The sequence below is a fragment of the Tessaracoccus zhenghani genome (assembly GCF_055326325.1).
Map to the genome: position 1 here is coordinate 1 of NZ_JBUZNQ010000007.1, position 115,110 is coordinate 115,110.

The 115,110-nt window shown below is 68.4% G+C and carries 100 protein-coding genes (1 of these 100 only partly in view); 57 read left to right on the top strand and 43 right to left on the bottom strand.

Going from position 1 to position 115,110, the window contains the following annotated elements; translation table 11 throughout:
• Positions 1-292: transposase (locus ACZK4S_RS12800; protein ID WP_463644517.1), on the top strand; the 292-nt coding region annotated here is incomplete at its 5' end.
• A gap of 150 nt (positions 293-442) precedes the next feature.
• On the opposite strand, the gene ACZK4S_RS12805 is transcribed toward ACZK4S_RS12800, so the two are convergent.
• Positions 443-2,842: a hypothetical protein gene (locus ACZK4S_RS12805; protein ID WP_463644518.1), complete on the bottom strand. Its 2,400-nt coding sequence runs from the start codon at positions 2,840-2,842 to the stop codon at positions 443-445.
• A 136-nt stretch (positions 2,843-2,978) separates the two neighbouring features.
• Between ACZK4S_RS12805 and ACZK4S_RS12810 the strand changes: the two genes are divergently transcribed.
• The 7 genes from ACZK4S_RS12810 to ACZK4S_RS12840 all read left to right on the top strand — a co-directional run bounded on the left by ACZK4S_RS12810 (position 2,979) and on the right by ACZK4S_RS12840 (position 11,927).
• On the top strand, positions 2,979-3,560 hold the full coding sequence (locus tag ACZK4S_RS12810; protein WP_463644519.1) for a TetR/AcrR family transcriptional regulator: 582 nt from the start codon (positions 2,979-2,981) through the stop codon (positions 3,558-3,560).
• Entirely contained in the window at positions 3,560-5,302 is a 1,743-nt protein-coding gene (locus tag ACZK4S_RS12815; RefSeq protein WP_463644520.1) for an ABC transporter ATP-binding protein, read from the top strand. The genes ACZK4S_RS12810 and ACZK4S_RS12815 overlap by 1 nt, the downstream gene beginning before the upstream one ends.
• Positions 5,302-7,335 carry an ABC transporter ATP-binding protein gene (locus ACZK4S_RS12820; protein WP_463644521.1) on the top strand — a complete coding sequence of 678 codons (2,034 nt, stop codon included), beginning with the start codon at positions 5,302-5,304 and terminating at the stop codon, positions 7,333-7,335. The genes ACZK4S_RS12815 and ACZK4S_RS12820 overlap by 1 nt, the downstream gene beginning before the upstream one ends.
• A 179-nt stretch (positions 7,336-7,514) precedes the next feature.
• Positions 7,515-8,975: an HNH endonuclease gene (locus tag ACZK4S_RS12825; protein WP_463644522.1), complete on the top strand. Its 1,461-nt coding sequence runs from the start codon at positions 7,515-7,517 to the stop codon at positions 8,973-8,975.
• Between the two features lie 117 nt (positions 8,976-9,092).
• Positions 9,093-9,551: a GvpU-like protein gene (locus tag ACZK4S_RS12830; RefSeq protein ID WP_463644523.1), complete on the top strand. Its 459-nt coding sequence runs from the start codon at positions 9,093-9,095 to the stop codon at positions 9,549-9,551.
• A gap of 293 nt (positions 9,552-9,844) precedes the next feature.
• Entirely contained in the window at positions 9,845-10,687 is an 843-nt protein-coding gene (locus ACZK4S_RS12835; RefSeq protein WP_463644524.1) for a VOC family protein, read from the top strand.
• A 139-nt stretch (positions 10,688-10,826) separates the two neighbouring features.
• The gene (locus ACZK4S_RS12840; RefSeq protein WP_463644525.1) at positions 10,827-11,927 is read left to right on the top strand and encodes a PPK2 family polyphosphate kinase; all 1,101 of its coding nucleotides are present in this window, start codon (positions 10,827-10,829) and stop codon (positions 11,925-11,927) included.
• Between the two features lie 3 nt (positions 11,928-11,930).
• Here the strand turns inward: ACZK4S_RS12840 and ACZK4S_RS12845 are convergent, their stop codons facing one another.
• Positions 11,931-12,287, bottom strand: a complete 357-nt coding sequence (locus ACZK4S_RS12845) for a BlaI/MecI/CopY family transcriptional regulator (protein ID WP_463644526.1) — start codon at positions 12,285-12,287, stop codon at positions 11,931-11,933.
• A gap of 78 nt (positions 12,288-12,365) precedes the next feature.
• Here ACZK4S_RS12845 and ACZK4S_RS12850 point away from each other — a divergent pair, with 78 nt between their 5' ends.
• The 5 genes from ACZK4S_RS12850 (at position 12,366) to cydC (ending at position 18,677) form a co-directional block, all read left to right on the top strand.
• Positions 12,366-13,847 carry a cytochrome ubiquinol oxidase subunit I gene (locus ACZK4S_RS12850; RefSeq protein WP_463644527.1) on the top strand — a complete coding sequence of 494 codons (1,482 nt, stop codon included), beginning with the start codon at positions 12,366-12,368 and terminating at the stop codon, positions 13,845-13,847.
• An 11-nt stretch (positions 13,848-13,858) separates the two neighbouring features.
• Positions 13,859-14,959 carry a cytochrome d ubiquinol oxidase subunit II gene (gene cydB, locus ACZK4S_RS12855; RefSeq protein WP_076062819.1) on the top strand — a complete coding sequence of 367 codons (1,101 nt, stop codon included), beginning with the start codon at positions 13,859-13,861 and terminating at the stop codon, positions 14,957-14,959.
• Positions 14,960-15,069: 110 nt separating this feature from the next.
• Complete coding sequence (locus tag ACZK4S_RS12860; protein ID WP_076062821.1) at positions 15,070-15,396, top strand: rhodanese-like domain-containing protein; 327 nt, start codon at positions 15,070-15,072, stop codon at positions 15,394-15,396.
• A 111-nt stretch (positions 15,397-15,507) separates the two neighbouring features.
• Positions 15,508-17,058, top strand: a complete 1,551-nt coding sequence (cydD, locus tag ACZK4S_RS12865; protein WP_463644601.1) for a thiol reductant ABC exporter subunit CydD — start codon at positions 15,508-15,510, stop codon at positions 17,056-17,058.
• On the top strand, positions 17,055-18,677 hold the full coding sequence (gene cydC, locus ACZK4S_RS12870; RefSeq protein WP_463644528.1) for a thiol reductant ABC exporter subunit CydC: 1,623 nt from the start codon (positions 17,055-17,057) through the stop codon (positions 18,675-18,677). The genes cydD and cydC overlap by 4 nt, the downstream gene beginning before the upstream one ends.
• On the opposite strand, the gene ACZK4S_RS12875 is transcribed toward cydC, so the two are convergent.
• Entirely contained in the window at positions 18,661-19,752 is a 1,092-nt protein-coding gene (locus ACZK4S_RS12875) for a glycerate kinase (protein ID WP_463644529.1), read from the bottom strand. The two genes, cydC and ACZK4S_RS12875, sit on opposite strands and share 17 nt — an antisense overlap.
• A 171-nt stretch (positions 19,753-19,923) precedes the next feature.
• Here ACZK4S_RS12875 and ACZK4S_RS12880 point away from each other — a divergent pair, with 171 nt between their 5' ends.
• Entirely contained in the window at positions 19,924-21,204 is a 1,281-nt protein-coding gene (locus ACZK4S_RS12880; protein WP_076062828.1) for a glycosyltransferase, read from the top strand.
• Between the two features lie 91 nt (positions 21,205-21,295).
• Here the strand turns inward: ACZK4S_RS12880 and fumC are convergent, their stop codons facing one another.
• The 4 genes from fumC to ACZK4S_RS12900 all read right to left on the bottom strand — a co-directional run bounded on the left by fumC (position 21,296) and on the right by ACZK4S_RS12900 (position 25,854).
• Positions 21,296-22,681: a class II fumarate hydratase gene (fumC, locus tag ACZK4S_RS12885; RefSeq protein WP_463644530.1), complete on the bottom strand. Its 1,386-nt coding sequence runs from the start codon at positions 22,679-22,681 to the stop codon at positions 21,296-21,298.
• 305 nt (positions 22,682-22,986) lie between these two features.
• Positions 22,987-25,188, bottom strand: a complete 2,202-nt coding sequence (locus tag ACZK4S_RS12890) for a heavy metal translocating P-type ATPase (protein WP_463644531.1) — start codon at positions 25,186-25,188, stop codon at positions 22,987-22,989.
• Between the two features lie 123 nt (positions 25,189-25,311).
• Positions 25,312-25,521, bottom strand: coding sequence for a heavy-metal-associated domain-containing protein (locus ACZK4S_RS12895; protein ID WP_076062838.1), 210 nt, complete (start codon positions 25,519-25,521; stop codon positions 25,312-25,314).
• A 27-nt stretch (positions 25,522-25,548) separates the two neighbouring features.
• Positions 25,549-25,854, bottom strand: a complete 306-nt coding sequence (locus tag ACZK4S_RS12900; protein ID WP_076062841.1) for a metal-sensitive transcriptional regulator — start codon at positions 25,852-25,854, stop codon at positions 25,549-25,551.
• 582 nt (positions 25,855-26,436) lie between these two features.
• Here ACZK4S_RS12900 and dnaB point away from each other — a divergent pair.
• Positions 26,437-27,798 (top strand): replicative DNA helicase, encoded by a 1,362-nt coding sequence (dnaB, locus tag ACZK4S_RS12905; RefSeq protein ID WP_076062844.1) that lies wholly within the window; start codon positions 26,437-26,439, stop codon positions 27,796-27,798.
• A gap of 23 nt (positions 27,799-27,821) precedes the next feature.
• Here the strand turns inward: dnaB and ACZK4S_RS12910 are convergent, their stop codons facing one another.
• Positions 27,822-28,340 carry a hypothetical protein gene (locus tag ACZK4S_RS12910; protein ID WP_463644532.1) on the bottom strand — a complete coding sequence of 173 codons (519 nt, stop codon included), beginning with the start codon at positions 28,338-28,340 and terminating at the stop codon, positions 27,822-27,824.
• A 69-nt stretch (positions 28,341-28,409) separates the two neighbouring features.
• On the opposite strand from ACZK4S_RS12910, the gene ACZK4S_RS12915 reads away from it, so the two are divergent.
• A complete protein-coding gene (locus ACZK4S_RS12915) occupies positions 28,410-28,952 on the top strand; it encodes a DUF6553 family protein (protein WP_463644533.1) in 543 nt (180 codons plus the stop codon).
• Positions 28,953-29,005: 53 nt separating this feature from the next.
• Positions 29,006-29,887 (top strand): iron-sulfur binding domain-containing protein, encoded by an 882-nt coding sequence (locus ACZK4S_RS12920; protein WP_463644534.1) that lies wholly within the window; start codon positions 29,006-29,008, stop codon positions 29,885-29,887.
• Positions 29,888-29,893: 6 nt separating this feature from the next.
• Here ACZK4S_RS12920 and ACZK4S_RS12925 read toward each other — a convergent pair whose 3' ends face one another.
• Complete coding sequence (locus tag ACZK4S_RS12925; RefSeq protein ID WP_076062854.1) at positions 29,894-30,235, bottom strand: YnfA family protein; 342 nt, start codon at positions 30,233-30,235, stop codon at positions 29,894-29,896.
• A gap of 22 nt (positions 30,236-30,257) precedes the next feature.
• On the opposite strand from ACZK4S_RS12925, the gene ACZK4S_RS12930 reads away from it, so the two are divergent.
• Positions 30,258-30,863 (top strand): HAD family hydrolase, encoded by a 606-nt coding sequence (locus ACZK4S_RS12930; RefSeq protein WP_463644535.1) that lies wholly within the window; start codon positions 30,258-30,260, stop codon positions 30,861-30,863.
• Here the strand turns inward: ACZK4S_RS12930 and ACZK4S_RS12935 are convergent.
• Both ACZK4S_RS12935 and ACZK4S_RS12940 read right to left on the bottom strand, forming a co-directional pair.
• On the bottom strand, positions 30,815-32,053 hold the full coding sequence (locus ACZK4S_RS12935; RefSeq protein ID WP_463644536.1) for an L-lactate MFS transporter: 1,239 nt from the start codon (positions 32,051-32,053) through the stop codon (positions 30,815-30,817). The two genes, ACZK4S_RS12930 and ACZK4S_RS12935, sit on opposite strands and share 49 nt — an antisense overlap.
• 73 nt (positions 32,054-32,126) lie before the next feature.
• Positions 32,127-32,969, bottom strand: coding sequence for a transglycosylase family protein (locus ACZK4S_RS12940; RefSeq protein ID WP_463644537.1), 843 nt, complete (start codon positions 32,967-32,969; stop codon positions 32,127-32,129).
• Positions 32,970-33,231: 262 nt separating this feature from the next.
• Here ACZK4S_RS12940 and ald point away from each other — a divergent pair, with 262 nt between their 5' ends.
• Positions 33,232-34,353 (top strand): alanine dehydrogenase, encoded by a 1,122-nt coding sequence (gene ald, locus ACZK4S_RS12945; protein WP_463644538.1) that lies wholly within the window; start codon positions 33,232-33,234, stop codon positions 34,351-34,353.
• 15 nt (positions 34,354-34,368) lie between these two features.
• On the opposite strand, the gene ACZK4S_RS12950 is transcribed toward ald, so the two are convergent.
• Positions 34,369-34,725 carry an ArsC/Spx/MgsR family protein gene (locus ACZK4S_RS12950; protein ID WP_076062866.1) on the bottom strand — a complete coding sequence of 119 codons (357 nt, stop codon included), beginning with the start codon at positions 34,723-34,725 and terminating at the stop codon, positions 34,369-34,371.
• 125 nt (positions 34,726-34,850) lie between these two features.
• On the opposite strand from ACZK4S_RS12950, the gene ACZK4S_RS12955 reads away from it, so the two are divergent.
• Complete coding sequence (locus ACZK4S_RS12955) at positions 34,851-35,444, top strand: netrin-like domain-containing protein (protein WP_463644539.1); 594 nt, start codon at positions 34,851-34,853, stop codon at positions 35,442-35,444.
• Here ACZK4S_RS12955 and ACZK4S_RS12960 read toward each other — a convergent pair.
• The 3 genes from ACZK4S_RS12960 to ACZK4S_RS12970 form a co-directional block, all read right to left on the bottom strand.
• Positions 35,441-36,034, bottom strand: coding sequence for a DUF4126 domain-containing protein (locus tag ACZK4S_RS12960; protein ID WP_076062872.1), 594 nt, complete (start codon positions 36,032-36,034; stop codon positions 35,441-35,443). The genes ACZK4S_RS12955 and ACZK4S_RS12960 overlap by 4 nt on opposite strands.
• 74 nt (positions 36,035-36,108) lie before the next feature.
• A complete protein-coding gene (locus ACZK4S_RS12965) occupies positions 36,109-37,083 on the bottom strand; it encodes a diacylglycerol/lipid kinase family protein (RefSeq protein WP_076062874.1) in 975 nt (324 codons plus the stop codon).
• 50 nt (positions 37,084-37,133) lie between these two features.
• Positions 37,134-39,518: an alpha-amylase family glycosyl hydrolase gene (locus tag ACZK4S_RS12970; RefSeq protein WP_463644540.1), complete on the bottom strand. Its 2,385-nt coding sequence runs from the start codon at positions 39,516-39,518 to the stop codon at positions 37,134-37,136.
• A gap of 278 nt (positions 39,519-39,796) precedes the next feature.
• Between ACZK4S_RS12970 and ACZK4S_RS12975 the strand changes: the two genes are divergently transcribed.
• Positions 39,797-40,438, top strand: a complete 642-nt coding sequence (locus tag ACZK4S_RS12975) for an HAD family hydrolase (RefSeq protein WP_463644541.1) — start codon at positions 39,797-39,799, stop codon at positions 40,436-40,438.
• Here the strand turns inward: ACZK4S_RS12975 and ACZK4S_RS12980 are convergent.
• The 9 genes from ACZK4S_RS12980 to ACZK4S_RS13020 all read right to left on the bottom strand — a co-directional run bounded on the left by ACZK4S_RS12980 (position 40,435) and on the right by ACZK4S_RS13020 (position 48,598).
• Positions 40,435-42,150 carry a protein kinase domain-containing protein gene (locus ACZK4S_RS12980; RefSeq protein ID WP_463644542.1) on the bottom strand — a complete coding sequence of 572 codons (1,716 nt, stop codon included), beginning with the start codon at positions 42,148-42,150 and terminating at the stop codon, positions 40,435-40,437. The genes ACZK4S_RS12975 and ACZK4S_RS12980 overlap by 4 nt on opposite strands.
• Positions 42,151-42,229: 79 nt before the next feature.
• On the bottom strand, positions 42,230-42,859 hold the full coding sequence (locus ACZK4S_RS12985) for a cation efflux transmembrane domain-containing protein (protein WP_463644543.1): 630 nt from the start codon (positions 42,857-42,859) through the stop codon (positions 42,230-42,232).
• Between the two features lie 103 nt (positions 42,860-42,962).
• The gene (locus ACZK4S_RS12990; RefSeq protein ID WP_463644544.1) at positions 42,963-43,445 is read right to left on the bottom strand and encodes a hypothetical protein; all 483 of its coding nucleotides are present in this window, start codon (positions 43,443-43,445) and stop codon (positions 42,963-42,965) included.
• 10 nt (positions 43,446-43,455) lie between these two features.
• Entirely contained in the window at positions 43,456-44,373 is a 918-nt protein-coding gene (gene mshB / locus ACZK4S_RS12995; RefSeq protein ID WP_463644545.1) for an N-acetyl-1-D-myo-inositol-2-amino-2-deoxy-alpha-D-glucopyranoside deacetylase, read from the bottom strand.
• Positions 44,374-44,393: 20 nt separating this feature from the next.
• Positions 44,394-44,987 (bottom strand): CE1759 family FMN reductase, encoded by a 594-nt coding sequence (locus tag ACZK4S_RS13000; RefSeq protein ID WP_463644546.1) that lies wholly within the window; start codon positions 44,985-44,987, stop codon positions 44,394-44,396.
• Positions 44,988-45,003: 16 nt separating this feature from the next.
• Positions 45,004-46,158 carry an LLM class flavin-dependent oxidoreductase gene (locus ACZK4S_RS13005; protein ID WP_463644547.1) on the bottom strand — a complete coding sequence of 385 codons (1,155 nt, stop codon included), beginning with the start codon at positions 46,156-46,158 and terminating at the stop codon, positions 45,004-45,006.
• Between the two features lie 187 nt (positions 46,159-46,345).
• Entirely contained in the window at positions 46,346-46,840 is a 495-nt protein-coding gene (locus tag ACZK4S_RS13010) for a hypothetical protein (protein WP_463644548.1), read from the bottom strand.
• A 40-nt stretch (positions 46,841-46,880) separates the two neighbouring features.
• Positions 46,881-47,387, bottom strand: coding sequence for a hypothetical protein (locus ACZK4S_RS13015; RefSeq protein ID WP_463644549.1), 507 nt, complete (start codon positions 47,385-47,387; stop codon positions 46,881-46,883).
• 134 nt (positions 47,388-47,521) lie between these two features.
• Positions 47,522-48,598: a branched-chain amino acid aminotransferase gene (locus tag ACZK4S_RS13020; protein WP_463644550.1), complete on the bottom strand. Its 1,077-nt coding sequence runs from the start codon at positions 48,596-48,598 to the stop codon at positions 47,522-47,524.
• A gap of 200 nt (positions 48,599-48,798) precedes the next feature.
• On the opposite strand from ACZK4S_RS13020, the gene ACZK4S_RS13025 reads away from it, so the two are divergent.
• The 7 genes from ACZK4S_RS13025 (at position 48,799) to ACZK4S_RS13055 (ending at position 55,088) form a co-directional block, all read left to right on the top strand.
• Positions 48,799-49,236, top strand: a complete 438-nt coding sequence (locus tag ACZK4S_RS13025) for an OsmC family protein (RefSeq protein WP_076061355.1) — start codon at positions 48,799-48,801, stop codon at positions 49,234-49,236.
• A gap of 72 nt (positions 49,237-49,308) precedes the next feature.
• Positions 49,309-50,817 carry an ABC transporter substrate-binding protein gene (locus ACZK4S_RS13030; RefSeq protein ID WP_463644551.1) on the top strand — a complete coding sequence of 503 codons (1,509 nt, stop codon included), beginning with the start codon at positions 49,309-49,311 and terminating at the stop codon, positions 50,815-50,817.
• Positions 50,818-50,855: 38 nt separating this feature from the next.
• On the top strand, positions 50,856-51,821 hold the full coding sequence (locus ACZK4S_RS13035) for an ABC transporter permease (RefSeq protein ID WP_463644552.1): 966 nt from the start codon (positions 50,856-50,858) through the stop codon (positions 51,819-51,821).
• Positions 51,818-52,687, top strand: a complete 870-nt coding sequence (locus ACZK4S_RS13040; protein ID WP_463644553.1) for an ABC transporter permease — start codon at positions 51,818-51,820, stop codon at positions 52,685-52,687. The genes ACZK4S_RS13035 and ACZK4S_RS13040 overlap by 4 nt, the downstream gene beginning before the upstream one ends.
• Entirely contained in the window at positions 52,684-53,481 is a 798-nt protein-coding gene (locus ACZK4S_RS13045; RefSeq protein WP_463644554.1) for an ABC transporter ATP-binding protein, read from the top strand. The genes ACZK4S_RS13040 and ACZK4S_RS13045 overlap by 4 nt, the downstream gene beginning before the upstream one ends.
• Complete coding sequence (locus ACZK4S_RS13050; protein WP_463644555.1) at positions 53,478-54,248, top strand: ATP-binding cassette domain-containing protein; 771 nt, start codon at positions 53,478-53,480, stop codon at positions 54,246-54,248. The genes ACZK4S_RS13045 and ACZK4S_RS13050 overlap by 4 nt, the downstream gene beginning before the upstream one ends.
• 9 nt (positions 54,249-54,257) lie before the next feature.
• Positions 54,258-55,088, top strand: a complete 831-nt coding sequence (locus ACZK4S_RS13055) for a CPBP family glutamic-type intramembrane protease (RefSeq protein WP_463644556.1) — start codon at positions 54,258-54,260, stop codon at positions 55,086-55,088.
• A gap of 1 nt (position 55,089) precedes the next feature.
• On the opposite strand, the gene ACZK4S_RS13060 is transcribed toward ACZK4S_RS13055, so the two are convergent.
• Positions 55,090-56,868: an AMP-dependent synthetase/ligase gene (locus ACZK4S_RS13060; protein WP_463644557.1), complete on the bottom strand. Its 1,779-nt coding sequence runs from the start codon at positions 56,866-56,868 to the stop codon at positions 55,090-55,092.
• Between the two features lie 173 nt (positions 56,869-57,041).
• Between ACZK4S_RS13060 and ACZK4S_RS13065 the strand changes: the two genes are divergently transcribed.
• Positions 57,042-58,655, top strand: a complete 1,614-nt coding sequence (locus tag ACZK4S_RS13065; protein WP_463644558.1) for an ATP-binding cassette domain-containing protein — start codon at positions 57,042-57,044, stop codon at positions 58,653-58,655.
• Between the two features lie 4 nt (positions 58,656-58,659).
• Here the strand turns inward: ACZK4S_RS13065 and udp are convergent, their stop codons facing one another.
• The gene (gene udp, locus ACZK4S_RS13070; protein ID WP_463644559.1) at positions 58,660-59,433 is read right to left on the bottom strand and encodes a uridine phosphorylase; all 774 of its coding nucleotides are present in this window, start codon (positions 59,431-59,433) and stop codon (positions 58,660-58,662) included.
• A gap of 122 nt (positions 59,434-59,555) precedes the next feature.
• On the opposite strand from udp, the gene ACZK4S_RS13075 reads away from it, so the two are divergent.
• The 5 genes from ACZK4S_RS13075 (at position 59,556) to ACZK4S_RS13095 (ending at position 65,034) form a co-directional block, all read left to right on the top strand.
• Complete coding sequence (locus tag ACZK4S_RS13075) at positions 59,556-60,419, top strand: hypothetical protein (protein ID WP_463644560.1); 864 nt, start codon at positions 59,556-59,558, stop codon at positions 60,417-60,419.
• A 79-nt stretch (positions 60,420-60,498) separates the two neighbouring features.
• Positions 60,499-61,377, top strand: coding sequence for a hypothetical protein (locus tag ACZK4S_RS13080; protein ID WP_463644561.1), 879 nt, complete (start codon positions 60,499-60,501; stop codon positions 61,375-61,377).
• Between the two features lie 25 nt (positions 61,378-61,402).
• Positions 61,403-62,722: a leucine-rich repeat domain-containing protein gene (locus ACZK4S_RS13085; protein ID WP_463644562.1), complete on the top strand. Its 1,320-nt coding sequence runs from the start codon at positions 61,403-61,405 to the stop codon at positions 62,720-62,722.
• Between the two features lie 28 nt (positions 62,723-62,750).
• Positions 62,751-64,193, top strand: a complete 1,443-nt coding sequence (locus ACZK4S_RS13090; protein ID WP_370585978.1) for an MFS transporter — start codon at positions 62,751-62,753, stop codon at positions 64,191-64,193.
• 46 nt (positions 64,194-64,239) lie between these two features.
• Positions 64,240-65,034: a deoxyribonuclease IV gene (locus ACZK4S_RS13095; RefSeq protein ID WP_076061381.1), complete on the top strand. Its 795-nt coding sequence runs from the start codon at positions 64,240-64,242 to the stop codon at positions 65,032-65,034.
• 3 nt (positions 65,035-65,037) lie between these two features.
• Here ACZK4S_RS13095 and xylB read toward each other — a convergent pair whose 3' ends face one another.
• The gene (gene xylB / locus ACZK4S_RS13100) at positions 65,038-66,432 is read right to left on the bottom strand and encodes a xylulokinase (protein WP_463644563.1); all 1,395 of its coding nucleotides are present in this window, start codon (positions 66,430-66,432) and stop codon (positions 65,038-65,040) included.
• 10 nt (positions 66,433-66,442) lie between these two features.
• On the bottom strand, positions 66,443-67,606 hold the full coding sequence (xylA, locus tag ACZK4S_RS13105) for a xylose isomerase (RefSeq protein ID WP_463644564.1): 1,164 nt from the start codon (positions 67,604-67,606) through the stop codon (positions 66,443-66,445).
• Between the two features lie 152 nt (positions 67,607-67,758).
• Between xylA and ACZK4S_RS13110 the strand changes: the two genes are divergently transcribed.
• From ACZK4S_RS13110 to mnhG, 6 genes are read left to right on the top strand one after another with little or no spacing between them, the layout of a single operon-like run.
• On the top strand, positions 67,759-70,659 hold the full coding sequence (locus ACZK4S_RS13110; protein WP_463644565.1) for a Na+/H+ antiporter subunit A: 2,901 nt from the start codon (positions 67,759-67,761) through the stop codon (positions 70,657-70,659).
• Positions 70,656-71,090: a Na(+)/H(+) antiporter subunit C gene (locus tag ACZK4S_RS13115; RefSeq protein ID WP_182763244.1), complete on the top strand. Its 435-nt coding sequence runs from the start codon at positions 70,656-70,658 to the stop codon at positions 71,088-71,090. The genes ACZK4S_RS13110 and ACZK4S_RS13115 overlap by 4 nt, the downstream gene beginning before the upstream one ends.
• On the top strand, positions 71,087-72,643 hold the full coding sequence (locus tag ACZK4S_RS13120) for a Na+/H+ antiporter subunit D (protein ID WP_463644566.1): 1,557 nt from the start codon (positions 71,087-71,089) through the stop codon (positions 72,641-72,643). The genes ACZK4S_RS13115 and ACZK4S_RS13120 overlap by 4 nt, the downstream gene beginning before the upstream one ends.
• Positions 72,640-73,239, top strand: coding sequence for a Na+/H+ antiporter subunit E (locus ACZK4S_RS13125; RefSeq protein ID WP_076061394.1), 600 nt, complete (start codon positions 72,640-72,642; stop codon positions 73,237-73,239). The genes ACZK4S_RS13120 and ACZK4S_RS13125 overlap by 4 nt, the downstream gene beginning before the upstream one ends.
• On the top strand, positions 73,236-73,547 hold the full coding sequence (locus tag ACZK4S_RS13130) for a monovalent cation/H+ antiporter complex subunit F (RefSeq protein ID WP_076061396.1): 312 nt from the start codon (positions 73,236-73,238) through the stop codon (positions 73,545-73,547). The genes ACZK4S_RS13125 and ACZK4S_RS13130 overlap by 4 nt, the downstream gene beginning before the upstream one ends.
• Positions 73,547-73,906 (top strand): monovalent cation/H(+) antiporter subunit G, encoded by a 360-nt coding sequence (mnhG, locus tag ACZK4S_RS13135; protein WP_076061399.1) that lies wholly within the window; start codon positions 73,547-73,549, stop codon positions 73,904-73,906. The genes ACZK4S_RS13130 and mnhG overlap by 1 nt, the downstream gene beginning before the upstream one ends.
• A 100-nt stretch (positions 73,907-74,006) precedes the next feature.
• On the opposite strand, the gene ACZK4S_RS13140 is transcribed toward mnhG, so the two are convergent.
• The 6 genes from ACZK4S_RS13140 to ACZK4S_RS13165 all read right to left on the bottom strand — a co-directional run bounded on the left by ACZK4S_RS13140 (position 74,007) and on the right by ACZK4S_RS13165 (position 84,899).
• Positions 74,007-78,329, bottom strand: coding sequence for a LamG-like jellyroll fold domain-containing protein (locus tag ACZK4S_RS13140; RefSeq protein WP_463644567.1), 4,323 nt, complete (start codon positions 78,327-78,329; stop codon positions 74,007-74,009).
• 173 nt (positions 78,330-78,502) lie between these two features.
• Positions 78,503-79,549, bottom strand: coding sequence for a LacI family DNA-binding transcriptional regulator (locus ACZK4S_RS13145; RefSeq protein ID WP_463644568.1), 1,047 nt, complete (start codon positions 79,547-79,549; stop codon positions 78,503-78,505).
• Between the two features lie 41 nt (positions 79,550-79,590).
• Positions 79,591-80,457, bottom strand: a complete 867-nt coding sequence (locus tag ACZK4S_RS13150) for a carbohydrate ABC transporter permease (protein WP_076061404.1) — start codon at positions 80,455-80,457, stop codon at positions 79,591-79,593.
• Positions 80,454-81,371, bottom strand: a complete 918-nt coding sequence (locus tag ACZK4S_RS13155) for a carbohydrate ABC transporter permease (protein WP_198928248.1) — start codon at positions 81,369-81,371, stop codon at positions 80,454-80,456. Before ACZK4S_RS13155 ends, ACZK4S_RS13150 begins: the two co-directional genes overlap by 4 nt.
• Before the next feature lie 59 nt (positions 81,372-81,430).
• Complete coding sequence (locus ACZK4S_RS13160) at positions 81,431-82,765, bottom strand: ABC transporter substrate-binding protein (protein ID WP_076061406.1); 1,335 nt, start codon at positions 82,763-82,765, stop codon at positions 81,431-81,433.
• Between the two features lie 25 nt (positions 82,766-82,790).
• A complete protein-coding gene (locus tag ACZK4S_RS13165; RefSeq protein ID WP_143570943.1) occupies positions 82,791-84,899 on the bottom strand; it encodes a glycoside hydrolase family 36 protein in 2,109 nt (702 codons plus the stop codon).
• A gap of 437 nt (positions 84,900-85,336) precedes the next feature.
• Here ACZK4S_RS13165 and ACZK4S_RS13170 point away from each other — a divergent pair, with 437 nt between their 5' ends.
• From ACZK4S_RS13170 to ACZK4S_RS13205, 8 genes are all read left to right on the top strand, one after another.
• On the top strand, positions 85,337-86,743 hold the full coding sequence (locus ACZK4S_RS13170) for an HNH endonuclease signature motif containing protein (protein ID WP_463644569.1): 1,407 nt from the start codon (positions 85,337-85,339) through the stop codon (positions 86,741-86,743).
• 78 nt (positions 86,744-86,821) lie between these two features.
• Positions 86,822-87,895 (top strand): LLM class flavin-dependent oxidoreductase, encoded by a 1,074-nt coding sequence (locus ACZK4S_RS13175; RefSeq protein ID WP_463644570.1) that lies wholly within the window; start codon positions 86,822-86,824, stop codon positions 87,893-87,895.
• A 75-nt stretch (positions 87,896-87,970) separates the two neighbouring features.
• Positions 87,971-88,519, top strand: coding sequence for an NADPH-dependent FMN reductase (locus ACZK4S_RS13180; RefSeq protein ID WP_463644571.1), 549 nt, complete (start codon positions 87,971-87,973; stop codon positions 88,517-88,519).
• A 51-nt stretch (positions 88,520-88,570) separates the two neighbouring features.
• Complete coding sequence (gene pta / locus ACZK4S_RS13185) at positions 88,571-90,628, top strand: phosphate acetyltransferase (RefSeq protein ID WP_463644572.1); 2,058 nt, start codon at positions 88,571-88,573, stop codon at positions 90,626-90,628.
• Positions 90,629-90,700: 72 nt separating this feature from the next.
• Positions 90,701-91,885: an acetate kinase gene (locus ACZK4S_RS13190; protein ID WP_463644573.1), complete on the top strand. Its 1,185-nt coding sequence runs from the start codon at positions 90,701-90,703 to the stop codon at positions 91,883-91,885.
• 205 nt (positions 91,886-92,090) lie between these two features.
• Positions 92,091-92,864 carry an SDR family NAD(P)-dependent oxidoreductase gene (locus tag ACZK4S_RS13195; protein WP_463644574.1) on the top strand — a complete coding sequence of 258 codons (774 nt, stop codon included), beginning with the start codon at positions 92,091-92,093 and terminating at the stop codon, positions 92,862-92,864.
• Position 92,865: 1 nt separating this feature from the next.
• Positions 92,866-93,672, top strand: a complete 807-nt coding sequence (locus ACZK4S_RS13200) for a lysophospholipid acyltransferase family protein (protein WP_463644575.1) — start codon at positions 92,866-92,868, stop codon at positions 93,670-93,672.
• On the top strand, positions 93,669-95,381 hold the full coding sequence (locus ACZK4S_RS13205) for an FAD-binding oxidoreductase (protein WP_076061429.1): 1,713 nt from the start codon (positions 93,669-93,671) through the stop codon (positions 95,379-95,381). The genes ACZK4S_RS13200 and ACZK4S_RS13205 overlap by 4 nt, the downstream gene beginning before the upstream one ends.
• 21 nt (positions 95,382-95,402) lie before the next feature.
• On the opposite strand, the gene ACZK4S_RS13210 is transcribed toward ACZK4S_RS13205, so the two are convergent.
• Complete coding sequence (locus ACZK4S_RS13210) at positions 95,403-96,302, bottom strand: PAC2 family protein (protein WP_463644576.1); 900 nt, start codon at positions 96,300-96,302, stop codon at positions 95,403-95,405.
• 88 nt (positions 96,303-96,390) lie between these two features.
• On the opposite strand from ACZK4S_RS13210, the gene yaaA reads away from it, so the two are divergent.
• Entirely contained in the window at positions 96,391-97,161 is a 771-nt protein-coding gene (gene yaaA, locus ACZK4S_RS13215; protein WP_076061434.1) for a peroxide stress protein YaaA, read from the top strand.
• Between the two features lie 19 nt (positions 97,162-97,180).
• On the opposite strand, the gene ACZK4S_RS13220 is transcribed toward yaaA, so the two are convergent.
• Positions 97,181-97,711 (bottom strand): hypothetical protein, encoded by a 531-nt coding sequence (locus ACZK4S_RS13220; protein ID WP_463644577.1) that lies wholly within the window; start codon positions 97,709-97,711, stop codon positions 97,181-97,183.
• 181 nt (positions 97,712-97,892) lie between these two features.
• Here ACZK4S_RS13220 and ACZK4S_RS13225 point away from each other — a divergent pair, with 181 nt between their 5' ends.
• Both ACZK4S_RS13225 and ACZK4S_RS13230 read left to right on the top strand, forming a co-directional pair.
• Positions 97,893-99,470, top strand: coding sequence for a sodium-dependent transporter (locus ACZK4S_RS13225; protein WP_463644578.1), 1,578 nt, complete (start codon positions 97,893-97,895; stop codon positions 99,468-99,470).
• Positions 99,467-99,589 (top strand): methionine/alanine import family NSS transporter small subunit, encoded by a 123-nt coding sequence (locus ACZK4S_RS13230; RefSeq protein WP_463644579.1) that lies wholly within the window; start codon positions 99,467-99,469, stop codon positions 99,587-99,589. The genes ACZK4S_RS13225 and ACZK4S_RS13230 overlap by 4 nt, the downstream gene beginning before the upstream one ends.
• A gap of 62 nt (positions 99,590-99,651) precedes the next feature.
• Here the strand turns inward: ACZK4S_RS13230 and ACZK4S_RS13235 are convergent, their stop codons facing one another.
• The 4 genes from ACZK4S_RS13235 to ACZK4S_RS13250 all read right to left on the bottom strand — a co-directional run bounded on the left by ACZK4S_RS13235 (position 99,652) and on the right by ACZK4S_RS13250 (position 104,626).
• The gene (locus tag ACZK4S_RS13235) at positions 99,652-100,152 is read right to left on the bottom strand and encodes a hypothetical protein (RefSeq protein WP_463644580.1); all 501 of its coding nucleotides are present in this window, start codon (positions 100,150-100,152) and stop codon (positions 99,652-99,654) included.
• A 101-nt stretch (positions 100,153-100,253) separates the two neighbouring features.
• Positions 100,254-100,772, bottom strand: coding sequence for a hypothetical protein (locus ACZK4S_RS13240; protein ID WP_463644581.1), 519 nt, complete (start codon positions 100,770-100,772; stop codon positions 100,254-100,256).
• 132 nt (positions 100,773-100,904) lie between these two features.
• Entirely contained in the window at positions 100,905-103,559 is a 2,655-nt protein-coding gene (gene ppdK / locus ACZK4S_RS13245) for a pyruvate, phosphate dikinase (protein ID WP_463644582.1), read from the bottom strand.
• 164 nt (positions 103,560-103,723) lie between these two features.
• Positions 103,724-104,626 (bottom strand): pyruvate, water dikinase regulatory protein, encoded by a 903-nt coding sequence (locus ACZK4S_RS13250; RefSeq protein WP_463644583.1) that lies wholly within the window; start codon positions 104,624-104,626, stop codon positions 103,724-103,726.
• A gap of 250 nt (positions 104,627-104,876) precedes the next feature.
• Between ACZK4S_RS13250 and ACZK4S_RS13255 the strand changes: the two genes are divergently transcribed.
• Positions 104,877-105,275, top strand: a complete 399-nt coding sequence (locus tag ACZK4S_RS13255) for an SRPBCC family protein (RefSeq protein WP_076061451.1) — start codon at positions 104,877-104,879, stop codon at positions 105,273-105,275.
• Positions 105,276-105,318: 43 nt separating this feature from the next.
• Here the strand turns inward: ACZK4S_RS13255 and ACZK4S_RS13260 are convergent, their stop codons facing one another.
• On the bottom strand, positions 105,319-106,776 hold the full coding sequence (locus ACZK4S_RS13260; protein ID WP_463644584.1) for a BamB-related PQQ repeat family beta-propellar protein: 1,458 nt from the start codon (positions 106,774-106,776) through the stop codon (positions 105,319-105,321).
• Between the two features lie 210 nt (positions 106,777-106,986).
• On the opposite strand from ACZK4S_RS13260, the gene ACZK4S_RS13265 reads away from it, so the two are divergent.
• On the top strand, positions 106,987-109,470 hold the full coding sequence (locus tag ACZK4S_RS13265) for a sodium-translocating pyrophosphatase (protein WP_182763381.1): 2,484 nt from the start codon (positions 106,987-106,989) through the stop codon (positions 109,468-109,470).
• A 104-nt stretch (positions 109,471-109,574) separates the two neighbouring features.
• Here ACZK4S_RS13265 and ACZK4S_RS13270 read toward each other — a convergent pair whose 3' ends face one another.
• Positions 109,575-109,910: a YciI family protein gene (locus ACZK4S_RS13270; RefSeq protein WP_463644585.1), complete on the bottom strand. Its 336-nt coding sequence runs from the start codon at positions 109,908-109,910 to the stop codon at positions 109,575-109,577.
• Between the two features lie 146 nt (positions 109,911-110,056).
• Between ACZK4S_RS13270 and ACZK4S_RS13275 the strand changes: the two genes are divergently transcribed.
• Positions 110,057-111,529 (top strand): NAD-dependent succinate-semialdehyde dehydrogenase, encoded by a 1,473-nt coding sequence (locus tag ACZK4S_RS13275; RefSeq protein WP_463644586.1) that lies wholly within the window; start codon positions 110,057-110,059, stop codon positions 111,527-111,529.
• A 10-nt stretch (positions 111,530-111,539) separates the two neighbouring features.
• On the opposite strand, the gene ACZK4S_RS13280 is transcribed toward ACZK4S_RS13275, so the two are convergent.
• Positions 111,540-112,316: a FadR/GntR family transcriptional regulator gene (locus tag ACZK4S_RS13280; RefSeq protein WP_463644587.1), complete on the bottom strand. Its 777-nt coding sequence runs from the start codon at positions 112,314-112,316 to the stop codon at positions 111,540-111,542.
• Between the two features lie 128 nt (positions 112,317-112,444).
• Here ACZK4S_RS13280 and ACZK4S_RS13285 point away from each other — a divergent pair, with 128 nt between their 5' ends.
• The 3 genes from ACZK4S_RS13285 to ACZK4S_RS13295 all read left to right on the top strand — a co-directional run.
• Positions 112,445-113,737 (top strand): ABC transporter substrate-binding protein, encoded by a 1,293-nt coding sequence (locus tag ACZK4S_RS13285; RefSeq protein ID WP_182766702.1) that lies wholly within the window; start codon positions 112,445-112,447, stop codon positions 113,735-113,737.
• A 74-nt stretch (positions 113,738-113,811) separates the two neighbouring features.
• Complete coding sequence (locus tag ACZK4S_RS13290) at positions 113,812-114,750, top strand: carbohydrate ABC transporter permease (RefSeq protein WP_220488379.1); 939 nt, start codon at positions 113,812-113,814, stop codon at positions 114,748-114,750.
• Positions 114,747-115,110 carry the start of a carbohydrate ABC transporter permease gene (locus ACZK4S_RS13295; protein ID WP_182766703.1) on the top strand. Its footprint extends 449 nt past the window's final position, so only the first 364 of its 813 coding nucleotides appear in the window; the start codon lies at positions 114,747-114,749; its stop codon lies beyond the right edge, outside the window. Before ACZK4S_RS13290 ends, ACZK4S_RS13295 begins: the two co-directional genes overlap by 4 nt.

Here is a 115,110-nt window from a genome sequence, read left to right on the forward strand (position 1 = left end):
CCGGACCAGAGGCCGGGCCCTGATGACCAGCCTGATCGCCTCGGTCAGCCACGGCGTCCCCGCCGCGTTGACCGAGGTGATCACACTCGGCCGAACACTGAAGAAGCGAGCCGACGACGTGCTGGCCTACTTCGACCGGCCCGGCACCTCGAACGGTCCCACCGAGGCCCTCAACGGCCGCCTCGAACACCTCCGCGGATCAGCCCTCGGCTTCCGGAACCTCACCAACTACATCGCCAGATCACTGCTCGAGACCGGCGGATTCAGACCCCGACTACACCCTGGATTGTGATGAGCCACTTACCCCCCAGCGCAGCCATCACTGCGCGAACACTGCGAAGCCCACGCCCACCGTCATCGGGGAAAAAGTCACTTCAGCGGAAGGATCCCACAATGGCAACTCAACGCCGCGTCCAAGCGCAGGCCGAATCCGGGATGGAGCTCAACTATAGTTCGCCATTGCGACCGACGGCTCCTTGACAGCGTCTTTTTGGTCACCTGGCGCCGAGCGGGTTTTTCTGCGACGGGAAGGGAACTCGTTCCACATATCTGCGTACGGACTCCGGAATCGCCGCGTGAAGCGAAGAACCTCCGAAGCACCGTTGACGCTGGCAGAACGCAACAAGTACAACGGCTCCGATAGATATGGCATTCCCATCCAATCGAAGCGAGTTGGCCGCGAGAACGTGTGCTCGAAGCTGCGCGGACCCACGAACCTATGCTCACTTCTCCCCCATCGGTCTCTCTCGACGCTTAGGGGGACGAACAGGAGTCGACAGAAACCCAACGTCTCAATCAGAGTCAGCGCGCGACGGCTCGCCTCCAACGCGGCTTCGAGCTTTGAGATATCCGGCGCTGAACGACGGTAGTGAGCATAATCATTGCGCACCTGCGCGACATTTCCCTCACTTAGGAGTCGGGTCACCCTTTTGAGGCCCTGAGCAATCCGGTTTTGGCTGGCTTCCGTCAAATTGAGGAAGGGTAAAGTCGACGAGAAAAGGAACTCCTTTATATCGGTTTTACCCGCGAAAAGCGGGAACTGATCGGTCGCCCTGATGAAATCTTCACTCCGCTCCCTGCACTCACCCAAGAATCGACTCAGCGCACTAAACCCCGACGCAAGATTAGCGAGATCGACGCGATCGCCAGTGAAATCGCAAGAACCGGCAGGACTCGTCGCTACCGTATTCATGGTACTAAGGCCCTGCAGTCGATCCTCCTCTTCGTCGTAGGTGAAGGGCGTTTCGGTCGCAAGATGATCGTGCACCAGGGCCCAACTGGTGAATGCTAGTGAGTCAAGCAACAAGCCTTCAAGTTCCGTGAAATACGGAGACGCGGATTCCAAGAAGCGTTCCGATCCGCCGATCTCGGACGACTGAGTCAAAGCCCACAGCCGCTCGTGTCTCCGCCAGAAGCTTGAGTGAGGATCCTCGTCGGTGGCTACCTCAAAGCCAAGTTTCCAAAGCACGGCGTCCACGAGTTCACGGTCAGTGAGGCCGTCATAATCACCCAGGCCGACCTCCTCGCAGGCAGCTACCATATTGGTGCGCCGTGCTAGCACCAACCTCTCAAGCACCTGACGGGGAGGAGTGCGTTGGAAAAAGGATTCCAACCGCTCGTCCAAATCATCCACGTCGACGCCACGGAGTTGCCACTCCAGCTCTGCCACATCGGTGGCCTCATCGCGAAGATATAGCCGGTCGAGGAGTCGTCGCTCTCTCAGTAGGCCGAACCCCGGCATCGTGGACGAGAACCTTACCCCGAATTGCCCCAACTCTGCGCGCAACCTGAATGCTCCTGACGCGATCCTGTCGTTGATGACTGGCCGTCGAACCTCACCCCGGGGAACGCTGATGGCGCGGCTACGGACTAGCCTATCGAGAGAGGCGGAAATATCGTCTTCCTCTGCGAACAAGGCGACTTGGGTGAGTTGCGCGCGTGACATCGACTCTACAGCGGTAGCGGATGAGCCGACATTCAAGAACGACACAACTGCTTCACGCAACCGTCCGCCCGTAAAATCCATAAGATCAGCAATGAGCAATTTGAGCTCCTGGTCATCCAGGGCATCTCCCACTAGCGGGATGGTTACGGCACTCATTTTGTCCGCAAAGTGCGCATCCATATAACCGTTGATTTCGGAGACAAACTCCCACCATTCAGATCGGTCACCGCTCGCCTTCTTGAGCAGGGCTGACATCTTCTCACGGTGCTTGTTGATAGGCGCATTCGGGGACGTCTCCAAAGTGGCATGGTGGACTACCGGGCAGAGGGCATCCGCACAATGGTACGCAGGGACCTGCCGCGAGGCCTGCAAATGGCGGACGGCAGGGCTAACCTGCAGACCGTAAGGACCAATGGTGTACGCACCGTACTGGAAGACACCCGGCGGGAGACTCGCGAGAAGCTCCTGGGTCTCCTCGACGTTCAAAGTCGACTTCTCCTCCTCATACTTCATTGCGAAGGCGTCATACAGCTCCCGCCCAAAGATGAATGGAAACTTTAGTCGTCCATCCCTCAGTTCCTTTCCAATCGATTCGGCCAAGCGCGCTATGTCAGTTCCTTCTACGTCTATGAACAACTCCTCGTGGCCGACGTTGAGAAAGCACATGAGTTTCGCTTCTTTGGGAGGTACATTCTCCCTCTTGATTAGTTTATCGCGAATTGCCACCCCACTAGGTGACAGAGAGATGGCGTTGTTCAGTTCGTCGGATATAGAATATGAGTCAGCGATAAAAGAATCCGCCAAGATTTCAATCAGGTCACATATCTGTGAAAATCTGCGACGCCATTCCGAGTCGGTGTATGTGACTTTGAGATCTTCGACCGTGTGCTTGGCCATTCCGCCCCCTTGCGTGTTGTCGGGATCCTACCCAAACTCGTCCCGGCATGGAGTCTGTCGCGGGGTGGAAGGATGGGATCCGATGTATGCCCGGGCATCGGTTGCTGAGTGAGTTCTCACTCACTACACTTGATCCGTGACCCGCGCGACCCCCATGCCCCCACAGGAGCGACGAGCCTCCCTCGTAGAGGCGACCCTCCCCCTCCTCCTCCAACACGGACCCTCCCTCACCACCAAGCAGGTGGCCGAGGCCGCCGGCGTGGCTGAGGGCACCATCTTCCGTGCCTTCACCTCGCTCCCCGACCTCATCGCCGCCACCACGCGTGAGGCGCTCTCAGCTGCACGTCTGCAGCGGGACATCGCCGCCGTCGAACCAGGCGACACCCTCCTCTCGAAGTCGCACGCAGCCATCGCCATCCTCACCCAGCGCATGGCCGACATCCGCAACCTCCTGCACACCGTCCACCACAGCCCAGAGTCCGACGGCGGGGCCTGCCTCCGCGACGAACTCGAAGCTCGCCGCGACGAACTCGAGGCCTGGCTCCTCGGCCAGCTCGAGCCCCACGTCGACGAACTTTCGATCGAGCCCCAGGCCTACGTCGAGTTCCTGCGCACCATCGCGCTGGGCCACGTGTTCAACTACACGCACGGCTCCGCAGCCCTCACTCCCGAAACCCTCGCCTCCCTCGCCCTCTCCGGCGCCCGAAAGGCCAACTAGTGCTCTCCCGCCTGGCGCGGCTCATCAACCGCTATATCCGCCCCTACTGGGGCCTCCTCTCCATCGTGATCGTGCTGCAGACCATCGCCACCATCATGAGCCTCTACCTCCCCACCCTCAACGCCCGCATCATCGATGAGGGCGTCGTGAAGGGCGACCCCGGCTTCATCTGGGGCACCGGCGGCATCATGCTGCTGCTGTCGGCCGTCCAGGGCGCCGCGCAGATCGGCGCGGTCTGGGCCGGCGCGAACGCGGCCATGCAGTTCGGCCGCGACGTCCGCACCGCCATCTTCAACCGCGCGCTGAGCTTCTCCACGCAGGAGCTCAACAAGTTCGGCGCGCCGTCGCTGATCACCCGCAACACCAACGACGTGCAGCAGGTGCAGATGCTGGTCCTCATGACCGCGGTCATGCTGGTCTCGGCACCCATCACCATGGTGGGCGGCGTGTTCATGGCGCTGCGTGAAGACGCCGGGCTGTCCTGGATCATCCTGGCCGCCGTCGTCATCCTGGGCATCGGCATCGTCGTGCTCATCGTCAACATGGGGCCGCTGTTCGAGAAGATGCAGAAACGCATCGACTCCCTCAACCGCGTGCTCCGCGAGCAGATCACCGGCATCCGCGTCGTGCGCGCGTTCGTCCGCGAACCCCACGAGGCAGTCCGCTTCGAGAAGACCAACGCCGAACTGGTGGACGTCACCACCAAGGTGGGCCGCCTCATGGCCTTCCTCTTCCCCTTCGTCGGGTTCATCATGAACCTCTCGACGGTGGGCGTGATGTGGTTCGGTGCGCACCGCATCGAATCCGGCGACATCCAGATCGGCCAGCTCACCGCGTTCATCGCCTACCTCATGCAGATCCTCATCTCCGTGATGATGACCACCATGCTGCTGGTGATGGCGCCCCGCGCCGCCGTCTCCGCAGACCGCATCATGGAGGTCCTCGACACCGAGTCCTCCGTCGCGCCGCCGGCCCACCCGCAGCAGGCGACCATGGTGCGCGGCAACGTAGTCTTCGACGGCGTAAGCTTCGCCTACCCGGGCGCCGAGGCCCCGGTCATCAAGGACGTCTCCTTCACGCTCACCCCCGGTAAGACCACGGCGATCATCGGCTCCACCGGCGCCGGCAAGTCGACGCTCGTCAACCTCATCCCCCGCCTGTTCGACGCGACGGGCGGCCGCGTCCTCGTCGACGGCGTGGACGTGCGCGACTACGACCCGGACGACCTCTGGGCCCGCATCGGCCTCATCCCCCAGAAGCCGTACCTGTTCACCGGCACGGTGGGCAGCAACCTGCGCTACGGCAAGCCGGACGCCACCGACGACGAACTGTGGGAGGCGCTCACCGTCGCCCAGGCCGCGGATTTCGTCCGTGAACGCGACGGGCAGCTCGAGTCGAGCATCGTCCAGGGCGGCACCAACGTCTCCGGCGGTCAGCGCCAGCGCCTCGCCATCGCCCGCGCGTTGGTGAAGAAGCCCGGCGTGTACGTGTTCGACGACTCCTTCTCCGCGCTCGACGTCGCCACCGACGCACGGCTCCGCGCCGCGCTCGCCCCGGTGACGCGCGAATCGTCGGTGCTGGTGGTCGCCCAGCGCATCTCCACCATCACCGCCGCCGACGAGATCCTGGTCATGGACCACGGGCAGATCGTCGGCCGCGGCACCCACGAAGAGCTCCTCGAGAGCAACCCGACGTATCAAGAGATCGTCGAATCCCAGCTCAGCGCGGAGGAGGCGGCCTGATGACCGACACGACCACCACCCAGAACCCCGACGACGACATGGCCCTGCCCGTCAAGGCCAACGAGCGCCCCAAGCACGGCCCCGGCCGCCAGATGGGCCCTGGCGGCCACGGCATGGGCACCGGAGAGAAGGCCGCCAACTTCGGCGTCTCCGCGCGGCGTCTCCTGCGCAACCTCCGGCCCGAGCGCGCCTGGATCATCACCGCCATCGCGCTGGGCACCCTCTCCGTCGCGCTCGGCGTGGTCGGCCCGAAGATCCTGGGCCTGGCCACCGACAAGATGCTCGAGGGCATCGTCGGCAAGCAGTTCCCGGCGACCGCCACCAAGGAACAGATCATCCAGGGCGCCGAGGCGCAGGGGCAGACCGAGTTCGCCGACCTACTCCGTAACCTCAACTTCGTCCCCGGCGAAGGCATCGACTTCGGCGCCATCGGCAGCATCCTGATGCTGGTGCTGGCGCTGTACGTGGCGTCCTTCGCGTTCTCCTACCTCCAGGGCTGGATCCTCAACGGCGCCGTGCAGCGCACCATCTACGACATGCGCCAGCGCGTCTCCGCCAAGCTGGACAGGCTGCCGCTGCGCTACTTCGACAAGCAGCCCCGCGGCGAGGTCCTCAGCCGCGTCACCAACGACATCGACAACGTGTCGCAGACGCTGCAGCAGACGCTGTCGCAGCTGCTCAACTCGCTGCTCATGGTGGTGGGCGTGCTGATCATGATGTTCTGGATCTCGCCGACGCTGGCACTCGTCGCCCTGGTCAGCATCCCCGTCGCTGTGCTCATCACGGCCATCATCGGCAAGCGCTCCCAGAAACTGTTCGCGCAGAACTGGAAGTCGACGGGTGAGCTCAACGCGCACATCGAAGAGGCGTTCACGGGCCACGCGCTGGTGAAGGTGTTCGGCCGCCAGAAGGAGGTCGAGGCGGTCTTCGCCGAACGCAACGACGAGCTGTACAAGGCCGGCTTCGGCGCCCAGTTCATCTCCGGCATCATCATGCCGCTGATGTTCTTCGTCGGGAACCTCAACTACGTGGTGATCGCGGTGCTCGGTGGCCTGAGGGTCGCCACGGGACAGATGAACATCGGCGACGTGCAGGCCTTCATCCAGTACAGCCGCCAGTTCACGCAGCCGCTGACCCAGGTGGCGTCGATGGCCAACCTCATGCAGTCGGGTGTCGCCTCCGCGGAGCGCGTCTTCGAACTGCTGGACGCCGAAGAGATGACCGGGCTCGACACGTTCGCCGAGTCTGGCCAGGCGCAGAGCGCAGGCCAGGCGGGAGCGCCCGGCAACGTGACGGGCCGCATCGAGTTCGAGCACGTCGACTTCTCGTACTCCCCCGACAAGCCGCTGATCCGCGATCTCAACCTGGCCGCCGAGCCCGGCCAAACCGTCGCCATCGTCGGCCCCACCGGAGCCGGCAAGACCACGTTGGTCAACCTCATCATGCGGTTCTACGACCTCGACAGCGGCCGCATCACCATCGACGGCGTGGACATCGCCATGCTCCCGCGCGGCGAGGTGCGCCGGAACATCGGCATGGTGCTGCAGGACACCTGGCTGTTCGGCGGGACCATCTGGGACAACATCGCCTACGGCCGCCCGGACGCCACCCCGGACGAGATCATCGAGGCCGCCAAGGCCACGTTCGTCGACCGCTTCGTGCACTCGCTGCCGGACGGTTACGACACGGTGATCGACGAGGAGGGCTCGAACGTGTCGGCGGGCGAGAAGCAGCTCATCACGATCGCCAGGGCGTTCCTGGCCGACCCTGCGCTGCTCATCCTCGACGAGGCCACCAGCTCCGTGGACACGCGCACCGAGCTGCTGCTGCAGCACGCCATGGCCGCGCTGCGGACCGGGCGCACGTCGTTCGTGATCGCCCACCGGTTGTCCACCATTCGCGACGCAGACCTCATCCTCGTGATGGAGGACGGGGCCATCGTCGAGAAGGGCGACCACCACGAACTGCTGGCAGCCGAGGGTGCGTATTACGACCTGTACCAGTCGCAGTTCGCGGCGGCGATCGAGGACTGACGGGTAGATCCGCGCACCGCTGGCGCGCGCCGGAACCCCCGGGCACGGGGGGCCTGACCCAGGCCCCCACGGGTCCGGGGGTTCCTTCGTTCTAAACTGCGCCCACCCTTTGGGGTGGTTTTCGGAGAGGGGCGCCGACTTGAGCGATTTTGTCAGTGCGTTCTTATTTAATGGTACGTATGAACGAGACGCGCGAAGTGTTGCTGCAGGGCATGGCTGCCCTGTGGCAGGACATCGGCTCGCTGGGAATGAACCCGGAAGCCGACGTCCAGCGTCGCGCCCAGCTCGCGGCACTGTTGGACGAGGTCCAGGCTCAGGCCGCAGGCGCCCGGCTGCGACTGCTGCACGACGCACGCCTCGCAGCCGACGAAGCTCTGGTCGAGGGGGTGCGGCAGTCCGTGCGCACCACCACCGCCCAGGCCACCGCCTCCCTGAAGCTGGCGCTGGATCTCGGGGAGCGGTTCCCGCTGATCGCTGCGGCGTTGAACGACGGGGAGATCTCGTTGGCGCAGGCCGAAGCGATCGTCTCCGGGCTCCGGAAGCTCCCCAACGTTGTGACGCGTGCGGAGGTGGAACTGTGCCAGCGCTCCGTCCTGGCGGAGGTCCACAACCTCGGCCCGGACGAGTTGCGGGAGCTGGCCAGTCACGTGTTCCGGGTGATCGACCCCGACGGGGCCGAAGCCGAAGACAAGAAGAGGCTCGACGCCCAAGACCGCGCCGCCCACCGCAACCGGTACCTCACCATCACCCCAGATCACCACGGCGCCTCCCGCTTCACCGGCCTGCTGCCCACCGCCCAAGCGGAACTCCTCGCCGCCCAACTGGACGCGGTGACGCCGCCAGCATCGTCGTACCGCGACTCCGACGAACCCTCCGGCCCCGCCGTCCGCCGCGCGGACGCGTTGATGATCCTGGTCCACACCGCCGCCGCCACCGGGGAACTACCCGCCCACGGCGGGGACCGGCCACAGGTCCACATCACCGTCAACTACGACACCCTGCTCACCGGGCTGGGACGCGTCGACGTGCTCGGCGGCCACAGCCTAGGCGGCCTATCCGCCGCCGACGCCAGACACTTGGCCTGCGACGCGGACCTGATCCCCGTCGTCCTCGGCACCAACTCACAACCCCTGGACGTCGGGCGCAAACACCGCCTGTTCCCCGCAGGGATCCGCACCGCCCTCGCACTGCGCGACGGAGGCTGCGCGTTCCCCGGCTGCACCGCCAGACCTGCCTCGTGTGAGGCGCACCACATCGTCCCCTGGTGGGCAGGCGGAGAATCGTCGATCACCAACGCAGTGCTGTTGTGTCCCCACCACCACCGGCTCGTCGAACCAGACCCACACCAATCAGCCGAATCACAATGGCAGGTCCACCTCGACACGGACACCGGGATGGCCTGGTTCACCCCACCCCGGCATGTCGACCCGGCCCGGAGACCCAGACAAAACCGCAGGCACCTCCTACGCGAACACCTCACCTCCGCCAAGGCACCACCCTGCCCAGACGAACCCGACACCGCCGAACCGGAAGGCACCGGCGCCGTCGTCACGGGGCATGAACCTGTGGACCGGCCTGCAGACTTCAGCCACCTCGACGACCTCGTCGCGAGAACAGCCGCAATCTGGCAACCCGCTTGAGGCGGCGCTCTCCCACGCCGTGGGGAAAGTGAGGTACCCAGCGTGCGTTTCAACACCGGGCTTCCTCGCCGTCCTTCACGTTCGCCAACAGCATCCCTCCAAGACAAGGAAACAACAATGACGGAGACAACCACCACCCGCGAAGCCGATGTGGCAAGCAGAGATCTCGCCCACACTGGTACAGCCGCAGCCCGCACCGACCCACTGCTGCTCGCTCTGGTGCGCACGTTCAATAGTGCAGATGCCGATTGCGCGCTGAGCATCACCCTCAGCGTCCAGGGGGAGATCATCACGGGCACGCTCATCGGAGTCAGGCAATGGGCGACGTTGGCCGCGCAGCAACTGCGCCAGAGCAACGTCGCCGGCGGAGGACTGGAACTCGTAGCGGCAGCCATTGAAAGGACCTTCGCGCCAACGGAAGAAGACCCCGAACGAGCCGCGCCGGGAGACGAGATCCACCTCATGGACGCTGCCTACTTCGGTTCCGGCTCTCCGCTCCCTCCGGAGGGGAACCTGCTTTGGCGCGGCAAGCTCTCCAGCGTCGACGGATGGCACTGGGGCACCTACCTCGGCTGACGTGAGCCCGGGGAGCCATGCCCTCTCCCCCGACCTGCCGCTGCGGGCTGGCTCAGGGAGCGAGAACGTCCGCGATGACGAACGCGCTGGCGGCCGCCCAGGCCTGGGGCGGCAGCTCGCGGGGTACGGCATCGGGCTTAGGACCTCGCCACATCCCGTGCCTCGGGCGACTGCTGGGTTCGACGCCGTCCTTGGCCTCAAAGTCAGCGCTGGGCGCAACAGTGATGGCCAGTGCTGGGTGTGAAGCCTCACCGCGATTTGATTAGTTTAACTTTCAACCGTATGCTGGAGGCATGACTCTCGCACCCGAAACGCACATGGGCCGCCTCGAGCTGCGCGTCCGCGACCTGAAGCAGCAGCTCGCCTTCTACACCGACGGCGTGGGCCTCGTCCCGCTGTCGGACGAGCCCGGCGCCGTGACGCTCGGCCTGGGTCAGACCCCCATCGTCCGCCTCACCGAATCCCGCGACCTGCGCTCCGCGCCGCGTAGCGCCGCCGGCCTGTTCCATACAGCCGTGCTGTACAACGAACTGCCGGACCTGGCCCGCACCCTGGTGTCGATGTACACCAAGTACCCCGAGACCTATGCCGGCACGGGCGACCACCTGGTGTCGCAGGCGTTCTACTTCACAGACCCGGAGGGCAACGGCGTCGAGCTCTACCACGACCGCCCCCGCGACGAGTGGACCTGGATCGGCGACCAGGTGCAGATGAGCACCCTCTACATCGACCCCGAGAAGTTCGTGCGCACCCACCTCACGGACCAGCCCACCAGCCAGGCGGGCGAGCTGGGCCACGTGCACCTTCAGGTGGGCGACGTGGCGTCGGCCCAGAGGTTCTACGTCGATGCACTGGGCTTCAACCAGACGTTCCTGCTCGGCGGCCAGGCGCTGTTCGTGTCCGCCGGCGGCTACCACCACCACATGGCTATGAACGTGTGGAACTCCGCCGGCGCCGGCCCCCGTGCCAACACGCTGGGCATGGGCGTGGTGGACATCCTCGTGCCCACCGTCGACGAGGTCGCCAAGGCCGAGGAGCGCCTGCGCTCGGCCGGATTCGCCCCCACGCACGACGGGCGCACCCTCACGGTGCTCGACCCGTGGCGCAACGAGATCCGCCTCACCGCAGACGTCTGACGAACCCAGGGAGACCCCCAAATCTAGATTCGGTGTCACTCATGACCCCAGATCTGGATTTGGCATCCCGGGGCCCGCGATAGCCCCCATAGCGGCCCTCAGCGCGCAAGAATGGGTCATCCTCCCGAAAGGACTCCCCATGACCGATCTCTGGAGCCAGGACCCCCGGTACGCGCTGCGGGTCACACCCGATTTCGACCTGGCCACGTTCGACCGCAACTCCACCCCGGGCTGGGAGGGCAGCAAGGACGACGCCGAGGAGTACATCGCCGGCAACGAGAAGCTGCTGAACGAGCTCCAGGAACGGTTCTTCGCCCACGGTCGCTCCGGCGGCACGAAGAAGATCCTCGTCGTGGTGCAGGGCCTCGACACCGCGGGCAAGGGCGGCATCGCCCGCCACGTCTTCGGGTTGTTCGACCCCCAAGGCATCCGGCTCACCAGCTTCGGGGTGCCCACCGAGGAGGAGCGCGCCAACCACTACCTGTGGCGCGTCGAGAAGGCCCTCCCCCCGCCCGGCCTCATCGGGCTGTTCGACCGCTCCCACTACGAGGACGTGCTCGTGGTGCGGGTGGACGGCATCGTGGAGGAGGACGTCTGGTCCAAGCGCTACGACGAGATCAACGAGTGGGAGCAGAAGCTCGTCGACGACGACACCGTGGTGTTGAAGTTCGCCATGATGGTCTCGAAGGACGAGCAGGCCAAGCGACTGATGGAGCGCATCGACCGGCCGGACAAGCGGTGGAAGTACAACCCCGGCGACCTCGACACCCGAGCCAAGTGGGACGAGTTCCAGGAGGCCTACGCGGACGTCTTCCGCCTCACCACCACCGGCTACGCGCCGTGGATGGTGTTGCCCGCGGACCGGAAGTGGTACTCCCGGTTGGCGGTCACCGAGATCCTGCTGCGCACCCTCATCGACATGAACCTGCGCTGGCCGGAGCCCGAGGAGGGGTGGACGCCGGAGCGGGAACGCGCCCGCCTGGCGGAGACCATGAGCACCGAGGCGCTGGCCGAGAATTTCGCCGACACCGAGGAGACCGTGCGCGACGCGATCGACAACAGCCTCGAAGTGTCCGAGGACGCCGCCCGGATCCGTACCCAGGCCGAGCCGCGGGACGTGCGGGAGACCGCCGTCGCGGACGTGGAGGCGAAGCGGGCAGCGCTCCTGGCGGATCTCGACGCGACGCTGGCGCACAAGAGGGAGTTGCTCGACCAACGCGGTAGCGGCGTCGGGGAATAGGACTCAGACGAGTTCGACGGGGCGTTCCAGCGCGGTGCGCTCGTCGTCGGGCAGGTACCCCATCAGCAGCCTCAACGCGTCCACGCGGACGGAGCTCTCGACGCCGTCGATCTGGCGCAGCATGTCTGCGGCGATGACCTCTGCCTGCGTGCTGCGCGGCGTGTACTGCCATGCGCGGGCGACCAGCTCGCGGTCCACCAGTTGCTTCTTCGCCAGACGGTCGAGCACGGTCATCACAGTCGTGTACGCGAGCTCCCGCTCTTCGGAGAGCTTGGCGTGCACGTCGGCGACACTCATGGGCGCTTGTGCGGCCCAGAGCACCTCCATCACACGCTGCTCGAGTTCACCCCTGGATGACATGGGCCAAGCATAGGCGCTACTCGCCCCAGTTTTAGCGACAGGTTGTCGAAGTACGACGCAAAGTAGTACCGTGCGGCCATGGATCCTGTGATTCTCGCACGGTGGCAATTCGGGATCACCACCGTCTACCACTATCTCTTCGTCCCCATCACGATCGCCATGTCAATGCTCGTGGCCGTCCTCCAGACACTGTGGGTGCGCACCGGCAAGGACGCCTACCTGCGCCTCACCAAATTCTTCGGCAAGCTCTTCCTGATCAACTTCGCGTTGGGTGTCGTGACCGGCATCGTGCAGGAGTTCCAGTTCGGCATGAACTGGTCCGAGTACTCGCGCTTCGTCGGCGACGTCTTCGGGGCCCCGCTCGCGCTCGAGGCGCTGCTGGCCTTCTTCCTCGAGTCCACGTTCCTGGGCCTGTGGATCTTCGGCTGGGACAAGCTCCCCAAGTGGCTGCACCTCATGGCCATCTACATGGCCGCGTTCGGCACCATGCTGTCGGCTGTGTTCATCCTCGCGGCGAACTCGTGGATGCAGCACCCCGTCGGCACCATCTTCAACAACGGCCGCGCCGAACTCGACGGCGTCGACGGCTTCCTCCAGGTGCTGACCAACCCGGTGTTCCTCGTCACGTTCCCCCACGTCATCTTCGCTGCCTACATGGTGGCCGGCGGCCTGCTGGCCGCCATCGGCGGCTGGCACCTGGCCAGGATCAACCGCGACGGCGAGGCCAAGCCCGGCGACACGCAGGCCTACCGGTTCGCCACCAAGTTCGGCGCCTGGGTGCTGCTCGTGGCCTCCGTCGGTGTCATCTTCACCGGCGACCTCCAGTCCAAGATCATGACCGAGGTGCAGCCCATGAAGATGGCCGCCGCCGAGGGACTGTTCTACACGGAGGAGAACGCCTCGTTCTCCATCGTGACGATCGGCAACCTGGAGGGCACGGAGGAAGTCTTCGCCATCAAGATCCCCGGCCTGCTGTCCACCCTCTCGGGCCACGAAACGGTCAAGGGCATCAACAACCTGCGCGACGAGTACGCCGCCAACGGCTTCCAGCGCTTCGACGAGACCAAGACCACGCTCCAGACCCAGTACGCGGCCGAACTCCAGGCCAACTACGAGGTGGACCCCATGCCCAACGTGGCCGTGTCCTACTGGACCTTCCGGCTCATGATCGGCCTGGGCTTCATCGGCATCGCGATCGCGGCCTTCACCCTGTGGAGCGTGCGCAAGGACCGCCTACCGAAGTACAGCCTGCTCTGGACGCTGCTCATGTTCGCCATGCCGCTGCTGCCGCTGTTCTCCAACTCGTTCGGCTGGATCTTCACCGAGATGGGCCGCCAGCCGTGGCTGGTCGCCGGCGTGCTGCCCACCCAGGCAGGCGTCTCCGCCTCCGTCTCGGCGGGCGAGGTGCTGTTCTCCATGATCGTCTTCACCCTCCTCTACGGCGGCCTGGCCGTCCTCGAGGTGTGGCTGTTCCTCAAGTACGCGAAGGCCGGTCTCCCAGAGGTCGCCCCCGTCGAGGTACAGACGGATGCCGACGCCCCGATGAGCTTCGCTTACTGACAGGTTGAGACATGTTGAATCTGCTTGAAACCACCGTTCAGACCCCGATCCTCGTGGCCGTCTGGTTCGTCCTGGTCGCCGTCCTCTGGATCGGCTTCTTCTTCCTCGAAGGCTTCGACTTCGGCGTGGCCATGCTCATCCCCGTGTTCGGCAAGAACGAGAAGGAGAAGCGCGTCATCGTCAACACCATCGGCCCCCTGTGGGACGGCAACGAGGTGTGGCTGCTGACCGCGGGCGGCGCGATGTTCGCCGCCTTCCCTGGCTGGTACGCGACGACGTTCTCCGCGTTGTACCTGCCGCTCCTGCTCGTGCTCGTCGGGCTGATCCTGCGTGGCGTGGCGTTCGAGTACCGCTCGAAGCACCACGACTCGAAGTACCGCTCGATGCTCGACTGGTTCGCCACCATCGGCTCCTTCATCCCGTCGCTGGTGCTCGGTGTGGGCTTCGCCAACTTCGTCGTGGGTCTGCCGCAGGCCACCGTCGACACCCCCGTGGGGCCGGCGCCGCTGTTCGACGGCACCTTCTGGGGCCTCTTCGGGCCGTTCGCCCTGCTCGGCGGCGTGCTGCTCGTGGTGCTGTTCCTGGTGCACGGTTCGATGTTCCTGGCACTGAAGACCAGCGGCATCATCCACGACCGGGCCAAGGCGTTCGCGTCGAAGGTCGGCTGGCTGGCCGCTGCGCTCGTCGCGCTCTTCGTGATCGGGCAGAACATCTTCTGGCCGGCCACCTCCGAGTTCGGCGACTTCTCGATCTACGCCTGGGTGGCCGGGGCGGTCGCGATCATCGCGATCGTGGCGGGCACGCTGCTGATCACCAAGGGCCGTGACGGCTGGGGCTTCATCTCCACCGGCATCACCGTGGTCGCGCTGTTCGTCGGGATCTTCCTGAAGATGTACGGCAACCTGGGCTTCGCCCAGAACGAGACCATCGCCATCGGCGAGCGCCTCACCATGCTCTCGGCCGCGTCGTCGCCCACCACGCTGACCATCATGACCTGGGCAGCGGTGATCTTCGTTCCCATCGTGATCGCCTACCAGAGCTGGAGCTACTACGTCTTCAGTAAGCGGATCTCGACGAAGAACATCCCCGACGAGGTCCACGTGGCCGCCTGACTCGGATCCGCCTTGCGGAAACGTCCCGGTCCGCCCACATTCGGGCGATCGGGACGTTTCCGCAAGGTCAAGTTTCACAACCCTGATACCCATGGGGGTATTCTGAGTCCGTGCGCAAGTTATTCCTCGCCCTGATCCTGGCCCTGACAGCCCTCCTCGCCGCGTGCGGTGACGAGGCCCCCTCCGAGTTCCCCGCCGACGCCGTCTTCCTCGACGTGCGGACCCCCGACGAGTACGACGCCGGGCACGTCGACGGCGCCCGCAACATCGACTTCTACGCCCCTGACTTCGCCGACCAATTGGCGGAGCTGCCCCGGGACGCCACCTACGTCGTGTACTGCCAGAGCGGCAACCGCTCCGGCCAGGCCAAGGCGGCGATGGACGAGTTGGGCTTCACCGACGTCATCGACGGCGGGGCGTACTCCAGCCTGAGCTGACCCGCCCTGACCGGGTCCAGCCCACATTCCCCTGTGTGGAAGGATGATTGAGTGGCCGGACCCATCCATCCCAGACTCCTGAAGCGCGCCGAGGCGACCCGCAGGTTCCTGGTGGCCACGGTGGTCGTCGGCGTGGTCACGGCGGGGCTGCTGATCGCTCAGGCCAGGCTCATCGCCGACTGGGTCACCCTGGCGTTCGACACCGGCGGCTTCCCATCCGGCTGGGGCACCGCCCTGGTGCTGCTGCTCCTCGTGTTCCTCGGCCGCGGCCTCCTGTCCTGGCTCAACTCGTGGCTGGCGCACCGCAGCGCGGCCTCCGTGAAGTCGACGCTGCGTCGCGACGTGCTGGCGGCCAGGCTGGCCACCCCGGTGGGGGCCACGTCGTCGGCGTCCCTGCTGCGCACCGTCACGCAGGGCCTGGACGCGCTCGACGGCTACTTCAGCAAGTACCTCCCCCAACTCGGCCTGGCCCTCACCGTGCCGCTGCTCGTGGGCGGCACCATCCTGCTGGCAGATTGGCAGTCCGCGCTGATCATCGCGTTCACCCTGCCGCTCATCCCGGTGTTCATGGCGCTGATCGGGTGGACGACGGAGAAGGCCACGCGGCACTCGTACTCCGTGGCCGACCGGTTGGCCAACCACTTCGGCGACCTCATCAGCGGCCTCCCCACGCTGCAGGCGTTCGCGCGGGCCCGGGCCCAGAAGCGCGGCGTGGACCTCACCGAGGAGCAGTACCGCGGCGCCACCATGAAGGTGCTCTACATCTCGTTCCTGTCGGCGTTCGCGCTGGAGTTGCTGGCGTCGCTGTCGGTGGCGATCGTCGCGGTAACGGTGGGCTTCCGGCTGGTGTACGGCGACGTCGACTTCACCACCGCCCTCTTCGTCCTCATTCTCGCGCCGGAGGCCTTCCTGCCCGTGCGGCAGGTGGGCGTGCACTTCCACGACTCGGCCGACGGCATCGCGGCCGCCGACGCCGCGTTCGAGGTGATCGACGCGGCCCAGACCCATGCGGGAACGCTGCCGGCCCCGGCGGGCGCCCTCGTCCTGGACGCCGTATCGTTCACCTATCCCGGAGCGGCGGAGCCCGCCGTCGACCGGCTCGACCTGCGGGTGGAGCCCGGCGAGGTGGTGGCGCTGAGCGGGTCCTCGGGGGGCGGGAAGTCCACGACGTTGGCCATGACCATGGGCTTCCTCACACCGGATTCCGGCACGGTGTCCGTGGGCGGCGTCTCCCTGGCGGCCATCGACCTGGCCTCGTGGCGCGCCCAGGTGGCGTGGGTGGCGCAGGAACCGGGGCTGGTCAACGGCACCGTCGGCGACAACGTGGCGCTCGGCCACCCCTCGGCCCCGAAGGCAGAGCTCGCCCGCGCGCTGGCCGACGCGGGCGCTGATTTCGGCCTCGACAAGCACGTCGGCGACGACGGCGAGGGCCTGTCCGCCGGCGAGCGGCGCCGCGTAGCGCTGGCCCGCGCGTTGGTGCGGATCAGGCTCGGCGGCGCGCGGCTGCTCGTGCTCGACGAGCCGACGGCCGGCCTGGACGCCGCCACGGAGGCGCACGTCATCGGGGCCGTCCGCGCGACGGGCGCCGGGGCCCTCATCGTCAGCCATCGGCCCGCCGTGCTGGCCGCCGCCGACCGCGTGGTGGAGGTGGTGCCGGCATGAGGAAGACGATCCTCCTGGCCCGGGAGTTGATGGACGCGACGCCCAAGGGTCGCCGTCGGTTCCTGCTGGCGGTGCTGCTGGCGATGCTCGCCTCCAGTTCCTCCGTCGCGCTGCTGGGCGTCTCCGCCTGGCTGCTGTCGTTCGCCGCGATGGCGCCGCCGGTGCTGTACCTGCAGGCCGCCGCCGTGGGCGTGCGCGCGTTCGCCATCTCGCGGGGCGTCTTCCGCTACCTGGAGCGCACCGTCGGCCACGACCTGGCGCTGCGCATGCAGACGGCGCTGCGGGTGCGCGTCTACGAGAAACTGGCCGCCACCACCCTGATCGGCAGGCGTCGCGGCGACCTGCTCACCCGCGTCGTGGCCGACGTCACCGCCATCCAGGACCTCGTGGTGCGCGTGGTGATCCCGTTCGTCTCGGCCGCGCTGGTCGTCGTGGCCACCACGGTGATGTTCAGCGTGTTCAACTGGCCCACCGCCCTCGCGCTGCTGGCGACCGCGCTGCTGGCCGGGGTGGTGCTGCCGTGGTGGACCCAGCGGGCCAGCCTCGCCGTCGACCTGGCGGCGGTGCCCACCCGGGGTCGCCTGGCGGACGGCGTGCGCGAACTGGCGCGGACCGCCACGGATCTGGTGGCCTACGGAGCCGAGGCCGCTGCGCTCGACAGGCTGCTGGGGATCGACGATGAACTGCGCCGGCAGGAGGCCCGCGGCGCCTGGATCCGCGGCATCGCGACGGGTGGCCAGCTCGTGGCCTCGGGGCTGGCCGTCGGAGCAGCGCTGTGGTTCGGCACCGGAGCCCTGACGGCCGGAGACCTGGACCCCCGCCTGCTGGCCGTGCTCGTCCTCACCCCGCTGGCGCTGCACGAGGTGCTCGGCACCTTCGCGCAGGCGGCGCAGACCTACACCCGGGCGCGCTCCGCGCTCGGCCGCCTCTCCGAGGTGCTGGAGGCCGAGCCTGTCGGCACCGGAGACGTCGTGCCCGGCGAAGGAGCCCCGGGCCTCCTGCTGGAGGACGCGACCATCGGCTGGCCGCTGCCCGACGGCGACTCCGTGGTGGTCCAGGAGCACGTCTCCCTGTCGGTGGCCCCGGGCGAGCGGGTGGCGCTGGTGGGACAGTCCGGCGTCGGCAAGACGACCCTCGCCGCCACCGCCATGGGGCTCATCCCCCCGCTGGCCGGCCGTGTGTCGAGGGGCGGTCGCGTCGGCTACCTGGAGCAGGACGCCCACATCTTCGCCACCACGGTCGCGGAGAATGTGCGCATCGGCGACAAGGACGCCACCGATGGGGCCATCCTCGACGCACTGGCGAAGGCCGGGCTGCCGATGGACCCGCAGCGACGGCTGGGCGAATCAGGCACGACGATCAGCGGTGGCGAGCGTCGTCGCCTCGCGCTGGCGCGGCTCCTGGTGGGCACGCGGGACCTCATCATCCTCGACGAGCCCACCGAGCACCTGGACCGCGAGACCGCCGACGCGCTGATGCGCGACGTGTGGGCCGCCTTCGCGGACGAGCCCGTTCTGGTCATCACGCACGACCCGGACGTGGTGGCTCTGTGCAGCAGGGTGGTGCGGATGAACCCCGCCAGCGAGTCGGCCTCCCCCGTGGTCAGCGGAAGCTCATAGCCACCTGGCGTCCCGCTTCCCTCGCCACTGCGATGGGGTCCGCCAGGGCGCGCTCACCGGCAAGGTCCCAGAGCGCGACGGCGAGGCCGTGGAAGTCCACCTCCCGGCAGCCGGCCACCAGGGCGACAGGCAGGTCCCTTCCCCGCGCCTCCGCCACCTCGGCAGCAATCTGCCGCACCACGTCGACGGCCTTGCCGCTGAAGCTCTGGGCGTCGAACGAGCCCTCCCCCGTCACCACGAGATCAGCGTCCTCCATGGCTTCGCGCAGCCCGATCGCGTCGGCCACCACCCGGGCGCCGGAGGTGGTGGTGGCGCCCCAGAGCTGCAGCGCGAAGCCTGCGCCGCCCGCCGCGCCGGCGCCGGGTGCGCGGGGGTCGCCCCCCACCAACGCGGCCCAGTGCGCGAGGTTGGCGTCCATCTCCTCCACCAGGGAGGCGCCGCCCTTCTGCGGCCCGAACACTGCGGCCGCACCGTCGGGGCCGAGCAGCGGGTTGGTCACGTCGGACAGCACCAGCGCACCGCCTTCGGGCGGCGGCACGACGCCCGCCCACTCCACGGCCGTGATCCCCGGCAGTGCGGCGTTGCCCAACTGCTCCGTGAGCGCGGTCGGCTGAGGTGCGCGTGCCACGCTCAGGCCGAGCGCGACGAGCAGGCCCAGGCCCCCGTCGGTGGAGGCGCTGCCCCCGAGCGCAAGGAGGAGCCGGGTGGCGCCGGCGTCCAGCGCGGCGCGGATGGCCAGGCCGAGGCCGCGGGTGTGCGCCTCGCGCGGCGCCAGATGCCCGATCGTGGTGAGCCCGCAGCAATGGGCCAGCTCCACCACACCCGTGCCGTCCGGGAGCCGCACCCACGACGCATGCCGGAGGTTTCCGAGCGCGTCGACGGTGTCGAGCGGCAACCGTTCGGCCCCCGCGAGGGTGGCGAACGCGTCGAGGGTGCCCTCCCCGCCGTCGGCCATGGGGCGGATGGTCAGCCGGTCCGCCGGGCGCACGTCGACCCACCCGTCCGCGATCGCGCGGGCGGCCTGGACGGCGGTCATGGTCGACTTGAACGAGTCGGGTGCGATCACCACGCGCATGGACGACGGTAACCCGGAGGGGGTCTACAACGCGAGCACTTCGCGGCAGTCGCCCTCCGACACGCCGGTGGAACGGCGTGGAAACCCCTGGGATGGCGCCCGGCTGCCCACGGTTCGACCGGCTGCAGCGCCCGCCGACAGGCGCCCGCGATCAGCCGCTAGAGTGGCCGGGTGACCGCCCCCGTTTCCACCGATGGACGCCGCCTCAGGGTGGCCCAGTTCATCGATAACTACGGCCCGGGTGCCAACGGCCTGATGTTCGCCGTGCAGCAGTTGGAGGGCAACCTGCTCGACGCCGGGCACGAGGTGATCGTCGTCGCCCCCGCCGCGAAAGGGCCCAACCCGCACCACGGCCGCCCCGGCCGCAGCGAGATCCGGCTCCCCTCGGTGCGCGTACCGAAGATGCCCACGCGCGTGGCCAACGGTCGACACTTCGAGCGCACCATCGACGAGATCGCGAAGCTGAAGCCCGACGTCCTGCACGTGCACGGCTTCGGCACCATCGGTGTGCTCGGCACCTGGGCCGCGCAGCGGCTCGGCATCCCCATGCTGCTGACGTGGCACACCGATTTCGACGCGTACGCAGACCACTATTCGACCGTGTTGCCCCTGCTCACCGGAGTGCTGCGGGCGTGGGCGACGATCACCCGGGGCGACTTCGTCAGCCAGCGCGACATCCGCGCCGCGGAGGTGCGCTACGAGGACCGCGGCCGCTCGACGGCGTCGCTGCTCGCCCTGTGCCAGAAGATGCTGGAGACGGCCACCCTGGTGACCACCCCGTCGCCGAAGACCGCGCTGCGCTGCCGGCACCTCACGGAGAACATCAACGTGCGGGTGGTGCCCAACGGGGTGGACCCGCTCCCGCCCGGCCCCCCGCCGATCACGCATCCCGACGGGCCGATGGTGCTGTACGCCGGCCGCATCGCGCCTGAGAAGGGCATCCCGCTGCTGGCCGAGGCCTTCACTCTGGTGCACGCCCAGTACCCCGACGCGCGGCTGTGCATCGTCGGAGACTGGCAACGGTATTCAGGCATCAAACGGATCCTCGCCGAAGGCCGCGACGCGGGCCGCATCATCCTGCCCGGCGAGCAGAAGCGCGACGACCTCGGCGCGTTCTACGGCATGGCGGACGTGTTCGCATTCCCCAGCCTCACCGACACCCAGGCCCTCGTCCTGCACGAGGCCGCGCTGGCGGGCCTGCCCATCGTCTCGGTGGACCACGAACTGCAACTCGTGATCGAACCCGGCGTCAACGGCGAGATCACCCGCCCGACGCCCGCGTCCCTGGCCGCCGGCATCATCCGGGTGCTGGAGAAGCTGCCGGATGACACCTGGCGGGCCAGGGCGCGCGAGCGCTCCGTCGAACTCGGCTCGCAGTGGAGCATCGCCTCGCAGGCCGCGGAGATGCTGTCGATCTACGCCGAGGTCGCGGCCGGCGGCCGGCGGGCATAGCCCGAAAAATCCGAGGGAGATTTCAGCCACATCGCGCTATATAGCCGGGACGTGGCCAAAATCTCCCTCCAATTTTCAGAGACCCTCGAGCCTATTTACCGGTCATGTCCGCTGGAACCACCCAGGCGTCGAAGTCCTCGCCGGCGACACCGTTGGCGATCGCCGACTCACGCAGCGACGTGCCCTCCTTGTGCGCCTGCTTGGCGATCTTGGCGGCCATGTCGTAGCCGATGTGCCGGTTCAGCGCGGTGACCAGCATCAGGTTGGACGACAGGTTCGCGTTGATCCGCTCCAGGTTCGGCTCGATGCCGACGGCGCAGTGCTCCGTGAACGAGCGCATGCCGTCCGCCAGCAGGCGGATCGACTCCAGCACGGCGTGGGCCATCACGGGCTTGAACACGTTGAGCTGGAAGTTGCCCTGGCTTCCCGAGAAGCCGACGGTGGCGTCGTTGCCGAACACCCGCGCGACCACCATGGTGAGGGCCTCCGACTGCGTCGGGTTCACTTTGCCGGGCATGATCGACGAGCCGGGCTCGTTCTCGGGGATCAGCAGCTCGCCGATGCCGTTGCGCGGGCCCGAGGCGTACCAGCGCACGTCGTTGGCCAGCTTCATCAGCGCGCCGGCCAGCACGCGCAGGGCGCCGCTGACCTCGACGAGCGAGTCGTGCGCCGACAGCGCGGCGAACAGGTTGTCCGCCTGGCGGAACTCCAGGCCGGTCTCCTCGGAGATCTTCTGCGCGGTCAGCGCGCCGAACTCCGGGTGGGCGTTGAGGCCCGTGCCGACGGCGGTGCCGCCGATCGCCAGGTCACGCGCCCGCGAATCTGCGAACCTGATGCCCTCGGCGGCGAAGTCGAGCTGGGCGACCCAACCGCCGAACACCTGACCCAACCGCACCGGCGTGGCGTCCTGCAGGTGGGTGCGGCCCACCATCACCACGTCGTCGTACTGCCTGGCCTTGGTGTCGAGCACCTCCCGCAACTTCTCGAGGGCCGGGTACAGCAGCGAGTTGATTTCGCTGACCAGCGCGATGTGCATGGCCGTGGGGAAGGTGTCGTTGGACGACTGGCCGCGGTTGACGTGGTCGTTGGGGTGGACGGGCTGCTTGGAGCCCATCTCGCCGCCGGCCAGTTCGATGGCGCGGTTGGAGATGACCTCGTTGGAGTTCATGTTGGACTGGGTGCCGGAACCGGTCTGGAACACCACCAGCGGGAAGTGGTCGTCCAGCTTGCCGGCGATCACCTCGTCGGCGGCGCGGGCTATGAGCTGGGCCACGTCGGAAGGCAGTTCGCCCAGTTCGCCGTTGGCCTGGGCGGCGGCCTTCTTCAGGACCCCGAGGGCCCGCACCATCGGGCGGCCCCAGACGAAGGCGTTGCGGCCGATGTCGAAGTTGTGGAGGCTGCGTTCGGTCTGCGCGCCCCAGTAGCGGTCTGCGGCAACGTCGATGTTGCCCATTGAGTCGGATTCAATGCGTGCCATGGCCCCGACGCTACCCCGCCGCGACGACAGAGCGGTGCGATACCGCGCAGTGAGATCGGAGGAGAACTCCCCCGTCGGTGCTCTGACCCCCGAGTGCCCCAGGGCATGAAAAGGCCCGACCCGCTGCCCTTGGGGGGCGGCAGCGGGTCGGGCGGCTTTCGGGCTCCCGAATGCTCGGGAAGATGGGATTACTCTAGCGGGATTTCTCGCCATTGCAAAGCCGGACGAGGCAATTGGTCTGATGTTTCCCTGAGTTTTTCCTGAAAGCCCTTCTCAGGGGCAGTTCGCCTAGCCAGCGGCCTGTATCAGCCCTTCCGGAGCGAGCGGAAACCCCGCAACCTGAGACTGTTCAAGACCACGAAGACACTCGAGAACGCCATCGCGGCACCCGCGATCATGGGTGTCAGCATCCCGAAGGCGGCCAGCGGGATGGCCGCCGTGTTGTAGCCGAAGGCCCACAGCAGGTTGCCCTTGATCGTGCGCAGCGTGGCGCGCGACAGGCGCACCGCGTCGACGGCTGCGCTGAGGTCGTGGCGCATGAGCGTGATGTCGCCGGCGGCGATGGCCGCGTCGGTGCCGGTGCCCATGGCGATGCCCAGGTCTGCCTGCGCGATGGCGGCCGCGTCGTTGACGCCGTCGCCCACCATGGCCACCTGCTGGCCCTTGGCCTGCAGTTCCTTGATGGCGGCCACCTTGCCCTCGGGGGTGACCCCTGCACGGACGTCGTGGATGCCGAGCGACTCCGCCACGGCGCGCGCCGTGGCCTCGTTGTCGCCGCTCAACAGCACGGGGGTGAGGCCCAGCTTCTTCAACTGCTCGACGGCGACCCCTGCCGACTCCTTGATGGTGTCGGCCACCACCACGCGGCCGAGGATCCGCTGCTCATCGGCGACCTCGACGACGGAACCGATCACGTCGCGGCTCCACTCCGCACGGCCATGGCCCAGATCGGCCATGAACGCGGGCGAACCGGCGTAGACGGTGCGGCCGCCCACGATGCCGCGGACACCGCGGCCGGGCACGTTCTGGAAGTCCTCGACGGGCAGGGGCCGGTCCACCGCCGCGACGAGAGCGGCGGCGATGGGGTGCTCGGAGGCGGCCTCGACGGCGGCCGCCAGCCCGAGCAGCTCCTCGCGGTCCACGCCATCGACGGGCTCCACGTCCACGACGGACATGTGGCCCGTGGTCAGCGTGCCGGTCTTGTCGAACACGATGGTCTGCACGCGGCGGGCACGCTCCAACACCTGCGGGCCCCGGATCACGGTGCCCAACTGGGCGCCCCTGCCGGTGCCCACCATAAGAGCCGACGGGGTGGCCAGACCGAGCGCACAGGGACAGGCGATGATCAGCACGGAGATGGCGGCGGAGAGCGCCACCGTCCAGCCGTGCGCGGCGACCAGGTGGCCCACCAGCGTCACGGCGGCGATACCCAGGACGACGGGCACGAAGATGCTGGACACCTTGTCCGCCAGGCGCTGGACGTCGGCCTTGCCCTCCTGGGCCTCCTCGACCATCTTCGCGATGCGGGCCAGCTGCGAGTTGGCGCCCACCGCAGTGGTGCGCACCACCAGGCGGCCAGTGGTGTTCACGGAACCGCCGACCACCGTCGTGCCCGGCTCCACCTCTACCGGCAGCGATTCGCCGGTGATGATCGACGCATCGACGGCGGAGCGGCCCTCCACGACCTCACCGTCGGCGGCGACCTTCTCGCCGGGGCGGACGACGACGAGGTCGCCGACAGCGAGCGACTTCACGTCGACGAGCTGCTCCTCGCCGTCACGCAGGACGGTGGCCTGCTTGGCGCCGACCTCGAGCAGCGCACGCATCGCGGCGCCCGATTCGGTCTTCGCGCGGGCCTCGATGTATCGGCCCAACAGCAGGAAAGAGATGATGACGACGGCGGCCTCGAAGTAGATGAAGCCCATCGCATCCTGTTGCGCGAGGTTGAACTCGAAGTGGTGCTTCATGCCGATCTCGCCGGCGTGGCCGAACAGCATGGCGTAGAGGGACCAGGCGAACGCGGTGCCGGTGCCCATGGTCACGAGCGTGTCCATGGTGGTGGCGCCGTGGCGCAGGTTGGTGAAGGTCGCCGTGTGGAACGACCGGCCCAGCCATAGCACCACGACGGCGGACAGGACCAGCGCCGCCCACTGCCAACCGGGGAATTGCAACGCGGGGATCATCGAGACCAGCACGACGGGGGTGCTGAGGATGAACGACCAGAGCACGCGCGGCTTGAGCGCGGCGGCTTCGTCGTTCTTCTCGCTCACCGGGACGGGCAGCGTGGCCCCGTAACCGGTCTTCTCGACGACGGCGATGAGATCGTCAGCCGTGAAGTTGGGCGGTGCTTCGACCGTCGCCTTCTCGGTGGAGTAGTTCACCGAGGCGGTCACCCCGTCCACCTTGTTGAGCTTCTTCTCGATCCGCGCGGCACAGGAGGCACAGGTCATGCCCTGGATGTCGAGTTGGATCTTGTTGGTGATGGGTTGGGTCCTGGAGGTGGACATGCTTCCTCTTGCCTGATGCGCGTTGGCTACTTCGGTCCCCGCGGTTGGCGCAGGGCAGGCCGAACAACCCCCGGGCGGCTACGCCCGGGGAAGTTGCCCGGATGGGGTCAGGTGGTCAGGCGCTCAGGCCTCGACGACGGTGTAGCCGCCGGCTTCGCGGACCGCCTCGATGATGGCGTCGAACGGGATGCGCTCGTCGGACTCGACCGACATGGTGCCGCCCTCGAGCGCGACGGAGACGTTGTTGACGCCTTCGACGTCGGAGACCTCTTCGGTGACGTGGTGGACGCAGTTGCCGCAGGTCATGCCCGAAACGGTGTAGTTGGTGATCACAGAGATGGTCCTTCCTTGGGTGACGGGCTATCGGGTCAGGCGCTTGATCGCCTGCATCGCCTCGTCAATCTTCTCTTTGCCCTCCGGGCCGCCCTTGCGGGCAGCGTCGGCGACACAGTGCGAGAGGTGGTCCTCGAGCAGCCCGAGCGACACCGCCTTCAGCGCCGAGGTCACGGCCGTGACCTGGGTGAGAACGTCGATGCAGTACTGGTCCTCTTCAACCATGCGGGCGAGACCGCGGACCTGGCCTTCGATCAGGCGCAGGCGCCGCAAATAGGCTGCCTTCTCCGGCGTGTAACCGTGAGTGTGACAGGTTTCAGTTTCCGTCGTCATGGCACCTCCCTCTCGATCGAGCATACCCCGGGGGGGTAAGGATTTCAATCTCATCCCATCATCCCATCGAGGTTTCCCGGCCGGCCCCCGGGGTGGCCTACCGCTCGGATCGACGCGCGATCCCCCACATATCCACAATGAACCCACAGGTGCTGTGGACAACTAGCGCCCTGAAGATGCACGACAGGTGAACTCAGCCCCCATATACCACGCTGGCACCTCGGGACGGAAAACGGGGTTGAATCGTACAAACTGCCTTGCCAACACAGATTTGCAGCATCGCTTCCACTGTGGCCCCGCACCACGGGCGACGAGATGACGAGCGGATGACGGGCAGAGCGCGTCTCTTTGTGGACAAATTGCCAGAGGCTGGCCGGCCATCGTCAATATAACGATTTGATAACGGTGGTTTCACGCTCAGCTCACAGATTCGTCCACACCCCTGGGGCTCAGCGCCCGCCGGTTATCCACAGCCATCCACAGGCTGTCCACAGGGCCCTCCACACGCTGGGGGCAGGTATGGGCAGGAACCGTCGGAGGGGTGCCTTAGCCTAGGCAACGGAACTGGAAGGGGGTGAGCTGATGACGGCGCATGCAACAACGGCGGTCTTCGATGACCGCGAGCTCGACCGCACGCCTCCGCAGGATCTCGCCGCTGAGCAGAGCGTGTTGGGCGCGATGATGATGTCGAAGGATGCCATCTCAGACGTCGTCGAGGTGCTGCGCGGCACAGACTTCTACCGCCCCAACCACGAGTCCATCTACGACGCCATCATCAGCCTCTACGGCCGCGGCGAGCCGGCAGACCCCATCACTGTGGCCGGGGAGCTCGGCAAGACCGGGCTCCTGGCCAAGGTGGGCGGAGCCGTCTACCTGCACGACCTGCTCTCCAGCGTCTCCATCGCCGCGAACGCGCCCTACTACGCGGAGATCGTCCGCGACAAGGCCGTGTTGCGTCGGTTGGTCAACGCCTCTATCCGCATCGCGCAGCTGGGCTACGGCGGCCAGGGCGAAGTGGACAAGATCGTCGACGAGGCCCAGCAGACGCTCTTCGAGGTGACGGACCGCAACTCCTCCGAAGACTACAAGTCGCTCCGGGAACTGCTGGAGCCCACGTTCGATGAGATGGAGGCCATCGCCAACAGCGGCGACGCGCTCTCCGGCGTCCCCACCGGCTTCACAGAACTGGACCGCATCACCAACGGCCTGCACGGCGGCCAGATGATCATCGTGGCCGCGCGCCCGGGCGTCGGCAAGTCGACGTTCGCGCTCGACGTGTGCCGCTCGGCCGCCATCCACCACAACCTCCCCGCCGCGTTCTTCTCGCTCGAAATGAGCCGCACGGAAATCGTGATGAAGGTGCTCTCCGCCGAGGCGTCGGTACCCCTGGGGCGTATCCGCGGCGGCAAGATGGACGAGAACGACTGGCAGCGGGTCACGGACAAGTCGGCCATCCTCGCGGAGAAAAACTTCTTCATCGACGACTCCCCCAACCTCACCATGATGGAGATCCGCGCGAAGGCCCGCCGCCTGAAGCAGCGCCACGACCTGCAGCTGCTCGCCATCGACTACATCCAGCTGATGAGCTCCGGCAAGAAGGTGGAGTCGCGTCAGTTGGAGGTGTCGGAGTTCTCCCGCCAGATCAAGCTGTTGGCCAAAGAGCTCGAGATCCCGGTCATCGCTCTGTCGCAGCTCTCACGTAACACCGAGCAGCGCAAGGACGGCATCCCGCAGCTGTCAGACCTGCGTGAATCAGGCTCGCTGGAGCAGGACGCCGACATCGTGTTGATGCTGCACCGCCCGGAGATGTACTCCCAGAACCCCTCCGACGAGGAGCGCGGGCTGGCGGCCTTCCACATCCCGAAGCACCGAAACGGCGAGACGGGCAAGATCGACGCGCTCTTCCAGGGCCACTACAGCCGGTTCACCAACGCCCCCATGTGATCCCTGGCCGGCGCCGAGCCGGCTCAGGACGCGGTGACGGCGTCTGCGACGGTGCGCAGCGGCACCCGCTCGCCCAGCCCCACATTGAGCAGGGCAGCAACTTCCGCGCCCGCCCGGGTGAGGTCGCCCTGGCGGAACAGGAAGCTCACGTCGAGGATCTCGTAGCGCGGGGAGCCAGCCGCGAGTTCCTCCTGGAACCGGGAGCCCCCGTCGGTGAAGCCACAGTCGACGGCGGCGAAGGTGCGCTGGGCGTCGGCCTCGAGGTCCCAGGTGCGCACGGACATCACGGTGTCGGCCGCCTGCTGCCCGTGCGCGGTGGCGTTGCGGCGCACCACGTCTGCGACGGTGCCCGGGAGACCTGCCAGCGCCTCGATCCCCGTCCAGTCGGAGCCGACGGCCCGCTCGACCAGCTCGGCCCAACTCCCGGTGGCCGGCACGGTGACCTGCACCCCTCCACAGGCCGCCAAGTCGTTGACGTCGCAGGCGGAGTCGTCGACCACGATCGAGCGGATGGGGGTGCGCAGCAGGGCGAAGTTCTCCATGCCCCCATTGGACGCCCTGCCGCGACGGTAATCAACCCTCGCCCCTGGCCCGGCGGGTACCGTTGCCCCATGGCCGCGCTGCTCACCGAGTACCACCTCACAGACCCTGATGACATGCACCCCGCCGTCGCGCTGGCCCGCTACGGGAAGCGCCGCACGGGCGACCTGTTCGTCGGCCTCTGGCTGGGCATGATCGTCGAGGCCCAGCAGATGCGGCCCAGCCTGCACAACGTGAAGCGCCAGGTGGAGAAGTTCGAAGCGGGCCAGGACCTGCGCAGGGCGATCCAGGAGGTTGGGCGCGATGCCGTCGACGCCGAGTTGGCAGATGCGGCACGGGTCTACTTCGCTTCCGCGCTGGAGGACGCGTCCTACACCTCCACCCTGCTGAAGATGCGCAGGCTCTCCGGCACGCAGGTCCGCGACAAGGCCGCCCACGAAGTGCTCCGCACGGCAGACCTCATCCTCGAGGCCCGGCTCGGTGAACGCTACGTCCCCCTGTTGGTGAGCGGCTTCCTCGCCGGCCTCGCGCCGCACGGTCCACGCGAGCTGAGGGAGGCCCTCGCCGACCATCCGGAACTGGTGGACACGATCACCCCCCTCCTCGAGGCGTGAGGACCCAGCATTCGGAGGGAGAATCCGGCCACATCGGCCCATATGGCGATGATGTGGCAGATATCTCCCTCCATATTTCAGAGCTCCGGCACCTGCTCAGCGCCTGGTACGCGGCCAACGCGCGGCCGCTGCCGTGGCGTGAGCCTGGGGTGTCTCCGTGGGGCGTCCTCGTCAGCGAGATCATGCTGCAGCAGACGCCCGCGGCCAGGGTGGAGGGGCCCTGGCTGGCATGGGTGGGGCGCTGGCCGACGCCCGCCGCGCTTGCCGCGGCGCCCACGGCGGACGTCCTCCGCGCCTGGGGTCGGCTCGGCTACCCGCGCCGCGCGCTGCGCCTCCAGGAGGCGTCCCGCGCTGTGGTGGAGCGGCACGACGGCGAGCTCCCCCAGAGCGAGGACGCCCTGCTCGAACTCCCGGGGGTGGGCAGCTACACGGCGGCAGCGGTGATGGCCTTCGCGTTCGGCCGCCGGTCCCTGGTGCTGGACGTGAACGTGCGGCGGGTCCTCGCCCGCCTCGACGGCGGGGTGGAACACCCGGCCCGCACGGAGACCGCGGCGGAACGCCGCCGCGCCTGGGTCTTCGTCCCGGAGAGCGACGCGGAGGCGGCCACCTGGTCCGCCGCGGCCATGGAACTGGGCGCCACCGTCTGCACCGCCCGCAACCCGCAGTGCGGCCGCTGCCCCGTGGCCGGGCACTGCTCCTGGCTCGCGCTCGGCCGCCCGGCCTGGGAAGGCCCGCCGCGCGTCGGCCAGGCGTGGGAGGGCACCGACCGCCAGTGCCGCGGCCGCATCATGGCCGCCCTCCGATCGGCCCACGCGCCCGTCCCCGTCGCCGACCTCAGCTGGCCGGACCCGGAGCAACTCCGCCGCTGCATCACCTCGCTGGTCGACGACGGCCTGGCCGAGAGCCTCGACGGCGGCCTCACCCTCCCCCGTTGATGGCCGCTAGTTCCCCAGCGAGCGGGGTGCGTACATGATCACGGCCACCCCGACCAGGCAGAACAGCGCCCCGATCACGTCCCACCGGTCCGGGCGGAAGCCGTCCACCACCATCCCCCACGCCAGCGACCCGGCGACGAACACGCCCCCGTAGGCCGCGAGGATCCGCCCGAAGTTGGCGTCCGGTTGCAGGGTGGCCACCATGCCGTACAGGCCGAGCGCGATCACCCCGCCACCGATCCACAACCAGCCGCGGTGCTCGCGCAACCCCTGCCACACCAGCCAGGCGCCGCCGATCTCAAGAACCGCGGCGACGACGAAGAGGGCGATGGAACGAAACGGCAGCATCCGCACAGCCTAGGCTGGAGCCATGATCAAGGCCGTCGTCTTCGACCTGGGGGAGGTCCTCTCCTCGCCGCCGTCGCTCCTTCCAGTGCTGGCGGGGCGGGTCGGCACCACCCCCGAACTTCTCAAGGAGCACTACTGGACGGGTCGGGCCGAGTATGACGCCGGCGCCCCTGACGGCGACTACTGGGGCCCGCTGCTCACGGCCGTCGGGCACGAGGTCCACGACGCCGACCTCATCGCCGAGATCGCGCACCTCGACGCCGACATCTGGGCCAACCTCCGCCCGGCAGCGTGGCAACTCCTCCGCGACTGCAGGCAGGCCGGGGTGGCCGTGGCCGTGCTGTCCAACTCACCGCACGCCATGCAGTTGGCGGCCGACGGGGCGGTCTGGCGCGCCGACGTGGACCACCTCTACGTCTCCGCCAGCCTGGGGGCGGTCAAGCCGCAGCCTGCCATCTACGAGCGCGTGACCAGCGACCTCGGGCTGGCACCCGGCGAGATCGCCTTCATCGACGACAAGCAGGCCAACGTCGACGGCGCCCTATCGGTGGGCTGGCAGGCCCACCGGTGGGTGGACGATCACGACACGCGCGCCTGGCTCACCACGCTGGGGGTGCTCTCGGCCTGATCCGCAGGGGCGCGGCGCACCGGGCGCGTGACCAGCGGCAACGCCACGGCCACCACTGCGAGGGCGCCCATCACGGAGAACGCCAGGGTGTAGGAGCCGGCATCGCCGACCAGGCCAGCCGCCAGCAGCGGCCCGAGCACTCCGCCGCCCGACCAGCCCACCAACATCAGCCCGTAGATGGCGCCAGCGTGGCTCAACCCGAAGAACTGTCCGGCCGTGGACGGCAGCACGCCGAACGCCCCGCCGTAGCAGAGGTACACCACGGCGGCGAGCGCCAGGAACCAGAAGCCTTGGGCGTGCGGCAGCAGGATCAGCGCCACTCCCTCGAGGGCCAGGATCGTGGCCAGCATCGGCAGGCGACCCAGCTTCTCCGCGACGGCGGCCCAGGCCACCCGGCCGCCACCGTTGAACAGCGCCAGCACGCCGACGATGCCCGCGGCCGCCGCCGGGGTGAACCCGCCCACGTCGACGGCGGCGCTGGCCATCATCGAGATCAGGGAGATGCCCGCCATCACGGCGAGCATCAGGATGCCGGTGAGCAGGTACCACTGGGGCGTGCGCAGGGCCTGGGGCGCGGTGAGGTCGCCGTCGACCACCTTCTTCGGACCGGCCGCGACAACCGGCGACACCAGCAGCGCGGCGCCGATGAGGCCCAGCACCAGGTAGGCGATGCCCAGCCAGCGGAAGGCAAGCGCCGGCGTGTCGGGCGTCATCGCGACGAGCCACTGCGCGAACGGCGACGTGACGGTCGCGCCGAAACCGAAACCGCCGACGGCGAGGCCGGTGACCAGCGCCGTGTGGTCCGGGAACCACTTCTGCAGTAGCGCGACCGGCACGATGTAGGCCATGCCCAGGCCGAAGCCGCCGATGACGCCGTAGCCCAGCACCAGCAGCCAGAAGTGGCCGGGGGCCGTGGCCAGGGAGGCCAGCAGGACGCCCAGCCCGTAGATGACCATGCCGATGATGGCGACGGTGCGGGGGCTGCTGCGGTCCTGCAGGCGCCCGCCGATGGAGGCGCCGACGAAGATCATGCCGATGGCCGTCTCGAACGGGACGGAGGCCTGCACGTGGCTCAGGGCCATCGCCTCCGGCGCCTGCAGGGCGCGCCCGAACAGACTCCAGGCGTACACGCCGCCGATGACCAACTGAACCAACACACCGCCGACTAGGGCTGCCCACTTCGTACGCACGATGGGTCAGTCTAAGCAACGAACCCCCGGGCAGTGCGCCCGGGGGTTCGTCAGCTACTTCAGGGAGGGGGAATCAGGCACAGCTCCACGGCTGGAAGCCGCGCTGGGCGTAGAGACGGTTGGCCACGGTGATCTGCTCCTCGCGGGTGGCCTGGTGCGGGTAGGCAGCGAAGTCGCCGCCGTTGACCGAGCGCCAGGTCTGCAGGTTGAACTGCAGGCCGCCGTAGTAGCCGTTGCCGGTGTTGATGTTCCAGCGACCGCCGGACTCGCACTGGGCGATCCGGTCCCACGTCGCGGCGCGGCTCAGGTCGATGCGCTGGTTGGCCGGCAGCTGCGGGGCGGTCTCGACGGGGACCCCTGCCAGCGGCGGGGCCGCGGCCGGGATGGTCGTCACGGCGGGGGTGCCGGTGGTGGCGAACTGGATGATGTTGTTGAACTGCCACTGGTTCTCGGTGACGAACGCGCCGTCGTCGTGGGCGACCACGGAGGTCAGCGCGTAGGTGCGGCAGCCGTTGCGGCCGGTGGCGGCGGTGTCGCACTCGGTGCGCCACTGGCGGCCGTCCGTGGCCGTCCAGGTGCGGGTGCCGCCGGGCTTGCCGCCGGCGGCGAGGGGGTTGCCCACCCACTGGTCACGGCCGGAGGGGAGGTAGGTGAGGTTGTTGAACACCCACCCGTTGTGCAGGACGTGCTGGCCCTGGACCGTGGCCACCTTGGTGGTCCAGATCTCGGTGCGGCACCGCACGACGGTGTCTGAGTACTTGTCGCAGGCGGTCTTCCAGTACCGGCCGTTGACAAGGTGATTGCCCGGCGTCGTGTACATGTTCGTCTCGACGGCCTGCGCGGTCTGCGGGGCCACGAGGGCCAGCCCGAGACCGACGACGGCCGCGGAGGCTGCGGCTAGGAGGCGCTTCAGCATGGAGGGGGTCCTTTCGAAGTAGCGGAATGACGTTAACACCCCGCCGCCCCTTTTCCAAAGAATTTCTCAGGATTACCTTCAGGTTCGAGGCGATCGGTCACCCCCACAAGCGCGTTTACCCCGGAGCGCCCCAACGCCGACTGAGAACTCTCAGCCCTCGTTCACCCCTGCGAAATACCGGCCCCCTCCGGCAGCTGCCCGCCATCGGCCACGCCCCCACAGACCGGCGGCTAGCCTGAGCGGATACCGGAAGGAATCCCCTATGCGCATCAGCGTCCCCCGCGAGGTCAAGAACAACGAGAACCGGGTCGCCATCACCCCCGTCGGCGTCCAGGAACTCACCCATAGCGGGCACCAGGTCGTCGTCGAGGCAGGGGCCGGAGTGGGCTCCAGCTTCACCGACGACTCGTATCGCGACGCCGGCGCCTCGGTGGTGGCGGACGTGGACCGCGTCTGGGGTGACGCCGAGCTCGTCCTCAAGGTGAAGGAGCCCGTCGCCGCGGAGTACCGTCACCTGCGCGAGGGCCTCACCGTCTTCACCTACCTCCACCTGGCGGCGGACGAACCTCTGGTCGACGCCCTGCTCGGCTCCGGCGCCACGTCGATCGCCTACGAGACGGTGCAGCAGCCCAACGGCCTGCTCCCCCTGCTCTATCCCATGAGCGAGGTGGCGGGGTGCCTCGCCCCCCAGATGGGCGCGTACCACCTGATGAAGACGCAGGGCGGCCGCGGCGTGCTGATGGGCGGCGTGGCGGGCGTGCCCAACGCGAGGGTGCTGGTGCTCGGCGGCGGCACCGCCGGCCAGAACGCCGTCAACACCGCCCTGGGCATGAACGCGGACGTGACCGTGCTCGACACCGACATCGACAAGCTGCGTCAGGCCTACTGGCGCTGGAACAACCGGGTGCACGGCCTCCGCTCGTCCGACATGGCCATCCGCGAGCACCTGGCGCAGGCCGACCTGGTGATCGGCACCGTCCTCATCCCGGGCGGCCGGACGCCGCGCCTGGTCACCAACGAGATGGTGGCCACCATGAAGCCGGGCTCCGTGCTGGTGGACGTGTCCATCGACCAGGGCGGCTGCTTCGAGGACAGCCGGTCCACCACGCACGACGACCCCACCTACCAGGTGCACGGCTCCACCTTCTACTGCGTGGCCAACATGCCCGCGATGGTGCCCAACACCTCCACCTGGGCGCTGACCAACGCGACGCTGCCCTACGTGGAGCGGATCGCCGAGCACGGCTGGCGCGAAGCCATGCGGCTCGACGCAGCGCTGGCGAAGGGCCTGGCGACGCACGCCGGGCAGCTCACGTCGCAGCCGGTGGCCGAGGCCTTCAACCGCGACTGGGTCGCCGTCGAGGACGTCATCGCTGAAGCGTGACCGCCGGCAGCCGGCTCAGTCCGCGAGGAACGGCGCGACGGTGGCCTTGGGGCGCCCGATGATCGCGCGGTCGCCGCGGATCAGCACCGGGCGTTGCGCCATTTCCGGGTGCTCGGCGAGCACCTTGGCCACCTGCTCAGCGGTGCGGACGTCGTCGTCGGACAGAGTGCTGCGGTTGAAGTTGGCGTCGCGGCGGACCAGGTCTGTGGGGTGGGCGTCGAGCTTGGCGATCACGTCGAGCCACTCCTCCTCGGTGAGCGGCACCTTGACGTAGTTGCGCACGGTGAGCGCGAACGGCGAGGCCTCTGCCGCCTCGAGCGCGGCGCGCGACGTGGAGCAGCGCGGGTTGTGGAGGATGGTCAGCTCTGACATGGTCGCCCCTTCTCTCTGGTCACCGCCAACCTACCGCCCGCCCGTGACAAGCCCCGGGATAACAATCCGGTTGCTGTTGCCCGCGGCGCCGGTCCGGCCGGAGCCCACGGCGCCAGACTTGGGGGATGAGGACACGGTCAATGCTGATGGTGCTGCTGCTGCTGCTCGCCGGGATCGGCGTCGTGAGCTGGCAGCAGGCCCCGCGCGCCGCCGCGTGCAGTTGCGTGGCGCAGTCGGTCACCGAACACGCCGAGAGCGCGGATCTCGTCGCCGAGGGCATCGTGGTGGGCGTGGACCGGCCCGAGAACCCGCAGAGCTCCATGGACGACGCGACCTACACCGTCGAACTCACCCGCTTGTGGAAGGGCCCGGAGGCCCCGCAGGTGGCCGTCCTCTCCCCGGTCAGCGGCGCGAGCTGCGGCCTGGAGGGCCTCTCCGAGGGCATGACCATCGCGCTGTTCTCCCGCGACGACAACGGCGTGTGGCGCTCGGACCTCTGCGACGGCACCGGCCCCATGAACGACGCCATGGCGGCGGAACTGACCACCGCGCAGGGCGAGCCGAGGGTGCTCACCCCGTCGGCCGACTCCTCGACTGCACCCTCCCCCGGCCCCGACAACGGCAGCCCGGCGGTCCTCTACACGGCGCTGGGGGTGGCAGCGGTCGCGTTGCTGGCGCTGGTCGTGCTCGGTTGGGTGCGCCGCCGTCGATCCGACTAGACGGCCGCCGGCGGTGCGGTCCAGCGCTGCTTGAGCCAGCGCCACCCGCGTCGGATCCTGGCCATCATCGCCAACGCGAGCCAGATCATCAGGGCCAGCAGGACCGCGGCGACGACCGCGGCCAGGACGGGGAACAGCACGGCGAGGGTGGTGACGCCGACCACCCCGATGTCGCCGGCGACCGAGGCCGTCACGTTCGAGACCGGCTCCGGTGAGCTGTTGACGGCCAGCCGGATCCCCGCCTTCGAGAGGTGGCTGAGCAGGGCGGTGACGCCGCCGACGGCGGCGAGCGAGATGGTGAGGAGGTCGCCGTTGGCGCCCGCGATCAGGGCGCCGATCACCGCGCCCGCCACCGGGCGGATGACGGTGGAGGGCACGTCCCAGACCGAATCGATGACCGGTACCTTGTCGGCGACCAGTTCCACCAGCGCGAGGATGCCCATGACGATCAGGACGTCGGTGCGCTGGAAACCCTCAGGGACACCGCCGGTGTTCAGGAAGCGCCCGAGGATGCCGAGGATGAACACCGTGGCATACGCGTTGATGCCCGAGGCCCAGCCCGAGGCGAAGGTCATTGGCAGCAGTTCCATGCGTTGAAGTATGCGGCGCGGGCACGGTCAGCAACAGGTCTGCAGGCCGGGATCAGGGGGAAATGGGGGCCGGCTCACTCCTCTTCGGGGGTCCAGTCGGCCGGCATCTGGACGAGCAGCCCACCGTCCTCCACCTGCACCAGGAGCGAGGTGATCTCGCCGAAGTGGTCGCCGTCGAGTTCGATCTCCTCCGGCCGGTGGAAGGTGATCTCGATCTCGCGGCACTGCTGGTAGTTCAGCTCGCGGCTGCGGTCGCGCTGCTTGCGGACGAATTCGCTGCGGGTGCGGTGCAGGATGGCGTTGTCCACCAGCACCTTCCAGGCGACCCTGGGCCAGCCGAAGACACCTCGGGGAAGGACCCCGACCACGTCGAGCACCCCGTCGTCGACGGCCGCGTCCGGCAGCAACAGCACGTTGCCTCCGATGGAACCGCAGTTGCCGATCAGGATGGTGTGCAGCCGGGCGCGCTCGGGTTCGGATTCGTCGAGCCGGTACGTGAGCCGCATGCGGTGGTTGCGGAACACCGCCTCGACGCCGGCCTTGACGTAGGCGAGCATGCCCACGCGCTTCTTCAACTTCTCGTCGGTGGTCGACATGATCTGCGCGTCGAGCCCCACCCCCGCGGCCACGAGGAACACGCGTTCCTCGGTGTCGCCGTTGGGGCGGACCCAGTGGGCGATGCCGAGGTCCACCTTGCGGGGCTTTCCGTTGAAGGCCGCGTCGACGGACTCCGGCAGATTGTCGAGGGTGAGGTCCAGGTTGCGGGCGAGCAGGTTGCCCGTGCCCTGCGGCGCGAGCGCCAGCGGCACCTTGCTGCCGCGCAGCCCCTCGGCGACGCAGCGGATGGTGCCGTCGCCGCCCACGCCGAGTACCACGTCCACGCCCTTCTCGACGGCCTCCCGCGCCATCCCGACCCCGGGGTCGTCCTCCTCGGTCTCCAACCAGAGGACCTCCCCCCAGCCCGCTTCGGCGCGCGCCGGCTCGACAACCGCCTCGAGGTCGGCGCGGTCGATCTTGGTGGGGTTGAAGATCACGGCGAGAGTGCTCATGTCCCTAGTGTGGCCCTTCCCGGGGCGGCTGGGGTCGATCGGCCACGGCCTCAGTCCTCCCACACCGGCACGTCGCGGGGCTCGAGGACGCCCTCCTGAAGCACCACGATGGCCCAGGGCTCCACCGTGGTGGCCCCGTCCACGATCATGCCCTCGCCCTCCTGCCAGTAGTTGTGCGCGGGCTCGGCCCACGACGCGGTGTCGATGAGGCGGCGCAGCACGCACCCCTCGGCGGGCACCGGCAACGTGAACTCGATGGGGTGCTCGGCCATGTTGAGCAGCACCCAGAAGTCGTCGCCGGGGTTGTTGATGCGCACCGCCACCGCCCGGTGGCCCTCCTCCGGGTAACCGTCGCCCGTCGGCGTGGAGAACAGGTAACTGACGTCCCTGTTGTCGGGGATGAGGTCACCCCAGTGGGTCTGCTGCAGCGACTCGTGACGCTGCCGGAGATTGGCGATGAAGGTGGCGAACCGGAACAGCGAGTTGGCATCGTCCTGGTTGTCGAAGCGCCCGAAGTTGTCGTGGTAGGCCGCGTCGACGCCTGCCTCGACGTCGACGAGGTGGGGCGCCGCCGTCGGGATCATGGCGTAGTTGTTCAGCATGGCCAGCGAGTCGAGCTCCCAGGGGTTGTTGTTTCCGTTCTGGGTGCGGCCGAACTCGTCGCCGGCCACCACCATGGGTACCCCGCGGGAGAAGAACAGGATGGTCCACAGGTTGCGCACCCGCTGGCGGCGCAGCGCCTGGGAGCCACCCGAATCCCAGGACAGGTTGTTGTCGGAGCCGCCGTCGGAGGGCCCGAACGGGTACGGCTGGTCGTTGTTCTTCTCCTGGTAGCTGACGAGGTCCACCATGTTGAAGCCGTCGTGCGCATCGACGAAGTTGATGGACTTCTGGGCGCCACCCGAATCATGGAAGTGGTGGTAGTCGCCGTTCATCATGTCGAGGAAGTCACGCATGTTGGCGTCGCCCTTGCTGAAGCGGCGGACCGCGTCGCGGTACCGGCCGTTCCATTCGCCCCAGCCGCGCGGGAAGTTGCCCACCTCGTAACCCCACAGGTCCCACGCCTCCGCGATGACCTCGATGTGCTCGCTGGCGGCGAAGTCGGCGATCGCCACCAGCAACGGGTGGTCCGTGAAGAACCGCCTCTGGTTGGCCCAGTCCTCCGGGTGCGCCTCGTCGGGCTTGCGGCCCAGCACGGTGGCCAGGTCAAAGCGGAACCCGTCGACGCCCATGTCCGTGGTCCAGTAACGCAGCGACTCCAGCACCAGCTGGCAGGCGGCGTCCGACGAGAAGTTGAGCTGGTTGGAGGTGCCGGTGGCGCCGTCGACCAGCACGTAATCCGCAGTCATCTGGTAATAGTCCGCCGTGGCGAAGCCACCCAGCGAGGTGAAACCGGTGCTGTTGACGTCGCCGTCCCAGTTGCCGCCCTCGGCCGTGTGGTTGTAGACGACGTCGAGGTAGACCTCCATGCCGACGGAGTGGAAGGCCGAGACCATCTCCTTGAACTCGCGCGTGGGGCCGCCGTAGCTCTGGTCCGACGAGTAGCCGCGGTGGGGCGCGAAGTAGCTCAGGGTCATGTAGCCCCAGGCATTGGTGTAGCCGCGGCGGGCGGATTCCGACGCGTTGGTCTGCTGCAGCGGGAGCAGTTCGACGGTGGTGAAGCCCAGCGCCTTCAGGTAGGGCGCCATCATGCCGGCGCCCTTGTAGGTGCCGCGGTACTCGTCGGGGATGCTCTCGACGCCTTCGTAGCCGGGCTCGTCCTTCAGCAGTTCGCCCAGGCGGCAGACGGACGGGTGCCCGGTGAGCTGCGGCACCGAGACCTCGTAGATGGACGACTTCTCGGCGGGCAGGCGCGGCTTCTCGGCGATGGGCGTGTAATCGGTGATCACGATGCCCTTCGGGGCCTGGCGTGCGGTGTCGACCGAGCGCCGCGTGGGCAGCGGTTCCTCGGGCTCGACGTCCTCAGCCGCCGGGGTGGGGTCCACCTCTGCCGGGCCGGTGCCGAACACCTCATCGTTGCCGTGCTCGAGGATGCTGTCGGAGAAGACGTTGTGGCTGATCTCGCGCGCATAGGGGTCGAACAGCACCTTGTTCGGGTTGAACCGGTTGCCGTCCTCGTCCATGTCCGCCTCGAAGCCCTCCTCCGTGCCGGGCTCCCAGGTCTCGACATAGGGCCAGTTGCGGCCCCAGACCCGGTAGCCGTACAGCGCCCCGAGGGGGAGGCCCTGGATGTTGGCGCGCCAGATCCCGTCCGGCCCCTTGGCGGGGAGGAAGGTGTGGGACGCGTCGGCGCCCAGTGCCTCCGGGTAGATCTCCAGTTGGACGCGGGTGGCGGCCGGGGCGTAGACGGCGAACGTGATGCCTTCTGCCGAAGGGCTTGCTCCGAGCGGCCAGTCCGCAGTGGGCCAGCCGGGTTCGTCGAGTGCGATGATCATCTCCCGATTGTGACAAACCCTGGGGTCGCCGGGTGAAACGGCCAGCATCCTGCACCGAGCCGGTTCCTGCGGGGCCCACAGAAAAGCGTGAGAAAATGCCCTCGTGCATCCCGTCCTGGCCGTGAACAAGCCTCCGGCCGCCTCACGTTCGCCTTCCGCGCTGCAGTGGCCGTGGCGGGGCCAGTGCTCGTGACCACCCCCGAGTCAGGCTCCGCCGAGACGTGCAGCGCGCCGCGGATGAGCTGCGTGAAGATGCGCGCGCCTTTACGCTGAGAGACGTGAAGCATGTTTTCTGGGACCTGGGCGGGACGCTCGTCGACACCTACCCGGCGCTCGACGCGGCCTTGGCCGACGTGGTGCGCAGCCACGGTTTCGAGCTGATGGATTCAGAGGTGGCGATGCTGACGCGCAGGTCGACGGGCGAGGCCATCGCCGCGCTCAGCGGGCGCTTCGACCTGCCGGAATCGGAGTTCGAGGACGCCGAGGCCGCTCTCAAACAGCGGTGGAAGTCGGCTCCCCCGCCCGCCATGCCCGGCGCCCGCGAACTCCTGCGCGACGTGGCCGCAGCGGGCGGCCTCAACCTGGTCGTGACACACCGTGACCGCAGTTCCGCCCAGACGCTGCTCGACGGGCTGGGGCTCGTCGTCGACGACCTCGTCTCCACCTCCGACGGTCACCCGCGCAAGCCTGCCCCGCAGATGTACCGGGTGATGATGGAGCGGCACGGCCTGGACCCGGCGGACTGCCTGAGCGTGGGCGACCGGCCCATCGACGCGGAAGCCGCCATGGCGGCGGGGATGACGGCGGCCACAGTGGAGTCGCCTGCTGCGCCCGTCGACGACGCGGCCGAACACTCCGTCGCCCACCTGGACGACCTGCGCCCGCTCCTGGGCCTCGGTTCGGGGCCGCAAGGGGCCTAGAGGAAGTCGCCCCAGCTGTCGACCTTGTCCTTCAACCGCTCGTAGAGCCCCTCGAACTGGTCCTTCTGACCGGAATCGCTGAGCGCCTGGTCCACCGCGGAGATGGCGTCGCTGGCCAGTTGCTCGTCGCCGCTGCGGAGCGCGCTGGAGAGGTCACGCAGGCCGGCGTCGACGGCCTTGCGCGCCTGGTTGTCGAGGTTGCCGCCGGTGAACGCTTCGCGGACGGCGGCGCTGAGCTCATCGGCCGCTGCCTGCGCAGACTGCGCGGCCCCCTCGATGTCGCCCTGGTCTGGCGGCGGAGGCGCCTGGGTGGCAGGGGGTGCGGTCTCCACGGGCGGTGCCGTCTGCGGCGGGGGCGCCTGAGTGGTGACCGGCGCCGTGGTGGCGGGCGCAGCCGTCGTCGTCGCGGGGACGGGCGAAGGGCTGGGGCTGGGGCTGGGCGAGGGCGTCGGGCTGGGGGACGCCTCGGTGGTCTGCGGGGAGGGTGAGACCGAGGGCGACGCGTCGACGCTCGGGGAGGCCGACGCCGGCACGGCAGCGGTGGGCGACCGGTCCGCCGTGAGCTGCGGGTCCCCGGACAGCAGCCACCAGGCGAAGCCGACCACCATCAGCACGGCCAGCGCGATGAGGCCGATCAACAGGCCGCGCCGGCTGCCCTCTTCCTCTTCTTCCATGGGCAGGAGGACATCGCTGTCCTCGGGCTCTGCGGCGGCCCGGGCCGGCGCGACCACGGGCGCCGCAACCACGTGGCCGGGTGCGTCGGCCGGGTAGGCCCGCATGGGCGCGGGGAGACCCGCGGCCGGCACCACTGCCGTGTCCTCCCCCACCACCACGGGCGGCGGGAGGAGTTGGGTGACGGCTTCGGCGGTCTCGGCGCGCAGCGCCGCCTCGAGGGTGGCCGCATCCGCCGGCCGGGCGTCCGGGTCCTTGGCCAGCATGGCGGTGACGATGGCGGCCAACTGCGGCGGCACGTCGGGACGGGCCTCCTGGATGTTGGGTACCGGCTCCGTGGCGTGGGCCATCATCGTGGACACCGCGGTGGGGCCCTGGAAGGGGGGCCGGCCGGTGATGAGGGCGAACAGCACGCAGCCGAGCGCGTAGATGTCTGCGCGCTGGTCGACCCGCATCCCGCGGGCCTGTTCCGGCGCCAGGTAGGCGGCGGTGCCGATGACGGCACCGGTGGCGGTCAGCGGCGAACCGGAATCTGCCACCGCCTCGTCGATGATGTGGGTGATGCCGAAGTCGAGCACCTTGACCGCACCGTCGGCGGCGCGGGCGATGTTGCCGGGCTTGACGTCGCGGTGCACCAGGCCGGCGTGGTGGGCGGCGCCGAGCGCCGCCGAGACCTGGATCGCAATGCTGCGGATCTCTTCGAACGGGAAAGCGCCGCGGGTCCGCAACTCGTCCGCCAGCGTGCTGCCGGGCAGCAGCTCCATGACGAGGAACGCCCGGTCGTTGTCGACGCCGGCGTCGAAGACGGTGACGATGTTGGGGTGGTTCAGGGCGGCCGTGACGCGCGTCTCCCGGCGGAAACGTTCCGCGGTGACCTCCGCGTCCTCCATCTCCGCGACCACCTTGACGGCGACCTCGCGGTCCAGCACCTGATCCCGGGCGCGCCAGACGGTGGACATGCCACCACGACCGAGCCGCTCTTCGAGGAGGTAGCGGCCGGCGAGGACATACCCCGGGCCGGGTTGGCTGCGCTCCGTCATGCTCCGAGCCTAGCCCCCGTTCCTGTCAGGGGAGGACCTACCGTCTCACGCCCCTTGCCAGGAACGGTTGGCCGGCGGCTCAGTCGTCGTCGACCTCACCGGCCAAGGCCTTGGCCGCGAGGTTCTCCTCCTCGGCCACCTCCCAGACCTCCTTGGCGGCCTGGAAGTTGAGCACGACGATGCCGAGACCGAGGATGAGGTCCGGCCAACCATTGGGCACCAGGGTGAGCGTCAGGAGGCCCATGGCGATGATGCCGATGTTGATGATCACGTCGTTGCGGGCGGCGAGCCAGGCGGCCTTGGTCATGGATCCGCCGTGGTCGCGCTGGCGCAGCAACAGGAACGCGCACAGGGAGTTGACCACCACGGCGCCGCCCGCGGTGAGGATCAGCGACAGGGGATCCGGCGCGTCCGGGTTGGAGAACTTGGCCACCGCCTGCCACAGCGCCGCGGCGGCGGGGGCCAGGATGACCAGCCCCATGACCTTGCCGGCCTTCGCGCGCCGCGCAAGCGGCCAGCCCAGCGCGGCGAAGATCAGCAGGTTGACGGCGGTGTCCTCGAGGAAGTCGACCGAATCCGCGAAGAGCGACACGGACCCGATGGACCACGCCACCGTCGCTTCGATGAAGAAGTAACCCAGGTTCAGGCCCGCCACCACCAGCACGGTGCGGCGGAGCAGGCGGGCTTTGGCGGGGTCGAGCTCGATCACGGGCTGAATGTACTACCGCATGCAATGTCCGCCAGCAGGGGGGCGTCCGCGCGGACCCACACAGGGAGGTCCCCACTGGAGGAGATCTGATGCGGCGGCCGCGTCAGCCTTCCGCGAGCACGTCCTTCATGGACTCCGGGCCCCACGTGAGGATCTGGGCGTTGGGGATGGCCGTGAAGAGGACGGCGTTGCCGTGGCCCACGAAGACCGTCTGGTCCTCGCTGGGCTCGGCGTAGATCTCGTAACCGGCGTCCGCGGCGCTGCTCATGATGGAGTCGATGACGGGCTGGGGGTCCTCGTCGATCATCATCACGGCGGACTGCTCCGACTGGGTCACGATGGTGCTCTCCGGCAGCTTCATGCCCTTCGGCACGGTGACGTCCATGGGCCCGACCTTGATCACCTCGGTCTGGATCTCCCCGGTGAACGCCTCCTCCTCCGGCTGCGGGAGGCCGCTCTGGGTGCCGCCCGCCGGGACGGACGCGGTCACCTCGGGCGCGGGCGTCGGTTCTTCCGAGCCGGTGCAGGCAGCCAGCGAAAGCGCGGCGACAACGGTGACGGCAAGTGCGGCGGGTCTCATCCTCATGGGCGCAATTCTATGCAGCGTCCGGAGGCAGGCCCTCGAAGAGGTCCGTGGCAGGCCCGTCGCCCTGCGGGAACGGCTGCCCGGCACCGAGGAGATAGGCCTCCCCCGCGCCGGGGAGTTCCTGCATGATCGAGAAGAACTGCCAGAACGGGTCCTCCGCGTTGACCTGGCTGCGGTGCGTGAAGAGCGCGCGGCGGCAGATGTCAAGGTACGGCTGCAGCTCGACCACCGCGACGATCTGTTCCGGGTCCGGGCCGAAGCGGCGCTCCGCCTCGTCGTCGCTGTGGTCGTGATCAGCACCCCACAGCTCCAGACCACGCTCGCGGGCGATGGCGTAGGCCTCCGCCCACCGGCTGGTGTTGTGCGTGTTCCAGAGCACCCGCTGCACCTGCCACGGCGACCCCAGATCGGGCCGGTGCGACGGCGTTGCCGCCAGCTGCACGGCGTACATCAGCACGCGGTGGGCCTGGATGTGGTCCGGATGGCCGTAGTTGCCGTGCGGGTCATAGGTGACAGCCACCTGCGGGCGGCGGGTGCGGATGACCTCGACGAGGTGGTCCGCCGCCTCGAGGAGGTCTGCGCGCCAGAAGGCGTTGTCCGGCATCTCGTCGGGCACGCCGGCCCGGCCCGCCTCTGTGGTCACCATGCCGCTGTCGTGGTAGCGGCCGACCCCACCGAGGAAGAGGTGGTCCGTGACCCCGATGACGCTCATGGCCTGCGCAATCTCCTCCTGCCGGTGCACGCCCAACTCCTGCGGGGAGTAGTGCGCCCAGTCGGGCACCAGGATCTCGCCGAGTTCGCCCAGCGTGCAGGTCACGAGCGTGACCTGGGCGCCTTCGTTGAGGTACCGCGCCATGGTGGCGGCGGACTGGCTGGATTCGTCGTCGGGGTGGGCGTGCACGAGCAGGAGCCGGCGATCAGGAAGCATGTCCTTCAGCATAGGCACCGTCAGTTCCCGAGAAGAGCGGCGAACTCCACGAAGTCGTCTCTCTCGACTTTCGTCCGGGAACCCACCAGGGCCTCGGCGAGCTCCTCGGCGCCGGCGCGGACCCGGCGACCCAGCGAGGCGACACCCGGGCCGCCGAAGTCCGACGTCGCGGCGAAGATCGCCGTGCGCATGGTGAGCGCGCCCAGGTAGCTGAAGAGGGGCCGCATGGCGAACTCGAGCATCAACGAATGCCGCTCCGTGCCGCCGGTGGCGGCCATGAGGACCTGCTTGCCCTTGAGCGTGTCCATGTCGAGGATGTCGAAGAAGCTCTTGAACAGGCCGGACATGGAGGCCGAGAACGTGGGACTGACGACGATGAGTCCGTCCGCGGCGGCCACGGCGTCGGTGATGCGGGCCAACTCGCCGGTGGGGAACCCGGTGAGCATGGCGTCGACGATGGGGTGCGCCAGTTCGCGGAGTTCCGCGACGGTGACCTCGAGCTCCTCGCCCCTGGCGGCGAGGGACTGACGCAGCCGGGCGACGATGTCGTCGCTCAGCACGCGGGTGGACGACGGCGACCCCAGGCCGCCGGAAATCACGACGATGCGCTTCATGTGTCTTCTCCTCGGGTCAGAGCTTGTTGTCGTCCTCGGCGCGGGTGCCGGTCCAGCGGTCCACCTGCGGCTCGCCGGGCGCGACCTCCTCGACTGGGCCCCGTGCGGCGAGCATGCTTGCGTGGGTGGGGGCGTCGGGCACGTGGGCCGGCTTGAGCTTGGCGAATTCCTTGCGCAGCACGGGCACGACCTCTTCACCGAGCAGGTCCAGCTGCTCGAGCACGACCTTCTGCGGCAGGCCGGCGTGGTCCATGAGGAACAGCTGGCGCTGGTAGTCGCCCGCGTACTCGCGGAAGCCCAGAACCCGCTCGATGACCTGCTGCGGCGAACCGACGGTGAGCGGGGTCTCGCGCGTGAAGTCCTCCAGCGAGGGGCCACCGCCGTAGACGGGGGCGTTGTCGAAGTAGGGGCGGAACTCGCGCACGGCGTCCTGGGAGTTCTTCCGCATGAACACCTGGCCGCCGAGCCCGACGATCGCCTGGTCCGCGGTGCCGTGGCCGTAGTGCTCGAAGCGGCGGCGGTACAGCTCCACCATGCGCTTGGTGTGCGACGAGGGCCAGAAGATGTTGTTGTGGAAGAAGCCGTCACCGTAGTAGGCGGCCTGCTCCGCGATCTCGGGGGAGCGGATGGAGCCGTGCCAGACGAACGGCGGGATGCCGTCGAGCGGGCGTGGCGTGGAGGTGAAGCCGTGCAGCGGGGTGCGGTACTCGCCCTCGAAGTTGACGACCTCCTCGCGCCACAGCGCGTGCAGCAGCGAGTAGTTCTCGACGGCGAGCCCGATGCCCTCGCGGATGTCCTTGCCGAACCAGGGGTAGACCGGGCCGGTGTTGCCGCGGCCCATCATGAGGTCGACGCGGCCCTCAGCCAGGTGCTGCGCGTAGGCGTAGTCCTCGGCCAGGCGCACCGGGTCGTTGGTGGTGATGAGCGTGGTGGCGGTGGAGAGGAGGATCTTCTCGGTCTTCGCGGCCAGGTACGCCATCAGGATGGGCGGGTTGGCCGGCGCGATGAACGGCGGGTTGTGGTGCTCACCGGTGGCGAACACGTCCAGACCCCTTTCCTCAGCCTTCATGGCGAGCTCGACGGTGGCCCGGATGCGGGCATTCTCGGTGGGCGTCCTGCCCGTGGTGGGGTCGGTGGTGACGTCACCGATGGTGAAGATGCCGAACTGCATGATGTGCCTTTCCTCAAGCTGCTGACACCACCATACAACATAGTTGACTGTTAAACTATTCCCGTGCGCCAGCCCGGCTCACGTCAACGAGCCTGGACAGAGCCCACCGTCGGCATGCTGTTCATCCCCCAGCAAGTGATCCAGATGGCCGGCGTGGGTAGGGTGCACGCGCATTGAGCCCCGCGGCTCAGTGCGGGAAGGCGAATTCGCCGATCACGAAGTATGCCGAGAACAACGCCGGCAGGAGCGGGAGCAGAACCAGCCACGAGGTCTCGTTCCGGCGGAACCACGCGAGGAGCGCGACCACACCGGCGCCGACCATGAGCAGGAACCCGATGCCCGCCAGCACCGGCGGCGGCAGGAGCGAGAACTCGGTGCCGTCATCGAAGCGGAACGGTGTCATCACGGCCAACTGGAACACGGCGATCCCCACCGCCATCAGGCCGAGCGACCACCAGGCAAACGCCGTCTTCGGGCGCAAGGTCATGGGCTCACCACGACGCTCCAGGCTGCCGCCGGCCGCCAGCATCAGGGCCACCAGGCCGACGAGGAACGCGCCCGTGAACACCCACGCGCGGGGTTCCACCGCCGGGACGAAGAACATCGCGACGAAGAGTGCCGCCACGAGGGCCGCCACGTACAGGGCCGCCAGGCCGAGTTTCGAATGCGCGAGTGTTGACATGTCACACTCCCCTTTCACCCGCAGGCGAGGCGCGCGCGCCTCAGTGCGGGAACGTGAATTCGCCGACCACGAAGTAGACCGCGAACAGCGCGGGCAGCAGCGGCAGGAGGACCAGCCACGACCTCTCGTCGCTGCGGAACCACGCCAGGAGGGAGACCACTCCGGCGGCCAGCATCAGGGCGAACCCCGCGATGGTGAAGACCAACATGGGGATGAAGGGGCCCATCTCCGTGGGTTGCCCCGTCCTGATGATCGCCACGTAGAGGCCCGACAGGAACATCGTCGCGACTCCCGCGACGCTGAGCCCGATCGCCCACCACCCCATCCTCGTACGGGGTCGGAAGGCCACCTTCTCGTGGCGCCGGTGAAGGTCATCGAGCGCCACCAGGGCCACGGCGAGCGTCATGGCGAAGAACATCGCCGTGAAGACCCACGCGCGGGTCTCGTCGGAGCGGATGAAGAACATTGCGGCGATCATCGCCAGCACCACACCTCCGACAACAAGCGCAGCTTGTCCGAGCCTCGAGTGCACCATCTCAACTGACATGAGGGCCACCCCCTCTGGGGGATCCGCCGTCGGGTGTATCCCGACTGGTGAGTCAATACTACGCCCGGTAGGAATGTTGCGACAAGGGGTTCCCTTCAGGATGTCGGTGGTCGAGAACCGGCGACAGCGCGCGGTCAGACGACGCGGCGCATCCAGCCGCGCTTGTCCTCCGCACGGCCGTACTGGATGTCGACGAGGTGTTGGCGGATCTCGCGGGTCTTGCTGCCCGGCATGCCGTCAGCCACCTGCTGGGGGCCGCGGTCCGGGGAGTTGAAGCCGGTGATGGGGGTCACGACGGCGGCGGTGCCGCAGGCGAACACCTCGGCGATCTGGCCGCTGGCCACGCCGTCGAGCACCTCGTCGATGGAGATCTTGCGTCCCACGGCCTTGAGGTCATGATCCGCGGCGAGTTCCAGGATGGATTCGCGCGTGACGCCCGGCAGGATGGTGCCGAGGGCCGGCGTGAGCAGTTCGCCGTCGGCCGTCACGAACATGATGTTCATGGTGCCGCACTCCTCCACCCACTTGCGCTCCGCGCCGTCGAGCCACAGCACCTGACCGCAGCCGTTGGCCGCCGCCTCCTCCGTGGCGATCAGGCTGGCGGCGTAGTTGCCGCCGCACTTCGCGGTGCCGGTGCCTCCGGGGGCGGCGCGCGTGTAGTTGGGGGTGATCCAGAGCTTCACGGGCTCCGAGTAGTACGGGCCCGCGGGCGTGGCGATCACGGCGTAGCGGTAGGTGTTGGCCTCGCGGACGCCGAGATAGGGCTCCGAGGCGATCGTGAAGGGGCGCAGGTAGAGGCTCTGCTCATTCTCGCTGACCGGCACCCAGTGGTGCTCCAGCTTCACCAGTTCCTCCACCGAGGCGAGGAAGAGGTCTTCCGGCAGGACCGCCATGCCCAGGCGGCGGGCGGAGTTCACGAAGCGGGCGGCGTTGCGCTCGGGACGGAACAGCCAGATCGAGTCGTCGTCGTGGCGGTAGGCCTTCAGGCCCTCGAAGATCTCCTGGCCGTAGTGCAGGACGGCGGAGGCGGGGTGCAGCGCCCACTCGGTGGTGGGCACGATGCGGGGTTCCTGCCAGCCGTCGCCACTGATGTAGTCGATCACTGCCATGTGGTCCACGTAGTAGCGACCGAAACCGGGGTCTGCGAGCGCCGCGTGGCGGGCTGCTTCGGCGGTGGGGGTCGTGCTGCGTTTGATGGAGAACTGGGCCATGGATGTGATGGTAGCCCCGCCGCACACCGGCGCCGGCGGGGGTCCACTCATCAAACCGCGGCTGAGCACCAGCCCCACTCCATGCCGCACGGCCCAAATCCAGATATGGGGCCGTGGACGACGCCGAATCTAGATGTGGCGCGCGCCCCCCGGCCGACGAGGGGTCGCCGCCACCCGCCCGCCCGGCCTAGGCTGGCGCCATGACCGAACAGACCAGGAGCCCCCGCGCCGTCGACGTGCAGCGCGTGTCGTCCACCGATTTCCGCGCCACCAACGAGCGCGGCGGCGAGATCGCCATCGGCACCGGCGGCGACGACCTCTTCACCCCCGTGGAACTCCTGCTGGCCGCCATCGCCGCCTGCGGATCGATCGACGTCGACATGCTGACCACCCGCCGCGCCGTCCCCGACGTGTTCGCCGTCGAGGCGTCCGGCACCAGCGTCAAGGACGAGACGGGCAACCGCCTGGAGGACATCCGCGTCACGTTCGACGTGCGCTTCCCGGAGGGTGAGGACGGCGACCGGGCCCGCCGGATCCTCGACAAATCCGTCGAGCGCGCCCGAGATTTCCTCTGCACCGTCTCACGCACCGTCGCCCTCGGCACCCCGGTGGAAATGGTCCCGGCCAACCGGGAATGAAATCGCCCTCCCCCGGGTTGGGAGATGGGCAGGGCGGCTGACCGGCCGACCCGAATGAGCACAGGAGCCGTCATGAAAACACTCTGGAAAGCAGTCGCCGCGATAGCAGCCATAGGCGTGATGCTGACCGGCTGCGGCGGCTCCGACGACGGCGCGGATCCCGCAGCGGTGGGCGCGGACCCCGAGGCCGCCATCGAGATCGGCTCCATCTACGAGCCCGGCAACCTCAGCAACACGGGCGGCGGCGGCCAGGGCGTCACCGAGGCCCTGGGCGGCAACGTCTACGAGTCGCTCATCAAGCTGAACGACGACGGCTCCATCAGCAACCTCCTCGCGGAGGACTACGCGGTCAGCGACGACGGCCTCACCTACACCTTCACGCTGCGCGACGGCGTGAAGTTCCACTCCGGCCGCGATGTGACCGCAGCAGACGTGCAGGCCAGCTACGAGGCGGTGGTGGCCGAGGATTCCCAGGCGGCCCGCAAGTCCAGCTTCGCCGTCGTGGATTCCGTGGCGGCCCCCGACGACAAGACGGTGGTCTTCACGCTCAACTCGAAGTCCATCTCGTTCCCGTACTACATGGCCTACGTGTGGATCGTGAACCCGGAACTCGGTGACCCGCTCACAGAGACCGACGGCACCGGCCCCTACACGCTGGACGAGTGGAAGCGCGGCAGCACGCTGAGCCTGGTGCGCAACGACGACTACTGGGGCGACAAGGCCAAGAACGGCCGCGTCACCTTCAACTACTTCACCGACGCCAGCGCCCTGGGCAACGCCCTGCTGACGGGCCAGCTCGACCTGGTCACCACCATCCAGAGCCCGGATTCGCTCGTGCCGTTCGAGGACAACGACGAGTTCCAGATCAGCGAGGGCACCTCGACGGTGAAGGAACTGCTGGCGTTCAACGACCGGGTCGCCCCGTTCGACGACGCCCGCGTGCGCAAGGCCGTCTACTCCGCCGTCGACCGCGAGAAGCTGCTGGGCGCGATCTGGGACGGTCGCGGCACGCTGATCGGCTCCATGGTGCCCCCCACGGACCCCTGGTACGAGGACCTCACGGACCTCAACCCGTACGACCCGGAGCTCGCCGCGGAACTGCTGACCGAGGCCGGCCTGGCTGACGGGTTCGAGTTCGAACTCCAGACCCCGAACTACGACCCACACCCGCAGGTGGCGGAGTTCCTGAAGTCTGAGCTCGCCAAGGTGGGCGTCACGGTCAACATCAAGACCATCACCTCCGACGAGTGGTACTCCAACGTGTTCAAGGAGCGCGCCTTCGAGGCCACACTGCAGGAACACGTCAACGACCGCGACGTGGTCTGGTACGCCAACCCGGACTTCTACTGGGGCTACGACAACGCCGAGGTGCAGACGCTCGTGGCCGAGGCAGAGCAGGCGGATTCGCCCGAGGCGCAGGCGGAGAAGCTGAAGGAGGCCAACCGGATCATCGCGGAAGAGGCCGCCAGCAACTGGCTCTACCTCTTCCCGCAGATCGTCGTGGCGCACAAGGACATCAGCGGGTTCCCGGTCAACGGCCTGAACTCCCAGTTCTTCGTCTACGGCATCACCAAGGGCTAATCTTTGGCAATGATTCAGCGGGAAACCCGAGACGGCGCATGACCAGTTACCTGGTACGCCGGCTCGGGTTTCTGCTGCTCAGCTTCCTCCTGGCGATGCTGCTGATCTTCGTGCTGTTGCGCCTCCTCCCAGGTGACCCGGCCAACGCGCTGTTGTCCGTCGACGCCACGCCGGAACAGATCCAGGCGGCGCAGGAGCAGGTGGGCTCGAACCTACCGCTCGGGGAACAGCTCACCACCTGGCTCTCCGACGTCGCCCGGCTCGACCTGGGCAACTCCTTCATCTCCGGCAGCCCGGTGCTGCCCGACATCGCCCAACGCCTGACCGTCACGCTGCCGTTGACGCTGATCGCCTTCGCGCTGTCGGTGGTCGTCGCCAGCCTGCTGGGCTACACCGCGGCCGTGCGCTCCAACACCCGGCTGGGCGTGCTGCTGTCCGGCGTGGCCCAGGTGGGCATCGCGGTGCCGGTCTTCTGGATCGGCATCCTGCTCGTCTGGCTGCTCGCGCTGGAGCTGCGGCTGTTCCCCTCGGGCGGTTTCCCGCGCACGGACTGGGAGGATCCGCTCGCCGCGCTCACGTCGTTGACGCTGCCGGTGATCACCATCGTCTTCGTGATGAGCGCCTCCCTGACGCGCTACGTCCGCTCCGCCGTGCTGGACGTGCTGGACGCGGACCACCTGCGCAACGCCCGAGCCCTGGGCGCGAGCCCCACCGAGGCCTTCCTCCGTCACGGGCTGCGCAACGCGTCGGTGCCGGTGATCTCCATCCTCGGCATCGAACTGGCGTCCACCCTGCTGGGCGCCGTGGTGGTGGAGGCCGTCTTCAACCTGCCCGGGCTGGGATCCATGCTGACGAAGGCCATCGCGGAGCACGACTACCCCAGCATCCAGGGCGTACTGCTGGTCACCACGCTGTTCGTGCTGCTGATCGGTTTCCTCGCCGACGTGGTGCAGCGCGTCGTGGACCCGCGGCTGCGGGTCTCACTCTCGGGGGCCGACGCATGAGCGCCCCGGTCGAGCTGCCCGCGGCCGTCGTGCCCACGCCGGCCCGCCGTCGGGCGCGGTTGCCGCTGACGCTGCTGGTGGGCACGGCGTTCCTACTCTTCGCCGTCGCGCTCGGGGCCGTCTCCCTGGTGTGGTTGCCGTTCGACCTGGCAGACACCTCCGGCGGACGCCTCGAGGCGCCCGGCGCCCACCACTGGATGGGCACCGACAGGCTGGGCCGCGACACCTTCAGCTTCATCATGGCCGGCACGCGCATCGCGCTGACCGTCGGCGTGGGCAGCTCGGCCATCGCCATGGTGGTGGGCACGGTGATCGGGCTGATCGCCGCGTTCTCCAGGGGCTGGCTCGACGACATCCAGTCGTCGCTGCTCGACGTGCTCATCGCGTTCCCCACGCTGCTGCTGGCCATGCTCATCGGCGCCGCGCAGGGGGCGAGCCTGGGCTCCGCCGTCGTCTCCATCGGGCTGGCGGCCTCCGCCATCGTCGCGCGCCTCACCCGCATCCTCGCCAAGCGGCTGCTGGGCGCGCAGTTCGTCACGGCGGCCCGCACGTCGGGGACCGGTTGGCTGGGCGTCATCCGCTCGCACCTGCTGCCCAACATGTGGCCCACGCTCGTGGTGGCGGGCGCGCTGATCTTCGGGGCCGCCGTGCTGGCCGAGGCGTCGCTGTCCTACCTCGGGCTGGGGGTGCCGCCGCCCAACTCGTCGCTGGGGCGGTTGCTGCAGGAGTCGCAGTCGACGGTGAACTCGGCGCCCTGGGGAGCCGTCGCGCCGGGCGTGGTCATCGTGGTCATCGTGCTGGGCGCCAACTTCGTCGCCGACGGGCTCCGCGAGCGCCTCGACCCGACGCGGAGGGAGCGGGCATGAGCTACCTCGAAGTCTCTGACCTCGCCGTCGTGGCCGGCGGCCGACGGGTGGTGGACGGCGTGTCGTTCGCCGTCGACGCCGGTGAGCGCGTGGGCATCATCGGCGAATCCGGCTCCGGGAAGTCGCTGAGCATCTTCTCGGTGCTGGGCCTGCTACCGCGCGGTCTGCGGGCCTCCGGATCCGTCCAGGTGGACGGGCAGGAGGTCATCGGCGCCTCCGAACGGGCGCTCGCGGGCGTGCGGGGCGCGAAGGTGGCGATGGTGTTCCAGGACCCCTCCACCGCCCTGGATCCACTGACGCGCGTGGGCGCATTCCTCGCCGAGCCGCTGCGCCGACACCGTGGGCTGCGCGGGTCCGGCCTGGAGGCGGCCATCCGGCAGGCCCTCGACGAGGTCGCGCTGCCGTCGACAGACCGGGTGCTGCGGGCCTTCCCGCACGAACTGTCCGGCGGGCAACGCCAGCGCGTGGCGATCGCGGCCGCCCTGGCGTGCCGGCCGAAGATCCTGCTCGCGGACGAGCCCACCACCGCGCTCGACGTGACGGTGCAGGCCGGCGTCCTGGGCCTGCTCGCCCGGGTGGTGGAGGAACACGAGATGGGGCTGCTGTTCGTCTCGCACGACCTCGCCGTCGTCTCGCAGACCGTCACGCGCGCGCTGGTGATGCGCGACGGACGCGTCGTGGAGGAGGGGCCGGTGGAGGCGCTGATCACGGCTCCGCGTGACCCGTACACGCACCGGCTGGTGGGCAGCGCTCGGGCGCTGGACCGTGCCCTGAGCACCGGGAGGCTCGAGTGACAGTCCTCGCGCTGGAGGGCGCCACCTACCGCTACCGCGGGGCCACCGAGCCGGCCCTGCAGGGGCTCGACCTCGCCGTCGACAGGGGGCGGAGCCTGGGCGTGGTGGGCGAATCGGGTTCCGGCAAGACCACCGCGCTGCGGCTGCTGCTGGCACTGGCGTCGCCCAGCGAGGGGCGGGTGCTGTTCGACGGCGAGCCGCTGTCGCTGCGGAACGCCGGGCAGGTGCGGCGGCTGCGTCGCGCGGTGCAGCCGGTCTTCCAGGACCCGTACGCGTCGCTGGACCCGCGGATGCGGGTGGACCGCATCGTGGCCGAGCCGCTGGTGTCGCTGGCGGTGGAGCGCGACGGCGCCCGCCGTCGAGCCCGGGTGGCCGACGCACTGGCGGAGGTGGGCCTGGAGTCCGACGCCCTGAAGCGCTACCCGCACGAGTTCTCCGGCGGGCAGCGGCAGCGCATCGCCATCGCCCGGGCTCTCGTGACCAACCCCGAGGTGCTGATCGCCGACGAGCCGGTGAGCGCCCTCGACGTGACCACGCGTATCGAGGTGATCGCGCTGTTCGACAGGCTGCGGAAGGACCGCGGGCTGAGCATCGTGATGGTGTCGCACGACGTCAGCATCGTGGCCGCGCTGTGCGACGAGACGGTGGTCCTGCAGGACGGCCGGCTCGTCGAATCCGGCCCCACCATGGAGGTGCTGAACGCACCGCGGGAGCCGTACACCCAGGCGCTGATCGCCGCTATCCCGCGGCTCGGCGCCGCCGAATAGGGTGACGGCGTGACCGTCGAGACCACGGACTCCCCCGTCGTCGCGCGCAGGCCGGGATGGAGCGTGTCGCTGATTCCCGCCGCGCTGGTTTCCCTGTCGGCGTTCTTCCTCTTCGGCCTCGAGGCCCGCCCCGTCGGCTACCTGACGATGGCGCTCGGCATCGCCCTGGCCGTCTGGCTCGACCGGGTGCTGCTCCGCGACCTCCTGCTGGTCGCCGTCGGCCTCGTCATCGTCTCCACCATCTCGGTGCGCGCCGACGTGAGTTGGGGCAACGTGGCGCTGATGGGCACCGTGCTGACGCTGGCCGTGGCGGTGCCGTACCTGCTCAACCGCTTCGGCTACGGAGACCACACCATCCGTTTCCACTGGCTCTCAGGCCGCTGGACGCGATGGATGTGGGCCTATCTGCTGGCGGTGCCGGTGATCGGCTGGGTGCTGCTGCCCACCTACTTCGTGCGCTCCGGCGCGTACCGCAACTGGCCCGCGCTCGAGGACTGGACGGAGGTGGCCCGCTTCTTCGTCGGCGTGAACTTCGTGGGTTCCTGGGACGAGTTCTTCTTCATCATCACGATCTTCGTGCTCCTGCGCCGGCACTTCTCCTTCTGGTTCGCCAACGTGTTGACCGCGGTGATCTTCGTGTCGTTCCTCTGGGAGTTGGGCTACCAGGAGTGGGGCCCGCTGCTCACCACCCCGTTCGCCCTCCTCCAGGCGTACCTGTACTCGAAGACCCGCTCGCTGCTGTACGTGCTGGTGGTGCACCTGCTGTTCGACGTGGTGGTGTTCCTGTCGATCGTGCACGTGCGCTACCCGCAGCTGCAGATCTTCTTCTACCTGTGGTGACTCAGCCCTGCTTGCGGGCCCTCTCCAGGCGGGCGTACATCTCGTCGACCAGGTCGCGGAAGCGCTTCTCCACCTCGCGGCGGCGCACCTTCAGCGTGGGCGTCAGCAGGCCGTTGTCCATGGTGAATTCCTCATGCAGGACGGTGGTTTCCTTCGGCCGCTCCTGCGATGGCAGCCGCGCCGTGATCTCGTCGACGCGGCGGCGCAGCTCGTCGAGCAGCTCGCTCGAGTTCATCCAGTCCTTCATCTCCCCGGGCCAGGAGAAGCGCTTAGCCAGCTCCTCCACCGCGGGCAGGGACGGCTTGACCAGCAGCGTGACGAACGGCCTGTTGTCGCCGAGCAGCACGGCGTGTTCGAACAGCGGGTCCGCCAGGATCAGGCCCTCGATGGGCTGCGGGGCGACGTTCTTGCCGCCGAGGGTGACGATGATGTCCTTCAGCCGGTCCGTGATGATGAGGAAGCCGTCGGTGTCGACGTAGCCGACGTCGCCGGTGTGCAGCCACCCGTCCTTGATCACCTGATCCGTGGCCTTCTGGTCGTTCCAGTAGCCCTTCATGACATTGAGGCCCTTGTAGAGGATTTCGCCGAAGTCGCCGATCCGGATCTGGCCACCGGGCAGCACCTTGCCCGTGGTGTTCTCCTTGAAGTCGTCCGGCGCGTTGAACGACACCAGGGGCGAGGCCTCCGTCAGCCCGTAGCCCTGCATCACCGGCAGACCCACCGACGCGAAGAACTCCTCGATCTCCGGCCGCAGCGGGGCCCCGCCGCAGGCCAGCACGGTCTTCGGCCCGCCCAACGCGGCGCGGACGTTGCCGAGCACCAGCTTGTCGGCGATCCGCAACTTCGCACGGAGCGAGGCGCCGGGCTCACGACCGGCGCGGAACGCGTACTGGTTGTGCCTGCCCACCTTCAACGCCCAGGCGAAGATCGCGCGCTTCACCGGCGACCCGCCGGCCTTCTGGTGCGCCGTGGTGTAGACCGTCTCGAACAGCTTCGGCACCGAGACCATCATGGTGGGCTGGGCCAGCACCATCTGCTCCGCGACGGTGCGCGCGTTCTCGACGTAGGTGTTCATGCAGCCGTGCATCAGCACGACGTAGGTCCAGGCCCGCTCCAGCGCATGCGAGAGGGGCAGGAACGACAGCGAGTGGTCGTCGGGGGTGATGTCGAAGAACTGGTCCAGCGCGTCGGACTGCATCACGAACGCCTTGTGTTGGAGCATCACGCCCTTGGGGTTGCCGGTGGTGCCGGAGGTGTAGATGATCGACGCCAGGTCGTCGCCGTCCGCCCCCGCGAAGCGCTCCTCGACCTCGGGCGTCGGCTCGGCCAGGAAGTCGGCGTAGCTGACGATCTGGGCCGGCATGCCGTCGTACGGCTGGGTGATGATGACGTGCTGCAGCTCCGGCAGGGAGTCGAACACCTCCAGCACCCGTTCGGCCTCAGACTGGTTCCCGACGAACATCACCGTCAGGCCCGAATCCCCCGCGATGTGCTGGATCTGCTCCGGCGTGGAGGTGGCGTACAACGGCACGGGCACCGCGCGCACCGTGCCGCAACCCAGGTCGATCTCCGACCACTCGGGGCTGTTGCCGAGGAAGATGCCGACCCGCCCGCCTGTCTCGACGCCGAGGTTCAGGAGCCCCTGAGCCACCCGGCGGATCTGCTCGCCGAACTGGGCGTAGGTCTGGGTTCGCCACGCGTCGTTCTCGCGGATTCTGGTGGCGGTGCGATGGCCATGCTGCTCGATGATGCTGCGGACGCGTGCGACGACGTGGTTCATGGGGTTCCCCTCCGTTGGGCGTTCTCCAGCCTAACGCGCCCCGAGACAGACCCGCCCGCCGGTGTCTAGACTTGGCGGACCCCAACCTTGGAAGTGACATGACTGACTGAGCCGGGCGCGCCCGTTGGCGTGCCGTCCCCCAGACCGCATCCCAGCGACCCCTCAGGATCCTCATGGCTCATTCCCCTGCCGTCGTCGCAGACGGCCTCTCCTTCCACCTGCCCAGCGGCGCCGTCATCCTTGACCGCGTCTCCGCCACGTTCCCGGCTGCCCTGACTGGGCTGATCGGGCCCAACGGCTCCGGGAAAACCACCCTGCTGCGCCTGATCGCCGGCCACCTCCAACCGACGGCGGGCCACCTGCTCGTCTCCGGGCGGGTCCACCTCCTGCCCCAGCGGGTGTCGACGGCGGGTTCGGTGGCCGAGCTGCTCGGCATCGCGCCGGTCCGGGCCGCGCTGTGGGCGATCGAGGCCGGGTCCGTCGACCAGGCGCAGTTCGACGCCGTCGGCGAGGACTGGGACGTCGAGCCCCGGGCCCTGGCCGAACTGGCCGCGTTGGGGCTGGCCGTCGACGCCGACTTCCTCGACCGCGACGCCAGCTCGCTGTCCGGCGGTGAAGCCACCCGCATCGCGCTGGCGGGCGCCCGGCTGGCCCGAGCCGACATCACGCTGCTCGACGAGCCCACCAACAACCTCGACACCCGCACGCGACGGTGGCTCCACGACGCCCTCAGCGCCTGGGACGGCGCGGTCATCGTCGTCAGCCACGACCGCGACCTGCTGGAGCGCGTGGGCGCCCTGGTGGACCTCGATCCCCGCGGCACCGTCAGCTTCGGCGGCCCGTTCAGCGCCTACCAGGAGCAGCGTGCCGCCGCTCAGGCCACGGCTGAGCGGCGACTTCGGGAGGCCGACGCCGAGGTGTCCCGCGCGAAGCGCGCCGCGCAGGCGGAGCTGCAGCGGCAGGCCCAACGGGACCGCTCCGGGCGGCGTGAGCGGGCCAAGGGCAACGTGGACAAGATGGCCGCGCACTACTTCCAGGACCGCGCGGACAAGGGATCTGGGGCCAAGGCGGCGGCGCACGCGGGGGCCATCGCCGACGCGCTGGACAACCGCAGCCGCGCGGACGCCGCGGCCCGTGCCCCGGAGGTGATCAGGATCGACCTGCCGGACACCACGGTGCCGCCGGGCAAGCGGGTTCTGGCCCTGCGTCAGCCTGGTGAGTCGCCGCTCGAGGTGGTCGGCCCTGAGCGGATCCGCCTCACGGGCGACAACGGGGCGGGGAAGTCCACCCTGCTCGCCCGGCTGCTCGGCAGCGGCACCGCGTCCCACCTCCTCCGCGACCTGGAGGTCGCGCTTGAGCCCCAAGTGCCCGTCGGCGCGCTGACGCAGACACTCGATGAGTTGGACGCTTTCCCCTCCGCGCTGGAGGCGGTGCGGGCGGCCGCCCCGGGCCGGACGCCGCACGACGCCCGGGCGCTCCTGGCGCGGTTCCTGATCAGGGGTGACCGCGCGGACCAGCCTCCGGCCACCATGTCCGGCGGCGAACGGTTCCGGCTAGGGCTGGCGCGCACGCTGTTCGCGGATCCCGCGCCCCAGTTGCTGGTGCTCGACGAGCCCACCAACAACCTCGACCTGGCGTCGGTGGTGCAACTGGTGGCCGCGCTCGGCGACTACCGCGGGGCCCTCCTCATCGTCACCCACGACGCGCACCTGGCCCGCGACCTGCACGTCACCCGTCGCTGGGATCTCACCCGGGAGGCGGGCGACGTGCGGATCAGTGACGGGTGAGGCGTCAGCCGCGGGCCTTGTCGGCGGCGATCACGCGACGCATGCCCTCGATGGCGGTGGGGATCAGGTTGGCGATCTGCGAGGCTGCCTTCTCCTCGTCGGTCATGGGCTGGAAATCGTGGTGGCCCATGATCATCATCACGCCGCCGGCGCGGACGCGGCGGGTGGCGGCGACGAGGAACAGCGTGGCGCATTCCATCTCGGAGACCAGGCAGCCGCCCTTCACCCAGGCGTCCCACCGCTCCTTCAGGCGCGACGCCACGGGCATCGAATCCGGCGAGTGCTGCCCGTAGAAGGAGTCCTTCGACTGCGAGACGCCCACGTGGTAGCGCTTCCCCATGTCCCGCGCGGCCTCGGTCAGGCCCATGATGAGGTCCTGGTGTGCGACGGCGGGGAACTCCATCGGCAGGTAGTGCAGGCCAGTGCCCTCGTCGCGGATGGCGGCGTTGATCACGGCGACATCGCCGGGCTGCGTCTCCGGCTGCATGGCGCCGGAGGTGCCGACGCGCATGAAGGTGTCGGCGCCCACATGGATGAGTTCCTCGACGGCGATCGCGGTGGACGGGCCGCCCATGCCGGTGGACGTGACCGCGACGGGCACGCCGTCGAGTTCACCGGCCCAGGTGGTGTGTTCGCGGTTCGACGCGACGAAGCGGGGGTTGTCGAAATGCTGCGCGATGACCTCGCAGCGGCCGGGGTCGCCGGGGAGGAAGACGTAGCGCCCGATGTCGCCCTGGGCGAGGTGGATGTGGTACTCGTAACCCTCTGAGTAGGCCATGAATGCTCCTTACTGAATGTCAGCCAAGCTACCCGTATCCAGGCGGCCTCTGCTGGGTTTAGAGTTTGTCAGACACACCGTCGGGCGCGTCACCTCGGTGTGGGGGCCGAGGAGGAGATGCGATGAACGTGCTGCGCCGTGCGCTGGCCGTCGCCGCCACGGTCCTCCTCGCCGTCCCGGCCGTGGCACGTGCCGATGAGGGCACCGCCCCCGGCACGCCGGTCCGGCGCATCTCGTGCCCCACCGCCGAGCAGGTCTCGAAGGTCTCCGGCTACGACCTGTCCTCCCTGACCGCCACCCGCGCCTCCTGCTGGTACGAGAGCGCCCCCACCGCCGCGCAGGGCCTGCGGCAGCGCGTCGAGTTCACCTACACCAAGGACGCCGGCCTGGCCGCCGCCCGGTCCCGCGTCGAGGCGTGGCAGGACGCCACCATCCGCTCGGCCGTCGCGTTGGGCCCGGAGGCGTTCTCCTGGGAGTCCGCGGGCCCGGCCAACGTCTACTGGGAGGTCAGCCCCGGGGCGGTGGGCACGCTCAGCGGCGTCGACGAGCACGCGAAGGCAGTGGCCACCGCGGAGTTGTTCCGCCCACAGATGGAGGTCTACACCGTGCCGGGCGAGCGCAAGGTGAGCGGCCGGAAGTGGCGCACCACCTGCGAGCCGTACTCCGAGACCACCCGCTGCCGCACCGAGATCTGGGCGCACACCGTCGTGCCGGACGGGGCTTCCTTCCGCCGCCAGGAGGGCTGGACTTTCAACTCTCTGACGTACCTCTGGTCCAAGCGCGCGCTGTGGGCCGACAATCCGCTCGCCACGGACGGCACGTGGCGGGCCGACGGCCGGGTCTGGCGCACCGAATGCGACACGGCGGTCACGGGACGCGGCGCCTGCCGCACCTGGCTGCGTCACCCCACCGTCGAGGTGGCCCCGGACGGGGAGTTCGTCACCACCGTCGGCTGGGTGTTCAACAACCAGGTCCTGTTCAGCTGAGCCGAACCGGTTCCGCCTGTCAACCAAAGCGCCGCTCATCGCGTCTTACCCATACAGACCTTTGAGGAAGGCGATTCCAATGACGCTCCGCACCACACTCACCGTCCTGGCCGCCGCAGCGATGTTCGCCGTCGGTGTGGCCACTCCCGCGCAGGCCGCCCCGGTCGCCCCTGTAGCCCGCGTCGCCTGCCCCTCCGCCGAGGCCGTCTCGGCCACCTGGGGCGGGAAGTTGACCCGGACAGAGGTCACCACCACCTCCTGCCGCTACCAGAGGGTGGGCGGCGACGCCTACGACGGCTTCACCGTCAGCGTCGCCGTCGGCACCCCGGCCGAGGTCAAGGCGACGATCGCCGCCGAGTGGCCCGACGAGAGCCCCTATCCGTTCCAGCCGCAACCCGTACCGGCGCTGGGCGCCGATGCCTTCAAGTGGGCCGACGCCAGCCCTGCGTTCTACTACTGGACGTTCGCGCCGGGCGCGGTGGCCTCCATGACCGGCAACACCTGGGCCGTGTCCGAGGCCAACAACATCGCCACCGCCAAGCTCTTCAAGCCGATGATGGAGGTCTACACCGTCCCCGGCGAGCGCACCGTCAACTCTCGCCAGTGGCGCACCACCTGCGAGCCGTACTCGGCCACCGCCCGCTGCCGCACCGAGATCTGGGCCTCCGTCATCACGCTGAAGGACGGCCGCTACCTCAAGACCGACGGCTGGGCCTTCAACTCGCTCACGTACCGCTGGTCGGACCGCGCCCTCTGGAAGAACAACCCCCTGGGCAACACCACCCCGGGCTGGACCGCCACCGACGGCCGCAGGTGGCGCACGGAATGCGACACCGCCACCACCGGACGCGGCGCCTGCCGCAGCTACATCCAGGCCACCGTCATCAGCACCACGGCCTCCGGCTACCGGCAGGAGACCAAGTGGGTCTTCAACAACCAGGTCCTGTTCAACTCATGATCTCCAGTGATCTTCAAGGAAGACAATGATTCAGAACGTTCGGTACCGCCTCATCGTGGTGGCCAGCGCCGCCCTCCTGGTGGCCTCTGCCGTTGTCCACGCCCCCTCCGCCCATGCGGAGGTCGACGTGTACTCGATCCCCGGCGTCCACCTCGTCAACGGACGCGAGTGGCGCACCACCTGCGAGAAGTACTCGCAGACCAGCCGCTGCCGCACGGAGATCAAGGCGACGGTCATCTCCTACAACGCCACGACAGCCACGTTCACCCAGCGGACGGATTGGGCCTTCAACAACCTGACCTACCAGCCGTCGAACTGGGCCATCTGGAAGGGCAATCCCCTCGCCACGCCCGGGAGTTGGACGGCCCCTGACGGCCGCCAGTGGACCACCGAATGCAACACCCCGGCCACCGGCCGTAACGGCTGCCGCTCGTACGCCAGGGTCTCCGTCGCGTCCTACGAGGGTTCCACCTATCACGTCTCGCCACGCTGGGTCTTCAACAACATCGTCCGGTTCACGCCAGGAACCATGCCGGACATCAGCACCCCGGTCACGATCCCCGATGACAAGCTACGTGCCTGCCTGACCCAGGCCCTCCACGGCGCGCCGCCCTCCGCGGCCACGCTCGCCAGTCTGAACTTCCTGCAATGCGACGCCGACGATTTGACGGGTCTCGAACACGCCGTCAACCTGAGCAACGTCCATCTCAGCGGCTCCTTCACGAACCTCACACCGGTGGGGAAACTCAGCAAGCTCTACCTGCTCAACCTGCACGACAACATGGCACTCCGGGACCTGCGTCCGCTCGCGTCCCTCACCGGGATCGCCCACCTGGATCTCCGCAACACCGGCGTCACGGACTTCTCGCCGCTGAGTGAGGTGGCATCGCTGGGCACATTGACCATCACGTCTCCGACGCTCACCTCCCTGGGCACCACCGTCGGTGGGCCCAACCTCAGCCATCTGCAGGTCGAAGGTCCGAGGCTCACCGACGTCTCGGGGCTGGCCAACGCCCGAGGTCTGACGAGCATCTGGCTCCAGGACACCGCTGTAGCCACGCTACCGTCGCTTTCACAGCTGAAGAACCTCACCGAGTTGGACGTGCGGGGAACCCGCATCACCAGCCTGGCCCCGCTCACCGGTCACCCGTCGCTGGAGATCATCAACATGGAGAGAACCCCGGTGACCGACGTGACTCCGCTGGTCAGCCTGCCGAAGCTGCGCATCATCTGGGCGTTCAACAACAACGTCACCAACTGGACGGTCCTGAAGCCGAGGTTCGACGCCGGAGGGCTGCAGATCTTCTGGTTCGCACCGTCCGACGGGTACACGCCACCCTGGTGATCTTGCCGCCCGGTGACATACTCGCCGGGTGACCGATAGAAACCACATCTCCGCACCAGGCACGGCCAGGACCTTCCACCGGATGAAGGTCCTGGCCGTCCTGCTGTTGTCGATGGGGATGTCGCTCATGGCCATCTCGTCGGTCAACGTGGCCCTACCCACCATCCAGGAGGGGCTGGGCGCGACCGACCAGGACCTCCAGTGGGTGCTCGCCGGCTACGCGCTGGCCTTCGGAGTGACGCTGATCCCCGCCGGCCGCGCCGGCGACGTGCTGGGGCGTGGCTCCTGGTTCATCGTCGGTGCGGCGCTGTTCACCGTGGCGTCGCTGGCCTGCGGTCTGGCGCCCAACGCGTTCATCCTGAACGCAGCCAGACTGGTGCAGGGCGTAGGCGCGGGACTGTTCTCGCCGCAGGTCACCGGCATGATCCAGCAGTACTTCAGCGGCGGCGGGCGGGCCAAGGCGTTCGCCCTGCTGGGCGTGACGATCTCCGCCTCAGTGGCGGCCGGCCCCGTCATCGCCGGTGCCATCATCGAGGCCGCCGGCCCGGAGACCGGGTGGCGCTGGGCCTTCTTCGGCTACCTCCCCCTCGGCCTTGCCGCCGTCGTGCTGGGCCTGAGGTGGTTCCCGTTCGTGAAGGAACGCAGGCGCCGGCTGGGCCTCGACGCGACGGCGGGCAGGGTCGATCTGGACCCGGTCGGCTCCCTGCTCATCACCGCCTCCGTGGTGGCCGTGATGTACCCGTTCATGGCGAGGCAGTCGTGGGCCTGGTGGCTCCTGCCGCTCGCCGCCGTCCTGATCCTCGCGTGGTGGCTCTGGGAGCGCCGGTACAAGGCCGCGGGCCGCGAGCCGCTCGTGGACCTCGAACTCTTCCGCTACCGCTCCTTCCGCAACGGGCTGCTGGTCTCCGGCGCCGCCTTCCTGGGTCTGACCTCCACGTTCGCGGTGGTGGCGATCTTCCTGCAGAACGGGCTGGGGGTCGACGCGCTGCGCACCGGCCTGCTGGGCCTCCCCAACGCGGTGCTGAGCGCCGTCGCCTCTATCTACACGGTGCGCTTCGTGATGACGCGCGGCAGGCGTCTCGTCGTGTTCGCGCTCGCGTTGATGGTCACCGGCGCCCTGTTGAGCATCCTGGTGGCGTGGGGCATCGGGGAGTTCGGCTGGTCGTTCTGGTGGCTCTCGGCCACGCTGGGTCTCAACGGGGCGGCCATGGGCGCCTTCGCCTCGGCGAACCAGACGTTGAGCATGCAGGACGTGCCCGTGCGCCACGGAGGCACGGCCAGCGGCCTGAAGCAGACCGTCGAGCGCATCACCACCGCGCTGGGCAACGCGGCCATCACCGGCGTCTTCTTCGCCGTCGCCGCCACGGGCTCGTGGACCCTGGCGTTCATGGGCGCCTTCACCGGGATCGCGGCCTGCCTCCTGCTCGCGCTGGTGCTGGGGATCATGGACGACAGGCAGCATGCGCGCTGAAAACCGCGCCAGCGACTTCCCCCGCCACGTAGCTAGGCTGGGCACCATGTCTTTCCCCCTCGGTGCCCACGTCGACTCCGTCAACCCGCTCGCCGACGCCGCGGCGCTCGGCGCCGGCGTCGTGCAGATCTTCCTCGGCGACCCGCAGAGCTGGAAGAAGCCCGCGGCCCTCACCGAGGGCGGGGCCGAGGCCCTCAGGCTGGCCGCCGCCGAGGCAGGCGTGCAGCTGGTCATCCACTCCCCCTACGTGCTCAACGTCGCGTCGCTGAACAACCGCGTGCGCATCCCCAGCCGCAAGCTGCTGCAGCAGACCGTCGACGAGGCGGCCGCCGTCGGCGCGCTCGGCGTGGTGGTGCACGGCGGTCACGTCACCGCGAAGGACGACCCGGCCGTCGGGTACGAGAACTGGCGCAAGTGCGTGGACGGGCTCAAACTGCCGGTGCCGATCTTCATCGAGAACACAGCCGGCGGCGGGCAGGCGATGGCGCGCTACGAAGAGTCCATCGAGCGGCTGTGGGACGCCATCTCCGGTTCGGACAACATCGCTCAGGTGGGGTTCTGCCTCGACACGTGCCACGCCCACGCGGGCGGGCTCGAACTCGACGGTCTGGTGGGACGCATCAAGGCGATCACCGGCCGCATCGACGTGGTGCACTGCAACGACTCCCGCGACGCCTACGACAGCGGCGCCGACCGGCACGCCAACCTTGGTCAGGGCCAGGCGGACCCGGACGCCCTCATCGCGATCATCCGCGAAGCGGCCGTGCCGACCATCCTCGAAACCCCCGGCGGGGTCCCGGAGCACGACGCCGACCTGGCGTGGCTCCGGGCCCGGCTCTGAGGGTTACTTCCAGCCGTTGGCGACAGCCAGCCGCTCGGCCTCTGCGCGGTAGCGCTCCATGATGTCCGGCTTCGACGCGGCCTCGTAGGTCTCGGAGCCGGCCAGCTCCCAGGTGGGGAGCGTTCCGGTCAGCACCCACGCGGCCTGACGCGCCGCGCCCAGCGCCACGTACTCGCCGGCCGGCGGCACGTCCACGGGCACCCCGAGCACCTCTGGGGCGATCCGCCGCACGGCCTCAGACTTGGCGCCGCCACCGATCAGCGACACGCGCTCAACGGCGACACCGAGCGCTCGCACCGCATCAAGACCCCCGCCGAGCAGGCCCAGCAGGCCCTCGACGGCGGCGCGGGCGAGGTTCGACGGCGTGAAGTTGGCCAGCGTCATGCCCACCAGCGACGCCGTGGCGTCGGGCAGGTTGGGCGTGCGTTCCCCCTCGAACCACGGCACGAGGGTCAGCCCGCCCGCGCCGGGCGCGGCCGAGAGTGCCAGCCTGGCCAGTTCGTCGAAATCGACACCCAGCACGGAGCGGGCGCTGTCGAGGATGCGGGCCGCGTTGAGGGTGGCGGTGAGAGGCAGCCAGGCGCCGGTGGCGTCCGCGAAGCCGTTCACGGTTCCGGTGGCGTCGGCCACCGGGGTGCCGGAGACCGCAGCCACCACGCCCGAAGTACCGATCGACAGCGACGTCTGGCCGGGCGCGAGGCCCAGCCCGAGCGCGGCCGCCGCGTTGTCGCCGGCACCGGGCCCGATGAGGAACCCGGGCCCCTCGACCCCCTCGTCGGGGCGCAGCACGCGGGGCAACACCACATTCGCGGCGTCGCGGCGCAGCGCCAGCGACAACAGGTCGCGCCGGTACTCATTGGCGACGGAGTCGAAGTAGCCCGTGCCCGAGGCGTCAGAGCGGTCCGTGACCAGGTCGTCGAGCGAGAGTGAGCCACGGATGCGCCACGTCAGCCAGTCGTGCGGGAGCGCGACGGCGGCGACCCGCGCCGCGTTGTCAGGCTCCTCGTCCGCCAGCCAGCGAAGCTTCGTCTGCGTGAACGACGCCAGGGGCAGGTGACCGACGGCCTCCGCCCAGCCGTCGAACTCCGCGCGCAGGTCTGCGGCGGCCCCCGCTGAGCGGGTGTCGTTCCAGAGCAGCGCATCGCGGATCACGCGGCCGTCGGCGTCCAGCGCCACCATGCCGTGCTGCTGGCCGCCGACGCTCAGCGCCTCGACGTCGTCGAGCCCGCCGGCCTGCTCGGCAGCCTGCTGGAACGCGTCCCACCAGTGTTCCGGGTCGACCGCGGTCCTGTCGGGGTGCGACGCCTGGCCCCGGCGCACCACTGCGCCGGAGTCGGCATCGACGATGAGCACCTTGCACGACTGTGTCGAGGTGTCGACGCCTGCCACCAATGCCATCGTCGGTCTCCTAGCCCTTGAGCAGGTGCCGCAGCGCTGCCTGCTGAAGTTCGACGAAATGATACTCGCGGGCGCCCTTCTCGGCGGGATCCGGCATCTCGGCCTTGCGCAGGTCCGCGATGGTCTCGCCCCCGGCGAGGGTGGGCTCCGCGAGCTCGAAGATGGAGGCCTTCTTCATCAGGTCCTGCACCTCGGGATCGGCGCGGAAGGCCTTGGCGCGGTCCGCGAGCATCGTGAAGGCCTCCATGTTGGCCTTCGCGGAATCCCAGATGCCCTCGACGCCCTCGGTGCGGCTGGGCTTGTAGTCGAAGTGGATCGGGCCGTCGTAGCGCGGCGCGTCGGGGCTGGCAGGGAAGCCGTTGACGATGAGGTCGACGGTGAAGAAGGCGCTCATGAGGTCGCCGTGACCGAACACGAGGTCCTGGTCGTACTTCAGGCCCCGCTGGCCGTTGAGGTCGATGTGGAAGAGCTTGTCGCAGTACAGCGCCAGCCCGAGGCCCTGGGTGTAGTTGAGGTTGGCCATCTGCTCGTGGCCGACCTCCGGGTTCAGGCCCACGATGTCGCCGTGCTCGAGCGTGTTGATCAGGCCCAGCGCGTGCCCGATGGTGGGCAGGAGGATGTCGCCGCGCGGCTCGTTGGGCTTGGGCTCCAGGCCGATGCGCAACCCGTAGCCCTGCTCCTTGATGTAGCCGGCGACGGTGTCGAGGCCCTCGGCGTAGCGCGCGTGTGCCGCGTGGTAGTCCTTGGAGCTGTCGTACTCGGCGCCCTCACGCCCGCCCCACATGACGAACGTGCTGGCACCCATGTCGGCGGCGATGTCGACGGCGTGCAGGATCTTGCGCAGCCCGTAGCGACGCACGGAGCGGTCGTTCGAGGTCAGGCCGCCGTCCTTGAACATGGGGTGGCTGAAGGTGTTGGTGGTGACCATCTCGATGGTCAGGCCGGAAGCGTCACACGCCTCCTTGAACTTGGCCAGCCGCTTGGCGACGGTGGCGTCGTCGGCATCGAACGGGTAGACGTCGTTGTCGTGGAAGGTCACACCCCAGGCGCCGAGCTCGGCGAGCTTGTCGGTGTAGTACCAGGGGTCGAACTCAGGCCGCGTGTCGCTGCCGAAGGGATCGGTGCCACGCCAGGCCACCGTCCAGAGACCGAAGGAATAACGAAGATCAGACACGGGACTCTCCTCCATTGGATTTGTTTTCTGAGAAAACAATATCAGCACGACCCCAGACACGACAACCGGCATCGCCGAACTTTGAGAGCCCTTTGCCACACCCGATAAGCTGACCCCGCCACCAAGAACCCAAACCCGAGGGGAGCTCTGGCGTGCTCTATGCCCTGATCGCCGTCCATGCGATTCTGGGCGCCCTCACGCCCCTGATCGTGAAGCGGATGGGGGCCCGTGCCTACCTCTTCCTGGCGCTCGCCCCGTTGGCCGCAGGCATCTGGTTGGTCTCCAAGGCGCCGCTGATCCTGGCGGGCCGCCCCTACGTCGAGGCCTACGGCTGGATCCCGGCGCTCGACATCGATCTCACGCTGCGCCTGGGCCTGCTCCAGTGGGTCCTGGCGATGATCGTCACCTGGATCGGTGTAGGTGTCCTGATCTACTCCCGCTGGTACTTCGAGGGCCTCACCAGCGGCCGGTCCGCCGCGGTGCTCACTCTCTTCGCCGGCACGATGCTGGGGCTGGTCACCGCGGACAACCTGGTGGTGCTCTACGTCTTCTGGGAACTGACCACGGTCTTCTCCTACCTGCTGATCGGCCACGACCCCACCCGCCGCGCCAACCGCGGCGCCGCGCACACCGCGCTGGTCGTGACCACCACCGGTGGCCTGGCCATGCTGATCGGCATCATCGCCCTCTGGAGCGCCTCCGGCACCTTCTCGCTCGAGCAGATCGTCGCCAACCCGCCGACGGGGGTCCTCGCCACGGCGGGCGCGCTCCTGATGCTGGTGGGCGCCCTGTCGAAGTCGGCGCTCGTGCCGTTCCACTTCTGGCTGCCGGGCGCGATGGCGGCGCCCACGCCCATCTCCGCCTACCTGCACGCCGCGGCCATGGTGAAGGCCGGCGTCTACCTCGTCGCCGTGCTGGCCCCCGCGTTCGCGACGGTACCGTTCTGGCGGCCGGCCGTGATGCTGCTGGGCACCCTCACGATGATCATGGGCGGCTGGCGCGCGCTACGCCAAACAGACCTCAAGCTGCTGCTGGCCTACGGCACCGTCTCCCAGCTGGGCTTCATGGTGCTGCTGGCGGGCATCGGCACGGAGGCCGCCGCGCTGGCGGCCATCGGCACCGTCATCGCGCACGCGCTGTTCAAGTCCACGCTGTTCCTGTGCGTCGGCCTGATCGACCACTCCGCCGGCACCCGCGACATCCGCGAGCTCAGCGGTGTGGGGTACCGGGTGCCCTGGCTGGCGGTCCTCGCGGGCCTCGCGGCGCTCTCCATGGCTGGTATGCCGCCGTTGGTGGGCTTCCTCACGAAGGAGGCGGCGTTCGAGTCGATCGTCTACCTCGTCGTCGGCGACATCCAGGCGGTCACACCCCTGGCCGCGGCGGCGCTCGCCGTCGCGCTGGTGTTCGGCTCCGCCATCACCGTGGCCTATTCGCTGCGTTTCTGGTGGGGCGCCTTCGCCTCCAAGGACGGCGCCCCGGCGCTCAGCTGGCACCGTCCGGCCCTCGGCATGGCCGGCGTGCCGATGTTCCTGGGCGCGCTCAGCCTGGTGCTGGGGTTCCTCGGCCCCCAGCTCACCGACATCCTCACCCCCTACGCCGCCCAGGTCGGGCACGGGCAGCCCGGCCACGGCCTCGCGCTGTGGCACGGCGTCTCCTGGCCGCTCGGGATGTCCATGATCGCGGTGGCCGCCGGCGTGCTCCTCTTCGTCTTCCGCGAGCGGATCGCCGACATCCAGGGCACGTTCCCGACGACCACCACGTCGGAGGAGATCTTCCACCGCTCGATGCACGGTCTGGACCGGATCTCCGTCGAGGTCACTGCACGCACCCAGCGCGGCTCGCTGTCGATCTACCTCGGCACCATCCTGCTGGTGATGGTCGCGCTCTCCACCTACGCCATGCTGCGCATCCGCATCTGGCCCACCTACCGGCTCTTCGACAGCTGGCCACAGCTCCTCGTCGCGGCCGTGATGGTGACCGCCGCGGCGTTGGCCGCCGCCTCCCGCGGGCGCATCCGAGCCGTCCTGCTCGTCGGCGTCACCGGCTATGGTCTGGCGCTGCTCTTCGCCATGGGCGGGGCGCCGGACCTGGCGCTCACCCAGGTCCTCGTCGAGACCGTCACGGTGGTGGTGTTCGTGCTCGTCGTGCGCAAGCTGCCGCGCTACTTCACCAACCGCCCGTTGAGCTCGACGCGCTGGTGGCGCGTGCTGATCGCGCTGGCCGTGGGCATCACGGTGACGCTCATCTCGCTGGTCGCCGTGGGCGCCCGCGTGGCGGAGCCAGTGTCGAAAGCCTGGTACGAGGCCGCCTACGAGTTCGGCTACGGCAAGAACATCGTCAACGTCGCGCTCGTCGACATCCGCGCCTGGGACACGCTCGGCGAGATCTCCGTGCTCGTCATCGCCGCCACGGGCGTCGCGTCCCTGATCTTCCTCCGCTCCCGCGTGGTGGGGATCACCTCGACGGCCCAGGCCTTCGAATCACGCGAGGACGAGCCGCAGGCGGACAGCTCGCCAGGCGTGTGGCTGCGCGCCGGCCAGACGCTGTCGCCGATGGTGCGCTCGCTGGTGTTCGAGGTCATCACGCGGATGCTGTTCGGCGTGATGATCGTGGTGTCGGTCTACCTGCTGCTCGCGGGCCACAACTGGCCCGGCGGCGGCTTCGCCGGCGGTCTGGTGGCGGGGATGGCGCTGATGACGCGCTACCTCGCCGCCGGCCGCCACGAACTGGACGAGGCCGCCCCGTTCGACGCCGGACGCCTGCTGGGCGGCGGGCTCATCCTCGCGCTGCTGGCCGCCATCACCCCGGTGTTCTTCGGCGGCAACATCCTGCAGAGCTACGACGCCCACCTCACCATCCCCCTGCTCGGCGAGCTCCACCTCGTGTCCTCGACGGTCTTCGACATCGGCGTGTACCTCGTTGTGGTCGGCATGCTGCTCGACGTGGCCCGCAGCCTCGGTTCCGGCATCGACCAGCACGCCTCCGAGGAGATCGCCCCCATGCCCATCCCGGATTCCACCAAGGCCATCCCCGGTTACGGAGAGCGCCGATGACAGCCAACCTCGTCCTGGCCATCACGGCCGGCGCCCTCGTCGCGGCAGGCGTGTACCTGCTGCTCGAACGCTCCCTCACCCGCATCCTGCTGGGCGTCATGGTGGCCAGCAACGGCGTGAACCTGATGTTCCTGGTGGCGGCCGGCAAGCCGGCGCTGGCGCCCATCATCGGCCTCGGCGACTCCGGCGCCGACGGCGTCTCGGACCCGCTGCCCCAGGCGATGGTGCTCACGGCGATCGTCATCACCATGGCGGTGGCGGCGTTCGTGCTCACGCTCGCCTACCGCAGCTTCCAGCTGCACGGGCACGACGAGGTGGCAGACGACGTGGAGGATGCGCGCATCCGCCAGCTCGCGCTCGACGACGTCACCTCTGAGTCCTATGAGGACACCACGTTCTCCGACACCGGCGCGGACGTGGTGAGCGAATGATGCTGCACAACCTCCTCCCCCTGCCCGTGTTGCTGGCCATCGGCGGCGCAGCAATTGCGCTGGCCCTCCCCCGTCGCCCCGGGCTCCAGCGCCTGGTGTCGATCGTCAGCCTGAGCGGCATCGTCGCTCTGGGCGCCCTGTTCATGTGGCTCACGCATGCCAACGGGCCCATGGCCCTGTGGTTGGGCGCGTGGGCCGAACCCCTGGGCATCTCGCTGGTGGTGGACCGGCTGAGCGCCCTCATGTTGTTCGTCGCCTCGGTGATCGCCCTGGGCGTGCTCCTCTTCGCCACCGGCCAGGACAGGGACGAGGTCAAGCGCGAGACCCCGGTCTCGATCTTCCACCCCACCTTCCTGCTGCTGATGGCGGGCGTGTCGAACGCGTTCCTGGCGGGTGACCTGTTCAACCTGTTCGTCGGCTTCGAGATGCTGCTGTTCGCGTCCTACGTGCTGCTGACGCTGGGTGGCACGTCGGACCGGGTCCGGGCGGGCACCACCTACGTCGTGGTGTCGCTGCTCAGTTCCTCGCTGTTCCTGATCTCGATCGCGGCCATCTACGCCGCCACGGGCACCGTCAACATGGCCCACCTCGCCGTCCGGCTGCGCGACCTCACGGAGCCGGTCCAGCTGCTGCTCGAGGTGCTGTTGATCGTGACGTTCGCCATCAAGGCGGCGGTCTTCCCGCTGTCGTCGTGGCTACCGGATTCCTATCCGACGGCGCCGGCCCCCGTCACCGCGGTGTTCGCCGGGTTGCTGACCAAGGTGGGCGTCTACGCCATCATCCGCACCGAGACCCTGCTGTTCCCCGCCGACACCGTCTACAACGTGCTGCTCGTGGCGTCCCTGCTGACCATGGTGCTGGGCATCCTCGGCGCCATCGCCCAGGTGGAGATCAAGCGAATGCTGTCCTTCACGCTGATCAGCCACATCGGCTACATGATCTTCGGCATCGCGCTGGGCACCGACGCGGGCCTGGCCGCCACCATCTTCTACACCGCGCACCACATCACCATCCAGGCCACGCTGTTCCTCGTGACGGGGCTGATCGAGCGGCGCGGCGGCACGTCGTCGCTGGACGGGCTGGGCGGCCTGCTGAAGGTCGCCCCCCTGCTGGCGGCGCTGTTCTTCATCCCGGCCATGAACCTGGGTGGCATCCCCCCGCTGTCGGGCTTCATCGGCAAGCTCGGCCTGCTCCAGGCGGCCGCCGAGGTGGGCACCCCGCTGGCCTGGACCGTGCTCGCCGGCGGCGTGCTGACCAGCCTGTTGACGTTGATGGCGATGGCCAAGGTCTGGAACCGCGCGTTCTGGGGGGTCACCCCCGCAGAGCAGCGCCGGGCAGAGGCCGCGGCCCACGACCTCGATCCTGATGAGATCGCGGATGAGGACACCCGCCCCATGCCCCCGCTGCAGGTGGGCGCCACCATCGGGCTGATCCTGTTCGGCCTGGCCCTCACAGCGTTCGCCGGCCCGCTCTACGAGTACGCGCACGCTGCCGCTGCGGCGCTGCGTGACGGGTCCTACGTGCAGGCAGTGCTGCCGGGAGGTCTGCGATGATCGCCAGATCCCGTGTCCCCTGGGCCGAGCGGCTCACGTTCCGGCCCCTGTCGGTGCTGTCCATGGCCACCGTCTGGGTGCTGCTCTGGGGCAGCGTCTCCCCCATGGTCATCGTGTCAGGGCTCCTGCTGGGCTACGTGGTGGGCATCGTGCTCCCGCTCCCCCCCGTGTTCTGGAAGGGTCACCTCCGGCCGGTGGGCATCCTGCGGTTGATAGGGCACCTGGTCTACGACCTGGCCGTGTCGTCCATCCGCGTGTTCCTGCTCGCGTTCCACCGGAAGGTCGACCTGCGCGCGGGCATCGTGCGGATCGACCTCATCACCGACAACGACCTCTACCAGGTGCAGGTGGCCGAGATGATCTCACTGGTGCCCGGCACCGTCGTCGTCGAAGTGGTGCGCAACCCGCGCCGCCTCTACCTGCACGCCATCCAGTTGCACGGCGACGACCCCATCGGGCGGGTGCAGAAGATGGCCGTCGGCGTGGAGTCGCGGGTGGTGCGCGCCTTTGGTTCCCGCCGCGAGATAGAGGACTTCAACGCCGCGCTGCACCACCACCCGGCCCCCGACGCCCTCGACCTGGAGGTCGAACCATGATCCTGGCCACCAACATCATCCTGTCGGTCGCGGCCGTGCTGCTGACCGTGGCGGCGTTCATCGGCGTCAACCGGATCGCGGCGGGCCCTTCCCAGCTCGACCGCTCCGTCGCGGCAGACCTCATCGTCGCCGTGATGGTGGCCTCGCTCGGGCTGTGGGTGGTCTGGACGGACATGTCCACGGAGCTGATGGTGCTCGTCCTGCTGTCGATGCTGGGCTTCACCAGCGCCGTGTCGGTGGCCCGCATGGTGTCGGACCGGATGCTGCAGCGGCACCGCTACAACCGGCAGCGGAAGGAGCGGGTGTGATGGACACCGTCTTCGACTTCATCAGCGCGCTGGCCATCCTGGTGGGGGCCATCCTGTGCTTCGGCGCCGCCGTGGCCCTCGTACGGTTCCCTGACCTGCTGGGAAGGATGCACGCCATCACCAAGCCGCAGGTGCTGGGGCTGATCTTCGTCTCCGTCGGCATCGCGCTCAGCCTCCGCACCTGGTGGGCCCTGGGATTGTGCCTGCTGATCATTGCGCTGCAACTCCTGACGGCTCCCGTCTCGGCGAGCATGGTGTCGCGCTCGGCCTACCGAAGCGGGCTGACGGATGATTCGGAACTCCTGGTCAACCACCTGGCCGAAGACCTCAAGGACGCCGGCTTCCGCCACCTGGACTGAGACGGTCGCGGGGCCACCTGCGCAACCATCGGGGGGCGGCCGAGCCGCTCAACAGACGAGGTGGCCCGCCGCCTCGGGAGGGAGGCGGCGGGCCAGTTGCTCAGGAGATCCTGAACCGCGTGATGTTGTTGAACACCCAGTCCTCCGTCACGCGGTAGGACCAGACACCATCCGCGCCCTGGGTGCCGGCCACCAGGCTGGCACGCGCCCAGGACCTGCAGGCGTTCCGGCCGGTCTGTGGGGTGTCGCACTCCGTCTTCCAGCGGCGCCCGTCAGCGGCCGTCCACTCGCCAGCCTTCCCCAGCGGATTGCTCGCCCACTGGGCGCGCGTCATGTGCGGAAGGTAGGTGAGGTTGTTGAACACCCAGCGGTTGGTCTGGACGAAACGCCCGCCGTCGATGGTGACGGTGGTAGCCCAGATGTCGGTGCGGCAACGAATGGTCTGCGAGTACGGCTCGCACTGCGTGTGCCACCACCTTCCGTTGACACTGTGGAATCCGGGCGTGGAGTAGAGGTCGCCTGACTGTGCCGGGCGCGTAACCGTCACCGTCGCCGTGGGCTGCGGCGACGGATCCACCGTCGGCTCCTCGCTGGGCTCCTCCGACGGCTCCTCGCTGGGCTCCTCCGACGGCTCCTCCGACGGCTCCTCGGTGGGAACCGGCGTCGGCGCAACGCCGATGACGAACGGCGCGACGGCGATCCAGTCGACGTCGGGCGCGATGGCATAGCCGTCCAGGATCACGTCGTCGTGCGTGCCCCACTCGGCACCCTCGTCGATGAACAGCGTTGAGCGGGTGTTGCCGAAGGTGATGGCACCGTCGTCGGTGGTCAGCGACAGCGGCATGACCGCCTCCCAGAAGTTGAGCTCGCTGTAGGTGTAGCGGAACGTGGTGCGCCCCGCCAGCCCCTCCTGGCCGTCCTCCGACGCCTGCAGGCCGAGGTCGACCACCTGCGGGTTGTAGTCGTGCGTGCCCTCGATGTCGTCGTTGGAGTAGCCGATGACGACGTCGTACTCGCCCGCCTCTGCGAAGCCCGCGAGCCGCGGAATCGTGAACGTGCCCTCGTTGCCCGGGTTGGCGTCGGTGATGCCGAGGCCCTTGACGAACCCGTCACCGCTGCCGGTTGTCAGCGCCGAGTCGAACCCAGAGGTCCGGGCAGCGCCGCCAAGTTCCACCACGTCGAGGTCCTCGGCCTCGATCCGGACGATCTTGGCGTCCGCGGACACGTTCCTCACCGTGCTGAGCGACGCAACCCGCGCCTCGCCGTCGGCGAACAGCTCCACCTCGGTGACGCCCTCGGGCAGGTGGACGGTCACGGTGGGGTCTGCGCCGTCGGTGAACACGGCGGCGGTTCGCCCGTTCACCCGCAGCTCCAGCTCGGCGCCGGCGCTGCCGTGCCACTCCGCGGTCAGGTCGTAGTAGCCGGACTCGTGGTTGGACAGGTAGGCGTCCGCGCGCTGCCCGGCCGCCAGCGTGGCGTGGCCGTCGTCGAGTGCGGCACCGTCGAACAGCCGGAAGTTGCTGGCCGGGTAGGCCAGTTCCTCGGTGTTGGCGGTTTCGCCCACGCGGACGAGCTCGAATCGGTCGAGGGTCACTCCCCCCGCCTCGCCTGCACCGGGCAGGAGGGCGGCGCCGTCCTGGCTGGTGCGCAGGCTCAGCGTCTGCTCACCCGCCTCCAGATCCACGTACACCTCCGCGCTGCCCCGGGCCACCGTCGCGACGTTGCTGGGCTTGATCGCATTGGCGCCGTAGGTGACGGTGGTGGCGAACTCGTCATCGACGAACAGCGCGTGCCGCGCGACGATACCCGGCGTAGCTCCCAGCACCTGAAGCCGGTAGCGGCCGGCCTGCTCGACGTCGACCGTCCAGTCCGCGCGGGAACCGAGCTCGGAGAAGCCCGCGACGTCCTGGTTGTTCGACGCGCGATACCCGCTGGGGGTGCGGACCTGGGCGTCGGTCAGGAAGGCCTGCTCGGCCTCCAGGAGGTGGCGCTCGGCCTGCCCGTCCAGAGCGGCCTCCGGGTCGACGTCGCCGGCGGGGGTGACGATGACCTGGTAGGTGCTGCTGTCGTTCTGCGACGGGATGCGCAGCTGCAGTTCACCGTCGACGATCGCGACGTCATTACCGGCAGCCACCACGCGGGGGGCCGCAGCGATGCCGTCGGTGCCGCTGACGAGGCTCTCGCGTACCTCGTAGTCCACGACGGTGCCGAACACGTCTTCGGCCAGGCCGGTGAGCCGCAGCCCGCCGTCGTTGCCGTTCGCGAGGCCGCCGACGATGACCTGGGCCCTGTGGGCGTCCTCGTCGATGGCCGCGATGGCGTTTTGCTCACCGGTGACCACCTTGACCGTGTCGGACCCGGTGAGGTCGCCATACCACTTGAACAGCCACCAGCCGCCGTTGCCGGCGTTGACCTTGGCGTAGTTGTCCGAGAGCGTGCCGGAGGCGGTCCAGTACGCGGTCTGGGCGTCCACCTTGGCTGCCTCGAAGCTGGCGAACCAACGAAGCAGGTTGGCCGGCGAGCTCATGTCGCTGGAGGCGCCCCACTCGGTGATGTTGACCTCGGGGACCTCGTCCCTGGTGAGGCCCAGCTGCTGCGCGTACTGGCGGAACAGGCCCGCGCGGACGGGCAGCCACTGGTAGCCGCGCAGCTCGTGCCAGACGTAGATGTCCGGGACGGTGTCTGTCTCGATGGCCATGTCCAGGAAGGCCTTGATGTTGGCCTCGCCGCGCCAAGCCGCATCACCCGGGCCGGCGATCCGCGGCCGCTCCAGCCCGTGCTTGGCGTAGGTGTCGGTGATGACGTTCCACGCCGCCTCCCAGTCGGTCTCTCCGTTCGGGGTGTAGCTGTCTGGCTGGCCACCCTGGTGCATGTAGCGGTCGTAGAGGGAGTCGCTGTTCAGCCACTGCAGGTCCACCTCGTTGAACGGGATGAACACGTACTTCTCCGGGTTCTCCGCCTCGCGCGCGATGGCGTCCACGACAATCTCGAGCACCTCGAGGTAGTCCCAGGCGCCGTTGGGCTCCGGGGCGTACTCGCCGGTCAGGATGCCGTCGTCGCCGCGGACGTAGCTGCGGTCGTCGCCCGGCCGCTCGCCTCGGTTGTAGGGCCAGTCCGGGTAGTAGTCCTGGGTGTAGACGTAGAGGTCTTGGCCGTGCTTGTCGAAGAAGGTCTCCTCGATGTTGAACGCGTCACCGCCCGGGTGCTGCGTGCCGTACGGCGGCTTCTGGGAGACGTTGGTCATGGCCGCGCCGTTGACGATCGCCCGCGTCGGGGACTGCTCGTCCCCCAGGCCGTAGAGCGTGCCCGAGGCGCCACCCCGGAACGCGCCGGTGTTTTGGGAGAAGTCGACGACGACGTCCTGCAGCGGCCGCGCCTCCACGCTCACGCGCGCGACGAGTGGCTCGTCCCAGCCGGAGATCCAGCCCTGCACCTCGAAGGTGTTGCCGGGTGTGGCGAGCTCCGACGGTGGCACCTGGTCCCAGGCGATCGGCGCCTCGGTGGCGAACCCGGATTCCGTCACCACAGACGCGGTGACGGGCAGCTGCGGGCTGACGGAGGCCGGCGTCGATACCTCGAAGACCGCCTCATCCACGGAGGCGATGCCGCCCACGTAATCGGTGAACAGCGTCGAGACCTGCTCTGCGTTCAGCGCGGCCCCGTAGACAGCGAAGTCATCGAACTCGCCGCCGAAGAGCGCGGCCCACTGCGGCGCCCACGGCACGGTGCCGATCAGGCCTGAGCGGGTGCTGTCCGGCTCGCCGAGCTTGGTGAAGTCGAGCGGCACGGCCACCTTGGAGACCAGACTGCCGTTCATGTAGTAGAACAGGGACTCGCCGTCCGCGACGCTCGTCAGGTGCACCCACGTGTTCGACGCCAGCGGCTCGTTGGCCACCGCCTTCACCTCGGAGCCCGAGTTCGCGACCGCCTTGGACTGGCCGCCCTCGTTGGGCTGGTAGTAGACACCCCAGTTGTTGGCAGGCAGGGCGTCGCTGCCGACGATGTAGGCCCAGGGCAGCTGGTTGGCGTTCGCGCCGTTCCAGTTGATCCAGGTGGAGACCGTGATCGCCTCCATCCCGTCGAACAGGCCCTTGGGGATCTCCAGGTACGGCTTCCCCGCCTGCGAGGTGTTCTGCGCCCCGCCGGGGAACTTGCCCGAGGCGCCGAGCTCGGCGGTGGGGCCGGTGCCGCGCGGCAGGGACTCGGCTGCGACGACGCGGGCGTCGAACGCGCTACCCAAGGTGCCCTCGTTGGCGATGCTGGCAGCGGCGGTGTCGCTGTCGAAGGTGTAGAGGAGCAGGGGGTCCGGTGACTCCTCCGCCACCGCCATCGGCGCGTGGACGAGGTGCGGACCCACCAGGGCCAGGCCGAGGGCCGCTACGCCCGCGGCCCGGGCCCTGCTGGAAGCAGTGGGAAATGGCATGGGAAACCTCTCTGTCGAAACTTCTCTGTCCGGCGAAAGTTGATTGCCGCCACCGCGGCGACGGGGTGGATCGATGGGGAGACTCGGTTCGTGATCGACCTTGATAACGTTTTCAAGCCCACGCTACGAGACGAGCGGGGTCAGGTCAACCGTTTCTTGAAAGCGTTATCAGACTAGTTGGTGCGGGGCGGGGCGGTGCTCTCGCGGATGATCACGTCGGGGGTCGTGGAGACCAGTGGGCGCTCCTTGGCGCCGTGGATCTGCTTCTTCAGCAGCTCCCAGCCGCTGCGTCCCATGTCCGCGAACTCCTGGCGCGCGGTGGTCAGCGCGGGGTGCCACAGCGAGGACAGCGGGTGGTCGTCGAAGCCCACAACGCTGACGTCCTCGGGCACCCGGAGCCCCTTGTCCCGCAGCCCGGCCATCACGCCCATGGCGATCTCGTCGTTGCCACAGAACACGGCGGTGACGTCGTCCCGCTCCGCGATGACGTGCCCGACGCCGCGACCCGACTGCGGGTCCCAACTGGCCTCGAAGAGCTCGGGGACTTCGCGCCCGGCGTCCTTGAGCGCCCGCCGCCACCCGGCGGTACGGCCGTCCTCGCGCCGGGACGGTGGAATCCGGACGTGGTGCACCGTCTCATGACCGAGTCCGAGGAGGTGCTCGACCAAGTGCCGTGCGGCCACGGACTCCCGGATCACGGCCTGCGCGTACGACGTGTCCCGCACGCCCGAGAGCGCCACCACCGGCATCCAGTCGGGAATACGCTTGATGGCGGCCACACCGGGCGGGTCGAACTTGAGGACGGCGACACCTGCGATGGCCTGCGAGAGCACCAGCGAGATACCGGCAGTCAGCGACTCCTCGTCGGCCTCCTCGATGACGGTGAAGGTCACGACGTAGCCGTCGGCCCGGGCGGCCTCCTCGAGCCCACGGATGGTCTCCGCGTAGCCGTAGCGCGAGGTGTTGCCCACGACGGCGGCGATCACCTTGGGTTTGCCGCCAACCAGCACCCGCGCCGAGGCGTTCGGCGTGAAGTCCAGCTCCTGGATGGCGGCGGCAACGCGTTCGCGCTTGTCAGCGCGGACATTGGCGCTGCCGCTGAGGAATCGGGACACCGTCGGCACCGAGACACCCGCCAACAGGGCGACGTCCTTCATGGTGGCCGGCACGCGGGCGGCAACGGCAGGATCCTGCCCGCTCGCCGCCGCACTGGTCTCCATGACTCCGAAGCGTAGCGAGGCCGTGGACGTCCTGGTGACCATCACTTCACCGCACCTCCCGTGATGCCCGAAACGATCCGCCGCTGGGCGACGATGAACGTGATCAGCAGCGGCAGGCTCATCAGGATGATGAACGCGAAGATCAGGTGCCAGTTGTTGAGGTAGAGGCCGGCGCTGGCCACCTGGAACAGGTTGAGGGGCAGCGTGTCCACGCGGCCGCCGATCACGAACAGCGCGTAGAACACGTCGTTCCAGATGTAGAGGCACAGCATGATCGTGGTGGTGGCGAGCACCGGCACCAGCAACGGCAGGATGATGGTGAAGAAGATCCGCAGCGGCTTGGCGCCGTCGACGCGGGCAGCCTCCTCCAGCTCCACGGGGATGGTCCTGACGAATCCGGTGATGAGGAAGATGGCCGTGGACAGGTACATGCCCATGTAGACGCCGACCATCCCGGGCACGGTGCCCGCCAGGCCGAGCTGGCGCAGAAGCAGCACAATGGTCACCACGGCGGGCGGCAACACGACGCCGCTGATGGCGAGCGTGTACAGCACCGCCATCCACCGCTCAGCCCGACGGGCCAGCACCCAGGCGGCCAGCGAGCCGAGGATCAGCACGCCCACCACCGCCGGCACCATGATCAGCAGGCTGCCGAAGAAGCCCGCGAGCATCCGCCCCTCGGAGAAGACGGTCGCGAAGTTCTCCAGTAGCTGCCACTGGCTGGGCAGCGCCAGGTTCGGGTTCAGCGCCTCTGCCTGGTTCTTGCCTGCGGTGACCACCACCAGCCAGAAGGGGACCCCGAGCAGGAGCGCCGTGATGGCCACAACTGCCAACTGGTGCGCAACCCGTCCGGGCTTGATGCGGCGCCGGGTGGCGACCGAGGGCTTGGTAGGAGTGTGGGCGGTCACAGGACTTCCTCCCTCTTGCGGAGGTAGCGCACGACGGGGAAGGCGATCAGCGTGACGGTGAGGAACAGGATGAGGCTCATCGTCGTCGCCTGGGCGAACAGCCCCTGCCCGAAGGTGCGGAAGATGAAGATGTTGAGCAGTTCGGTGGTGCCGCCGGGCCCACCTTCGGTGAGGGCCTGCACCACGTCGAAGCCGTTCATGGAACCCAGCAGCGCCGTGGCCACGTTGAACGTGACAGCCGGGGCGAGTAGCGGGAACCGGATCTGGACGAAGGTCTGCCACCAGCTGGAGCCGTCGATGCGTGCAGCCTCGAGGACGTCCTCGCTGATGGTCTTCAGCCCCGCGAGGTAGATGAGCATCGACAGACCCATCCACTTCCAGGAGTGCACCAGAGCCGCCACGACGATGGTCCAGGTGGTGCTGCCGAGCCACGCGACGGACACGTCGAGGCCGGTGAGGACCGACAGGATGCCGTTGAGTGCGCCGTCGGGCTTCAGGATCGCCCGGAAGATGTAGCCGACCGCGAGGGCGGACATGATCACCGGGATGAAGAACAGCACCCTAGCGGTGCGGTTCAACCAGGTGTCGCGCTCGAGCAGCAACGCCAGCATCAGGCCGAACAGGTTCTGGAAGACCGCCACCAGCGTCGCGTAGACGAGCGTCACCTTCAACGCGTTGAGGAGCGAACCGTTGCCGAGCAGGGAGCTGAAGTTGTCGAACCCGGCGAAGTTGATGTCCGACTTGAAGCCGGACCAGTCGGTGAAGCTGTAGACGAAGTTGAACAGCGTGGGCACGAAGAAGAACACCACGAGGACCGCCAGCGCGGGCACGAGGAAGACCGCGGGGTGGTCCGTGCGGCGCCCGTGACCGGCGGCCTGTCCCGCGCGGGTCCGCTCGGCGAAGAGTGTGGACATGGGTTTCCTTCCGGGAGGACCGGGTGGGCGGTACGGGGGTCACCGCCCACCCGGGAGTGTCAGAATCCCTCGGCGCCGAGGGCCTTGGCGAGTTCGGCGAACTGCTGCTGCGTCGCCTCACCCACCTGCTGGGGCGTCTTGGTGCCCTGGATCATGTCAGCCAGGTTGATGTACAGGTCCGGGTTGGCCACGGCGAGGGACTGCATGGAGCCCACCGAGTCGGCCAGCGACGCGTGTACGTCCAGCAGTGCCTGCGGGACGCCGTCGGGGTTGGGGACGTCGGGCTGCAGCGAGATGGTGTTGGCAGCCTGCACGAAGTCCGCGTAGCCGTCACCCAGCCAGTAGGAGAGGAACTGCTTCGCTGCTGCCTCCTGGGTGGCGTCATCGGTCTTGAACGCCACGACGGCGTTGGACTGGTCCGGGATGGAGGTGCCGACGTTGCCCTCGGGGCTGATCGGGAAGAAACCGATCTTCTCGTCGAGCTCGGCGGTGTCGGCCTTGGCCTGCAACTGACCGAAGAAGGAGTTCACCTGGACGACCATGGCTGCATCGCCGGCGAGCAGGGCGTCGCCCTGGTCCTCGAACGTGGCGGTCTTGATGTCGTCGTTGAACAGGCCCTCGTCGATCCAGCCTTTGTAGTTGTTGATGGCGCCCATGATGGTCTCGTCGGTGAACTGCTCCTCGTTCGCGTTCACCCGGTCCCACAGGCCGTCCTTGGCAGCGTTGGCGAGCTGGATCTGGACCCACCACTGGGTACCCCAGCGGTCGGCGGCCATCTCGTGGAACGGGGTGACGCCGTCGGCGTCGAGGGTGCGTGCGAGGTCGATCATCTCATCGATGTTGCCAGGGGTCTCGGTGATGCCCGCCTCGGCGAACACCTCCTTGTTGTAATAGACGCCCTGCACGGCCGGAGTGCTGATCAGCGCGGCGTAGCGGGTGTCGCCTACGAAACCGGTCAGGTCCTTCAGCGCCGGGTCCATGGCGTCGAGCCAGGGCGCACCGTCGAGCGGGAGGAGGTTGTTGGTGGCGTTGAGTGCGTTGAGCTGGGACTCGGTTGGCTGCCAGAAGGCGAGGTCCGGCTTGTCACCGGTGGCCACCTTGGTCTGGATGCCCTGCTCGTAGGGATCGGGGATGGTCACGACCTCGACCGTCGCACCCGTCAGCTCCTCGAACCCGGCGATGACCGGGTCCGCGGTCTTGTTCGAGTTCTGTGCCGCCCAGATCGTCAGGGTGACACCGTCGAGGCTGGCGTCCTGGGCCGGCCACTCGGCGGCGGAGCTGCCCCCGCCCTCAGTGGAGCTGGGCGGGTCCTGCACCCCGGGGTCACTGCAAGCCGTCAGCGCGACTCCCGCTGTCAGGGCGACCGCAGCCGCCCGTACCAGGGACTTCTTCATTGGAATCTCCTTTGGTCGACTCGCCTCAGGCGAGCTCTCGGGGGTCGGATCCGCCCTTGTGGCTGATCCGGATCATGCGTGCGGCCGGGGCGGCATCCGCGTCGACGCGCAGCACCCCGTCCGCCTCGCTCCACGCCAGTTGCCAGGGCGTGAGGTTCTTGGGGAACACGGTCTCGATCCGCGGGTCGAGGCCCGCGAACCGCGGCAGCCGCAGTTCCGCGGCGGGCGCGTCCGCGCGTCGCCAGATGAACAGCAGCGTGGCGTCGTCGACGTCGAGGCCGAGGGTCACCCACGGGTCGTCCCACCGGGGCAGGCCGAGCGGCCACACCGGTGTGGAGCGTCGGATGTGGTGCCGGATCTCCTTGGTCAGCGCCACGGCCTCGCGGACCAGTTCCAGCTCCGATTCGGTCATGTTGTTGAGGTAGCCGGACAGGAAGAAGCGGCCCGGGAGCCCAGTGACGAGGCAGAACGCCGCCTCCTCGGGCGACATCCCCGGCTGCGGGTAGGCCCAGCTGGCGGCCTGCTCGGGGAGCATGCTCATCGGCGCCGAGGCGGTGATGGGCGGGTAGAGCAGCGGGTCCTGCTGATCCGAGGTGGACTGCAGCTGCAGCCGGGACAGGAGCGCACCGTCGGCGCGCATGGCGCCGGAGCCGCAGTTCTCGATGACCAGCGCGGGGTGTCGGTCCAGGACTGAGTCGAGCCAGGCCAGGTGGGCGCGGTTGTGCTCGAGGAGGCCGTCACCGACGCTGCAGCTCGCGTGGTCGGTCCCGGGGCCCGGGTTGATGTTGTAGTCGAACTTGAAGTAGCCGACGCCGAAGTCCGTGACGAGGCGGTCCACCACGGCATCGGCATGGGCGACCGCTGCTGGGTGCCGGAAGTCCAGGTGGTAGCGACCCTGCTCCATCAGCCGCTGGCCGCCGCGCTGCAGGAACGCCTCGTCGGGCAGTTGGTCGGCCAAGGGGCTGCGCACGCCGATCACCTCGGGCTCGAGCCACAGCCCGGGCACCATGCCGTGCCCGCTGATCCGGTCCACCACTTCCCCGAGGCCACCGGGGAAACGGGTGGTGGACGGCTGCCACGCCCCGACGGAGTCCCACCAGAAGCCGGAGTCGTCGTACCAGCCGGCGTCGATGCAGAAGATCTCCGCACCGGCCGCGGCCGCGGCGTCCACGAGCGGGATGAGTTTGGCGGTCGTCGGGTCGCCGTCGAGCGTGTTCATGTAGTCGTTGAAGATGACCGGCAGCGACTCGTTGTCCGCGTGCGGCCGGCGCGTGCGACGGCGCAGCTCGGTGACGGCGGCCACGGCGGCCGTCACGTCGGAACCGAGCGCCACCGCGGCCGGCACCGTGGTGAAGGACTCCCCCGGCGCCAGAGTGCGGCTCCAGCCGTGGTCCATGTGGTTGGGGCCCGAGACCGCCACCTCGAAGTCGCGGTACTCCTCCCCCAGCTCGATCCGCCAGGCACCGTTGTGCAGAACCTGCCAGACCCAGGCGACGCCTTGGTCTGCTGAACTCGCGGCCGCCACCGGGGTCCACTCGCCGGAGGACCAGGTGCCGGTGGAGACCAACGCCTCCTGCCCGCGCGGACGATGCCCGGTGAGGTGCTGCGAGATGCGGGGGAAGAGTTCGCCGAGCGCGACGTCGTCCCACCGGTTCTCCGCCAGCCAGTCACTGCGGGCCCGGTGCAGGCGCCAGTCGGTGTTCCCGACCGGTCGATCATCGCGGTTCCCCAGGGGCGCCGACCAGCTCGTGACCGCGAGCAGCGTGACCGGCGCGTCCGAGGTGTTGGTTACGGTGGTGCGGGTGGTAAAGGCGGCGACGCCGTCGAAGGACTCGAGCGTGGCGACGACATCGAGGCCGGTGGTGGACATGTCGAGTTCGAGCTCGTGGCGACCCGATTCGGAGTCGGTGTGGAAGTCCGTCAGCCGCAGCGCCTGCCCCAGTTCCGACATGCCGAGGCGGGAACTCGCGAGGGCGTGGCCGTGGTCCGAGGTGAGGACCTGCACCACCGGAACGAGGTCGCTCGTCGTCATCCGGGCACCGCCAGCCTCCGCCGAGCGGAGCGCCACCGGCTCGTCGGCACCATGGCCGATCTCGAGCACCAGCGCGTCGTGTCCCCAGCGGATTGCCTTCACGATCTCTCCCTTGCGATCTCTACTTCCTCACGTGCACGACTAGTGAAGCACAGTTTTGATAACGCTTTCAAGACCATCGTGAAATCGTTATCAAAAACGTTGTGCCTGGGCTTGGGTTGGCAGTGGAGACACCGGCCGGGCGGCATCGACGCGGGGCGCGCCGCCGATCCCGCTGATTCTGCTACCGGGATCCTGAAGGACGCGCTTCAGACAACCCCTGCGGGACGTGTTCGTTGGGGGAAGAGACTGAGACACTCACATCCTCCCAGCGGCAAGGCTCCCCACGTCTACTCACCCGGCAGGCACGGTCCCAGTCTCAATGGCGAAGAGCTCAATTGTGAAGAGCCGGAAATGTCAGGGGCACCTGCTAGCACAAGTTGCCTTTGACAACGCGTTTTCCCTTGTTTTAGGCTGTGTGTTCCCTTAGAATAGTTCACATGAGCGAAGCGCGGGAACTGATGCAGCAGGGCATCGCTGCGCTCTGGGACGCCGCAGGCTCACTCCGAACTGATTCACCGGCCGCAGAACGGTTGGCCACCATGGTGCACACCGTCACCGAGGCCGAGGCGCAACTGGCCGGTCTGCGACTCCACCTCCTTCACGAAGCCCGCCTCTCCGCCGCAGACAGAGTGGTGGAAGAGGTCCGCCAATCGGTGCGCACCACCACCGCGCAGGCCACCGCATCACTGAAGCTCGCCATGGATCTCGGGGAACGCTTCCCGCTGATCGCGGCCGCGTTGAACGACGGGGAAATCTCCCTGGCGCAGGCCGAGGCGATCGTCTCAGGGCTGCGGAAGCTGCCCGGCCGGTTGACCCGGGCCGATCTGGTGGAGTGCCAGAAGTCCGTCCTTGAGCATGTGGACACGCTGGGGCCCGCCGAGTTGCGGGAGCTGGCCAGCCACGTGTTCCGGGTGATCGACCCCGACGGCGCCGAAGCCGAGGACAAGAAGAGGCTCGACGCGCAAGACCGGGCCGCCCGCCGCAGCCGGTTCCTGATCATCACCCCGGACCATCACGGATCGTCGCGGTTCAGCGGCCAGCTCCCCAGCGCCCAGGTAGAACTGCTCGCCGCCCAGTTGGACGCGGTGACGCCGCCGGCATCCTCGTACCGCGACTCGGATGAGCCGTCGGATCCGGCCGTGCGGCGCGCGGATGCGTTGATGATCCTGGTGCAGACCGCGGCCGCCACAGGGAAGCTACCCGCCCACGGCGGAGACCGGCCCCAGGTCCACATCACCGTCAACTACGACACCCTGCTCACCGGGCTGGGCCGCGTCGACGTCCTCGGCGGCAGCACCCTGGGCGGCCTATCCGCCGCCGACGCCAGACACTTGGCCTGCGACGCAGACCTGATCCCCGCCGTACTCGGCACCAACTCACAACCCCTGGACGTCGGGCGCAAACACCGCCTCTTCCCCGCAGGGATCCGCACCGCCCTCACCCTCCGCGACGGAGGCTGCGCATTCCCCGGCTGCGCCGCGAAACCACGGGCCTGCGAAGCCCACCACATCGTCCCCTGGTGGGCAGGCGGAGAATCGTCGATCACCAACGCAGTGCTGTTGTGTCCACACCACCACCGGCTCATCGAACCAGACCCACAACAATCAACCGAATCACAGTGGCAGGTCCACCTCGACCCGGACACCGGAAAGCCGTGGTTCACCCCACCCCGACACATCGACCCAGCCCGCAGACCCAGGCAACACCGCAGGCACCTGCTGCGCGAACTCACCCCGTCAGCCAAGGCACCACCCTGCCCAGACGAACCCGAGCCCCCTGACTTCAACCGGCTCGAGGAACTCATCGCCCGCACCGCGGCCGTCTGGCAATCCGCCGCCCACTGAGGGCGTGGCCTGCCGGGCGTCGGAGAGGTAGGACCCCACCGAGGCCACAGCTTGAACGGTGGCCCTACGGTGGGGGGTATGCAGCTTTCGGTACTCGACCTGATCAGCGTCCGTACGGGCCAGACGACGGCGGACAGCCTCCGGGCCAGCCGGGAGATGGCCGAGACGGCGGACAGGCTGGGCTTCACCCGGTACTGGGTGGCCGAGCACCACAACACAGACTCGGTCGCCTCCACCTCCCCCGCCGTCGAACTGATGTACCTGGGGCAGGACACGCACCAGATCCGCCTCGGCTCCGGCGGCGTCATGCTGCCCAACCACGCCCCGTTGGCGGTGGCGGAGCAGTTCTCCCTGCTGACCGCCGTGTACGGCGACCGCATCGACCTGGGCATCGGCCGCGCGCCGGGCACGGACCCCATCACGTCGGCCGCCATCCGCGGGCAGCTGGGCGGGGGCCACTTCGTCGACGCCGACGGCCGCCCCGTCGATCCCGTGCGCGAGTTCCCCCGCAACGTCACCGACATCCTCACTCTCCTCAGCCCCGACGGTGCCGAGGTGCGGCTCCCCCACGGCCGCACCTACCAGCTCCGCGCCGCCCCGGACATCCAGCACTCCCCGCAGGTGTGGCTGCTGGGCTCCAGCGACTACTCGGCGCAACTCGCCGCTGCGCTCGGCCTGCCGTACGTGTTCGCGCACCACTTCAGCGGGCGGGGCACCCGGCAGGCGCTCGACCTCTACCGCGGCTCGTTCCAGCCCACCGACAACGGCCAGGCACCGCGGACGTTCGTCACCGTCAACGTCTGCGTGGCCGAGACGGCCGACGAGGCCTGGGAGCTCGTCGAGCCCCACCTCTACACGATGGCGAAGTTCTCCACCGGCGGCGGCCTCTCGCCTTCGCCGTTCGTCGGCGCCGACGTCAAGCGGTTGCTGACCGACGACCTGCGCCGCGCCGCCCAGCCCACCCTCGACACGTGGGCGGTGGGCGACCCCGACGAGGTCGCCCACCAGCTACGCGAAACCGCGGCGGAGTTCGGCGTGGACGAGATCATGGTGCACCCCGTCCAGGGCGCCTACGAGGGCGACGCCGCAGACCGCTGGCCGGCGAAGGTGCGCGGCTTCGAACTGCTGGCGGAGGCTCTCCTCGACAGTTGAGCCGTCTGGGCCGCTCGGCCGCGATACAGTCGCTGGTATACCAACACCGTTCTCGCGCATCCGAAAGGCACTGACATGTTGATCGGCATCGTTCTGGGCTCTGTCCGCAAGGGCCGCAAGGGCAAATCTGTCGCTGACTGGATCATGGGCCTCGCCGCGGAGCGCACCGACGCCGAGTTCGTGCTCATCGACCTGGCCGGCTACGACCTGCCGGTGCTCACCGACGAGGTGGAGCCCTTCGATTACGCGGGCAAGTACCCCGACGCCAACGTCCAGGCGTGGGCCGACGCGCTCGCCGCCTGTGACGGCTACGTGTGGCTGACCCCGGAGTACAACCACGGCGTTCCGGGCGGCTTCAAGAACGGCGTCGACCACCTCGGCATGGAGATGGCGTTCAAGCCGGTGGCGTTCGTCTCCTACGGCTTCGAGGGCGGGGTGCGCGCCGTCGAGGCGTGGCGGCCCATCCTCGCGGCGCTGCACCTGTGGGGGCTGCGCAACCAGGTGTCGCTCAACAACGCCACGGAATTCGACGGCAACCAGGTCCGCCCCGACGCCCACCGGCCCGGGCAGCTGCAGCACCTGCTGGACGCCGTCGTCCTGGCCGCCGGGAAGCTCCTACGCTGACGGTGTAGACCCGCCCCATCCCAACAAACGAATCGCGATAAGGTGGTCCCCGTGACCAAAAGTGTTTATATTGCCTCGTCGGAGCGGCTGGTCAGTAAGTCGTCCATCGCCCTGGGCGTGATCGACCTGTTCGCTCGCCAGGTGCGCTCGGTGGGCGTCTTCCGCCCGCTCGTGCACTCCCTCGACGCTGACGCAGTGACCCAGGCCCTCCTTTCGCCGAAGGGCGTCAACCAGTCGCTGGAGTCCGCCGTGGGCGTGACCTACGCCGATTACGCCGCGGATCCGGACCAGGCGATCGACACCATCGTCGCGAAGTACAGCGAGCTGTCGGAGAACCGCGACGCCGTGGTCATCGTAGGTTCGGACTACGACGACTTCGAGTCAGCCCTGGAGCTGGACCACAACGCCGTCATCGCCGCCAACCTCAACTCGCCCGTGATCTTCGTGGCACGCGCCAAGGACCGCTCGGCCGAGCAGGTCCAGCGGATGACCGAGTCCGCCGTCGACGCGTTCGAGTCGCGGCACAACACCGTCATCGCACTGATCGCGACGCATGCGGACGAGGGCCGGGAGGCCGAGGTCGCCGATGCACTGCACAGGGTCCGTGAAGCCGTGGTCGCCGTGCTGCCGGACAGCCCCGTGCTGCGCGCCCCCTCCGTCGGCGCCCAGTTCGCCGCCGTCGGCGCCACCCAGTGGCTGGGGCAGAGCGAGTTCCTGGCGCACGAGTCGCTGCACACCATCGTGGGCGGCATGACGCTGCCCAACCTGCTGCCCTACCTGAAGCGCGAATCCACCGTCATCATGCCGGCGGACCGCCTCGACCTGCTCCCCGGCCTCGTGATGGCGCACCGCTCGCCGCACTACGGGCCGCTGTCGGCGATGGTGCTGACCGGCGGTTTCGAGATCCCGGAATCGGTGTCGAAGCTGTTCACGGATTCGACGATCGACCTGCCCATCGCGGTCACCAAGGGCGACACCTTCTCCACCGCCGTGAAGCTGCAGGGCGTGCGCGGCACGTCCACCAGCTCCCCCCGCAAGATCGAGGTGTCGCGGGCGCTGTTCTCGCAGTACGTCGACGAGAGTGCGCTGCTGCAGAAGATCGACCTCACCACCACGGACATCCGCACGCCCACCATGTTCGAGTTCCAGATCATGCAGATGGCCCGGGCCAACAAGCAGCGCATCGTGCTGCCGGAGGCCACGGACGACCGCATCCTCGAGGCCGCGGACATCGTGCTGCAGCGCTCCGTCGCAGACATCATCCTGCTGGGCGACGTGGCGCGCATCAGCCAGCGCGCCTCGGAGCTGGGCCTCAACCTGTCCGACGCCACCGTCGTCAACCCGGAGGACCCGGAGCTGGTCGAGCAGTTCGCGGCGGAATACGCCAGGCTGCGCGCCCACAAGGGCGTCACCATCGAGCAGGCCCGCCAGCGGATCACGGACCCGTCCTACTTCGCCACCATGATGGTCCACCTGGACATGGCCGACGGCATGGTGTCGGGCGCGATCAACACCACCGCCGCCACCATCCGGCCGTCGCTGGAGTTCATCAAGACCAAGCCTGAGGTCTCCGTCGTGTCGGGTTCGTTCCTGATGTGCATGAGCAACCGCGTGTTGGTCTACGCCGACTGCGCCGTCAACCCGGATCCCACCCCCGAGCAACTGGCGGACATCGCCATCACCTCGGCCGCCACCGCCGCGAACTTCGGCATCGAGCCCCGCGTGGCCCTGCTGTCGTACTCGACGGGCGACTCGGGTTCCGGCGCAGACGTCGACAAGGTGCGCGAGGCCACCCGCCTGGTGCGCGAGCGCGCGCCGCAGCTGAAGGTCGAGGGCCCCATCCAGTTCGACGCCGCCGTCGACGAGGTGGTCGCCGCCAAGAAGATGCCCAACTCGGAGGTCGCGGGGCGCGCCACCGTGTTCATCTTCCCGGACCTCAACACGGGCAACAACACCTACAAGGCCGTGCAGCGCACCTCCGGTGCGATCGCCATCGGCCCCGTGTTGCAGGGCCTCCGCAAGCCGGTCAACGACCTGTCGCGCGGAGCCCTTGTGGACGACATCGTGTCCACCATCACCATCACCGCCATCCAGGCCCAGACCAACTGAGCCAGGAGCCGACGCGGCAGGGTCCCCACCCTGCCGCGTCGTTCATCACAACCCCCCAATAAAGGAAGCGCCATGAGCCAGCCGATCCTCCTGCTCAACTGCGGATCGTCGTCGATCAAGTACCAGCTACTCGATCCGGGGGTGGGCTCGCCGCAGGCGGTCGGCATCGTGCAGCGCATCGGCCTCGAGGTCGGCACCATCACCCACGAGGTGGGCGATGAGGAGTACCACGAGGCCCGCCCGTTCGCGGACCACACGGAGGCAGTGGCCGCCGTCGTGAAGATGTTCACGGACCACGGGCCCAGCCTCGACGACGTGGTGGCCGTGGGTCACCGCACCGTGCACGGTGGCGCCACCTTCATCGAGTCGGTCCTGATCGACGACAGCGTCATCGACAAGCTCGTGGAGTTGTCGGACCTGGCGCCGCTGCACAACCCGCCCGGCATCGCCGGCATCAACGCCGCCAAGGAGGTCCTGCCGGACGTCCCGCACGTGGCCATCTTCGACACGGCGTTCTTCTCCACCCTCCCGGCCGAGGCCTACACCTACGCCATCGACTACGACACCGCGCAGCGCCTGGGCGTGCGCCGCTACGGCTTCCACGGCACCTCGCACAGCTACGTGTCGAAGAAGGCCGCGGAGTTCCTCGGTAAGCCCATCGAAGACCTCAAGATCATCGTCTGCCACCTCGGCAACGGCGCCTCGATCTCCGCCGTCGACGGCGGGGTCGCCATCGACACCTCCATGGGCCTCACCCCGCTGGAGGGCCTCGTCATGGGCACCCGTTCCGGCGACGTGGACCCGGGTCTGCACAAGTACCTGGTGCGCAGCGGCATGACCATCGACGAGGTGGACAACCTGCTGAACAAGCAGTCCGGCATGGGCGGCCTCTGCGGCTTCACCGACATGCGTGACGTGCAGACGGCCATCCTCGAGGGCGACGAGCGCGCGCAGCTGGCGCTCGACGTCTATGTGCACCGGCTCCTGAAGTACATCGGCTCCTACATCGCCGTGCTGGGCGGGGTCGACGCCCTGGTGTTCACCGCCGGTGTCGGCGAGAACGCGGCACACGTGCGTCGCCCCGTGATCGAGCGCCTCAAGAACCTGGGCTTCGAACTCGACCAGGCCACCAACGACGCCCGGTCGAAGGAGCCGCGTGAGATCTCCACGCCGGAGTCCAGGGTCCGCGTGCTCGTGGTCCCGACCAACGAGGAACTGGCCATGGCGCAGGAGACCCTCGAGGTCATCTCCCGCTGAGCGAAGCCCTTCAGGGGGTGGTGTCGCGCACACCGGGCCGAACGGCCCGCGTCTGCGCGACATCGCCCCCTGAAGCATTTCCAGCCCCCTTTTTGTAGCTCTCCGACAACCCCGGGCCCCGCCGTTGTGGGATTACCACGAACCCCGCTCAGCAACGCCAGACACGCTTCGCGAGCCCCACCCCCAGTGGCGTACCTTTGACCTCATGGCTTCAGCTTTGATCACGGGTGGCACTTCCGGCATCGGTCTCGCGTTCGCGCAGGAGTTGGCCAGGCGTGGCAACGACCTGATCCTGGTGGCCCGCGACACCGCCCGCCTCGAGGCCGTCGCGGCCGAGTTGAACGGCCAGTTCGGCGTCGAGGTCGAGACGATCCAGGCGGATCTGTCAGAGCGGGCCGACATGCTGCGCATCGGTGAGCGGCTCGAGGACCTCAGCCGCCCCGTCGACATCCTGGTGAACAACGCCGGGTTCGGGCTCCACTCCACGTCGTTGAACCCGGACGAGGTGGAGCTCAACACCAACGCCATCGAGGTCATGTGCGTGGCGGTGTTCATCCTCAGCGGCTCCGCCGCCCGCGCCATGAAGACCCGCGGGCACGGCCAGATCATCACGGTGGCGTCCTCGTCGTCGTCGATCTTCTCCGGCAACTACTCCGCCATCAAGGCCTGGGCGCGCACGTTCTCCAACTCCCTGGCCCTGGAGCTGAGCGGCACCGGCGTCACCGCCACCGCGCTGCTCCCCGGCTGGGTCAAGACGGAGTTCCACCAGCGGGCCGGCATCAATGCTTCCAAGCTGCCGGGCATCGTGTGGATCGACGCGGACAAGCTCGTGCGCACCGCCCTCGACGACTCCGCCAAGGGCCGCTTCGAGTCGGTGCCGGACTGGAAGTGGAAGACCGCCATGTTCCTCGCGGACCATGGCCCGCGCGCCTTCACCCGCTGGTTCTCGAAGAAGCTGTCCGCCTCGAGGAAGCACTGACGTGGCAGCCGAACTCGAATCGGGCAACTCGCGCTACACCTCCAAGGTGCAGGCGACGACGCGCCAGACGGCCCAGATGCTGGTGCTCAAGCCCGCGCTGATGCGACTGCTGCGGGTCCATGTGCACGGCGCCAGCAACCTCGACACTCTCGACGGCGCCTTCATCGTGTTCGGCAACCACTCCTCGCACCTCGACGCCCCCCTCATCCTCGCGTCGCTACCCAACCGCCTCTCGAAGCGCGTCGCCACCGGCGCGGCCGGCGACTTCTTCTTCGGCAACTGGTTCAAGTCCATGTCGATGGCGTTGTTCATGAACGGCTTCCCGATCGACCGCGGCAAGGGCGGCAAGGGCAAGCGCGGCATGTCCGGGCAACTGCTGTCCGACGGTGTGCCGCTGCTGCTGTTCCCCGAGGGCACGCGTTCCCGCACCGGTGCGATGGGCAAGTACGTCCCGGGCGTCGCGTCGCTGTGCATCTCGCGTGGCGTGCCGGCGCTGCCGGTGGCCCTCGTCGGCGCCTTCGCGGCCTGGCCGTCGAAGCAGAAGCACCTCCCCAAGGGCCGGCCCGAGGTGCACGTCGTGTTCGGACGGCCCATGACGCCGCGACCCGGGGAGATCGCCCACGAATTCAACGAGCGGATGCGCCGCCAGGTGCTGGAGCTCCATGACACGACCGCGCGCGCTTACGGTAAGAAGACGCTTGCGGAGTATGAGCGTAAGGTGGCGCTCGAACGCGCACAGGAGACGGAAATCGCGACTCTGGCTGAACATGCCCGGGAGCAGGCCGACAAGCAGGAGGATCCTCAATGATCGAGGGCGTCAAGCAGCAGAAGTGGTGGGGCTGGGGCGAAGAAGGCCATAGCTTCGGCTACAAGGACAAGCCGAAGTTCGCACCCTTCGTGATGAACCGGGTCGGCGTCGACATCGACGAACCCGTCAAGCCCGTCCCGCCCTTCTCCTCCCTCGAGGTGCCGGCCTCCCAGCTCACAGAGTCGCTGCGCACGAGCCTCGTCGCCATCCTGGGCGAGAAGTACGTGCAGACCGACGACGAGACCCGCGTCGTCCACGCGTTCGGCAAGGGGGTGCGTGACCTGGTGCGCGTGCGCCGCGGCCAACTCGGCCGGGTACCCGACGTGGTGCTCTACCCCGGCACCCAGCGTGAGGTCGAACGCCTGGTGGACGCCGTCGTCGACGCCGACGCCGTGCTGATCCCGTTCGGCGGCGGTTCCAACATCGTGGCCGCCCTGGAGGCCGTGCCCGGTGAGTCGCGGCAGGTCGTCTCGGTGAACCTCGGCCGGATGAACAAGGTGCTGGAGATCGACGAGGTCTCGGGCCTCGCGCACATCCAGGCCGGCGTCTTCGGCCCCGACATGGAGGACCAGCTCCAGGCGCGCGGTTGGACGCTGGGGCACCACCCCGATTCGTTCGTGTGGTCCACGCTCGGCGGTTGGATCGCCACCCGCTCGTCGGGCATGCAGTCCGACAAGTACGGTGACATCGCCGACATCACCCGCGGCCTCACCATGGTGATGCCCGGCCAGGTGTTGACGCTGCGCCCCCTCCCGTCCACCTCGTCCGGCCCGTCCGTGCGCGAGATGGTGCTGGGCTCCGAGGGTCGCCTGGGCGTCATCACGTCCGCGTGGGTCAACGTGCACCGCGTGCCGGAGGTGCGCGAGATCCAGGCGTACTTCTACGCCACCTACGCAGACGGCCTCAAGGCCTGCCGCGAGATCGTCGAATCCGACGCGGATGTCATGATGGCCCGCGTCTCGGATGCTCTCGAAACCGAATACATCATGGCCAACGGCAAGAAGGGCAGCAGGGTCTCGTCGCTGGTCAGCAAGGGCATCAAGAAGCTGATGGAACAGAAGGGCTGGGACCTCAGCCAGATCGCCATGAGCTTCGTGGGCTTCGAGGGCTCGGCCAGCCACGTGCGCTACCTGAAGGGCATCGTCGGAAAGATCGTGCGCAACAACGGCGGCATGGGCGTCGGCAAGGGCCCGGGCGCGCTGTACGACCAGAAGAAGTACGACACCCCCTACCTGCGCGACTTCATGCTGGACCACGGCCTGGTCTGCGACGTCTCCGAGACGACGACCCCCTGGGCCTTCGCGGAGCAGATCCACACCAACGCCACGGACGCCTTCTACCAGGTGATGGACGACCTGGGGCTGCGCGGCGTGGTGTTCTGCCACCTCAGCCACTCGTACCACTCGGGAGCGTGCCAGTACTTCACGTTCGCGATCAACGACGACTCCGAGAGCAATCTCGTGACCTACGACCTGGCCAAGCGCGCCATCCAGCAGGCGTTCATGGACAACCACGGCACGGTCTCGCACCACCACGGCGTCGGTGAGGAGCACAGCCCCTGGATGGAGCAGGACATCTCCCCCGCGGGCGTGTTCATCCAGAGCAAGCTGTTCGACGGCGTGGATCCGGGCCGCAACTTCAACCCGGGCAAGATCGTCCACGAGGGCGCGCCGGGCATTTCGACGAACTCAGCCGACCACGTCGGCTGACGCCCGCCGGAGCCACGTGGCCTACTCGGTGTCGTCCAGCGACCTGAGGAAGGCCTCGGCCTGAGCGCCCAGCTCATCGGCCGACGGCACGTCCTCGGGCTCCGTCTGGTGGCCCAGCGCCCGCACGACCCGGTCGTGTTGCTCCTCGAGCGACTCCACCAGTTCACGCAGGTCGTCGTCCGCGGCCATGCCCTCACCCAGCCGGGCGGCCACGTGGACGGCCTTCGTCTCCAGCGTCGACGTCGGCAGGTTCAGCTGGGCGTGCGCTCCCAGCGAGTCGAGCAGCGCGACGGCGGCCGCGGGGAAGTCTGTCTCCGCCAGGTACGGCGGGATGTGGGCCGCCAGGCCCACCGACGCCACGTCGGCCTCGCCGAGCCGGACGTTCAGCAGTGCCGGCAGTGAGGCGCCCATGCGCATGGTGCCGAAGATGGGCTGGTGGCCGGGGATCAGGTCCGGGCTCGTGGCGAAGCGCGACAGCGACACGGGGCGCGTGTGCGGCACCGCCATGGGCACTCCCTGGAGCGTGATCACCTGCGCCACGTCGAAGGTGTCGGCGAGGTGGACGACGGCGGCGGCCATCCGCTCCCACTGGAACGACGGCTCCGGGCCGTTCAACAGCAGGAACGGGGCACCGTCGGTGTCCAGCACGTGGTGGAGGGTGATCTCGGGGCGCTCGTAGTCCGTGAAGTGGTCGCGCTCGAAGGTGACGGGCGGCCGACGGCTCGCGTAGTCGAGCAGCTGGTCCGCGTCGAAGCGCGCCAGCACGTGGTTGGGCAACGTCTCCAGCAGGTGCTCGTCCACGAGTCGCTGCACGTGTCCGGCGTCCACGAAGGCGCCGAGGGTCACCACCATCGCCTTGGCGTGGATGGTGCGCGGGTCGACGTGCGACTCGAACTGGTACAGGGCTGCTGGGTCCAACATGAATACATCCTCCTCACTCAGTCAAACACCGATACTGCCCTGGGTATTCCCAGGCACGTCCGCGCGTGGTTCACCTACAATCGGGGCCATGCTGTCCGTCCTGTCGCCGGCGAAGTCGCTGGATTTCGAAAGCCCGCTGCCCACGAAGAAACACTCCGAGCCGCGCCTCATCGGGCAGTCGGACGGCTTGATCGAGATCATGCGCACCAAATCCCCGGCGGACATCTCGCAGCTCATGCACATCTCCGACGACCTGGCCCACCTCAACGCCACGCGGTACCAGGACTTCACCAGCGAACACACCGCGAAGAACGCCCGGCCCGCCATCCTCGCCTTCAACGGCGATGTCTACCAGGGCCTCCAGGCGCACACGTTCGACGCCCGCGACTTCACCGAGGCGCAGAAGTCGCTGCGCATCCTGTCCGGCCTCTACGGGCTGCTGCGCCCGCTGGACCTCATCCAGCCGCACCGCCTCGAGATGGGCACCCGGCTCGCCTCCGCGCGGGGGCAGTCGCTGTACGACTGGTGGGGCACCCAGGTCACAGACCTCCTGCACCGCGACCTGGACGCCTCCCCCGGTGCCGACGTCCTCATCAACCTGGCCAGCACGGAGTACTTCAAGGTGCTCGACGGCGAACGCCTGGGCGCCAGGATCATCTCGCCGCGGTTCGAGGACCGCGACAAGGACGGAGAGCCCCGCATCGTCAGCTTCTACGCCAAGCGGGCCCGCGGCACGATGGCCGCGTGGCTGGTGAAGGAGCGGGTGCGCACGCCCTCCAAGCTGCTGGATTTCAACCGCGACGGCTACGAGTACGACGAGGCCCGCTCGACGAAGGACCAGCCGGTCTTCGTGCGTTGAGTCCGCCCCACGCCCAGCGTCAGGGCATCGAGGCGAACAGGGAGATGAAGAACAGGATGTACAGCACCCAGAACACGACGCCCAGACCCATCAGCACGATCCAGATGATGCTGAACACCTTGCCAAGCATGTACCCGGTCTTGAGGTTGCCGTCCCACGGGAACGGCGCACCGGCCTCGATCTCCTTCCTGGCCTGTCCCCCCAGGTACCAGGCAACGAAGGACACGACACCGGTGAAGATGCCCACGATGCCGAGGATGAAGACCATCTGCGTCTGCGGGTGTTCGGGGCGCGCCCAGGGCGCCGCATAGGGCCCCGGCCCTTGCGCGTAGGGCGAGGGTGCATAGTGTCCCGGCTGCACATAGGGAGCGGGTTGGCCATAGGGAGCGGGTTGGCCATAGGGCGCCGGCTGCCCGTACGGCTGGGGCTGGACCGGGGGCTGGCCCCACGGTGCGGGCGACGACGCGCCCCGGCTGGGCGCGGGGCCGAATTCCGACGGCGACGAGGGGTCGGCGAAGTCGTCGGGTCGGTAGGGCGGGACGTCACTCACAGGGCTCTCCTCCGTCTGGTGCTCACCCGAGTCTCCCACGGTGGGCGACACTGAGACATGAGGCACACATCCCGGGGCCGCACTGCGCTGGGCCACTGAGCGATCCATCCTGCGCACCCCCTATCGCGCGCGCCCCCGTGGCCTATACGCTACGCCCGTATTACTACCCATAGGAGGACGGATGAGCGATCCATCTGTCATGCGGCCAGCGGCGCCGACGACCCACCGTCGCGAGACGTTCAGCTCGCGCAACGTGTTCATCCTGGCGGCCATCGGCTCCGCCGTCGGTCTCGGCAACATCTGGCGATTCCCCTACGTGTCGTACACCAACGGTGGCGGCGCCTTCCTCATCCCCTACCTCATCGCCCTGTTGACCGCCGGCATCCCGTTGCTGTTCCTCGACTACGCCCTCGGCCACCGCTACCGCGCCTCTCCCCCGCTGGCGCTGCGCCGGGCCGGCAAGAAGTGGAGCGAGATGTTCGGCTGGTGGCAGGTGCTGGTCTGCTTCGTCATCGCCGTCTACTACGCCGCCATCCTGGCGTGGGCCGCGATGTACTTCATCTTCAGCTTCACCGAGGCATGGGGTGACGACCCGGAGGGGTTCCTCTTCGGCGAGTTCCTCCAGGTGGCCGAGACCCCGCACATCGGGTTCGACTTCGTCCCGCAGGTGGCCATCCCCATGCTGCTGGTGTGGGTCCTGACGCTCGTGGTGATCGGCCTCGGCGTCAAGCGGGGTATCGCGAGGGCCAACCTGGTGATGATCCCGCTGCTGCTCGTGATGTTCCTCGTCCTGGTGATCCAGGCGCTCACCCTGCCGGGCGCGATGGACGGTCTCAACGCCTTCTTCACCCCGGACTGGGCCGCGCTGGCGAACCCCGGCGTGTGGGCGGCGGCGTACGGTCAGATCTTCTTCTCGCTGTCGGTGGGCTTCGGCATCATGATCACCTATTCGTCCTACCTGCGTCGCCGCACCAACCTGACCGGCTCCGGCCTGGTGGTGGGCTTCGCGAACTCCGGCTTCGAGCTGCTCGCCGGCATCGGCGTTTTCGCGGTGCTGGGCTTCATGGCGCAGTCCTCGGGCAGCGAAGTGGGTGACGTGGCCTCCGGAGGCATCGGGCTGGCGTTCATCGCGTTCCCCAGCATCGTGTCCTCCAGCTCCATCGGCCCGCTGCTGGGCGTCCTCTTCTTCGCGTCGCTGGTGTTCGCCGGCTTCACGTCGATGATCTCCATCGTGGAGGTCTGCACCGCCGCCCTGCAGGACAAGCTGGGCCTCGGCCGCGTGCAGGCCACGCTCGCCGTCGGCCTGCCGATGGCCGCGGCGTCCATGCTGCTGCTGTCCACCACCACCGGCCTGTTCTTCCTGGACATCACGGATGAGTTCATCAACAAGTTCGGCATCCTGCTCGGCGCGTTCGCCATGGTGATCGTGGTGGCCTGGGTGCTGCGGAAGATCCCGCTGCTGCAGAGCCACCTCTACCGCGTCTCCACCGTGCGCTTCGGCAAGGTGTGGATGGTGCTCGTCGCCGTCGTCGTGCCGGTGGTGCTGGGCTACATCCTGGTGACCGAGGTCATCAAGCACGTCACCACGCCCTACGGGGACTACCCGCTGGGAATGCTGGGCATCTTCGGCTGGGGCATGGTGGCGTCGCTCATCGTCGGAGCCGCCATCCTGGCCCGCACGCCGTGGAAACGCGGCACCGTGGAATCCATGGACGAGGACGCGCTCGACGCCAAGTATGAGGAGATCATGAAGAAATGACATCCACCGCCATCACCATGATGATCATCGCCATGCTCACCCTCTGGGGCGGGCTGGCAGCAGCAGTGGTGCACCTCGTGCGCACCCCGGAGGTCGTCGTCGACGAAGGCGACAACTGACCCAGACAGACGACGACGGCGCGGCCACCTCGGTGGCCGCGCCGTCGTCGCGTGTCAGGCGGTCAGTAGCCCGATGAAGCGGCCAGACCGATGATGAAGATGAACCAGACGATCGTGAGGACGACGCCGATGATGGTCAGGATCGAGATGATCTTGCCCAGCAGGTAGCCGGTCTTCAGGTTGCCGTCGAAGGCGTAGGGCGCGCCGGCCTGGATCTCCTTCTTGGCCTTGCCGCCCATGTACCAGGCGATGAAGGCGCAGACCTGCACGAAGATGCCGACGATGCCCAGGATGAACACGGTCTGGCTCTGCGGGTGCTCGGCGGCGGGGCCGTACCCCGGCTGCCCGTAGGGGGTGGGCTGGCCGTACGGCTGCTGCTGACCATAGGCCGGCTGGCCGTAGGGCTGCTGCTGGCCGTAGGGCTGTTGCGGCTGGCCATAGGGCTGCTGACCGTAGCCCGGAGCGGGCGGCGGGGTCTGGCCGTAGTCGGGCGACTGACCGTAGAGAGGGCTCTGCTGAGGATCCGGCTGGCCCTGCGGGGCCCCGTACTCCGGCTGGGACATGGCTGTTCCTTTCGGTGGCGAATGCACCGCAATTGTCGGGCATGAGGAGGCCACCGCGTGGGAGATTGTCCACAAGGGCCGCCGAAGGGCACGGCAACCGCTCACACGCTGGCCATGATCCCCAGCATGATCAGCGCTGCGAACAGCATCATGAACACGGAATAGATGATGCCCAGCACCCAGCCGACCTGCCCGCCGGAACTCCACTGGTAGGGCGCGCCGAGGGCGATCTCCTTCTTCGCCTTGCTGCCCATGTACCAGGCGAATGGTGCGGTGACCACCACGAACACGCTGAGGACGCCCAGGACCAGCACGGCAACCGACGAGGGGTGCTCCGGCTTTGCCAACTGGTAGCCGTAGTACGGCTGGGGCACCTGCATCGGCTGCTGGTAGGGCACCGGGTAGCCGTACGGCGGCTGCTGGGGCGTGGGTGGCACCACCGGGGCGGGCGACACCGCCGGGGGCAGGTACGTGGGGACGGGCCGGGCCGGCGGCGGCGTCTGCGCGGTGAACGGGTCGTCGAGGTAGGGGTCGTAGCTGGGCCCGCCGAACTCCGGCCCCCTCGGCGTACCGTACGGCTGCGGCTGCGGCTCCGACGGCGGGTACTGGTCGTTCGACACCCTGACCTCCTAGTCTCGGGGCCAGTCTAGGCCGACGGGGGCCGACGCCCCGCGCCGTCGACAGTGGCCGGGCGCACGAAACCCCCGGGTGGGCAGCAGCCGGGTGCCCACCCGGGGGTTCCGCCGTTCAGGTCAGCCGGCGCGTTCCTGCAGCACCGCCTTGGCCGCCGCGAACCGGGCGATCGGCACGCGGAACGGCGAGCAGCTCACGTAGTCGAGGCCGGCGCCGTGGAAGAACGTCACGGAATCCGGATCGCCCCCGTGCTCGCCGCACACGCCCGTCTTGAGCTTGGGCTTGGTCTGCCGACCCTTGGCCACCCCCATCTCCACCAGGGCGCCCACGCCGTCCACGTCGATGGTCTCGAACGGGTTGCGCTCCAGCACGTGGTCCATCACGTAGTTGGTGAGGAAGCCGTTCTCCGCGTCGTCGCGCGAGATGCCGATGGTGGTCTGGGTGAGGTCGTTGGTGCCGAAGGAGAAGAAGTCGGCGAACTCGGCGATCTTGTCCGCCACGATCGCCGCGCGCGGCAGCTCGATCATGGTGCCGATGGTGTAGTCGAGTTGCTGACCGGCCTTCGCCAGCTCGTCGTCGACCGCCGCCACAACGATGGCGCGCTGCGTCTCGAGCTCCTGCGTGAGCGCCACCAGCGGGATCATGATCTCGACGCCGACGGTCTCGCCCTCGCGCTCCTTGACCGCCAGGGCGGCGCGGATGATGGCCCGGGCCTGCATGTCCGGGATCTCCGGGTACAGCATGGCTAGGCGGACGCCGCGGGTGCCGAGCATCGGGTTGAGCTCGTGCAGGCGCTTGACCTGCGTCAGCGTCTCCCGCGCTTCGGTGAGCTGCTGACCGTCGCCGTTGGTCAGTTCCAGCCGCTGCACCAGCAGCGACTGCTCCACCAGGTTGGGCAGGAACTCGTGCAGCGGCGGGTCCAGCAGCCGGACGGTGACGGGGAGGCCCTTCATGGCGGTGAAGATGCCCTCGAAGTCCTGCTGCTGCATGGGCAGGATCTCCTCGAGCGCAGCCGCGCGCTGCTCGGGGCTCTCGGCGAGGATCATCTTGCGCACTGCGGGCAGGCGGTCCTGGGCCATGAACATGTGTTCGGTGCGGCACAACCCGATGCCCTCGGCGCCCAGCTCGCGGGCTTTGGTGGCGTCCTCGAAGTTGTCGGCGTTGGCGCGTACGCCCAGGCGGCGCACGTCGTCGGCCCACTGCACGACCTTGAGGAAGTCCTCGTTGATCTGCGGCGGGATGAGGTCGAGCTTCTCGCCGTAGACCTTGCCCTGGGAACCGTCGAGCGTGATGACGTCGCCCTCATGGATGACGCGGTCGCCGATGGTCAGGGTCTTGGCCACCGTGTCGATCTTGATGCCGTGCGCGCCGGCCACGCAGGGCTTGCCCATGCCGCGCGCCACGACGGCTGCGTGCGAGGTCATGCCGCCGTGGGCGGTGAGGATGCCCTGGGCGACGATGACGCCGTGGATGTCGTCGGGTGTGGTCTCGTAGCGCACCAGGACGACTGCCTCGCCCTTGCCGCCCAGCTCAGCCGCGGTGTCCGCGTCGAACACCACGCCACCGACGGCCGCACCCGGGGAGGCCGGCAGGCCGGTGGCGATCGCGTCATTGCCGTGGTCCGGCGGGATGGCCGGGTGGAGCAGCTGGTCGAGCTGGCCCGGCTCGATGCGCATCAGCGCGTCCTCCTGCGAGATGACGCCCTCGTCGACCAGGTCCGAGGCGATCTTCAGCGCGGCGGCCGCGGTGCGCTTGCCGTTGCGCGTCTGCAGCATGTAGAGCTTGCCGTCCTCGATGGTGAACTCCATGTCCTGCATGTCGCGGTAGTGCAGTTCCATGTCCTTCATGGTCTTGACGAGCTGCGCGTACGCCTCCGGCAGCACCTCCTCCATCTCATGGAGTTGGCGCGGGGTGCGGATGCCGGCGACGACGTCCTCGCCCTGCGCATTGACGAGGAACTCGCCGTAGAGCGCGTTCTCGCCGGTGGAGGGGTTGCGGGTGAAGCAGACGCCCGTGGCGGAGGTGTCGCCGCGGTTGCCGAACACCATCTGCTGGATGTTGACGGCGGTGCCGAGCGAGGCGGAGATGTTGTGGGCGCGGCGGTACACCTCTGCCCGGGGGTTGCCCCACGAGCGGAAGACGGCGTCGACGGCACGGTTGAGCTGCTCGTGGGGGTCCGAGGACCATTCCCCGCCGAGGTACTCGTTGGAGATCTCCTTGTAGGTGGCCACCAGCTCCTTGAGGTCGTCGGCGGTGAGGTCGGTGTCCTGATCGACGCCGCGCTGGTGCTTCAGCGCGCTGAGCGCGTCCTCGAAGAGGTGGCCCGGTACGCCCTCGACGACTTCGCCGTACATCTGGATGAAGCGACGGTAGGAATCCCACGCGAAGCGCTCGTTGCCGGATTCCTCCGCGAGGGCCTTGACGGATTCGTCGGAGATGCCGAGGTTGAGGACGGTGTCCATCATGCCGGGCATGGAGTGGACGGCGCCGGAACGCACGGAGAGGAGGAGGGGCTTCTCGGCGGCACCGAGCACGCGGCCGGTGCGCTGCTCGAGGCGTTTCAGCGCCGCGGCGATGCCGTCGGCCAGGCCTTCTGGCCACTTTCCACCGTTGTTCATCGTCTGAACGCAGGCCGTGGTGGTGACGGTGAACAGGTCCGGGACGGGAAGGCCGACCTTCGCCATCTCGGCGACGTTGGCGCCCTTACCGCCGAGGAGGCTGCGCATCGTGGCGTCACCCTCGGACAGGTCGTAGATGTAGCGATCCTCGCTCATGTGGGGATATCTCCTTTGACAAACCCTGGGGAACCGCCTTTGGCTCCCCGCTGCCCCAAGACTAGTCCTGACAAGCCCGGCGAAGGGGGCGGGGTGGGAGAATCCCAGCCGACCCCACCTTCGTCAGGCTGCGGAGCGGGCACCCCACGCCCGCGGAGCGTGGATCACTTGGGAGGAGGCGCCCAGGCGCCGCCCGGCCGCACGATGCCCGGGGGCCGGCGGAGCCGTTGGCCCACCTTGCGGGCCCGGTCGTCGACCACGTCGATGATGCGTGAGGCGGCCTCCTCGATGGCGACGCCGGTGGTGTCGATGATGGGGCAGCCGAGCTTGCGCTGGGTGCGGCCGATCTCGTCGAGCTCGTCGTAGATCTTGACCAGGTCGGCGTACCCGTCCTTGGTGCCGAAGCCACCCATGCCGCGCACCCGCTGGCCACGGATCTGGTTGAGCCGCTCCGCGTCCATCGTCAGCCCGATGATGCGCCAACGATCCAGGTCCCAGAGTTCCTTCGGCGGATCGATGCCCGGCACCAGGGGCACGTTGACCGCCTTGTAGCCGAGGTAGCCGAGGTAGATCGATAGCGGGGTCTTGCCGGAGCGCGACGGGCCCACCAGGCAGATGTCGCACTCCTTGAGCGCCTCCGGGAGCGACCCGTCGTCGTGGCGCACGGCGAAGTCGATGGCGGCCATGCGCACGAAGTACTCCGCCTCCACGCCGAGCGGCCGCATGGGCACCTGGTCGGCCTCGATGCCACTGATCCGTTCCAGCGCACCCATCGCCTGCGTCATCAGATCGGCGAACGGCACCTCAATGTCGTTGCAGAACGATTTGACCAACTCGGCTTGTTCCTCGCTGACGAGCGTGAAGAACACCGCGACGGGCGCCCGCTCCGTGCTCTCCTTGATGGTCTCCAGCGCGGTGAGCAACGACGCGGTGGTGCCCACCTTGCGGTGCCGGACCAGGCTGAATTCCCGCGTCGGGAACTGGGTGATGGCGGCCCGCGCGATGCGGGCTGCGGTCTCGCCTGTGGAGTCGGCGATGATGTGGATCTCCAGCGGCTCTGCTGACATGGCAGTCACCTTACGGGGCCGCCCCTCAGCCAGCACCGAACATCACGATGTTGTTGAACAACCAGTCGTTGCTCTGGCTGAGGGTCTAGCCGCCGCCCGGTCTTGCCGTGGCCACCGGGCAACGGATGGCCCCCGGCCGAGTGAGCCATGACGAATTGGCACTGCCCTCTTCCCTCCTGCGATCGCAGAGCTAGGCTTGGGTACCAGGGCACCACGGAAGTTGCCCGCAGTACCCAGGAGGTGCACACAGATGGATGCAGTTGTGGAGGAGACGGCGGAAACCAAGAGCGTGAAGGTGACCCACAAGGTCGCCAAACCGCTCGAGAAGGTGTGGGCGGCGCTCATGCAACCCAACGGCCAGGAGCCGTTGCTGGGCAAGGGTGGTCAACTGGGATCGAAGGGGGTCGACTGGGCGTCCACCGACGGCCCCCACGGCGTCACCCGGAGCTTCCACCCCATGGAACAGATCCGGTTCTCCTGGCATGAAGCCGAAGGCGCTCCCCGCAGCCTCGTCGACCTGCAGATGAAACCCGTCGACGGCGGCACCGAGCTTCACCTGACCCACGAACTGATCGAAGATGGCTACGCCCCTGAGTCGTTGACCGAGCGCTGGGAGACCGCGCTCCGGAAGCTCGACGACCAGGCCTGACGCAGTTGCGGCGGCGGGGTGGGCCGGAGGGCCCACCCCGCCGTCACCGGTAGACCGCGACGCTGTCGTCGTCGCCCACCACCAACCGCCCTCCGTGGACGGTGGCATACCCGTGCAACGTCCGCTCCCACCTGGCTTCGCCGGTGTCGGGGTCGATGCCCAACGCTTTCGGCTGGGTGGTCTCGCCTGTCTGCGGATCTGACGGCGTGATCAGCACGACGAGCTGCCCCTCCCCCACGTACACGGCCGCTTCACCGGCGCGCGCCTCGATGGGGGCGCGCATCACCTCGCGTCCGGTGGTGGCGTCGAAGCGCAGCACCGCCATGGCTGCGGAACCGTAGGCTCCCTCGAGGACGATGAGGTCGTCGCCCCACAGCGCTCCGGGCGCAGCACCCTGCGGATCCCCCCACAGCTGGTTTGCCAGCGGTGTCACCCACCGCACTTTTCCGGTGCGCGGATCGAGCCGTTGCAGCTCCCCCTTGCCGTTCAGGGGCAGGAGGTAGAGGAGCCCGTCGTCGGCCACGGTGCCCCAGTTGCCCACCTCGGAGCGCCACACCTCCTCCCCCGATGCGGGCTCGATGGCACGGACCGCGCCGAACTCGTTGATGACCGTCACGCCGTCCACCACGTGCATCGACGGCCGCGTAGGCTGCCAGTCGGGCTGCGCGCCGTCGGACATCCGGAACACGTAGCGGTAGGCGGCGAACTCAGACGCGGCCGAGTCCGGCGCGAGGTACGCGAATCCGTCAGACTCCAGGACCTGCCTCGCAAAGCCTCCAGACCATCCACCCCCGGCGTCGACGTCGACATCGACGTCCCACAGTGGGTGCACCAGATCGCCGGGGTCGTAGGCCATCAATCTGGCCGTGCCAGGACCGTAGGGGTCCTCGTCGTTCTGGCGTACCGCCAGGAACAACGTGCCGTTGTTGCTTGAAGAAACCCAGCTGTACCCGCCAGGCGACTCGAAGACGTTCCCGGCCGAGTCCGTGTACTCCGTGGAATCGAACACCGGCATCTCCAGCCGGTGCATCTCCCGGCCGGTCTCGCGGTCCAGTAACGCCATCGCCCCTTTGAGGGGCACGCCGACCCACGGGGTCCCCGGCAGATCAGTGAGGTGCGACTCGCCGAAGCCCCACACGCCCTGCACGGAGGTCCGCCACAGCTCTTCGCCCGAACCAGCGGCCAGCAGGGCCACCTGAGGCAGCGACGGGTCGCCGCCTCCGACAGAGACCAGGAGGCGGTCGCCGCCGACTGGCTCGAAACCCCCGTACGCCCTCCCGTCGTCGCCCCATCGCCACGCCTCGATGGGCCCCTCCTGGAGGCCGAGGACCTGCGGCACGGGGGGCGGCGACGACCTGAGCAGGAGCACCAGCCCTAGCCCCAGCGCCACGGCCACGGCCACCGCCACGACGGCAGTGCGGCCCCTGGACCATGGCCCGCCCAGTCGCCCGGTGGGGTCTGGTCCCGGCGGCGCGTCCAGGTCCAGCACGTCTTCGGTCATGCGCACAGCCTAGGGTCGCCGGACGCCGGCCGCGTGGGCCACCCGGTAACGCGTGCGGTGCCCGGGTGCCAGCGACGTTGAGCGATCTAACCCAACCCCCGCCGACTTCGGCCACTACCGGAAGTAGTATGAGGGGACGGCACATTGCGTCGCGGGCCAGTTTCAAGGAAGAAGACGGTCATTATGGCAACCATGCTCTCCAGCAGAGGGATGAGGCGCGCCCGCTGGGCTGCGCTGGCAATCGCAGGACTCACTGCACTCGGAATCACCGGCTGTTCGGGCGACGGCGCCCCGCCTGGCGAGACCCACGTCGGAGGTGAGGCCAATCTTCAGCTGCCGGATCTCGGCAGCGTCGATTTCCTCGGCATCCCCGGTTCCGCGCTCCTCGGGCTCGGCCTCATCGTGTGCGCGCTGGGCCTCGGTTTCGGCCTCATGACCTACACGCAACTCAAGCGCATGCCCGCCCATTCGGCGATGCGCGAGATCTCGGAACTCATCTACACCACCTGCAAGGCCTACCTGAAGCAGCAGGGCAAGTTCCTGCTGGTGCTGTGGGCGTTCATCGCCGCGATCATCATCTTCTACTACCTGTTCCTCGTCGGCTTCGGCGTCGGGAAGACCGCCATCGTGATCGCGTTCTCGCTGATCGGCATGGCCGGCTCCTACGGCGTCGCCTGGTACGGCATCCGCGTCAACACGCTGGCGAACTCGCGCACCGCGCACGCAGCGCTCGGCGGCAAGCCCTACCCCTGCCACGACATCCCGCTGCGCTCCGGCATGAGCATCGGCATGGTGCTGATCTCGGTCGAACTCGCGATGATGCTCATCATCATGGTGTTCCTGCCCGGTGAGATCGCCGGCGCCTGCTTCATCGGCTTCGCCATCGGCGAGTCCCTCGGCGCGTCCGCCCTCCGCATCGCCGGCGGCATCTTCACCAAGATCGCCGACATCGGCGCCGACCTCATGAAGATCGTCTTCAAGATCAAGGAAGACGACGCCCGCAACCCCGGCGTCATCGCCGACTGCACCGGTGACAACGCCGGCGACTCCGTCGGCCCCTCGGCAGACGGCTTCGAGACCTACGGCGTAACAGGCGTGGCGTTGATCACCTTCATCCTCATCGGCGTGCCGGAAGTCAGCATGCAGGTGACCCTGCTCGTGTGGCTGTTCGTCATCCGCGCCGCCATGGTGGTCGCCTCCGGCATCTCCTACTTCGCCAACCGTGCCTGGGCGAAGGCCCGCTACGCCAACGCCGACGACATGGACTTCGAGGCGCCCCTGACGTCGCTGGTCTGGATCACCTCGGCCGTCTGCATCGCCACCACATTCCTCACCTCGATCCTGCTCATCGGCAACCTCGAGGGTGGCCTCTGGTGGAAGCTGTCGTTGATCGTCAGCTGCGGCACGCTGGCCGGCGCCCTCATCCCCGAACTGGTCAAGGTGTTCACCTCCACCAGCGCCCGCCACACGCAGGAAGTGGTCATCTCCTCCAACAAGGGCGGCCCCTCGCTGGGCATCCTCTCCGGCCTCGTTTCGGGCAACTTCTCCGCCTACTGGCTGGGGATGGCGATCGCGGCCCTGATGGCCGTCGCCTACGGCATCTCCACCCTCGGCCTGAGCGACATGATGCTGGCCCCGGCCGTCTTCGCCTTCGGCCTGGTCGCCTTCGGCTTCCTGGGCATGGGCCCTGTCACCATCGCGGTGGACTCCTACGGCCCGGTGACCGACAACGCGCAGTCCGTCTTCGAGCTGTCGACGGTGGAACATGACCCCAGCGCGGCCGACGAGTTGGCCACCGAGTTCGGCCATGAGCCCGACTTCGAGCGCGCCAAGTACTTCCTCGAGGCCAACGACGGCGCGGGCAACACGTTCAAGGCGACGGCGAAGCCCGTGCTGATCGGCACCGCGGTCGTCGGCGCCACCACCATGATCTTCTCGATCATGATGGGCCTCACCGACGGCCTGGAGAACGCGGAGGCCGTCGCGAACCTGTCGCTGCTGCACGCCCCGTTCCTGCTCGGCCTGCTCGTCGGTGGTGCCGTCATCTACTGGTTCACCGGCGCCTCCATCCAGGCCGTGACAACCGGCGCCTACCGGGCCGTCGAGTTCATCGGCGCCAACATCAAGCTCGACGGGGTGACCCGGGCGAGCGAGGAGGACTCGGCCAAGGTCGTCCAGATCTGCACCCAGTACGCCCAGAAGGGCATGTTCAACATCTTCCTCGGCGTCTTCTTCTCCACGCTCGCGTTCGCCTTCGTGGAGCCGTTCTTCTTCATCGGCTACCTGATCGCGATGGCCCTGTTCGGCCTGTACCAGGCCATCTTCATGGCCAATGCGGGCGGCGCCTGGGACAACGCGAAGAAGATCGTCGAAGTGGATCTCGACGCCAAGGGCACGGCCCTGCACGACGCCACCATCATCGGCGACACCGTCGGCGATCCCTACAAGGACACCTCGTCGGTGGCGCTGAACCCGGTGATCAAGTTCACCACCCTGTTCGGTCTCCTCGCGGTCGAACTCGCGGTCTCCCTGAACGCTCAGGGCGGCCAGGTGCTGACCTGGGTGCTGGCCGCGGCGTTCTTCTTCGCGTCGCTGTTCTTCGTCCACCGCTCCTTCTACGGCATGCGCATCAACGAGAACATGTCGGAGATGGAGATCGATCGGACAACCGAGGCTGTCGCGATCGACGCCTGACCCCCATTCCGAGTCGGAACCGCTCGGCACAAGGCCCGGATCTCCCTCCCCCAGGGAGATCCGGGCCTCGCGTGTTCGTCGGCCAGCCGGCTTGGGCGCCCCGCTCAGCCCTGGAAGGGCCGCACCTCGACGGTGGGGTTGCAGCCGGTGGCCACCGCCCGTTTCGCCCAGTCGAGCGCGGCCGCGTCGGCCTCGACGTCGATGACCCAGAACCCGTTGACCTGGTCCGGGTACTGCAGCACCGGGCCCTCGACGACGACACCCTCGGACGTGACGTACCGGGCGTCCGACGGTGGGGTGAGCCCGCCGGCGAACACCCACGCGCCGGCGTCCATCATCTCCCGGTTGAGGGCGTCGACCGCGGCGAAGATCTCGCTCTGATCGGCATCCTCCGCGAACGGCTTCCCGTCGTGGATGACTGATAGCAGGAACTGGGGCATGGCTACTCCTCGTGTGCTCCGGTGCCGGTTCGTGCCCCCAGCCTCACCGTCGGCACGCCCCACGTCAAGGGTCGATCACGACGCGCCGGGCGCGTCGTTCGTAGACTGGGGGCAGCGACTCCCAGCCGCAGATGTCAGGAGTGACCATGTCCACAGACCGCACCGCCCGCGCGTTGGCCTTGGCGCCAGCCGAGCTCTTCATCGACGGCGTGTGGCGCCCTTCATCCTCCGGCGAGACCTTCGCTGTGCACAACCCCGCCACCGGCGAGGTGCTCACCCAGGTCGCCTCCGCCACGCCGGACGACGGCATGGCCGCGCTGGCGGCTGCCGACGGCGCCGCATCGGGCTGGGCGCGTACCCCGGCGAGGGAGCGCTCTGAGCTGCTGCGTCGCGCCTACGACCTGCTGATGGAGCGCGCCGACGACTTCGCCACGCTGATGACCATCGAGATGGGCAAGCCGCTGGCCGAGGCCAGGGGCGAGGTGACCTACGGCGGGGAGTTCCTCCGGTGGTTCGCGGAGGAGGCCGTCCGGATCAACGGCCGCTACTCCCCCTCGCCGGAGGGCACCCTGCGCATGCTGACGGTGCGCCGCCCCGTGGGTACCGCCCTGTTCATCACGCCGTGGAACTTCCCGCTCGCGATGGCCACCCGCAAGATCGCCCCGGCGTTGGCGGCCGGCTGCACCACCATCCTGAAGCCCGCCGCCCTGACGCCGCTCACCTCGCTGGCCTTCGTGCGCCTCCTGGAGGAGGTGGGCGTGCCCCAGGGCGTGGTGAACGTCATCCCGACGGAGGACGCGCAGCCCGTGACCGGCCCCATCATCCGCGACCGTCGCCTGCGGAAGCTGTCGTTCACCGGCTCCACCGCCGTCGGCATGGCGCTGCTCGAGGAGTGCGCCGGCAACGTGGTGCGCACGTCGATGGAGTTGGGCGGCTGCGCGCCGTTCATCGTGTTCGACGACGCGGACCTCGGCAAGGCCGTGGAGTCGGCCTACCAGACGAAGATGCGCAACATGGGCGAGGCCTGCAACGCGGCCAACACCTTCTACGTCCAGGCCGGGGTCGCCGACGAGTTCGCCGAGCGGCTGGCGGCGCGTCTGGCCGCGCTCACCGTCGGCGACGGCCTCGAGGAGGGCACCCAGGTGGGTCCCCTGATCTCCGACGGCGCACGCAAGGGCGTCGGAGACCTGGTTGACGAGGCGGTGCGGCAGGGCGCGAAGGTGCTGACCGGCGGGGGGCCTGTCGACGGACCGGGGTACTTCTACGCCCCCACCGTGCTCACAGGGGTCACCGCCGACGCGGCCATCGCGTCGTCCGAGATCTTCGGCCCAGTGGCCCCCGTGACGACGTTCGAGACCGAGGACGAGGTGGTCGAGCGGGTCAACGCCTCCCCCGTCGGGCTCTCCGCCTACCTGCACACCGGCGACCTGGCCAGGGTCTGGCGGATGACCGAGCGCCTGGAGACGGGCATGCTCGGCGTCAACGGCGGCACCATCTCGAATGCTGCCGCGCCGTTCGGTGGCGTCAAGCACTCCGGGATGGGGCGCGAGGGCGGCCCTGAGGGCATCGAGGCGTACCTGGAGACGATGTACGTGGGCTTCGCCGACCCGTTCGCCTGACCCTGGAGGCTCAAGCGGTGGCGCTGCCCTGCGCCATCTCAAGCATCTCGGCCGCGGACAGGGTCACGATCAGCCGTGCCGATTCCCGGGCGGCGTCCTCGTCGCCCGCGATGATCGCGGCTCCCAGCCTGTGGTGCCATTCCAGCGCCTGCGGGTCCACCCGTTGGGGCATCAGCCCCTGCAGGTAGCGGGCCTCAAGCATGCCCTCCACCAGCCGGTGGAGCGCCCCGAACATCGAGTTGTGGCCCATCTCCAGCACCATGGTGTGGAACCGCTTGTCCTGCCGGTGGAACTCCGGGATGTCGTCGTCGCGGCTGGCGGTGAGCAGCAACTCCAGGCACTCGGCGAGCTCGGCCCGGTCAGTGTCGGTGACCCGTTGCGCCGCCAACGCGGCGGCCGCCGGCTCGATCGCCGAGCGCAGCTCACTCAGTTCGATGATCTGCCTGGCGCGGTCCGGCGACATCAGCCGCCACCGGATGACGTCGCCGTTGACGAGTTCCCATTCCGTCATGGGCTGGACGACGGTGCCGACCCGGCGGCGGGACGCGACGAGGCCGAGCGACGCCAACACCCCCACCGCCTCGCGCATCACCGAGCGCGAGACGCCGCGCTGCACCGCCAGTTCGGTCATGTGGAGCGTCGTCCCGGCGGGGAGTTCCCCGGCACAGATCTGCGTCCCCAGGTCCTCCACGACGGAGAAGCGCAGGTTCGAAACCGCGCCCGGCTCCGGCCGGTAGGGAGGCACGAGACCCCTGCGGGCACTCACGGAGATGGCGGGGACGTCCATAGATAACATTCTGGCTCATTTTTCCCGGAAGCCCTTGCATATGTCTGACTTATTGGCCAATGTAAAGCAGGAGGGGCAACGCAGCCCACCCCCAGGTCTAGGGGACACGTCGAAGGAGACGAGATCATATGAAGCGTCGCACTGTCCTTATCAGCGTCCCGATCGGTGCTGCCGCCGTTGCGGCGCTGAGCGCCTGCGGCGGGGACGACACCGAATCCGGCGAAGCGTCCACCGAACTGCAGGTCACCCTGTCCAACCACCCGTGGAGCGATGCCATCAAGGAGTTGTTCCCGGAGTTCGAGGAAGAGACCGGCCTCACGGTCAAGCTGACGCAGCTCGGCGAGGACCAGCTCTCAGACCAGTACAACGTCAAACTCAACTCGGGCACCGAGGACCTCGACGTCCTCATGTACCGCCCGCTGCAGGAAGGCAAGCTGTTCGCCCAGAACGGCTGGTTGATGGACCTCACGGAGAAGGTGGAGGGCAGCGAGGACTACGACTGGGCCGACTACCAGCCGGGCCCCGTCGCCGCCAGCACCTTCGAGGGCAAGGTGGTGGGCGTCCCGCTCACCACCGAGCGTGAGTGCCTGTACTACCGCAAGGACATTCTCGAGGAACTCGGCGCGGCCGCCCCGCCGGACACGCTCGACGAGTTGTTCGAGCTCGCACAGAAGGCCAAGAGCGGCGACAGGGCCGGCTTCGTCGCCCGCACCGGCCGCAGCGCCGCCGTCACCCAGTTCTCCAGCTACCTCTACAGCTACGGCGGCGACTTCCACAACGAGGAGGGCACTCAGGCCACCGTCGACACGGCCGAGGCCAAGGCGGCCTACGACATGTACTCGAAGCTCATCCGCGAGACCGGGCCCGCCAACGTCTCGACCGACATGAGCTGGCCGGAGGCCATGGCGATCTTCACGCAGGGCAACGCCGCCTTCTACACCGAGGCCGACGTGCTCTACACCAACGCCACGGACGCCTCGAAGTCCGCGGTGTCCGACAAGGTGGGCTTCGCGCCGTTCCCGGCAGGGCCGGCCGGCCGCAAGCCGTTCAACATCCCGTCGTGGGGTCTGGCCATCAACGAGAAGTCCAAGAACAAGGACAACGCGTGGAAGTTCATCGAATGGGCCACCTCGAAGGCCAAGACGCTCGAGAACCAGAAGAACGGTCTCATGAGCGCCCGTAACTCCGCCTGGGACGACCCCGAGGGCGTCGCTGGCTTCCCGGAGGACCTCGCCGCCTCGATCAGTGAGAACGCCAAGGAGGGCGTCGGCCACGACCGCCCGCTGGTCATCCAGGTCGCCAAGGCCCGCGAGATGGTGGGCCAGCCCATCGTCGACGGGATCACCGGCAAGGACCTGGAGGCGTCGATCGCCAAGGCCCAGGAGGACTTCCAGAAGTTCCTGGACGACGAGAACGCCTGACCCCCGACCCTGTCCTGAGTGTGGAGGGCCGCCCCGGCGGCCCTCCACACGGCTCGTCCTGAATCGAGGCATCCATGACACACGCTGCTGCCGACACCGGCTACCGCGCCGCGATGAAGCCGACCTCACCGGCCTACAGATGGGCCAACAAGCACCGCAAGTGGCTGTTCGCCGCCCCTGCGATGGTGTTCGTGGCCGCCATGATCATCTTCCCGCTGGGCTGGACGGCGTACCTGAGTCTCACCAACGCCAGCGGCTCCGTGCAGGCCAGCCGCGACTTCATCGGCGCGCGCAACTTCACCGAGATGCTCACCGACACCGACAGGTTCTGGCCCGCCGTGTGGCGCACCGTGCTGTTCACCGCGGTGGTGCTGATCGTCGAGGTCGTCCTCGGCATGATCATCGCGCTGTTGCTGCGCCGCCCCTTCCGGGGCGAGCGCTGGGTGCGGGTGGCGATCCTGCTCCCGCTGGTGGCGACCCCCGTCGCCGTCGGCATGATGTGGCGCCTCATCTTCGACCCGAACATCGGCGTGGTCAACACCATGTTGGGCTGGGTGGGCATCCCGCCGCAACCCTGGCTCGCGGGCGAGTCGACAGCCCTGTGGACCACGATGTTCATCGATATCTGGCAGTGGACGCCCATGGTGGCGCTGATCCTGCTGGCCGGGTTGTCGTCGCTCTCCGACGAGCCTGACGAGGCGGCGCAGATCGACGGCGCCAGCGCCTGGCAGCGGTTCTGGCACATCACCCTGCCGCTGATGCGCTCGACGGTGATCGTCGCCATCCTGCTGCGCGGCATCGACGCGCTGAAGACCTTCGACATCCTCTACGCGACGAAGGGCCGGGGCGGCGGTTCGTTCAACGAGGTGGAGACCCTCAACGTCTACGCCTACGGCCTGAGCTTCGACTACAACGAGTACGGCCTCGCGTCGGCGGTGCTGATCTTCTTCTTCCTGCTGATCGTGATCCTGATGTTCTTCCTCTCCCGCGGTAACAAGAAGGTGACCTCATGACCTCTCGTGGCTACAAGATCTTCAGGGTCGTCGCCCTGATCCTCATCATCTTCTTCCTGCTGGCCCCCCTCGCGTGGATGGTCATGGCGTCGTTCAAGACGACCGTGCAGATCTTCGACACGGCCAACATCTTCAACTTCGCCCCCACGCTGGAGAACTACGAGCGCGTCTTCGCGCAGGCCAACTACGGCGAGTTCATCTGGAACAGCTTCGTGGTGGCGGCCGTGTCGACGCTCCTGTCGCTGATCATCGGCATCCCGGCCGCCTACGCGATGAGCCGGTTCACCATGAACAAGTCCTCCATCGTGGTGCTGATGGCCCGCATCATCCCGGGCGTTTCGCTGCTGGTGCCCTGGTACT

Bases quoted from the DNA above. Each gene is read 5' to 3' on its own strand.
- ACZK4S_RS13190 (WP_463644573.1), top strand. From the start codon at position 90,701: ATGAGCCAGCCGATCCTCCTGCTCAACTGCGGATCGTCGTCGATCAAG.
- ACZK4S_RS12850 (WP_463644527.1), top strand. From the start codon at position 12,366: ATGGATCCTGTGATTCTCGCACGGTGGCAATTCGGGATCACCACCGTC.
- ald (WP_463644538.1), top strand. From the start codon at position 33,232: ATGCGCATCAGCGTCCCCCGCGAGGTCAAGAACAACGAGAACCGGGTC.
- ACZK4S_RS12990 (WP_463644544.1), bottom strand. From the start codon at position 43,445: ATGAGGATGAGACCCGCCGCACTTGCCGTCACCGTTGTCGCCGCGCTT.
- ACZK4S_RS12805 (WP_463644518.1), bottom strand. From the start codon at position 2,842: ATGGCCAAGCACACGGTCGAAGATCTCAAAGTCACATACACCGACTCG.
- ACZK4S_RS13290 (WP_220488379.1), top strand. From the start codon at position 113,812: ATGACACACGCTGCTGCCGACACCGGCTACCGCGCCGCGATGAAGCCG.
- xylB (WP_463644563.1), bottom strand. From the start codon at position 66,432: ATGGCATTGGTGGCAGGCGTCGACACCTCGACACAGTCGTGCAAGGTG.
- ACZK4S_RS12910 (WP_463644532.1), bottom strand. From the start codon at position 28,340: ATGGAGAACTTCGCCCTGCTGCGCACCCCCATCCGCTCGATCGTGGTC.
- ACZK4S_RS13000 (WP_463644546.1), bottom strand. From the start codon at position 44,987: ATGAAGCGCATCGTCGTGATTTCCGGCGGCCTGGGGTCGCCGTCGTCC.
- ACZK4S_RS13020 (WP_463644550.1), bottom strand. From the start codon at position 48,598: ATGGCCCAGTTCTCCATCAAACGCAGCACGACCCCCACCGCCGAAGCA.
- mnhG (WP_076061399.1), top strand. From the start codon at position 73,547: ATGGACACCGTCTTCGACTTCATCAGCGCGCTGGCCATCCTGGTGGGG.
- ACZK4S_RS13250 (WP_463644583.1), bottom strand. From the start codon at position 104,626: ATGTCAGCAGAGCCGCTGGAGATCCACATCATCGCCGACTCCACAGGC.
- ACZK4S_RS13265 (WP_182763381.1), top strand. From the start codon at position 106,987: ATGAGGCGCGCCCGCTGGGCTGCGCTGGCAATCGCAGGACTCACTGCA.
- ACZK4S_RS12940 (WP_463644537.1), bottom strand. From the start codon at position 32,969: ATGCTGAAGCGCCTCCTAGCCGCAGCCTCCGCGGCCGTCGTCGGTCTC.
- ACZK4S_RS12840 (WP_463644525.1), top strand. From the start codon at position 10,827: ATGACCGATCTCTGGAGCCAGGACCCCCGGTACGCGCTGCGGGTCACA.
- ACZK4S_RS12980 (WP_463644542.1), bottom strand. From the start codon at position 42,150: ATGACGGAGCGCAGCCAACCCGGCCCGGGGTATGTCCTCGCCGGCCGC.
- dnaB (WP_076062844.1), top strand. From the start codon at position 26,437: ATGACGGCGCATGCAACAACGGCGGTCTTCGATGACCGCGAGCTCGAC.
- ACZK4S_RS12890 (WP_463644531.1), bottom strand. From the start codon at position 25,188: ATGTCCACCTCCAGGACCCAACCCATCACCAACAAGATCCAACTCGAC.
- ACZK4S_RS13130 (WP_076061396.1), top strand. From the start codon at position 73,236: ATGATCCTGGCCACCAACATCATCCTGTCGGTCGCGGCCGTGCTGCTG.
- ACZK4S_RS12950 (WP_076062866.1), bottom strand. From the start codon at position 34,725: ATGTCAGAGCTGACCATCCTCCACAACCCGCGCTGCTCCACGTCGCGC.
- ACZK4S_RS13120 (WP_463644566.1), top strand. From the start codon at position 71,087: ATGATGCTGCACAACCTCCTCCCCCTGCCCGTGTTGCTGGCCATCGGC.
- udp (WP_463644559.1), bottom strand. From the start codon at position 59,433: ATGGCCTACTCAGAGGGTTACGAGTACCACATCCACCTCGCCCAGGGC.
- ACZK4S_RS12955 (WP_463644539.1), top strand. From the start codon at position 34,851: ATGAGGACACGGTCAATGCTGATGGTGCTGCTGCTGCTGCTCGCCGGG.
- ACZK4S_RS13260 (WP_463644584.1), bottom strand. From the start codon at position 106,776: ATGACCGAAGACGTGCTGGACCTGGACGCGCCGCCGGGACCAGACCCC.
- ppdK (WP_463644582.1), bottom strand. From the start codon at position 103,559: ATGAGCGAGGATCGCTACATCTACGACCTGTCCGAGGGTGACGCCACG.
- ACZK4S_RS13285 (WP_182766702.1), top strand. From the start codon at position 112,445: ATGAAGCGTCGCACTGTCCTTATCAGCGTCCCGATCGGTGCTGCCGCC.
- ACZK4S_RS12825 (WP_463644522.1), top strand. From the start codon at position 7,515: ATGAACGAGACGCGCGAAGTGTTGCTGCAGGGCATGGCTGCCCTGTGG.
- ACZK4S_RS12960 (WP_076062872.1), bottom strand. From the start codon at position 36,034: ATGGAACTGCTGCCAATGACCTTCGCCTCGGGCTGGGCCTCGGGCATC.
- ACZK4S_RS13145 (WP_463644568.1), bottom strand. From the start codon at position 79,549: ATGGAGACCAGTGCGGCGGCGAGCGGGCAGGATCCTGCCGTTGCCGCC.
- ACZK4S_RS13160 (WP_076061406.1), bottom strand. From the start codon at position 82,765: ATGAAGAAGTCCCTGGTACGGGCGGCTGCGGTCGCCCTGACAGCGGGA.
- fumC (WP_463644530.1), bottom strand. From the start codon at position 22,681: ATGGCACGCATTGAATCCGACTCAATGGGCAACATCGACGTTGCCGCA.
- ACZK4S_RS13210 (WP_463644576.1), bottom strand. From the start codon at position 96,302: ATGTTGGACCCAGCAGCCCTGTACCAGTTCGAGTCGCACGTCGACCCG.
- ACZK4S_RS13180 (WP_463644571.1), top strand. From the start codon at position 87,971: ATGTTGATCGGCATCGTTCTGGGCTCTGTCCGCAAGGGCCGCAAGGGC.
- ACZK4S_RS13060 (WP_463644557.1), bottom strand. From the start codon at position 56,868: ATGAACCACGTCGTCGCACGCGTCCGCAGCATCATCGAGCAGCATGGC.
- ACZK4S_RS12835 (WP_463644524.1), top strand. From the start codon at position 9,845: ATGACTCTCGCACCCGAAACGCACATGGGCCGCCTCGAGCTGCGCGTC.
- ACZK4S_RS12965 (WP_076062874.1), bottom strand. From the start codon at position 37,083: ATGAGCACTCTCGCCGTGATCTTCAACCCCACCAAGATCGACCGCGCC.
- ACZK4S_RS12875 (WP_463644529.1), bottom strand. From the start codon at position 19,752: ATGCGCGTGGTGATCGCACCCGACTCGTTCAAGTCGACCATGACCGCC.
- ACZK4S_RS13275 (WP_463644586.1), top strand. From the start codon at position 110,057: ATGTCCACAGACCGCACCGCCCGCGCGTTGGCCTTGGCGCCAGCCGAG.
- ACZK4S_RS13125 (WP_076061394.1), top strand. From the start codon at position 72,640: ATGATCGCCAGATCCCGTGTCCCCTGGGCCGAGCGGCTCACGTTCCGG.
- ACZK4S_RS12845 (WP_463644526.1), bottom strand. From the start codon at position 12,287: ATGTCATCCAGGGGTGAACTCGAGCAGCGTGTGATGGAGGTGCTCTGG.
- ACZK4S_RS13035 (WP_463644552.1), top strand. From the start codon at position 50,856: ATGACCAGTTACCTGGTACGCCGGCTCGGGTTTCTGCTGCTCAGCTTC.
- ACZK4S_RS13140 (WP_463644567.1), bottom strand. From the start codon at position 78,329: ATGCCATTTCCCACTGCTTCCAGCAGGGCCCGGGCCGCGGGCGTAGCG.
- cydB (WP_076062819.1), top strand. From the start codon at position 13,859: ATGTTGAATCTGCTTGAAACCACCGTTCAGACCCCGATCCTCGTGGCC.
- ACZK4S_RS13080 (WP_463644561.1), top strand. From the start codon at position 60,499: ATGACGCTCCGCACCACACTCACCGTCCTGGCCGCCGCAGCGATGTTC.
- mshB (WP_463644545.1), bottom strand. From the start codon at position 44,373: ATGCTTCCTGATCGCCGGCTCCTGCTCGTGCACGCCCACCCCGACGAC.
- ACZK4S_RS13235 (WP_463644580.1), bottom strand. From the start codon at position 100,152: ATGTCCCAGCCGGAGTACGGGGCCCCGCAGGGCCAGCCGGATCCTCAG.
- ACZK4S_RS13175 (WP_463644570.1), top strand. From the start codon at position 86,822: ATGCAGCTTTCGGTACTCGACCTGATCAGCGTCCGTACGGGCCAGACG.
- ACZK4S_RS12830 (WP_463644523.1), top strand. From the start codon at position 9,093: ATGACGGAGACAACCACCACCCGCGAAGCCGATGTGGCAAGCAGAGAT.
- ACZK4S_RS13280 (WP_463644587.1), bottom strand. From the start codon at position 112,316: ATGGACGTCCCCGCCATCTCCGTGAGTGCCCGCAGGGGTCTCGTGCCT.
- ACZK4S_RS13115 (WP_182763244.1), top strand. From the start codon at position 70,656: ATGACAGCCAACCTCGTCCTGGCCATCACGGCCGGCGCCCTCGTCGCG.
- ACZK4S_RS13040 (WP_463644553.1), top strand. From the start codon at position 51,818: ATGAGCGCCCCGGTCGAGCTGCCCGCGGCCGTCGTGCCCACGCCGGCC.
- ACZK4S_RS13225 (WP_463644578.1), top strand. From the start codon at position 97,893: ATGAGCGATCCATCTGTCATGCGGCCAGCGGCGCCGACGACCCACCGT.
- ACZK4S_RS12820 (WP_463644521.1), top strand. From the start codon at position 5,302: ATGACCGACACGACCACCACCCAGAACCCCGACGACGACATGGCCCTG.
- ACZK4S_RS13075 (WP_463644560.1), top strand. From the start codon at position 59,556: ATGAACGTGCTGCGCCGTGCGCTGGCCGTCGCCGCCACGGTCCTCCTC.
- ACZK4S_RS13170 (WP_463644569.1), top strand. From the start codon at position 85,337: ATGAGCGAAGCGCGGGAACTGATGCAGCAGGGCATCGCTGCGCTCTGG.
- ACZK4S_RS13065 (WP_463644558.1), top strand. From the start codon at position 57,042: ATGGCTCATTCCCCTGCCGTCGTCGCAGACGGCCTCTCCTTCCACCTG.
- cydC (WP_463644528.1), top strand. From the start codon at position 17,055: ATGAGGAAGACGATCCTCCTGGCCCGGGAGTTGATGGACGCGACGCCC.
- ACZK4S_RS13155 (WP_198928248.1), bottom strand. From the start codon at position 81,371: ATGTCCACACTCTTCGCCGAGCGGACCCGCGCGGGACAGGCCGCCGGT.
- ACZK4S_RS13005 (WP_463644547.1), bottom strand. From the start codon at position 46,158: ATGCAGTTCGGCATCTTCACCATCGGTGACGTCACCACCGACCCCACC.
- ACZK4S_RS12970 (WP_463644540.1), bottom strand. From the start codon at position 39,518: ATGATCATCGCACTCGACGAACCCGGCTGGCCCACTGCGGACTGGCCG.
- ACZK4S_RS13030 (WP_463644551.1), top strand. From the start codon at position 49,309: ATGAAAACACTCTGGAAAGCAGTCGCCGCGATAGCAGCCATAGGCGTG.
- ACZK4S_RS13270 (WP_463644585.1), bottom strand. From the start codon at position 109,910: ATGCCCCAGTTCCTGCTATCAGTCATCCACGACGGGAAGCCGTTCGCG.
- ACZK4S_RS13230 (WP_463644579.1), top strand. From the start codon at position 99,467: ATGACATCCACCGCCATCACCATGATGATCATCGCCATGCTCACCCTC.
- ACZK4S_RS13010 (WP_463644548.1), bottom strand. From the start codon at position 46,840: ATGTCAACACTCGCGCATTCGAAACTCGGCCTGGCGGCCCTGTACGTG.
- ACZK4S_RS12915 (WP_463644533.1), top strand. From the start codon at position 28,410: ATGGCCGCGCTGCTCACCGAGTACCACCTCACAGACCCTGATGACATG.
- ACZK4S_RS13045 (WP_463644554.1), top strand. From the start codon at position 52,684: ATGAGCTACCTCGAAGTCTCTGACCTCGCCGTCGTGGCCGGCGGCCGA.
- ACZK4S_RS12930 (WP_463644535.1), top strand. From the start codon at position 30,258: ATGATCAAGGCCGTCGTCTTCGACCTGGGGGAGGTCCTCTCCTCGCCG.
- ACZK4S_RS13195 (WP_463644574.1), top strand. From the start codon at position 92,091: ATGGCTTCAGCTTTGATCACGGGTGGCACTTCCGGCATCGGTCTCGCG.
- ACZK4S_RS13085 (WP_463644562.1), top strand. From the start codon at position 61,403: ATGATTCAGAACGTTCGGTACCGCCTCATCGTGGTGGCCAGCGCCGCC.
- ACZK4S_RS13025 (WP_076061355.1), top strand. From the start codon at position 48,799: ATGACCGAACAGACCAGGAGCCCCCGCGCCGTCGACGTGCAGCGCGTG.
- ACZK4S_RS13205 (WP_076061429.1), top strand. From the start codon at position 93,669: ATGATCGAGGGCGTCAAGCAGCAGAAGTGGTGGGGCTGGGGCGAAGAA.
- ACZK4S_RS13255 (WP_076061451.1), top strand. From the start codon at position 104,877: ATGGATGCAGTTGTGGAGGAGACGGCGGAAACCAAGAGCGTGAAGGTG.
- ACZK4S_RS12925 (WP_076062854.1), bottom strand. From the start codon at position 30,235: ATGCTGCCGTTTCGTTCCATCGCCCTCTTCGTCGTCGCCGCGGTTCTT.
- ACZK4S_RS13095 (WP_076061381.1), top strand. From the start codon at position 64,240: ATGTCTTTCCCCCTCGGTGCCCACGTCGACTCCGTCAACCCGCTCGCC.
- ACZK4S_RS12900 (WP_076062841.1), bottom strand. From the start codon at position 25,854: ATGACGACGGAAACTGAAACCTGTCACACTCACGGTTACACGCCGGAG.
- ACZK4S_RS13015 (WP_463644549.1), bottom strand. From the start codon at position 47,387: ATGTCAGTTGAGATGGTGCACTCGAGGCTCGGACAAGCTGCGCTTGTT.
- yaaA (WP_076061434.1), top strand. From the start codon at position 96,391: ATGCTGTCCGTCCTGTCGCCGGCGAAGTCGCTGGATTTCGAAAGCCCG.